Origin of the sequence: Microbispora sp. NPDC088329, assembly GCF_040685655.1 — a bacterium.
GTDB lineage: Bacteria > Actinomycetota > Actinomycetes > Streptosporangiales > Streptosporangiaceae > Microbispora.
Genome location: NZ_JBFBIP010000006.1, coordinates 262,928 through 356,580, shown reverse-complemented (window position 1 = coordinate 356,580; position 93,653 = coordinate 262,928). Strand labels below are relative to the sequence as shown.

General features: G+C 70.7%; 76 protein-coding genes (1 of these 76 cut by a window edge). 18 read left to right on the top strand and 58 right to left on the bottom strand.

Going from position 1 to position 93,653, the window contains the following annotated elements:
* Positions 1 to 578: 578 nt before the first annotated feature.
* From tyrS to argC, 10 genes are all read right to left on the bottom strand, one after another.
* Positions 579 to 1,844, bottom strand: coding sequence for a tyrosine--tRNA ligase (tyrS, locus tag AB0O28_RS15590; protein WP_363640481.1), 1,266 nt, complete (start codon positions 1,842 to 1,844; stop codon positions 579 to 581).
* A 131-nt stretch (positions 1,845 to 1,975) separates the two neighbouring features.
* A complete protein-coding gene (locus AB0O28_RS15585; RefSeq protein WP_363640449.1) occupies positions 1,976 to 2,659 on the bottom strand; it encodes a DNA-3-methyladenine glycosylase in 684 nt (227 codons plus the stop codon).
* On the bottom strand, positions 2,641 to 4,053 hold the full coding sequence (gene argH, locus AB0O28_RS15580) for an argininosuccinate lyase (RefSeq protein WP_363640479.1): 1,413 nt from the start codon (positions 4,051 to 4,053) through the stop codon (positions 2,641 to 2,643). Before argH ends, AB0O28_RS15585 begins: the two co-directional genes overlap by 19 nt.
* Positions 4,054 to 4,415: 362 nt before the next feature.
* On the bottom strand, positions 4,416 to 4,550 hold the full coding sequence (locus tag AB0O28_RS15575) for a hypothetical protein (protein ID WP_363640447.1): 135 nt from the start codon (positions 4,548 to 4,550) through the stop codon (positions 4,416 to 4,418).
* A complete protein-coding gene (locus AB0O28_RS15570) occupies positions 4,519 to 5,103 on the bottom strand; it encodes an arginine repressor (RefSeq protein ID WP_363640445.1) in 585 nt (194 codons plus the stop codon). Before AB0O28_RS15570 ends, AB0O28_RS15575 begins: the two co-directional genes overlap by 32 nt.
* On the bottom strand, positions 5,100 to 6,119 hold the full coding sequence (argF, locus tag AB0O28_RS15565; RefSeq protein ID WP_363640443.1) for an ornithine carbamoyltransferase: 1,020 nt from the start codon (positions 6,117 to 6,119) through the stop codon (positions 5,100 to 5,102). The genes AB0O28_RS15570 and argF overlap by 4 nt, the downstream gene beginning before the upstream one ends.
* Positions 6,112 to 7,257 carry an acetylornithine transaminase gene (locus AB0O28_RS15560; RefSeq protein ID WP_363640477.1) on the bottom strand — a complete coding sequence of 382 codons (1,146 nt, stop codon included), beginning with the start codon at positions 7,255 to 7,257 and terminating at the stop codon, positions 6,112 to 6,114. The genes argF and AB0O28_RS15560 overlap by 8 nt, the downstream gene beginning before the upstream one ends.
* Positions 7,258 to 7,298: 41 nt before the next feature.
* Entirely contained in the window at positions 7,299 to 8,252 is a 954-nt protein-coding gene (gene argB / locus AB0O28_RS15555; protein ID WP_363640441.1) for an acetylglutamate kinase, read from the bottom strand.
* Positions 8,249 to 9,403 (bottom strand): bifunctional glutamate N-acetyltransferase/amino-acid acetyltransferase ArgJ, encoded by a 1,155-nt coding sequence (argJ, locus tag AB0O28_RS15550; RefSeq protein ID WP_363640439.1) that lies wholly within the window; start codon positions 9,401 to 9,403, stop codon positions 8,249 to 8,251. Before argJ ends, argB begins: the two co-directional genes overlap by 4 nt.
* Positions 9,404 to 9,502: 99 nt before the next feature.
* Complete coding sequence (argC, locus tag AB0O28_RS15545; protein ID WP_363640437.1) at positions 9,503 to 10,525, bottom strand: N-acetyl-gamma-glutamyl-phosphate reductase; 1,023 nt, start codon at positions 10,523 to 10,525, stop codon at positions 9,503 to 9,505.
* Between the two features lie 191 nt (positions 10,526 to 10,716).
* On the opposite strand from argC, the gene AB0O28_RS15540 reads away from it, so the two are divergent.
* Positions 10,717 to 12,372, top strand: coding sequence for a class I adenylate-forming enzyme family protein (locus tag AB0O28_RS15540; protein WP_363640435.1), 1,656 nt, complete (start codon positions 10,717 to 10,719; stop codon positions 12,370 to 12,372).
* A gap of 132 nt (positions 12,373 to 12,504) precedes the next feature.
* Positions 12,505 to 12,870: a nuclear transport factor 2 family protein gene (locus AB0O28_RS15535; RefSeq protein WP_363640433.1), complete on the top strand. Its 366-nt coding sequence runs from the start codon at positions 12,505 to 12,507 to the stop codon at positions 12,868 to 12,870.
* A 25-nt stretch (positions 12,871 to 12,895) separates the two neighbouring features.
* On the opposite strand, the gene AB0O28_RS15530 is transcribed toward AB0O28_RS15535, so the two are convergent.
* Positions 12,896 to 14,161 (bottom strand): hypothetical protein, encoded by a 1,266-nt coding sequence (locus AB0O28_RS15530; protein ID WP_363640431.1) that lies wholly within the window; start codon positions 14,159 to 14,161, stop codon positions 12,896 to 12,898.
* Positions 14,162 to 14,300: 139 nt separating this feature from the next.
* Between AB0O28_RS15530 and AB0O28_RS15525 the strand changes: the two genes are divergently transcribed.
* The 5 genes from AB0O28_RS15525 to AB0O28_RS15505 all read left to right on the top strand — a co-directional run bounded on the left by AB0O28_RS15525 (position 14,301) and on the right by AB0O28_RS15505 (position 18,969).
* Complete coding sequence (locus AB0O28_RS15525) at positions 14,301 to 15,008, top strand: MFS transporter (protein ID WP_363640429.1); 708 nt, start codon at positions 14,301 to 14,303, stop codon at positions 15,006 to 15,008.
* Positions 14,978 to 15,598 carry an MFS transporter gene (locus tag AB0O28_RS15520; protein ID WP_363640427.1) on the top strand — a complete coding sequence of 207 codons (621 nt, stop codon included), beginning with the start codon at positions 14,978 to 14,980 and terminating at the stop codon, positions 15,596 to 15,598. Before AB0O28_RS15525 ends, AB0O28_RS15520 begins: the two co-directional genes overlap by 31 nt.
* A 207-nt stretch (positions 15,599 to 15,805) precedes the next feature.
* Entirely contained in the window at positions 15,806 to 16,897 is a 1,092-nt protein-coding gene (locus tag AB0O28_RS15515) for a polysaccharide deacetylase family protein (RefSeq protein WP_363640425.1), read from the top strand.
* Between the two features lie 277 nt (positions 16,898 to 17,174).
* A complete protein-coding gene (locus tag AB0O28_RS15510; RefSeq protein ID WP_363640423.1) occupies positions 17,175 to 18,212 on the top strand; it encodes a polysaccharide deacetylase family protein in 1,038 nt (345 codons plus the stop codon).
* Between the two features lie 145 nt (positions 18,213 to 18,357).
* Positions 18,358 to 18,969, top strand: coding sequence for a Uma2 family endonuclease (locus AB0O28_RS15505; RefSeq protein ID WP_363640421.1), 612 nt, complete (start codon positions 18,358 to 18,360; stop codon positions 18,967 to 18,969).
* Positions 18,970 to 19,040: 71 nt separating this feature from the next.
* Here the strand turns inward: AB0O28_RS15505 and AB0O28_RS15500 are convergent, their stop codons facing one another.
* A complete protein-coding gene (locus AB0O28_RS15500; RefSeq protein ID WP_363640419.1) occupies positions 19,041 to 19,433 on the bottom strand; it encodes a hypothetical protein in 393 nt (130 codons plus the stop codon).
* Positions 19,434 to 19,525: 92 nt separating this feature from the next.
* Complete coding sequence (locus tag AB0O28_RS15495) at positions 19,526 to 27,805, bottom strand: DNRLRE domain-containing protein (protein ID WP_363640417.1); 8,280 nt, start codon at positions 27,803 to 27,805, stop codon at positions 19,526 to 19,528.
* A 551-nt stretch (positions 27,806 to 28,356) separates the two neighbouring features.
* Here AB0O28_RS15495 and AB0O28_RS15490 point away from each other — a divergent pair.
* Positions 28,357 to 31,536 carry a penicillin acylase family protein gene (locus AB0O28_RS15490; RefSeq protein WP_363640415.1) on the top strand — a complete coding sequence of 1,060 codons (3,180 nt, stop codon included), beginning with the start codon at positions 28,357 to 28,359 and terminating at the stop codon, positions 31,534 to 31,536.
* Between the two features lie 8 nt (positions 31,537 to 31,544).
* On the opposite strand, the gene AB0O28_RS15485 is transcribed toward AB0O28_RS15490, so the two are convergent.
* The 17 genes from AB0O28_RS15485 to AB0O28_RS15405 all read right to left on the bottom strand — a co-directional run bounded on the left by AB0O28_RS15485 (position 31,545) and on the right by AB0O28_RS15405 (position 48,797).
* Positions 31,545 to 31,901: a hypothetical protein gene (locus tag AB0O28_RS15485; protein WP_363640413.1), complete on the bottom strand. Its 357-nt coding sequence runs from the start codon at positions 31,899 to 31,901 to the stop codon at positions 31,545 to 31,547.
* Positions 31,902 to 31,920: 19 nt separating this feature from the next.
* The gene (locus AB0O28_RS15480; RefSeq protein ID WP_363640411.1) at positions 31,921 to 34,491 is read right to left on the bottom strand and encodes a phenylalanine--tRNA ligase subunit beta; all 2,571 of its coding nucleotides are present in this window, start codon (positions 34,489 to 34,491) and stop codon (positions 31,921 to 31,923) included.
* On the bottom strand, positions 34,491 to 35,591 hold the full coding sequence (pheS, locus tag AB0O28_RS15475; protein WP_363640409.1) for a phenylalanine--tRNA ligase subunit alpha: 1,101 nt from the start codon (positions 35,589 to 35,591) through the stop codon (positions 34,491 to 34,493). Before pheS ends, AB0O28_RS15480 begins: the two co-directional genes overlap by 1 nt.
* A 271-nt stretch (positions 35,592 to 35,862) precedes the next feature.
* Positions 35,863 to 36,897, bottom strand: coding sequence for an ATP-binding protein (locus AB0O28_RS15470; RefSeq protein ID WP_363640475.1), 1,035 nt, complete (start codon positions 36,895 to 36,897; stop codon positions 35,863 to 35,865).
* A gap of 156 nt (positions 36,898 to 37,053) precedes the next feature.
* Entirely contained in the window at positions 37,054 to 37,887 is an 834-nt protein-coding gene (locus tag AB0O28_RS15465) for an RNA methyltransferase (RefSeq protein ID WP_363640407.1), read from the bottom strand.
* A 70-nt stretch (positions 37,888 to 37,957) separates the two neighbouring features.
* Complete coding sequence (rplT, locus tag AB0O28_RS15460) at positions 37,958 to 38,338, bottom strand: 50S ribosomal protein L20 (protein ID WP_169983106.1); 381 nt, start codon at positions 38,336 to 38,338, stop codon at positions 37,958 to 37,960.
* A gap of 22 nt (positions 38,339 to 38,360) precedes the next feature.
* Positions 38,361 to 38,555 carry a 50S ribosomal protein L35 gene (gene rpmI, locus AB0O28_RS15455; protein ID WP_030504936.1) on the bottom strand — a complete coding sequence of 65 codons (195 nt, stop codon included), beginning with the start codon at positions 38,553 to 38,555 and terminating at the stop codon, positions 38,361 to 38,363.
* 141 nt (positions 38,556 to 38,696) lie between these two features.
* Positions 38,697 to 39,305 carry a translation initiation factor IF-3 gene (gene infC, locus AB0O28_RS15450; RefSeq protein WP_363640473.1) on the bottom strand — a complete coding sequence of 203 codons (609 nt, stop codon included), beginning with the start codon at positions 39,303 to 39,305 and terminating at the stop codon, positions 38,697 to 38,699.
* Between the two features lie 318 nt (positions 39,306 to 39,623).
* On the bottom strand, positions 39,624 to 40,475 hold the full coding sequence (locus AB0O28_RS15445) for a shikimate dehydrogenase (RefSeq protein WP_363640404.1): 852 nt from the start codon (positions 40,473 to 40,475) through the stop codon (positions 39,624 to 39,626).
* Positions 40,472 to 41,626 (bottom strand): endolytic transglycosylase MltG, encoded by a 1,155-nt coding sequence (gene mltG / locus AB0O28_RS15440; RefSeq protein ID WP_363640402.1) that lies wholly within the window; start codon positions 41,624 to 41,626, stop codon positions 40,472 to 40,474. Before mltG (AB0O28_RS15440) ends, AB0O28_RS15445 begins: the two co-directional genes overlap by 4 nt.
* Before the next feature lie 197 nt (positions 41,627 to 41,823).
* A complete protein-coding gene (gene mltG / locus AB0O28_RS15435; RefSeq protein WP_363640400.1) occupies positions 41,824 to 42,858 on the bottom strand; it encodes an endolytic transglycosylase MltG in 1,035 nt (344 codons plus the stop codon).
* Positions 42,855 to 43,358, bottom strand: coding sequence for a Holliday junction resolvase RuvX (gene ruvX / locus AB0O28_RS15430; RefSeq protein WP_363640398.1), 504 nt, complete (start codon positions 43,356 to 43,358; stop codon positions 42,855 to 42,857). Before ruvX ends, mltG (AB0O28_RS15435) begins: the two co-directional genes overlap by 4 nt.
* 7 nt (positions 43,359 to 43,365) lie before the next feature.
* Positions 43,366 to 46,038: an alanine--tRNA ligase gene (gene alaS / locus AB0O28_RS15425; protein WP_363640396.1), complete on the bottom strand. Its 2,673-nt coding sequence runs from the start codon at positions 46,036 to 46,038 to the stop codon at positions 43,366 to 43,368.
* A 1-nt stretch (position 46,039) separates the two neighbouring features.
* Entirely contained in the window at positions 46,040 to 46,309 is a 270-nt protein-coding gene (locus AB0O28_RS15420; RefSeq protein WP_363640394.1) for a hypothetical protein, read from the bottom strand.
* Positions 46,306 to 46,788 carry a DUF948 domain-containing protein gene (locus tag AB0O28_RS15415; RefSeq protein WP_363640392.1) on the bottom strand — a complete coding sequence of 161 codons (483 nt, stop codon included), beginning with the start codon at positions 46,786 to 46,788 and terminating at the stop codon, positions 46,306 to 46,308. The genes AB0O28_RS15420 and AB0O28_RS15415 overlap by 4 nt, the downstream gene beginning before the upstream one ends.
* A gap of 205 nt (positions 46,789 to 46,993) precedes the next feature.
* The gene (locus tag AB0O28_RS15410) at positions 46,994 to 48,313 is read right to left on the bottom strand and encodes a replication-associated recombination protein A (protein ID WP_363640390.1); all 1,320 of its coding nucleotides are present in this window, start codon (positions 48,311 to 48,313) and stop codon (positions 46,994 to 46,996) included.
* A gap of 16 nt (positions 48,314 to 48,329) precedes the next feature.
* Positions 48,330 to 48,797 (bottom strand): DUF2231 domain-containing protein, encoded by a 468-nt coding sequence (locus AB0O28_RS15405; protein ID WP_363640388.1) that lies wholly within the window; start codon positions 48,795 to 48,797, stop codon positions 48,330 to 48,332.
* A gap of 216 nt (positions 48,798 to 49,013) precedes the next feature.
* Here AB0O28_RS15405 and AB0O28_RS15400 point away from each other — a divergent pair, with 216 nt between their 5' ends.
* On the top strand, positions 49,014 to 49,934 hold the full coding sequence (locus tag AB0O28_RS15400; protein ID WP_363640386.1) for a peptidylprolyl isomerase: 921 nt from the start codon (positions 49,014 to 49,016) through the stop codon (positions 49,932 to 49,934).
* A 145-nt stretch (positions 49,935 to 50,079) separates the two neighbouring features.
* Here AB0O28_RS15400 and aspS read toward each other — a convergent pair whose 3' ends face one another.
* The 3 genes from aspS to AB0O28_RS15385 are packed head-to-tail and all read right to left on the bottom strand — an operon-like array spanning position 50,080 to position 53,776.
* Positions 50,080 to 51,834 carry an aspartate--tRNA ligase gene (gene aspS, locus AB0O28_RS15395; RefSeq protein WP_363640384.1) on the bottom strand — a complete coding sequence of 585 codons (1,755 nt, stop codon included), beginning with the start codon at positions 51,832 to 51,834 and terminating at the stop codon, positions 50,080 to 50,082.
* A complete protein-coding gene (gene hisS / locus AB0O28_RS15390; protein WP_363640382.1) occupies positions 51,831 to 53,093 on the bottom strand; it encodes a histidine--tRNA ligase in 1,263 nt (420 codons plus the stop codon). Before hisS ends, aspS begins: the two co-directional genes overlap by 4 nt.
* Positions 53,093 to 53,776 (bottom strand): MBL fold metallo-hydrolase, encoded by a 684-nt coding sequence (locus AB0O28_RS15385; RefSeq protein ID WP_363640471.1) that lies wholly within the window; start codon positions 53,774 to 53,776, stop codon positions 53,093 to 53,095. The genes hisS and AB0O28_RS15385 overlap by 1 nt, the downstream gene beginning before the upstream one ends.
* 269 nt (positions 53,777 to 54,045) lie before the next feature.
* On the opposite strand from AB0O28_RS15385, the gene AB0O28_RS15380 reads away from it, so the two are divergent.
* Both AB0O28_RS15380 and AB0O28_RS15375 read left to right on the top strand, forming a co-directional pair.
* Positions 54,046 to 54,900 (top strand): peptidylprolyl isomerase, encoded by an 855-nt coding sequence (locus tag AB0O28_RS15380; RefSeq protein WP_363640380.1) that lies wholly within the window; start codon positions 54,046 to 54,048, stop codon positions 54,898 to 54,900.
* Positions 54,901 to 54,959: 59 nt separating this feature from the next.
* On the top strand, positions 54,960 to 56,189 hold the full coding sequence (locus AB0O28_RS15375) for a DUF349 domain-containing protein (RefSeq protein ID WP_363640378.1): 1,230 nt from the start codon (positions 54,960 to 54,962) through the stop codon (positions 56,187 to 56,189).
* A gap of 229 nt (positions 56,190 to 56,418) precedes the next feature.
* On the opposite strand, the gene AB0O28_RS15370 is transcribed toward AB0O28_RS15375, so the two are convergent.
* From AB0O28_RS15370 to AB0O28_RS15335, 8 genes are all read right to left on the bottom strand, one after another.
* A complete protein-coding gene (locus tag AB0O28_RS15370) occupies positions 56,419 to 58,599 on the bottom strand; it encodes a bifunctional (p)ppGpp synthetase/guanosine-3',5'-bis(diphosphate) 3'-pyrophosphohydrolase (RefSeq protein WP_363640469.1) in 2,181 nt (726 codons plus the stop codon).
* A gap of 287 nt (positions 58,600 to 58,886) precedes the next feature.
* The gene (locus tag AB0O28_RS15365) at positions 58,887 to 59,393 is read right to left on the bottom strand and encodes an adenine phosphoribosyltransferase (protein ID WP_363640376.1); all 507 of its coding nucleotides are present in this window, start codon (positions 59,391 to 59,393) and stop codon (positions 58,887 to 58,889) included.
* An 83-nt stretch (positions 59,394 to 59,476) separates the two neighbouring features.
* On the bottom strand, positions 59,477 to 60,526 hold the full coding sequence (gene secF / locus AB0O28_RS15360; RefSeq protein WP_363640374.1) for a protein translocase subunit SecF: 1,050 nt from the start codon (positions 60,524 to 60,526) through the stop codon (positions 59,477 to 59,479).
* Positions 60,526 to 62,238, bottom strand: a complete 1,713-nt coding sequence (gene secD, locus AB0O28_RS15355; protein ID WP_363640372.1) for a protein translocase subunit SecD — start codon at positions 62,236 to 62,238, stop codon at positions 60,526 to 60,528. The genes secF and secD overlap by 1 nt, the downstream gene beginning before the upstream one ends.
* An 81-nt stretch (positions 62,239 to 62,319) precedes the next feature.
* On the bottom strand, positions 62,320 to 62,718 hold the full coding sequence (gene yajC / locus AB0O28_RS15350) for a preprotein translocase subunit YajC (protein ID WP_363640370.1): 399 nt from the start codon (positions 62,716 to 62,718) through the stop codon (positions 62,320 to 62,322).
* Positions 62,719 to 62,974: 256 nt separating this feature from the next.
* The gene (locus AB0O28_RS15345) at positions 62,975 to 63,904 is read right to left on the bottom strand and encodes a TAXI family TRAP transporter solute-binding subunit (RefSeq protein ID WP_363640368.1); all 930 of its coding nucleotides are present in this window, start codon (positions 63,902 to 63,904) and stop codon (positions 62,975 to 62,977) included.
* A complete protein-coding gene (locus AB0O28_RS15340; RefSeq protein WP_363640366.1) occupies positions 63,901 to 65,253 on the bottom strand; it encodes a HAMP domain-containing sensor histidine kinase in 1,353 nt (450 codons plus the stop codon). Before AB0O28_RS15340 ends, AB0O28_RS15345 begins: the two co-directional genes overlap by 4 nt.
* Positions 65,235 to 65,897, bottom strand: coding sequence for a response regulator transcription factor (locus AB0O28_RS15335; RefSeq protein WP_363640364.1), 663 nt, complete (start codon positions 65,895 to 65,897; stop codon positions 65,235 to 65,237). Before AB0O28_RS15335 ends, AB0O28_RS15340 begins: the two co-directional genes overlap by 19 nt.
* A 482-nt stretch (positions 65,898 to 66,379) precedes the next feature.
* On the opposite strand from AB0O28_RS15335, the gene AB0O28_RS15330 reads away from it, so the two are divergent.
* Entirely contained in the window at positions 66,380 to 66,778 is a 399-nt protein-coding gene (locus AB0O28_RS15330) for a hypothetical protein (protein ID WP_363640362.1), read from the top strand.
* A gap of 64 nt (positions 66,779 to 66,842) precedes the next feature.
* Here the strand turns inward: AB0O28_RS15330 and ruvB are convergent, their stop codons facing one another.
* The 14 genes from ruvB to pgsA all read right to left on the bottom strand — a co-directional run bounded on the left by ruvB (position 66,843) and on the right by pgsA (position 79,944).
* Positions 66,843 to 67,898, bottom strand: a complete 1,056-nt coding sequence (ruvB, locus tag AB0O28_RS15325) for a Holliday junction branch migration DNA helicase RuvB (protein WP_363640360.1) — start codon at positions 67,896 to 67,898, stop codon at positions 66,843 to 66,845.
* Between the two features lie 79 nt (positions 67,899 to 67,977).
* Entirely contained in the window at positions 67,978 to 68,598 is a 621-nt protein-coding gene (gene ruvA / locus AB0O28_RS15320; protein WP_363640358.1) for a Holliday junction branch migration protein RuvA, read from the bottom strand.
* Entirely contained in the window at positions 68,595 to 69,197 is a 603-nt protein-coding gene (ruvC, locus tag AB0O28_RS15315; protein ID WP_363640467.1) for a crossover junction endodeoxyribonuclease RuvC, read from the bottom strand. The genes ruvA and ruvC overlap by 4 nt, the downstream gene beginning before the upstream one ends.
* A gap of 126 nt (positions 69,198 to 69,323) precedes the next feature.
* Positions 69,324 to 70,487: a GNAT family N-acetyltransferase gene (locus AB0O28_RS15310; RefSeq protein WP_363640356.1), complete on the bottom strand. Its 1,164-nt coding sequence runs from the start codon at positions 70,485 to 70,487 to the stop codon at positions 69,324 to 69,326.
* A gap of 94 nt (positions 70,488 to 70,581) precedes the next feature.
* Entirely contained in the window at positions 70,582 to 71,334 is a 753-nt protein-coding gene (locus tag AB0O28_RS15305) for a YebC/PmpR family DNA-binding transcriptional regulator (RefSeq protein WP_363640354.1), read from the bottom strand.
* Positions 71,335 to 71,337: 3 nt separating this feature from the next.
* Positions 71,338 to 71,928, bottom strand: a complete 591-nt coding sequence (gene pdxT / locus AB0O28_RS15300; RefSeq protein ID WP_363640352.1) for a pyridoxal 5'-phosphate synthase glutaminase subunit PdxT — start codon at positions 71,926 to 71,928, stop codon at positions 71,338 to 71,340.
* Between the two features lie 129 nt (positions 71,929 to 72,057).
* A complete protein-coding gene (locus AB0O28_RS15295; RefSeq protein ID WP_363640350.1) occupies positions 72,058 to 72,483 on the bottom strand; it encodes a MarR family transcriptional regulator in 426 nt (141 codons plus the stop codon).
* Between the two features lie 87 nt (positions 72,484 to 72,570).
* Entirely contained in the window at positions 72,571 to 74,247 is a 1,677-nt protein-coding gene (locus AB0O28_RS15290) for an alkaline phosphatase D family protein (RefSeq protein WP_363640348.1), read from the bottom strand.
* Positions 74,248 to 74,456: 209 nt separating this feature from the next.
* A complete protein-coding gene (gene pdxS / locus AB0O28_RS15285; RefSeq protein ID WP_363640346.1) occupies positions 74,457 to 75,371 on the bottom strand; it encodes a pyridoxal 5'-phosphate synthase lyase subunit PdxS in 915 nt (304 codons plus the stop codon).
* 107 nt (positions 75,372 to 75,478) lie between these two features.
* On the bottom strand, positions 75,479 to 76,480 hold the full coding sequence (locus AB0O28_RS15280) for a DUF3048 domain-containing protein (RefSeq protein WP_363640344.1): 1,002 nt from the start codon (positions 76,478 to 76,480) through the stop codon (positions 75,479 to 75,481).
* Positions 76,481 to 76,612: 132 nt separating this feature from the next.
* A complete protein-coding gene (locus tag AB0O28_RS15275; protein ID WP_363640342.1) occupies positions 76,613 to 77,152 on the bottom strand; it encodes a hypothetical protein in 540 nt (179 codons plus the stop codon).
* Between the two features lie 40 nt (positions 77,153 to 77,192).
* The gene (locus AB0O28_RS15270) at positions 77,193 to 78,326 is read right to left on the bottom strand and encodes a glycosyltransferase family 4 protein (RefSeq protein ID WP_363640340.1); all 1,134 of its coding nucleotides are present in this window, start codon (positions 78,324 to 78,326) and stop codon (positions 77,193 to 77,195) included.
* The gene (locus AB0O28_RS15265; protein WP_363640338.1) at positions 78,323 to 79,342 is read right to left on the bottom strand and encodes a phosphatidylinositol mannoside acyltransferase; all 1,020 of its coding nucleotides are present in this window, start codon (positions 79,340 to 79,342) and stop codon (positions 78,323 to 78,325) included. The genes AB0O28_RS15270 and AB0O28_RS15265 overlap by 4 nt, the downstream gene beginning before the upstream one ends.
* Positions 79,339 to 79,944, bottom strand: a complete 606-nt coding sequence (pgsA, locus tag AB0O28_RS15260; protein WP_363640465.1) for a phosphatidylinositol phosphate synthase — start codon at positions 79,942 to 79,944, stop codon at positions 79,339 to 79,341. Before pgsA ends, AB0O28_RS15265 begins: the two co-directional genes overlap by 4 nt.
* Before the next feature lie 263 nt (positions 79,945 to 80,207).
* Between pgsA and AB0O28_RS15255 the strand changes: the two genes are divergently transcribed.
* From AB0O28_RS15255 to AB0O28_RS15245, 3 genes are all read left to right on the top strand, one after another.
* Complete coding sequence (locus AB0O28_RS15255; RefSeq protein WP_363640336.1) at positions 80,208 to 82,340, top strand: elongation factor G-like protein EF-G2; 2,133 nt, start codon at positions 80,208 to 80,210, stop codon at positions 82,338 to 82,340.
* 404 nt (positions 82,341 to 82,744) lie between these two features.
* Positions 82,745 to 84,334 (top strand): family 10 glycosylhydrolase, encoded by a 1,590-nt coding sequence (locus AB0O28_RS15250; protein ID WP_363640334.1) that lies wholly within the window; start codon positions 82,745 to 82,747, stop codon positions 84,332 to 84,334.
* Positions 84,335 to 84,536: 202 nt separating this feature from the next.
* Positions 84,537 to 86,678 (top strand): hypothetical protein, encoded by a 2,142-nt coding sequence (locus AB0O28_RS15245; protein WP_363640332.1) that lies wholly within the window; start codon positions 84,537 to 84,539, stop codon positions 86,676 to 86,678.
* Positions 86,679 to 86,792: 114 nt separating this feature from the next.
* On the opposite strand, the gene AB0O28_RS15240 is transcribed toward AB0O28_RS15245, so the two are convergent.
* Complete coding sequence (locus AB0O28_RS15240) at positions 86,793 to 87,344, bottom strand: HIT domain-containing protein (RefSeq protein WP_363640330.1); 552 nt, start codon at positions 87,342 to 87,344, stop codon at positions 86,793 to 86,795.
* Between the two features lie 336 nt (positions 87,345 to 87,680).
* Between AB0O28_RS15240 and AB0O28_RS15235 the strand changes: the two genes are divergently transcribed.
* Positions 87,681 to 88,235 (top strand): Asp23/Gls24 family envelope stress response protein, encoded by a 555-nt coding sequence (locus tag AB0O28_RS15235; RefSeq protein WP_363640328.1) that lies wholly within the window; start codon positions 87,681 to 87,683, stop codon positions 88,233 to 88,235.
* A 112-nt stretch (positions 88,236 to 88,347) separates the two neighbouring features.
* On the opposite strand, the gene thrS is transcribed toward AB0O28_RS15235, so the two are convergent.
* Both thrS and AB0O28_RS15225 read right to left on the bottom strand, forming a co-directional pair.
* A complete protein-coding gene (gene thrS, locus AB0O28_RS15230) occupies positions 88,348 to 90,324 on the bottom strand; it encodes a threonine--tRNA ligase (protein WP_363640326.1) in 1,977 nt (658 codons plus the stop codon).
* Positions 90,325 to 90,494: 170 nt separating this feature from the next.
* Complete coding sequence (locus tag AB0O28_RS15225) at positions 90,495 to 92,795, bottom strand: phosphoketolase family protein (RefSeq protein WP_363640324.1); 2,301 nt, start codon at positions 92,793 to 92,795, stop codon at positions 90,495 to 90,497.
* An 87-nt stretch (positions 92,796 to 92,882) separates the two neighbouring features.
* On the opposite strand from AB0O28_RS15225, the gene AB0O28_RS15220 reads away from it, so the two are divergent.
* Both AB0O28_RS15220 and AB0O28_RS15215 read left to right on the top strand, forming a co-directional pair.
* Positions 92,883 to 93,389, top strand: coding sequence for a MarR family transcriptional regulator (locus tag AB0O28_RS15220; RefSeq protein ID WP_363640322.1), 507 nt, complete (start codon positions 92,883 to 92,885; stop codon positions 93,387 to 93,389).
* Positions 93,390 to 93,586: 197 nt separating this feature from the next.
* Positions 93,587 to 93,653 carry the beginning of a hypothetical protein gene (locus tag AB0O28_RS15215; RefSeq protein ID WP_363640320.1) on the top strand. Its footprint extends 707 nt past the window's final position, so only the first 67 of its 774 coding nucleotides appear in the window; the start codon lies at positions 93,587 to 93,589; its stop codon lies beyond the right edge, outside the window.

Sequence of the window (93,653 nt, the reverse complement as noted above, 5' to 3'; positions counted from 1 at the left end):
GCCGCTATGACGGGGTCATGCATGATTCATGCACTGGCTTTTAGCACACTGTTGAGTTCTCAAGAAACGGACGCGACCACCATCACCCGAAACCTGATCACCAGGTCCCGAGATCCAGGGCGATGACTTCCGTTCGGCCGACTCTACGGCGATCGCCGTACCGCGGACCTGGAGGGCCATACGGTACCGGCCGATGCTCTTGTCAGAGTGACCGCCCCTCTCGGGGCAACCACTCCATCTTAAACCCTCGCCCGCTTCGTGTCAAACCTTCCGGTCTGGCAACGCCACGAACGACTCCGACTCGGCACGAACGCCTCATCTGAGTTCTTGTCAGAGCGGCTCGCCCGTCGGGGTCCGGCCGCCTGTCGGCGTCCCGCTCTCCCCGGGGGCGAGGAAAACATTAGGCAACGTCGACCCGGCCGTCAAATCACGGCGAGACGACGGAAACCCCAGGCCAGGCAGGGGTTTCCGTCATGGGCCACCCTTGACGCCATACGATTGTTACCCTCGTCACAACAACTCTTGAGATGGAACAGCCGCCCCGGCCTCGGGCCGGGGCGGCTGTTCAGGACAGAGGGTCAGGCGACCTCGACGCCGCCGACCGTCTTCTTGCCCCTGCGCAGCACGAGGAATCGTCCGTGCAGGAGATCACCTGTCGAGGGCACGTACTCCTCGTCGGTGATCTTCGTGTTGTTCAGGTACGCGCCGCCCTCCTTGACGGCCCGGCGCGCCGCGGACTTCGACTCCACCAAACCGCTCTGCGCGAGCAGTTCGACGTACGGCGCGCCCAGGGCGGGCACGACGGCCTTGGGCACCTCCGCGAGAGCGGACTCCAGCGTGCGGGCGTCGAGTTCGGCCAAGGAGCCCTGGCCGAACAACGCGCGCGAGGCGGCGATCACACGGGCCAGTTCGTCGGACCCGTGGACCAGAGTGGTCAAATCCTCGGCCAGGGTGCGCTGCGCCTCTCGGGCAGCCGGCCGCTCGGCCACAGCCTTCTCCAGCTCCTCGATCTCCTCCCGCGTCCGGAAGGTGAAGACCTTGAGGAACCGCACCACGTCCCGATCGTCAGCGTTCAACCAGTACTGGTAGAACGCGTACGGCGAGGTCAGCGCGGGATCCAGCCAGATCGCACCGCCCGCCGTCTTGCCGAACTTCGTGCCGTCGGCCTTGGTGATCAGCTTGCCGGTGAGCGCGTGAACATGAGCGCCTTCGACCCTGCGGATCAGATCGACCCCGGCGGTGATGTTGCCCCACTGGTCGCTGCCGCCGAGCTGCAAGGTGCATCCGTGCCGCCGGTACAGCTCCAGGTAGTCGTTCGCCTGCAGGATCTGGTAGCTGAACTCGGTGTAACTGAGTCCCTCACCGGCCAGCCTGGCGGAGACGGACTCCCTCGCCAGCATCCGATTGACGGGAAAGTGCTTGCCGACATCCCGCAGGAAGTCGATCGCCGACAGTTGCGCCGTCCAGTCGAGGTTGCTGACCAGCGCGGCCGCCGTCGGCCCCTCCTCGAACGACAGGAACTTCTCGACCTGCACGCGAATCCGCGACAGCCATTCGGCGACGATGTCGCTGGAGTTCAGTGCCCGCTCGGTGCTGCGGCCACTCGGGTCGCCGATCAGACCGGTGGCGCCTCCGACCAGGCCGATGGGCCGGTGACCCGCCCGCTGGAAGCGGGTCAGGATCAGCAGCGTGGCCAGATTGCCCATGTGTAGTGAGGGTGCGGTCGGGTCGAAGCCCGCATACACGGTGATCGGACCGTCGGCCAGCGCCTTGCGCAGCGCGTCGATGTCGGTCGTCTGCGCGATCACGTCGCGCCACTCGAGCTCGTCGAGGATGTCAGCCATCTGCGACGTCGGCACGAGGTTGCCTGAAGTTGCGGTCACGGTCGTGGCTTTCGCTTATCGATGGTGGATGTACGGGCTTCCGTACAAGCGTGCCTGATCACGGAACCTTATCGCCACTTCATACCTGCCCGTCAGCTCGTGGCGCGACCTCGGCGCCGAGGGACGTGGGCACGGTACGGCGAGACGGTGGGGTCACCGTCGATCCAGAATCTCCACGGCGTCTCGGCACCCGTCGAGACGCCGGTGCGGGGGCCCGTCCTGACCTGGCCGGACGACGCGGGCCGGCCCTCGTGCACCTGGATGGGGCCGCCCGCGCAGCAGTCCGTCCCGTTGTGCTCCCGGACCAGGCCGAGCGCCACCGTGAGCCTGGCCGGCCCGCGCGCGAGGTCGCGATCCGGGACGCGCCGCACCAGCCCTTCCAGATCCGGGCCGTCGGCGTGCGGCATGCGGCGGATGCGCGCGGTGTGCACACCCGCGATCACCTCGCCGGCGCGTAACAGGACGGCCGAGCCGGTGCCCGCCGGCATGCACACGAGGTTCGCGCAGTAGTGCATGCCGTACGTGAAGTAGACGTAGAGGTGTCCGGGCGGCCCGAACATGACCGAGTTGCGCGGCGTGCGTCCCCGGTAGGTGTGGGAGGCCGGGTCCTGCCCCGGCCCGCCGTACGCCTCGACCTCGCTCAGCCGCACCGCCACCGACCCGTGCACGACCACGCGGCCGAGCAGGTCGGGCGCGACCACGTCCGAAGGGCGGTCGAAGAAGTCGCGGCCGAGCGGAGCGCCCGCGACGTCCTCGATCAGCTCTCGTTCGCCCATGCCGCCTGACCGTCGACGATCTCCCGGAGATTCGCGATCTGGTCGCGGACCCGGTCGGGCGCGGTGCCTCCGAAGGCGCTGCGGGCGGCCAGCGCGCCGTGCACGTTCAGCACGTCGCGGACACTCGCGCCGGTCTCGTCGACGGCGAAGTGCGGCGAAACCTTGCCCAGCTCGTCGTCGGTGAGCTCGCCGAGGTCCTTGTCGTTCACCTGGCACCACACCACGAGGTGACCGACGGCCTCGTGCGCGTCGCGGAACGGAACCCCGCGGCGGACCAGCAGTTCCGCGAGGTCGGTCGCCAGGGCGAAGCCGTCGGGCGCGCTGGCCTCCAGCTTGGCCTTGTTCACCCGCATCGTGGAGACCATGCCGGACACCGCGGGGAGCACCAGAAGCAGGGTGTCGACCGCGTCGAACACCGGCTCCTTGTCCTCCTGCAGGTCTCGGTTATAGGTGAGAGGCAGACCCTTGAGAGTCGTCAGAAGCGACATCAGCGAACCGATCAGCCGGCCGCTCTTGCCCCTGGCCAGCTCGGCGACGTCGGGGTTCTTCTTCTGCGGCATGATCGACGAGCCGGTGGAGTAGGCGTCGTCCACCTCGATCCACCGGAACTCCTGCGACGCCCACAGCACGATCTCCTCGCCGAGACGGGAGATGTGCACACCGATCAGCGCCGCGCAGAACAGGAACTCGGCCGCGAAGTCGCGGTCGGCGACCGCGTCCATCGAGTTCGGCGCGGGCGCGTCGAACCCGAGTTCGGCGGCGACGGCCGCGGGGTCGAGCGGCAGGGAGGACCCGGCCAGGGCGCCCGAACCGAGCGGCGAGATCGCCGCGCGCCTGTCCCAGTCGCGGAGGCGGTCCACATCCCTGGTGAGCGCGTGAACGTGGGCGAGAAGCTGGTGGCCGAACGACACGGGCTGGGCGTGCTGCAGGTGCGTCATGCCGGGGGCGGCGACGTCGGCGTTCTCCTCCGCCTGGCTGATCAGCGCCGTCTCCAGCTCGGCAAGCCGGGAAACGATCGTGCGAACGTGGTCACGCAGGTAGAGGCGCAGGTCGGTGGCGATCTGGTCGTTGCGGCTACGCCCGGCCCGGAGCTTGCCGCCCAGCGAGCCGAGCCGTTCGAGCAGCCCGCGCTCCAGCGCCGTGTGCACGTCCTCGTCGGCCACGGCGGGACGGAAATCCCCCGTGCGGCACGCCTGATCGAGGTCGTCGAGCGCGCCCAGCATGCGGTCGAGCTCCTCCTGCGTCAGCAGCCCGGCGCGGTGCAGCACGCGCGCGTGCGCGCGCGAGGCCAGCAGATCGTACGGCGCGAGCCGCCAGTCGAACTGCACGCTCACCGACAGGCGCGTGAGGGCGTCCGCGGGTCCCCCCTCGAACCTGCCACCCCAGAGCCTCATCGGCTTGTTGTCCGCCACCGTCTTCTCCCTCCGATATTCGAATCCCTGCCAAAGATGACCGCGCGCCGTTCCCGCCCGGGCCGTCGTACGTAGATCCTTGCGCCTTCTCCGGTCTTCGCGTGGCGAACCTCGGCGCGGATCCTTTTGCGGGACTAATCCGCGACCTTAGCCGACGTACGCCCCGGTCCCTGCACCGGAACCGGGGCGTATACCGGGTCGATCAGGCCTGCCGGCCGTATCCCGCGGACGCGATTTCGTTCTGATCGATCGAGAGCGGCGGCCTCTTGCCGACGTCCGATCAGCGGACCCTTTTTCTGAGCGAAGGCGACGGCCCCGTCACGGGTCCGGACGTGGTCATGGGCCTACGCGGTGAGGCCGGGTGTGAGGGCGGCCAGGCCGGCCTCACACCGCACCTGGTCGCCGCCCACGCCGATGGCCGCCAGCGCGGGCGAGCCGCCCTGCCCGTCACTGCGCCTGCTCCTCCTCGCCGTGGTCATGGACCTCCGCGGGGAGTTTGTGCCTGGTCACGTCGGGCGGGCGGCGGGTGGCGAGGTTGAGCATGGTCTCCGCCAGCGCCTGCCCCCCGATGGGGTCGCGGCTTATCACGAGGATCGTGTCGTCACCGGCCACCGTGCCGAGGATCGACTCCCAGCCCGCGTGGTCGATGGCCGAGGCGAGGAACTGCGCCGCTCCGGGAGGCGTGCGAAGGATCACCAGGTTGGCCGACGCCTCGGCCGACACCAAGAGCTCCTCCGCGATCCTCCGCAGCCGCGCGTCCGGGTTCTCCTGCAGGCCGTTCGCGGCACCGGTCCGGTAGAGGGGTATCCGTCCCCCGCCCTCACCGGGAAGCGCGTAGACCAGCGTGCCGTCGTCGGCCCGCAGCTTCAGCGCGCCCAGCTCGTCGAGATCGCGGGAGAGCGTGGCCTGGGTGACCTCCACTCCCTGCTCCGCCAGAAGCTTGGCCAGCTCTGGCTGCGAGCGGACCTTGTGCCTGGTGAGCAGCTCCACGATCCGGGCGTGCCGGGCCGCCTTGGTCAGCGGGATGGTCAAGACCCCTCCGAACCCCGCGTCGCCAGCCAGTGCAGCAATGCCTTCTGGGCGTGCAGACGGTTCTCCGCCTGGTCCCACACCACGCTCTGCGGTCCGTCGATGACGTCCGCGGCGATCTCCATGTCCCGGTACGCCGGGAGGCAGTGCAGCACGATCGCGTCCGGGTCGGCCAGACCGAGCAGAGCCGCGGTGACCGCGTAGGAGGCGAAGGCGGAGACCCGTTCCTCCTTGCCGTCCTGGCCCATCGACACCCAGGTGTCCGTCGCCACGACGTGCGCCCCGGCCACCGCGACCTCCGGGTCACTCACCACCGCGACCGACCCGCCGGTGGCCGCCGCGATCTCACCCGCCCGCTGCACGACCAGCGGGTCGGGCAGATACCCGGCGGGCGCCCCGATCCGGACGTGCATGCCCGCCGTGGCCCCGCCCAGCAGGTATGAGTGGGCCATGTTGTTGGCCCCGTCGCCGAGATAGGCGAGCGTGAGCCCCTGGGGCGACCCCTTGTGCTCGCGGATCGTCTGCAGGTCGGCGAGGATCTGGCAGGGGTGGAACTCGTCGGTCAGCGCGTTCACGACCGGCACCGACGAGCAGGCGGCCATGGCCTCGATGCGCTCCTGGCCCGCCGTCCGCCACACGATCGCCGCGACCTGCCGGGACAGCACCCGCGCGGTGTCCTCGATCGGCTCGCCCCGTCCCAGCTGCGAGGTGCCGAGCTCCATGACCAGCGGCTGGCCGCCCAGCTCCGCGACGCCGACGGTGAAGGAGACCCGGGTGCGGGTGGAGGGCTTGTCGAACAGCACGGCGACCGTGCGGGGGCCCTCGAAGGGCCGATAGCCGAACCGGTCCTTCTTCATCGCCTCGGCGAGGTCGAGCACCTGCGCCTGCTCCTCCGGCGACAGGTCGTCGTCTCGCAGGAAGTGTTTCACCCGCGCCGAGTCCGCGCCCTGCCTCACCCGCGCCGATCCACTGGCCTGGCCCGGGGCGGCGGCGGGGTTCATGAGGTCGTTCTCAGGCATTCGCGGCCTCCAAAATGCCGGGCAGCGCGTCGATGAAGGTCTGCACGTCGGACTCGGTGATCATAAGCGGCGGCGCGAGCCGTACCGCGTCGGGTTGCAGGGCGTTGACCAGGAAACCGGCCTCCTGCGCCGCCGTCTGCACCTGCGCCGACTTGGGCGCGGTGAGCACGGCGGCGAGCCAGAGCCCGCGCCCCCTGACCCCCTTGAGCAGGGGGTGCCGCACGGCGGCGATGCCCTCGGACAGCAGCGCCCCAACCGTGTCGGCGTTGCCGAGCAGTCCGTCACGCTCGATGGTGTTCAGCACGGCGAGAGCCGCCGCGCACGAGATCGGGTTGCCGCCGAAGGTCGAGCCGTGATCGCCCTTGGCGAAGATCTCGCCGGCTTCGCCGAAGCCCACGCAGGCGCCGATGGGCAGGCCCCCGCCGAGGCCCTTGGCGAGCGTCAGCACGTCGGGGACGACCCCCTCCGCCTGATGGGCGAACCAGTGCCCGGTGCGGCCGATGGCCGACTGGATCTCGTCGGCGACGAGCAGCGCCCCCGCCGAGGAGCAGATCTCCCTGGCCGTGCGGAAGTAACCGTCGGGCGGCGGGACGACGCCCGCCTCGCCCTGGGTGGGCTCCAGGAAGACCGCGGCGCAGTCCTCGGTCACCGCGTTCTTCAGCGCGTCCGCGTCGCCGTACGGGACGAACCGCACGTCGAGCGGGAACGGCCCGAACTGGTCGCGGATCGAGGGCTTGCCGGTGAGCGACAGCGCGCCCAGCGTGCGGCCGTGGAAGCCGTTCTCCGCCGCCACCATGTAGTGACGGCCGTGCGTCCTGCCGTACTTGATGGCGATCTTGACTGCCGCCTCGTTGGCCTCGGTGCCGGAATTGGCGAGGAAGACCCGCGCGGGCTCCCCGAGCAGGGCGAGCAGTTTCTCGGCGAGCAGCACCTCGGGCTCGTGCAGGAACAGGTTCGAGGTGTGCGCGAGGGTGGTCACCTGCCGGGACACCGCCTCGACCAGGGCCGGGTGGTTGTGCCCGAGCGAGGTCACCGCGATGCCGCCGATGAGGTCGAGGTAGCGGCGCCCGTCCACGTCCCAGACGGCGCAGCCCTCACCGCGGGCGATGGCGACCGGCGGCACGCCGTAGTTGCGCATGAACGCCGCTTCGAAGCGTCCGCGCAGTTCATCGTTGGTGGTCACCTGGCAACCTCTCCGTTCACGGCGCCGTCCGCCGTCACCCCGGCCGTGTCCCGCATCGTGGGAACGGCGTCGTCGGGCTCGACCATCGTGCCGATGCCCTCGTCGGTGAAGACCTCCAGCAGAAGCGCGTGAGGCACCCGCCCGTCCAGCACGTGCGCCTGCGGGACCCCGCCGCGCACGGCTGCCAGGCACGCCTCCATCTTCGGCACCATGCCACTGGACAGCGAGGGCAGCAACGCCGCGAGGTCCGAGGCCCCGATGCGGCTGACGACCTCCTCGCTGTCGGGCCAGTCGGCGTACAGCCCCTCGACGTCGGTGAGGACGATGAGCTTCGACGCCTGGAGCGCCACGGCGAGAGCGGCAGCGGCGGTGTCGGCGTTGACGTTGTAGATTCCGCCGTCCTCGCCGCGAGCCACGGACGACACCACCGGGATGCGCCCGTCCTCCAGCAGGGCCCGTACGGCTCCGGCCTCGACCCGGACGATCTCTCCCACCTGGCCGATGTCGACCTTCACGCCGTCCACGACGACGTGCTTGCGCTCGGCGGTGAACAGGTGGGCGTCCTCGCCGGACATGCCGACCGCGAACGGCCCGTGCCCGTTGATCAGCCCGACCACGTCGCGGTTGACCTGGCCGACCAGCACCATCCGGACGACCTGCATCGCCTCGGGGGTGGTCACCCGCAGCCCGGACACGAAGTGAGAGTCGATCCCGAGCAGGTCGAGGTGCGACTGGATCTGCGGGCCGCCGCCGTGCACGATCACGGGCCGCAGGCCGGCATAGCGCAGGAACACCACGTCGGCCGCGAACTTGGCCCGCAGGTGCTCTTCTGTCATCGCGTTGCCGCCGTACTTGATGACGACGGTCGCGCCGTGGAAGCGCGCCAGCCAGGGCAGCGCCTCGATCAGGGTGTGCGCCTTGTCCAGGGCGCCGTTACGCCTGACGCTCATGACGAGTACGCCGAGTTCTCGTGCACGTACGCCGCCGTGAGGTCGGTGGTGTGCACGGTCGCGGTGTGCGGGCCGGCGGACAGGTCGACGGTGATGGTCACGTCGCGGGGGCGCAAATCGACCTTGGCGCGGTCGTCCCCCGCCGCACCGCCGCGGCAGATCCAGATGCCGTTGACCGCGACGTTGACCCGCTCGGCCTCGAACACGGCGTCGGTCGTGCCGACGGCGCTGACCACCCGGCCCCAGTTCGGGTCCTCGCCGTGGATCGCGCACTTGAGCAGGTTGGATCGGGCCACCGCACGGCCTACCGCCACCGCGTCCTCTTCCGAGGCCGCGCCGACGACCTCGATGGCGATCGCCTTCGAGGCTCCCTCGGCGTCGACCAGAAGCTGCCGGGACAGGTCGGCGCAGACGGCGGTGACGACCTTCTCGAACTCGGCGAGGTCGGGCCGCACGCCCGACGCGCCGCTCGCGAGCAGCAGCACGGTGTCGTTGGTCGACATGCAGCCGTCGGTGTCGAGCCGGTCGAACGTCACGGAGGTCGCTCTGCGCAGCACCGTGTCGAGTTCCTCGGACGTGAGGTCGGCGTCGGTGGTCAGCACGCACAGCATCGTGGCGAGAGCGGGCGCGAGCATGCCGGCCCCCTTGGCCATGCCGCCCACCATGTAGCCGTTCTCGCCGCGGCGGAAGGAGATCTTGCTGACGGTGTCGGTGGTCCGGATCGCGTCGGCCGCCGCCAGCCCGCCGTCGCGGCTGAGCTGGGCGGCCGCGGTCCCCACGCCTCCGAGCAGTGCGTCGATCGGCAGTCGTTCTCCGATCAGGCCGGTGGAGCAGACCGCGATCTCCGCCGCGGAGTCGTCCAGGACCTCCGCCACCTTCTCGGCGGTGGCGTGGGTGTCCTGGAAACCCAGGGGGCCGGTGCAGGCGTTGGCGCCGCCGGAGTTGAGGACGACGGCCCTGACCCGGCCGCCGCTGAGGACCTGGGCCGACCACAGGACCGGCGCGGCCTTGAATCGGTTACGGGTGAAGACACCGGCCGCGGCACGCGAAGGTCCGTCGTTGACGACCAGGGCGAGGTCGCGGGCGTCGCCGCTCTTGATCCCCGCGGCGACGCCGGCGGCGCGGAATCCCAGGGGTGCGGTGACGCTCATGCCGCCCCCTCGCCTGACGGCTCGGGGTCGCATTGGCGAATCGCGCGCTGATTGTCGATGCGCTCGCTCATGCCTGCTCCTCAAGAAGGAAGATCTTGCTCACGGGGCGACTCCATTGGTGGGAAGGCCGGCTTCTTCCGGAAGGCCGAGAGCGAGGTTGGCGCTCTGGATCGCGCCCCCCGCGGTGCCCTTGGTGAGGTTGTCGATGGCGATGACGGCGACGATGCGCCCGGCCCGCTCGTCGACGGTGACCTGCAGGACCGCCGTGTTGGCCCCGACCGTCATCGCGGTCGCCGGCCAGACGCCCTCGGGCAACAGGTGGAGGAACGGCTCGTCCTTCACCGCCGTCTCGTACGCCTCGCGGACCGCGGCGGCGGTGACTCCGGAGGCGGCGGGAGCCGTGCACGTGGCGAGGATGCCGCGGCTCATCGGTGCGAGGGTCGGGGTGAACGACACCCGGACCGGCCGCCCGGCGACCGCCGACAGGTTCTGCTCCATCTCCGGGGTATGCCGGTGCACCCCACCCACGCCGTAGGCGCTGACCGAGCCCATGACCTCGCTGCCGAGCAGGTGGGCCTTGGGTGCCCGGCCGGCTCCTGAGGCGCCGCTCGCGGCGACGACCACGACGTCGGGCTCGGCCAGCCCGGCGGCGAAGGCGGGGAGCAAGGCCAGGGTGGCGGCCGTCGGATAACAGCCGGGGACGGCGATGCGCCGTGCGCCGCGCAGGACCTCGCGCTGACCGGGCAGCTCGGGCAGGCCGTAGGGCCAGGTGCCGGCATGGACGCCGCCGTAGAACGCCGTCCACTCCTGCGCGCTGGTCAGACGGAAGTCGGCACCGCAGTCGACGACCAGCGCGCCGTCGCCGAGTTCGGCGGCGACCGCGGCCGACTGGCCGTGCGGGAGTGCGAGGAAGACGACGTCGTGACCGGCGAGCACGTCGGGGGTGGTCTGCTCGATCACCCGGTCGGCCAGCGCCGGCAGGTGGGGTTGGTGGGCGCCGAGCCTCGTGCCGGCGCTGGACGCCGCGGTCAGTGCGCCGATCTCGACGTTAGGATGGCCGAGCAGCAGGCGGAGCAGCTCGCCTCCCGCATAGCCGCTGGCTCCGGCGATCGCCGCCCTCATCCGCGCCCCCGATCTCCCGCGATCACTGCATGGTCATGCAGCAGACCTCATGTTCTTGCTGGTGTAGAGAGTATGCATCGCAAAGCATGAGCATGCAAGCAGCGTTCCGAGGAGTGGACATCTAGCCGACGTACCTACCGGTCGGTATCGTGAAACTTCCGGTTGACGAGCAATTCCGGGAGTGCGCCAGCATGACGATCACGAACGAACAGGTCCAGGCCCAGCTCACGGCGCCCGGGCAGCTCTTCGAGATGGACGAGGTCGAGGTCGGCGGTCACAAGATCCGGATGTGGAAGCATGCTCCGGCGACCTTCCGGGCCCTACTGGAGATCACCCGGCTCCACGGGGACAAGGTGTTCGTCGTCTACGAGGACGAGCGGATCACCTACGAGGAGCACTTCCGGCTGGCGGCGACGCTCGCCAACCGCCTCGTGGACGACTACGGCGTACGCAAGGGCGACCGCGTCGTCGTGGCCATGCGCAACTATCCCGAGTGGGTCGTCTCCTTCTCCGCCGTGCTCGCCGCCGGCGCGGTGGCCGTGCCGCTCAACGCCTGGTGGACCGAGCAGGAGCTGGAGTACGGCCTGAGCGACTCGGGCGCGAAGGTCGTGATCGCCGACGGCGAGCGCGCCGCCCGGATGGCCGGCAGCGGGCTGCCGATGATCGTCACCCGCGGTGAAGGGGCCAACTGGGCCGAGGTCCTCGGCGAGGTCCGGGCCGACGTGACGCTGCCGCAGGTCGACCTGGGCGCCGACGACCCCGCCACGATCTTCTACACCTCCGGCACCACCGGCAGGTCCAAGGGCGCCCTCGGCAGTCACCGCAATCTCGGCCAGGCGCCGATGACCGTCGCGTACGCGATGATGCGCACCGTGGCGATGGCCGGCAGGGACGTGGCCGCGGCGGCCGGCAAGCGCAGGATCACCCTGCTCACCGTGCCTCTCTTCCACGTCACCGGATGCTTCGCCGTACTGATGACCACGATGTTCAGCGGTGGCGGGCTCGTGCTGATGTACAGGTGGGACCCCAAGCGGGCCCTGGAGCTCATCGAGCGTGAGAAGGTCACGGTGATGAGCGGTGTGCCGACCAACGCCTGGCAGCTGCTCTCGCACCCCGACCTGGACAAGCACGACATCTCCTCGCTCGGCTCGATCTCGTACGGCGGAGCGCCGGCGCCGCCGAAGCTGCTGGAGCGGATCACCGAGACGCTGCCCAACCGGACGCCCGCCAACGGGTACGGCATGACCGAGACGACGGCACTGGCGATCTACAACAGCGGCAGTGACTACCTGGCCAAGCCCGACAGCATCGGGCTGCCGCTCGCGGTCGTGGACGTCAAGGTCTGCGACCCGCTCGGCGCCGAACTGCCCCCCGGCGAGGTCGGCGAGCTGTGCATGCGAGGGCCGATTGTGATCATGGGCTACTGGAACCGCCCGGACGCCACGGCGGAGACCTTCGTGGACGGCTGGCTGCATACGGGCGACCTGGCCCGCATCGACGAGGACGGCTTCGTCTACATCGTCGACCGCGCCAAGGACATGGTCATCAGAGGCGGCGAGAACGTCTACTGCGCCGAGGTCGAGGCCGCCCTGTTCGAGCACCCCGCGGTGGACGACGCGGCCGTGATCGGCATCCCCGACGACGAACTGGGCGAGCAGGTCGGCGCGGTCGTACGGCTCAAGCGGGGCGCCGGCGCGACCGGCGAGGAACTCCAGGAGTTCCTGCGCGGCCGCGTCGCGGCGTTCAAAGTGCCGGTGCGGTTCTGGTTCAGGGAGGCCGAACTGCCGCGCAACCCCGGCGGCAAGGTACTCAAGACCCACCTGCGCAAGGAGACCCTGGGCCTGTAGCGCCGCGACCGGCGGGACCTGCCCGGAACCGGCGGGCGGGACGCCGGTTACCTTCCACGTAATCGCCGCTCCCCGGGGCTGCGTGACACCGTTCACGTGTCGTCACGGAAGACATCCCCGAAGGAGTGGAAGATGACCGACTACACCGCCCTGGCCGAGCGTTACATCGCCGCCTGGAACGAGCGCGACACCGAGGCCAGGGCGAAGGCGGTGGCGGAGCTGTGGACCGAGGACGGCGGCTACACCGACCCGCTGGCCGCCGTCACCGGGCACGGCGGGATCGCGGCGGTGATCGCCGGTGCGCAGGAGATGTTCCCCGGTTTCGTGTTCACCCTTGGCGGGCCGGTGGACGGCCACCACGACATCGCGCGCTTCACCTGGCACCTCGGCCCCGAGGGCGCCGCCGAACCCGTCGTGATCGGCTTCGACGTCGTCGCGATCGCGGAGGACGGCCGGATCGGCGCCGTGTACGGCTTCCTGGACAAGGTCCCCGCCTGACCGCCTCTCCCCCGGGAGCCCGTCTTCAGCGGAAACGAGAGCTGGGGACGGGCCCGGCGGAGCGGACACGGTCGCGCGTGCCGTCGGCCGGCCACATCGGAGCGATCCCGGCCACGAACCGGGCGAGCTCCTCGTCGGTGTCGGAGGGCAGTTCGTCGGGCGTGGGGGTGGCGCGCAGGATCTCCGCGGCCAGGTCCTCCACCTCGCGATCGTCGGCCGGGGACCTGGCCATGTCACCGTCCGGCGTGATGTACATCTTCTCGTCCCAGGGGGCGACGAGCATCTGGCAGAGCAGCGTGCTGACGTCGGCGCTGACCTGAGGCGGCTCGGTCCAGCACGTCGCATGCTCGTAGAGAATCTGGCCGGCCGCCCGTTCGTACAGGTCCACGACGAGGTCTCCGACGTTCGCGAGATCGTAGGCGATGACGACCGTGTCGGTCCGGCCGGGAGCGAAGGGCTCGGCGGGCAGCCCCAGGACCTGGGACGCCGCCAGGCCGAGAGCGATATCGCCCCGCCCGGGCAGCAGGGACACCGTCTTCGGCGTCCGGCCCGCCGCCTCCAGGACGGTGCGCAGCCGGCGCAGGCCGTACAGGCAGGCGCCGAAGTCGTCGTTCAGATAGGCGTACCGGCCGTTCATTCCCTGGTCGACGCCGAACGGTGACAGGGTGGCCAGGACACCGCCGGTCAGTGCGAAGTGCCAGCCCCGCAGGTCACGTGAGCCGAGCCGGCCGAGGGCCCGAGCCTCCCGCGCCCGCGCGAGCATCCCGGACAGACGGCCCCGGGCCGGCAGCCAGAACTCGTCCTCGGGGAAGGGGAGACCGTCCGCCTCGACGGCGGCGCGGTCCACATCGCCGCACATCAGCGCGTTGTAGGCCAGCAGGTAGCGATCGGGCCACGGAGTCAGGACGGCCTCGTGTTCGCTCAGCACGGACACGGCCTCGCCGTGCCGATACTCGTCCTCGAAAGCGGTGACCAACTCCCGCAGGATCACCGGCGAACCCGGCTCCCGGCGCAGCGCCTCCCGCAGGGCGGGGACCGCCAGGAAGGAGGCGCCCCGCTCGACGCAGGCGTAGCCGTACGCGTAGAGCGCCCGCGACCCGCCAGGGTCGGCGGACACGGCGGCCGCCGCCTCGGCCAGGTCGGCGAATCCCGTGAGTTCCGCCACCCGCCGGACGAGGGGCGCGGTGTCGGCGACCGCGAGGCGATCGACGGTAGAGCGCAGATGATTCATGAGCCCGGAGACGTCGTCGGCCTCCGCCAGCGCCCACGCCTCCTGAAGATCGCTGTTCATAGGGGGAACCTACTGGCGCCCATGCCGCGGATCACCGCATTTTCGTGGTCGGCTGCACCGGCACGCGGCGGGGGTGTCGCCGGGCCGCCGCGGAAAACCGGTTGCCCCACGCCACCGCGAATTGTTGAGATCGCTGGTCGTGGCCGAGAACGCTGATCGCTCCCTGATGTCCCTCGCCCGGCGGCTGAGGCTGGACGTCAGCCCGCTGCGCGAGTTCCGCGATTTCCGTCTTCTGCTCGGCTCCGGACTGATCACGATGCTCGGCACGGTCATCACGACCGTGGCCGTGCCGTACCAGATGAAGCAGCTCACCGAGTCCTACGTCGCGGTGGGCCTGGTGGGCCTGGCCGAGTTCGTTCCGATGGTGGTGTGCGGCCTGTGGGGTGGCGCGATCGCCGACGCGCGCGACCGGCGCACGATTGTGATACTCAGCGAGGTGGGGTTGTGCCTGTCCTCGGTGCTGCTGCTCGTCAACGCGCTGCTGCCCCGGCCGCAGGTATGGGTGCTGTACGCCGCCGGGGCGCTGGCCGCCGGACTCGGCAGCGTACGCTCGCCCAGCGAGCAGGCGATGATCAATCGGGTGCTGCCGCTGGACCGGATGCCGGCGGCGTTCGCCCTCCAGGGCCTGGTCCGCAACGCCGCCATGATCGCCGGGCCGGCCGCGGGCGGTCTCATCGTGGCCTCGGTCGGTCCGGCCGTCTCCTACGCCGTCGACGTCGCCTCGTTCCTGCTGTCCCTCGTGCTGCTGGTCAGGGTCGGCGCCGTCCTCCGCGCAGAGGAGCCCACCCCCGCGTCGCTGCGCTCCTTGGTGGAGGCGTGCGGTACGCCCTGCGACGCCCCGACCTGATGGGCACCTATCTCGTGGACATCGCCGCGATGGCCTTCGCGAGCTCCACCGCGCTGTTCCCCTTCCTGGCCGAGGACCTCGGCGCGTCCAAGGCCGTCGGACTGCTGTACGCCGCCGGCGGCGTGGGCGCGGTGATCGCCTCACTGACCTCCGGCTGGACGGCCCACGTCCACCGGCATGGGCTCGCCGTAATCGTCTCGGCCACTGTGTGGGGTGTGGCCGTCGCACTCGCGGCGCTGATGCCCGAGATGTGGCTGGTTTTCCTGTTCCTCGCCGTCGCCGGGGGCGCCGACATGGTGAGCGGCCTGTTCCGCGGAACCATATGGAACCAGACGATCCCGGACTCCTATCGGGGACGGCTCGCCGGCATCGAACTGCTGTCCTACTCGACCGGGCCGATGCTGGGCGACGCTCGGGCGGGGTTCATGGCCCAGCTCGGCGGCGCCCGCTTCTCCTTGGGACTGGGCGGTCTGTTCTGTGTGGCCGCGGTCGGCCTGATGACGGCCGCGTTGCCCAGGTTCCGCGGCTACGACGCGAGGACCGATGAGCACGCGCTCGCACTCCGCCCCCCGGAATCCGCGACGGCCTGAAATGTTCATCGGCGTTCCGGCGGTGTGACGCGCTTGACGGCTCACCGCTGTGAAATGTTTCCAAGAATCTTTGACACGTTTCAACGGCGCTTCCCAGAATGATGCCCCGGCGACCCCGGGGGCCGGGCGGCGCCCGCCTCGCACGGTGATGCGCCACCTGGCCTGTCCCTCGATGCCCGATCAGGGCCTCTGACTGGAGGAGCAGACATGGCCGACAGCGCCGTGCCCATCGCAAAACGTCCCGGTCTACGCAAGACACTCGCCGCGGCACTCGCGGGCGTCGCCGCCGCGGCACTGGCGACCGTGGCCGTGTCCGCCGCACCCGCCCACGCCGCCGACTGCAGCGGCGGATACGTCGGACTGACCTACGACGACGGACCCAACCCCAGCAACACCACCAACCTGCTCAACACCCTGAAGGCCAACGGCCTGCGCGCCACCTTCTTCAACATCGGCCAGAACGCCGCCGCCAACCCGTCCCTCGTCCGAGCCCAGATCGACGCGGGCATGTGGGTCGGCAACCACAGCTACACCCACCCCCACCTCACCCAGATGAACAGCTCCCAGATCCAGTCGGAGCTGCAGCGCACCCAGCAGGCCATCCAGCAGGCTCTCGGCACCGCGCCCAAACTGTTCCGCCCGCCCTACGGCGAGACCAACTCCACCCTCAAGTCCGTCGAACAACAACTCGGCCTCAGAGAAATCATCTGGGACGTCGACTCCCAGGACTGGAACGGCGCCAGCACCTCGGCAATCGTCCAAGCCGCCGGCCGCCTGCAGAACGGCCAGATCATCCTCATGCACGACCAATACGCCACCACCGTCCAAGCCATCCCCCAGATCGCCGCCAACCTCCGCAGCCGCAACCTCTGCGCCGGCATGATCTCCCCCTCCACCGGCCGCGCCGTCGCCCCCGACGGCGGCACCCCGGTATCCCCGTCCCCGTCCCCGTCCCCGTCGAGCCCGCAGTCCCCCAGCCCCAGCCCCACGCTCACGCCCGGAACGGGCGGATGCACCGCGACGATGGAGACCGTGAACGCCTGGGGCGGCGGGTTTCAGTCCAACGTCACGGTGCGCGCGGGCGGTTCGGCGATCAGAGGCTGGACGGTGACCTGGAGCTGGCCCGGCTCCCAGTCCATCAGCCAGTTGTGGGGAGGCCTCCAGTCCGGCTCCGGCTCCTCCGTCAGCGTGCGCAACGATTCCTGGAACGGCAGCCTGGGGGCAAGCGCCTCCACCACCTTCGGCTTCGTCGCCAACGGCACCGCCGCGACCCCGGCCCTGACCTGCAGCGCGTCCTGACGGACACGGCGACAGCAGGTGCTGGACGGCCGTGCGGCGGGCAGGGGCGGCTCCTCACCGTACGGCCGTCGCGGCTTCTTGGCATGAAAACTTCATCGAGTGTTTCGGCAGTTCATCGGCGACTCAACCGCTTCAGCCACTGAAATGTTTCTAAGAATCTTTGACATGTTTCAGTGTCGCTCCCCAGAATGTTGCCCCGGCGAACCCCCTGGGCCGGGCGGTGCTCCCCTACCGCTGAGCAGCGCCGTCCGGCCCTTTCCTGACTGGAGGAGCAGACATGGCCGACAGCGCCGTGCCCATCGCAAAACGTCCCGGTCTACGCAAGACACTCGCCGCGGCACTCGCGGGCGTCGCCGCCGCGGCACTGGCGACCATGGCCGTGTCCGCCGCACCCGCCCACGCCGCCGACTGCAGCGGCGGATACGTCGGCCTCACCTACGACGACGGCCCCAACCCCAGCAACACCACCAACCTGCTCAACACACTCAAAGCCAACGGCCTACGCGCCACCTTCTTCAACATCGGCCAAAACGCTCAGAACAACCCCTCACTCGTCCGAGCCCAGGTCGACGCCGGCATGTGGGTCGGCAACCACAGCTACACCCACCCCCACCTCACCCAGATGAACAGCTCCCAGATCCAGTCGGAGCTCCAGCGCACCCAGCAGGCCATCCAGCAGGCCACCGGATCGGCTCCCAAACTGTTCCGGCCCCCGTACGGCGAGACCAACTCCACCCTCAAGTCCGTCGAACAGCAGCTCGGCCTCAGAGAAATCATCTGGGACGTCGACTCCCAGGACTGGAACGGCGCCAGCACCTCGGCAATCGTCCAAGCCGCCGGCCGCCTGCAGAACGGCCAGATCATCCTCATGCACGACCAATACGCCACCACCGTCCAGGCGATCTCCCAGATCGCCGCCAACCTCCGCAGCCGCAACATGTGCGCCGGCATGATCTCCCCCACCACCGGCCGCGCCGTCGCCCCCGACGGCGGCAGCGGCGGCCCGACCGGACAGCCGACCGCCTCCCCCACGAACCCCGGCGGTGGCGGTAGCTGCACCGCGACGCTGTCCGCCGGCCAGTCGTGGGGCGACCGCTACAACCTCAACGTCTCGGTCAGCGGCTCCAGCAACTGGACGGTGACCATGAACGTGCCGTCCCCGGCGAAGATCCTCTCCACCTGGAACATCAGCGCCAGCTATCCCAGCTCTCAGGTGCTCACCGCCAAGCCCAACGGCAGCGGCAACAACTGGGGCGTGACCATCCAGCACAACGGCAACTGGACCTGGCCGACGGTCTCCTGCCGGGTCGGCTGACCTCCGCATCGGGGTGCGGCGCTCTTCCGGGAGAGCGCCGCACCCCTTGTCGTCCGCTCGCCCCACTGCGAACGTACGAGTGTTCCGGAACGGTGCCAGCGGGGAAACACATCGCGAGGCGCTCACGCGTTGCTACGGTGGGCGCATGACGGCAGAGGCATGGAGCGAAGCGCCATTGAGTGACACGCACGGTCTCCCGAGCTGGATCTTCCCTCCGGCGGAGGGCTTCACGGCGGCCGATCTCGATCACATGCCGCAACTTCCTGCGCACACAGAGTTGATTGATGGAAGCTTGGTCTTCGTGAGCCCCCAAGCCTCCTTTCACAGCCTCATGCTGTTCCTCCTCGAGCGGGAACTGCGCCGGTTCTGCCCCGCCCACCTGCGCGTGCGCCGTGAGATGAGCGTCGTCCTCGGGCTTCGCCAAAGGCCCGAGCCCGATCTGGTGATCCTTCGCGCCGAGGCGGTGAAGGGGCCGAGTGAGACCTCGTACGAGGCGGGCGATGTGCTCATGGCCGTCGAGGTCGTCTCGCCCGACTCGGAGGAGCGGGACCGCAAGCGCAAGCCGCAGCTCTATGCCGAGGCGGGGATCGCGCACTTCTGGCGCATCGAGAACCAGGCCGGGCGGCCCACGGTCTACGTGTACGAACTCGACCCGGCCACCACGGCATACGCGCTGACCGGGATCCACCACGACCGGCTCAAGCTGGCGGTGCCCTTCGACGTGGACATCGACCTCACCGAGATCGACGCTCTCTGAACTCCGTACGACGGGCCGGGCGCTCCCCGGCAGCCGAGTCGTCGTACGGCCGGAGGGCGCAGGCGCCGGCGTCAGCCGCAGATGCTTTTCGCGTACTCCTCGAACTGACTTCTCGTGAGAGTCTCCCCCGGGTATCCGCCGGCGATCTGGCCCGGCTTCAGCTCGTTCAATTCCTCCATGGTGAAGGGCGACTGCCCGAAGCCCATCTCCTTACCCGAGCCGGGCCAGGCCATGAGGCGGTAGGTGATGCCGGGTGTCAGCCGGGGATCACCGGAGAGAAGGGTCCAGTCCGGTCCCGGTGACTCCAGGTTCAGCGTGGCGAAGTGGTCGCGGCCCTTCGTGGTGGTGAACTTCGCCACCGGTCTCTCGGACTCCTTCTCCTCTATCGACACCGTGATCCGGCGGGGCGAGGAGTCGTCGCACCAGGTGACGGCGACGGAGGGGGCGCCGTCCTCGGACCTCATGACGCTGACCGCGCCCCCCTCTCGCTGCGTGCACGCGGCGAGCACGGCCATAAGCGTGAAGGTGGCCGCGACGGCGGGGAGGAATCGGCCCCCTAACATTGCGTGTAGCCTCCCTCCTTCCATCCGGCCTGCTGCTCGAACTTGTTCCCGCAGGGATCGGAGCCTTCCAGGAAGTAGAGGATAGCGAAGGCGTACCATGCGCCCGTCATATCCGCGTAGTAATGCCACTGCTGAGCGTGATGATATTCGTGGTGCAGCAGGTCCCGGTGCTTGGCATCCAAAGCGACACTCTCGGGCAGCTTGGTCAGGAACACATCTCCGATGGTGTAACCGATGCGGCCACTCGGGAACAGATAGTCGGGCAGGCCCCCGCAGACGAACAGGCCCGAAGCAGCCTTACAGGGACTATGGAAGGACCCCATCGCCCATTCCACAAGCATTCCGTCGAGCTCCTTTATCTCGACGGTGCCATAGAACTTCAACACCCCGGTGCCCACTGACACGAAGGTCCGTATCAGAACTTCGGCCGCCTTGGCGAGGCCGGTCTTGAACTTGTCCCATACCCATTTGGCGCCCGACTCGAGCTGACTGCAGCCCATGCCGGTGACCACCTTGCAGAACGCGCTCCTGACCTCCTGCCACCCCTTCTTGGAGAAGGCCGCTTTGAGCCTGGTCATGAAGCCCTCGTCCTTGCCCGCGGGCAGCAGCGCCGCCAGGTCGACCTTCCCGTCCTTGGAGATCTTGACGTTCTTGACGATTTTGTACATCAGGTCGAGCTGGCTGTCGTCGAGCCTCGGGTCGTACGCCGTCATGTAGGCGTCCCGGCGTACCGCTGACATATCCCAATAGCCCTTGGGCGCCTCGTAGCCGTTCGGCATGACGCCGAGTTCCTTGGCCCGCTCGTCGGTGAACTTCGGCTGCGTGGCCAGGTATTCGGGCGAGTAGATGTAGTTGATCCACCAGTTCCAGGCGGCGTCGGTCATGTAGCAGGTGTCGCCGCTGCACACGTATCCGCCGCAGGCGTAGCCGGCGAGGCAGACCTCGACACTGGAGTGCCCGGTGGGGTCGGCCCTGGTGAGGGGCGTGGCATCGCCGTAGGTGTAGCGGTTGGCCCGGACGGAGGGAACCGGGTCCAGAGTCGCGGTGTCGCGCGAGGCGAAGGTGCCGCTGCCGGGCTGGTACCAGCGGGCCGCCATGCCGACCTTCCCGGTGCCCGGATCGGTGTAGCCGCCCTGGTAGCCCAGATCATGCCTGGTTCCTGCCTGGGCGACGACCTGTCCGAAGGGGTCGTAGGCGGCGGAGTCCGCCAGGCTCGTCCCCTGGGCGGCGAAGGTGCCGACGAGGTCGCCGTGCAGGTCGGTCAGGGCCAGCGCGGGCCCGGCGGCGCCGGAGACGCCGAGCAGGTTGCCCAGGGCGTCGCGCCCGAACGCCTGCTTCGTGGCGCCGTCGGCGCCGGTGATCGTCAGCAGGTTGCCGGTCAGCCCGTCGTAGGTGAGGCGTTCGGTGTCCTGGCCCTTGGCACGGGTGGTCATCCGGTCCAGCGCGTCGTAGCCGTACTGAACGTCCTCGTCCTGCACCAGCCGGTCGAAGGCGTCGAACTTGGTGATCGAGACGCGGCCGTCGGTGTTCTTCTCCGCGAGCGTGCCCCGGGCGGTGTAGGTGTAGGTGCTGCCGCCCCCGGAGACGAGGCGGTTGCGCTCGTCGTAGGTGTAGGTGGCGTCACCGGCCCGGATCCGGTTGCCGGCCGCGTCCCAGCCGTAGTCCGTGGTCTTCCCGTCCGGCGCGGTCCAGGAGGTGAGCCGCCCGGCCCAGTCGTAGGTGTAGGTGTTGGCGCCCGCGCCGGCCGTGCCGCTGGTGGTCTTGGAGACCATGTTGTCGTCGCGGTCGTAGCCGTACTCGGTGGTCGCGATCCCGCCTCCCGAGCCCGACTTCAGCTCGTCCTTGATCAGCCGGTTCAGGGGGTCGTAGGAGAAGGTACGGCTCGCGCCGCCCTCGCCGTAGCCCAGGCTGGTGAGCCGTGAGGCGCGGTCGTACCCGTACCCGACCGTCGTCCCGCTCACCGGGTCGGTGGTCTGGGTGAGCCGGTCGTCGCCGTCCCAGGAGAAGGACGCCGTCCCGGTCGCCCCGAGGCGCTGGGTCAACCGGCCGTTGGCGTCGTAGCCGTAGGCGTTGAGGTCGCCGCCCGTACCCGTCACCTTGAGCAGCAGACCGCGGTCGTTGTAGGCGAACGCGAGGTCGCCGGCGCTGGTCAGGTGGCCCGCCAGGTCGTAGCCGAAGGTCTTGTCGGCGGTGGCCGCCTCGGCGCCGGTGCCGGTCTGCTTCGTGAGCCGGTTCAGCTCGTCGAATGTGCGGGTGATCCGCACGCCTCCGGGCGCGATCTCCGTGACCGGGTTGCCGGCGCCGTCGTACATCGTGGTCCAGGTGCGGTCCGCCGCGCCTGAGTGTGCGGCGGTCGAGGGTTCGATGACCGACTCGACCAGGTTGAGTGCGTTGTAGGTGGAAATTGTGGAGTTTCCGCGCCCGTCGGTGACCCGGGTGCGCGATCCGATCGCGTCGTAGCCGAAACGGGTGGTGATCGTCTCGTCGGCGGAGACCGGCTCTTCGAGCTCGACAAGGCGGTTGCCCGCGTCATAGACCTGGCGGGTGACGTGGCCTTCGGGCGTGGTCTGGCTGATCAGGTTGCCCACGGCGTCGTAGCCGAGCGCCTGGGTGCGGAGCAGGTCCCCGGAGGGGGAAAGCTCCTTGATCGCCACCTTGCGGCCCGCCCGGTCGTACTCGTTGACCGTGCTCGTTCCGGTGGGCGTCGTCGCCTTGGCCGGTCGCCCGGCGAGGTCGTAGGCGAAGGTGCTGGTGTTGCCCACCGCGTCGGTCTCGGCCGTGACGGCGCCCGCCGCGTCGTATTCGCGCGTCAGGACGTCCCCGGCGGGGCGGGTCTGCCTGACGACCCGGCCGCCGGCGTCGTACTCCAGCCGCGTGACGTAGACGGCCGCGCTCGGCCGCCGCTCGATGACCGTCTTGGTGATCTCACGTCCCAGGTCGTCGTAGGTCGACTCGGTGCGCGCGCCCGTCGGGTCGATCGTCGACAGCAGCTCTCCCGCCAGGTCGTAGGCGTAGGTCCATTCACCGGCGGCCGCGGAGCCGGCCTTCGGATCGGTGACCCGCACACGGCGGCCGAGTCCGTCGAACACCGCCGTGGTGACCTGACCGCGCTCGTCGGTGGCGCTGACCTGCTGCCCGGCCGCGTCATAGCCGTACCTGACGACCGGGGTGATCGCCGTTCCTCCCGGTGGCGCGTAGGTGGGCTTGGACGCGGAGGTCAGCCGTCCCGCCCTGTCGTACGTCGCGAGCGAGGCACGGCCCTCCGGGTCCACGACGTTCGTGAGCTCCCCGCCGGTGTCGTAGCCCATCTTGGCCGTGGGCCGGGTGCGGGCCGGCGTCGCGCCGCCGCGTTCCACCATGACGGGCGGGTAGGCGGCTTCCACCGCCCGCTCGGCCACGTCATAGCGGATGGTCGTCGTGTAGTCGTCCGCGTCCGCCCCGGGCCGGTTGCCGCGAGGATCGGTGATGCCCACGGTCAGGCCGCGGTCGTCGACCGCGTAGGTGGTCACCAGGTCCTCGTCGTCGCCCCGGACCGTCTTGCGCACCGGCTTGTCGAGCTTGTCGTACTCGAACTCGGTGACCTCCGTACGGTCCGCTCCGGCCGCGTTCTGGCCGATCTCGGTGATGTTGTCGTTGGCGTCGTACTTGTAAGTGGTCGTGCGGGCCAGCTTCGCGGGGTCGAGGGTCTTGGAGACCAGCCGGCCGGCCGCGTCGTAGGTCGCGTCGACCCGGGCGAGGCCGCCGTCGGTGACCTGTCTGGTCAGGTTGCCGGCCGCGTCGTAGACGTCCTCTTCGAGCACCACGTCGGCGCCGGTCGCGGCCCCGTTGAGCCGGGCACTCTTGGCGATCTTCTGGGCCTGGCTGTCGTCCGCGTAGTAGGTGAACGCCGTGGTCCGGCCCATGGCGTCGGTCCTGCTCGCCAGCCTTCCCGCCGGGTCGTAGGCGAGGGACTCGACGACGACGTCCGCGGCGGCGGCCGGGGCCACCGGGCTGCCGGTCCAGCCGGCCAAGGTCGTGGTCGCGAGCTCGTCGCGGGCGGTGTAGGCGTAGTGATAGACGCTGCCGCGCTCGTCGGTGAAACTCGTCTTGCGGCCCTTGTGGTCGTAGGCGTACCGCTTGACGCCGCCCTCGGGCCCGGTGACGGTCTCGACGCGCCCATAGTCGTCGTAGGTGTAGGTGGTCGTCCGTGCGGGGTCGCCGCCGGTGAGGTCCGCCGACACCTCGGTCAGCTTGTTCCCGTCGGCGTCGTAGGTCGTGCGCTGCTCGCTGGTGTGGGTCGTCCCGGTGACCTCGTTCCTGACGCCGGCCCCGGTGGTGCGGACCAGCCGCCCGACCGGGTCGTAGCCGTACGAGGTGGTCACCCCGCCGGGGACCGCCGACGAGATCTTCGTCGTGGCCGTCACCCTGCCGACGGAGTCATGGGTGAACTTCATGACCAGCCCGGACGCCTGCGTCGTCGTCGCGAGGTCGCCGGCCGAGGTGTAGGCGAGAGTGGTCGTGTTGCCCTTGCGGTCGGTCTGCGTCTTGAGCAGCCCGGCCGGGGTCGTGCCGCCGCCCACGGCCGCCTCGGTGCCGTCGGTGTACGTCCAGCTCGCCGACCGCCCCGCGGGGAATCCGGGGGTCGGCGGCCCGGTCAGCTTGATCCTGTCACCGTGCTCGTCGTACTCGACTCTCGTGAGGTAGGTGTCGTCGGCGGGGCCCGACGAGCGGGCCTCGCGGATCTCGACCGGCTGATCGTTACGGGGATCGAACAGGTCGTCCCCGTTCACGTGGTAGGTGCGATACTCCGTGCCGCACGAGCCTGCCGTCCTGCAGACGGTCTTCGCCAGCACGTTCCCGCGCCCGTCGTTGACCGACTGCCGGACGTTGCCGTTCGGGTCGGTGACCTTGGCGAGGAACCCGCCGGTGTCGTAGTCGAACGTCGTCTTCTTGCCGAGCTGGTCGGCGGAGGAGACGAGCCTGTCGCCACGCGAGGCGTCGCTGACGTACGTGAGCGCGCCGTTGTGCGGGTCGGTCACGGTGATCGTGGCCAGGGACGCCCCGGTGGAGTCCTTCGCGTACGCGGGGGACGACAGCTTCCACAGGCCGCCGTTCGCGTCGGTGTGGGTCAGCAGGCGTCCGCCGTCGGCGGCGTAGGTGTTCACCGCACCGACACGGCCCGACGCCTTAGTGATCTTCGTGAGCTGGTGCCGGACCTGCCGGGTGCGGTAGTGGGTGCGGATCTGCTCCTGGCGCAGCGGCTTGTTGTAGACGGCGACCTCGTCGATCGAGCCGGCGAAGGGGAAGGGCCGGCTGGAGCTCACGGTGCCCGGCCAGGAGGAGGAGCCGAAGCCGTACCCGATCCGGGTGTCCCACTGGCCCAGGTGCGAGATCTGCTGGGCCAGGGTGCCCACCTGCTGGCCGTCCAGGTAGAGGGTCTGGGTGGTCCTGGCGCCCGACAGCGCCACGTGGTGCCAGTTTCCGTCGTTGACGGCCGTGGCGGAGGTGATCGGAGCGACGGTCCCGGTCCAGAACTGGCCGCGGAGTCTGCCGTCGGTGCCCACGTAGATCGCCGGCGTGTACACGCTCGGCGCGTCGGTCGCGGAGTTCTGGTAGCCGAGGATGGTGCCCGAGCCGGTCGTCTTGAACCACGCCTCGATCGTGGTGTCGCCGCCGAGCCCGTTGATCACTCCGGCCGGCAGGGAGACGTACGCCGAGCCGGTCGCGCCCTTGAAGGTCATCGCGGTGTCGGACGAGCCGTCCAGCGGGGCCTGCGTGCCGCCGGCGGCGTCCGCGGTGCTCCCGGCGATCTTCGCGTCGTCGACGCCGGAGATCGACTTCATCGCGTTGGCGATCACGCTGCCGACGCCGGTGCCGGTCTCGTTCAGCCGCCAGTATCCGACGGGCCTGCCGTCGATGACCGAACTGCGGTACTGGGAGCGGTCGCCGTACTCGTAGCGGGCACAGGCGCCGGCCGGCGCCGGCGGGCAGACCTTGACGAGATAGTCCCCGTCATAGGCGTAGGTCCAGGTGATCGGGGCGCCGTCCACCGCGTCGGAGACCACACCGGTCACGTGCCCCCCGCTCCAGGTGAAGGTGAGCGACCTGCCGCCCGTCGCGACGACCTTGGACAGCTTGCCGTCACCGCCGTACTGAAGGGTCTGCGTGCGCCCCCGGCTGTCGGTGACCTTGACCAGCCTTCCCGCGGAATCGAACCAGTAAGAGGTGGACTCCTTGTCCATCAGCCGCCACCCGCCCCCGCTCTGGGTGGCCAGCGTGGCGTAGGTGCCCGCGGGAGACGCGTAGGTGCCGTCGCCCTTCTCGGCGAACCGCCACTGCCGCCCGTCCGGGTAGGTGATCAGGACAGTGGACCTGAGCGGCTCGTTCTCCAGCCTGGTGTCCCACCGAGTGGTCCAGCCCGCCCCGAACGCGCCGTCGGTGCGCGGGTCCAGGCTGTTGTAGGTGCGCACCACCGACAGCGGCGGCCCCACCGTGGCGACCGTGAGGTCGGTCTCGGTGTGGGTGTAGTTGCCGGTGACATGGTCGAATTCACGGCCGCCCGTGCCCGCGGCCAGCAGGGCGTTGATCGAGTCCTGCTCCGGGACGGTGGTGAAGCTGCGCCACGACGACGTCGCGGTGGCCGCGCTGGTCGCCGCCTGCGCGTACCACCAGTAGGTCTTGCCCCACTTCAGCTTGCCGGACGGGACCGTCCACGCGCCCTTCACCCACGTCGACGACTCGCACCAGGTCCAGTCGTCCTTGGGGCCGGCGCAGACCTGGTACCAGTACGACGTCGCCGCCTCACCGGGCGTCCGCGCGTAGGCGGACAGGGCCGGGGTGAGCGACCCGGACTGGGTGTTGTCCGCCGGGGTGAACTGCTGGAACGAGACGGTGTCCAGCGGCATGTCCGTCACCCGCGCCGTCTGCCAGTCCGACCACGCGGAGTAGGCCGCGCCGTCGTAGGCCCGCGCCCGGTACTGGATCGTCTGCCCGTCCGACAGCTTGCCCGCCGGTACGGCCACCGTCGCCTTGCCGCCCGCGGCGACCCCGCTGGCGGTGCCGTTCCACACCAGGGAGGTGCCCACCTGCACCTGGAACTCCCCGCTGAGGCTGTTGCCGTCCGCGTCCGACAGCACGGCCGACAGCACCGGCGTCAGCGAGGTCACCACCCCGCCCGTCTCCGCCGTCACCGTGGGAGCGACCTGCGGGGCCGCCACCGTGGGCGCGGTGTTCGGCGGCTGGTAGGTGACGGTCAGCTCCGGGTCTCTGGACGATTCGACCGACGCGAAGGTCCGCGTCTGGCTGCTCGTCCCCTCCGGGCCGGTCAGCCGCACTCCGTAGTTGCCGTAGCTGCCGGAGACCCACCCTTTCGTCATCGTGGTGACGTCCCATTTCATCGCCTTGGGATTGGAGCTGCCGCAGGACGACGGGGAGACGTTCACCCCGGAAACGCCCGACCGCTCCGCCGACGGCTGGTCGTACCAGGCGATGTCCGACCACCACGACGACGTCACCCTGGAGGCCGTCACAGAAACGCTGCTACACGCGTTGGACGAGGAGTTCCACAGCTTCATCTCCGCGGCGGTCACCGTGGCGCCCGAGGGAACGGACGACAAATCGAACCGCAGGAACGCCCGGTCCCGCACATAGCTGGTGGGAATCTCGTACGTATTGGCGCTCGTGCCGACCCAGAGCGAGGAGGAGGACGGGGAACCGGATCCGAGCTGGTAAGTCCCGTCCTGGTAGACCGTCGTCTCCACGTACGTGTCCGTGCTGACGGAAGCGGTGATCTGAGTGGTCAGCGTCCCGTTGCCGTTGGCGTAGGTCCGGGAGTTCTCGGTGGTGGCGCTCTCGACCAGGACCTGGGACTTGGTGCGCCGCGCGGTCTCCAGAGCGGCGGCGACCGCCGTCTCCGCCTTCGCCGGCTCCGTCTTCTTCACGGACTTCCCGGTGTAGGGGGCGGGCGACGGTTTCAGCTCCGCCGGTAAGGGCGGAGGGGAGGCGAACCCGCCCTTGGCCGGCTCGCCGGGCGTCGTGTGGCGCTCGTCGAGCGGCAGGCCGCCCGAGGGCCGCTCCGCCTTCTCCCGTGACGGGGACACGCCCGCCGCCCGGGTGGCGGCGGAGTCGACGAGGTGCGGCAGCCCCGCGGCGGATCCGGACAGCTGAACGGGCGGCTCCGCCGCGGAGTCCGCCGAGGACACGGGCGCCTCGAGCGTCGTGCGCAGTGTCTGCGCCGCGGCGGGAGAGACCGTGAGCTGCACGATCCCCGGCAGGGCCGCCACCATGGCCAGCATCTGGACCCTGGCGTGCCATCGGCCACGCCGAGATCGTGGTCGTGCCGAGGCCAGGCGCCCGGATGACCCGCGCCCCTGCGACGCCGTCACCGACTGGAAACGCGCACGGCGAAAAAGGCGCACTGGTCCCCCTGCAATCCCGGTCCGGAAAAAGAGAAATCCCACACAGCCGTTCCAGCGCCCTGAGAATTTCATCCGCCAGACCGGTGACTCATATAACCGACCGGAATCTACCGGCGCGAAATCATCGACGTCCACCCGGAGATAACGTGATCTGCACCATATAGATAATCAGGCTTTTCTCTAGGTTTTATCTAGAAGACACAGCCGGAACGGCCTCCGGTGAATTCGGGAAGCGGCCGCCCTCCCCGGTCTCCCGGCGCCCGGCACGCCGGCTGTGATCAGGTGGGCGGACGCGATCATCGGGAAGTGGGCATTGCCCCTCCGATTGCCCGCGCGTATCGTCCGGAGTTGAGCACTACTCACATTCACGCGCGTGAACGGCACCACCGGTCCCTTCACCCCCCGACACCGCGAAGGGAAGTTCCCCGATGCACGCGCGCATTCGACGGGCGATCACCGCTGCCGCCGCGCTGGCCCTGGTCGCGATCGGCCTGCCGGCGGCACCTGTCACCGCCGCCCCCTACTACCCGCCCGACGACTACTGCCTCGGCCAGTGCGCGGACATTCTGCCGCCCGGTCAGAACGGCAACGCCACCCTCGTGGACATCCTGGGCAACCAGGCCCTCGGCACCTACCCCGCCCACAGCAGGGACCAGCTCGGCAGGTACGCCGACCTGATCTCGGGCTACACCGGCCTGACCGGCGAGCAGATCTCCGCGTTCTTCGACGACAGCGCGTTCGGCGTGCCGGCGGACCAGGTCCAGAGCACGGTGAGCCCGCGGTCGGACGTCACCATCGTCCGTGACAAGGCCACCGGCGTCCCGCACATCACCGGCACCACCCGCGGCGGCACCATGTTCGGCGCCGGGTACGCCGGCGCGCAGGACCGCCTGTGGCTGATGGACCTCATGCGTCACGTCGGCCGGGGTGAGCTGACGCCGTTCGCGGGCGGCGCCGCCGGCAACAGAGAGCTGGAGCAGAGCGTCTGGCGCAACTCCCCCTACACCGAAGCCGATCTTCAAGCCCAGGTCGACCGGTTGAAGACCGCCGGACCCCGGGGCGCCCAGCTCTACGCAGACGTGCAGAACTACGTCGCCGGGATCAACGCGTACATCGACCACTGCATGGCCGCCCGCGACTGCCCCGGCGAGTACGTGCTGACCGGCCACCTGGACGCGATCACGAACGCGGGCGGCCCGGAGGACTTCCGGATAACCGACCTGATCGCCGTCTCCGGCGTGATCGGCGGCCTGTTCGGCGGTGGCGGCGGCGCCGAGATGCAGTCCGCCCTCGTACGCGTGGCCGCCCGGGCGAAGTACGGCGCCGCCGAGGGCGACCGGGTCTGGGCGGCCTTCCGCGCGCAGAACGACCCGGAGACCGTGCTGACCCTGCACGACGGGCAGAGCTTCCCCTCCGGAACGGCCCCGGCCGGCGCGACCGGGGTGGTGCTGCCCGACGCGGGCACGACCGCGCCGGTCGACATCACGGCCAACGAGACCGGCACCGCGACGTCCGCGACCACGCAGGTCAGAAGCGCGCTGACCGGGCTGACGGTCGACAACTCCAAGCCCAGCATGTCCAACGCCATCGTGGTCTCGGCCGGGAAGGCGACCGGCGGCCATCCGATCGCCGTGTTCGGCCCGCAGACCGGCTACTTCGCGCCGCAGCTGCTCATGCTGGAGGAGCTGTCCGGACCCGGCATCCGCGCACGCGGAGCGGCCTTCGCCGGGCTGAGCCTCTACGTGCTGCTCGGCCGGGGCACCGACTACGCCTGGAGCGCCACCTCCGCCGCCGAAGACATCACCGACACGTACGCGGTGACCCTGTGCGACCCGGGCGGCGGCACGCCCACGGTCTCGTCGGACCACTATCTCTACCACGGCGCCTGCACGCCGATGGAGACGCTGAAGAAGACCAACTCCTGGAAGCCCACCACGGCCGACTCCACCGCCGCCGGGTCGTACGACCTGGTCGTCAAGCGCACCAAGTATGGCCTGGTGACCTGGCGGGGCACGGTCGGCGGCGTGCCGACGGCGTTCACGACGCTGCGCTCGACCTATCAGCACGAGGCGGACTCCGCGATCGGCTTCCAGATGTTCAACGACCCGGCCGAGATGGGCTCGGCCGCCGCCTTCCGCGACTCGGCCTCGAAAATCGGCTTCGCGTTCAACTGGTTCTACGTGAACTCCTCCGACGCCGCGTACTACACCTCCGGCCACGTCCCCGTACGGTCGGCGGTGTCCGATCCGAACCTGCCGATGACGGGCGACGCCGCACACGAGTGGATCGGCTTCGACCCGGCTGCCAACGCGGCGTCCTACGTCCCGCCCTCGGCGCACCCGCAGGCGGTCAACCAGGACTACTTCGTGAGCTGGAACAACAAGCAGGCAAAGGACTTCGGCGCGGCCGACGGCAACTTCAGCTTCGGCCCGGTCCACCGGGCCGACCTGCTCGACGTGCCGGTGAAGGCGGCCCTGTCCGCGGGCACCCTCGACCGCGCCGGGGTCGTGAAGATCATGGCGTCGGCCGCGACGACCGACCTGCGCGGGTGGAAGGTGCTGCCGGAGCTGCTGCGCGTGATCAACAGCGCGTCCGTCTCCGACCCCGCCCTCGCCTCGGCCGTCTCCAAGCTGTCCGCCTGGGCCGCCGCGGGCGCCAAGCGGGAGGAGACCGCCAAGGGCAGCAAGACCTACGCGCACGCCGACGCCATCCGGATCTTCGACGCGTGGTGGCCGAAGCTGGTCCGGGCGCAGTTCCGGACCGGGCTCGGCGGCGGGCTCTACCAGGCGCTGGTCAACGCGCTGCAGATCAACGAATCACCGTCCGGGCACCAGCAGGGCGACGTCTCCACGCTGCCCGGCTCGGCCACCGAGGCCCAGCCCCACAAGGGTTCGTCATTCCAGTACGGCTGGTGGGGCTACGTGGACAAGGACATCCGGGCCGTGCTGGGCGATCCGGTCGCCGCTCCCCTGCCGGCGAAATACTGCGGCGCCACCGTCGCGGCCTGCCGCACGGTCCTGCTGGACAGCCTGTCGGCGGCGCTGGCCGAACCGGCGGCGACGACCTACCCGGGTGACGACTCCTGCTCGGCGGGCGACCAGTGGTGTGCCGACGCCATCCGCCAGTCGCCTCTCGGCGGCGTCAAGCAGGCGCTGATCTCCTGGCAGAACCGGCCGACCTTCCAGCAGGTCGTCTCGTTCCCCGCGCACCGCGGCGACGACGTGAGCGATCTCGCCCTGGGCCGTACGGCGAGCGCGTCCAGCACCCAGGGCTCCAACAGTGCGGCGAAGGCCGTCGACGGGGACCCGGGCAGCCGGTGGGCCAGCGGGTGGAGCGACAACCAGTACATTCAGGTCGATCTCGGCTCGGCGAAGACCGTGGGACGCGTGATCCTGCGCTGGGAGGCGGCCTACGGCTCGTCGTACCGGATTCAGACCTCGGCCGACGGCACCACGTGGACCACCGTCGCGCAGACGACCACGGGCGACGGCGGTGTGGACAACGTCACGTTCGCGCCGGTCGGCGTGCGATACGTGCGGATGCAGGGCGTCAAGCGCGCCACCGGCTACGGCTACTCGCTGTACTCCTTCGAGGTGTACGGCGCGTAGGACGACGGTCAGCCCGGCTCGCGCCAGCCCTCGCCCTCCTCGGCGAGGGCGTCGAGCCGGGCGAGGCCGGCCGGTCCGAGGGCGCCGTCCGGGTCGTCCACGACGACCACCCACTGGGCGTCCTCGGCGTCGTCCTCCCCCGCGAGCAGTTCACGGACGACGGTGGGAACGCCCAGCGCCGGGAACAACTCGGCCACGGTCTCGGCGGACTCCTCCGCGCTGTCCCGCTCGGGAAACACCAGCAGGTGGCGCACCGCTCCTCCGCGCATCGTTCGCTGCCTGTCGTGGGCCGCACCCGTGCTCTCCTCCGGGTGCACATGGCGGCGGGTGCCGGCCCCGATGCGCGTGCGCACCGGGACCGGCACCCGCCGGAGTGCATCGTGCTCAGACGCCGCGGAGCTGAGCCCCGGTGCGCGCGGCGGCGAGGGCGACGGCGGCGTCGCGCGCCGCCGTGGTCTCCTCGGCCGTGAGCGTGCGGTCGGAAGCCCGGAACCGCAGCGTGTACGCCAGGGACTTGTTGCCCTCACCCACCTGCGGGCCCGTGTAGACGTCGAACAACCTGATCGACTCCAGCAGCTCGCCCGCCCCCGCCCGGAGGGCGGCCTCGACCTCGGCGACCGGGGTGGAGCCGGAGACGGTCAGCGCGACGTCCTGCGTGGCCACCGGATAGGCGGACACGGCGGGCGTCTGCGCCGGCCCGGCGGGGGTCAGCAGCGACAGCTCCAACTCCATCGCGCAGGTGCGCGGCGGCAGCCCGTAGGCCTCGACGACCCGCGGGTGCAGCTCGCCGGCGTGACCGGCCGGCACCTGCTCCCCGGTCTCCGGGTCGGTCACGGTCAGCGCGGCGCAGCGCCCGGGGTGCCACGGCTCGTGCTGGTCGGCCCGGACGCCGAGCTCGACGCCCGCCGCCCGCGCGACCGTGCGGGCCGCCTCGACGGCGTCCGCCCAGGACGCCTGCCGGCCCTCGCCCCACCAGCCGGAGCGCTCGAACTCTCCCGCGAGCACCACGGCCACCCGGAGCGGCTGCCTCGGCAGCGCCGTCTCGATCGCGGCCAGCTCCTCCTCCGTGGGCCTGCGGTCGATCGCGAGGACCGGCGCGGTGGCGGGGGCGTCCGGCTCGGGCCGGTAGACCAGCCCGGACTCGAACAGCGCCACGTCGGCGAAGCCACGGCCCACATTGCGCACCAGGGTCTTCAGCAGTCCCGGCAGCAGGGTCGTGCGCATGTACGGCTCGTCCTCGCTGAGCGGGTTGACCAACCGGGTCGCACGCCTGCGGGGGTCCTGCTCGGGCAGCAGCAGGTTGTCGAGGTCGCGCGGCCCGATGAAGGGGTAGGCGAGCACCTCCACGTACCCCGCGTGGGCCAATGCCCGGCCCACCCGGCGGCGCAGCCGCTGCTCCTCCGTCAGCCCGCCCCCGGCCGGAGCGGGCGGCAGCACCGAAGGGATGCGGTCGTACCCCTCCAGCCGGATGACCTCCTCGGCGAGGTCGTTGGGGTCGTTGAGGTCCGGCCGCCAGCTCGGCGGCGTGACCGTGAGCAGGTCGTCGCCGTGGACGGCCAGCGCGTCGGCGAGGTCGCCGGAGGAGAGCACGCCGGTGGCCGCGACGCCGTGCCCGGCCGTGGCCGCGGGGGCGGCGCCCTCCGTCACCGCACAGCCGATCTGCTCCAGCCTGCGGATCACGGTCTCCCGGTCGTACTCCACTCCGGCCACCCGGGTGGGGTGACCGGACGGGATCGTGATCCGCACCGGCGAGACCTCCACCTGCGCGTGGGTCACTCCGGGGTCCGCGACGGCCCCGCCCAGCTCCACCAGGAGCTGGACGGCACGCCACGACGCGGCCAGGGGCAGCTCACGGTCGACGCCGCGCTCGAACCGCTTGGACGCCTCGCTCACCAGGTTGTGCCGCCGCGACTCGCGGGCGATGCCCGTGGCGGAGAAGTGCGCCGCCTCGACGACGATCTCGGCCGAGGTCTCGGAGATCTCCGTGTGCAGCCCGCCCATCGTGCCGGCCATCGAGATCGGGCCCGAGTCGTCGGTGATGAGGATGTCCTCCTCGTGGAGCGTGCGCACCACGTGGTCGAGCGTCTCCAGCTTCTCCCCCGGCCGGGCCCGCCGCACGACGATCGGGCCGGTCAGGCGCGACCGGTCGAAGGCGTGCAGGGGCTGGCCGAGCTCCAGCATGACGTAGTTGGTGATGTCGACGGCCAGCGAGACCGGGCGCACGCCGGCGCGGGCCAGCCGCACCCGCATCCACAGCGGGGACTCGGCGGCCGGGTCGAAACCGGTGACCGAGCGCAGCACGAACCGGTCGCAGGCGGTCGGGTCGGCGATCGACGCGGGCCAGGACTCGCCGTCCCCGGCGGGCGTCTCGATCGCCGCCGGGTCGCGGAACGGCGCGCCGAACGCGATCGCCGCCTCGCGGGCCACGCCGCGGATCGACAGGGCGTACCCGCGGTCGGTGCCGATCTCCAGCTCCAGCACGTCGTCGCGCAGGCCGAGCAGCTCGACCACGTCGGCCCCGATCGGGGTGTCCTCCGGCAGCAGGAGGATGCCGGGCGAGGACTCGGCGATGCCGAGCTCGGCCTCCGAGCAGATCATGCCGTCGGACAGGCGCCCGTAGGTCTTACGAGAGCCGATCTCGAAGCCGCCGGGCAGCACCGCGCCGGGCAGCGCGACCGGCACGACCGCGCCCTCGGAGAAGTTCGTCGCGCCGCACACGATCTCCCGCGGCGTCGCCTCGCCCACCTCGACCTTGCAGTGCCGGATCGGCTTCTTGAAGCCGGTCAGCTCCTCGATCTCGAGGACGCGGCCGACCACGACGTTCTTGATCTCGTGCCCGACGGAATGGATGGCTTCGAGCTTGAGGCTCGCGGCGGTGAGCCGGTCGGCCACCTCCTGCGCGGTGACCGGGGGGAGATCCACGTACTCCCGCAGCCACGAAAGCGGGACCTTCATCAGACCTCCATCCCGAACGGCAGGCTGAACCTGACGTCGCCCTCGATCATGTCGCGCATGTCCTCGGCGTTGTGGCGGAACATCAGCGTCCGCTCCACGCCCATGCCGAAGGCGAACCCGGAGTAGACGGCGGGGTCGACGCCGCAGGCGAGCAGCACGCGCGGGTTGACCATGCCGCAGCCGCCCCACTCGATCCAGCCCTCCGACTTGCAGGTGCGGCAGGGCGGGTTGCCCGGCACCGCCGAGGAGCCGCGGCAGACGAAGCAGCGCAGGTCGAGCTCGGCCGACGGCTCGGTGAACGGGAAGTAGTGCGGCCGGAAGCGGGTGGTGATCCCCGGGCCGAACATCACCTCGGCGAACCGGTCGAGCGTGCCCTTCAGGTGGGCCATCGTCAGCCCCTTGTCGACCGCCAGGCCCTCGACCTGATGGAAGACCGGCGTGTGCGTGGCGTCCAGCTCGTCGGTGCGGAAGGTCTTGCCCGGCGACACCACGTACACCGGCAGCGGGCGCGACAGCAGGGCCCTGATCTGCACCGGCGAGGTCTGGGTGCGCAGCACCTTCCCGGAGTCGACGCTCTCGACGAAGAACGTGTCGTGGTCGGACCTGGCCGGGTGGTCGGGGGCGATGTTCAGCGCGTCGAAGTTGAACCACTCGCCTTCGAGCTCGGGTCCCTCGGCCACCTCGTAGCCCATCGCGACGAACGCGTCGGCGATGCGCTCCTGCAGGGTGGTCAGCGGGTGCCGGGCGCCGCGCGGCGCGCGGTCCCAGGGAAGCGTGACGTCGACGGTCTCCTCGATGAGGACCCGCGCGTCCCGCTCGGCCTCCAGCTCGGCCTGGCGGGCGGCGAGCGCCTCACCGATCGCCTTACGCGCGGCGCCGATCCGCTTGCCCGCCTCGGCGCGCGCGGCGGGTGGCAGTGCGCCGATCTCACGGTTGGCCAGCGCGATGGGCGAGCGGTCGCCCACGTGCGTCAGCCTGGCCTGCTTCAGATCGTCGAGGTCGCGCGCCGCGGCGATGGCGGCGAGAGCGTCGGCCTGCGCCCGCGCGACCTCGTCGGCGTGCAGCGGCGTCACCTCGACCGGGTCATAGGTGTTCGACAAGAGAGAGCTCCGTATCCAGGGGCCTGCGAGCGCCCTGCGCTCAGCGGCAACGAGTCTAGTGCCCCTCCCGTCAATCCTTGCCCCGTCGCGTCGCCCAGAGCGGCACCTCGCTGCGTTGTCGTCGTCGCCGATAACGCTGTTATCGACTCCTCCTCCGCCTTGCGATGCACCACTCTGGACACCGCTCCGTCCGGGCAAGTCTTGCCGGTCACGGCACCCCTCCGATCAGCCCACCGGGCCGTCCTCCGCTCGGGGAGCCTGTGGAAAAGGCTCAGGCGAAGTCAGGGGTGCCGGTGGGCAAGGTAAATCGGAACTCCGCGCCGCCGCCGGGCGCGCGCTGCACGCTGATCGTGCCGCCGTGGGCCTCGACGAGCCCCTTGACGATGAACAGGCCGAGGCCGGTCCCCCCGCGGCGGCGGCCGTTGCCCCGCCAGAACTGGCGGAAGACACGGCCGACCAGCTCGGGCGCCACGCCCTCACCCTGGTCCCGCACCGACACCGCCACTCCCCATTCGACCGGCTCCACCACTATGGTCACCGTACCGCGTCCGTGGCGCACCGCGTTTTCCACCAGGTTCGCGAGAATCTGGTCAATCTTGTCCTGGTCGAGCCACATCTCGGGTAGTTCGCCGAGAACCTCGAGCCGGAAGCGGTCCTCCGGCTCCCCCGCCGCCACCCGGCCGGCGACGACCTTGCGGGCCCGGGCCGGCACGTCCACGATCTGGCGGTGGATCTCCAGCCGGCCCGACTCGATGCGCGACACGTCGAGCAGTTCGGTGATCAGCCGCGTCACGCGGTCGGCGTCCGCGTTCACCGTCTCCAGCATGACGCGCTTCTGGGCGTCGGTGAAGCGCTCCCACTTGGTCAGCAGCGTCGCGGTGAACCCCTTGACGCTGGTCAGCGGCGAGCGCAGCTCGTGGGCCACGGTCGAGACCAGGTCGGCGCGGCTGCGCTCGATCCTGGCGCGCGCCGAGGCGTCCCGCAGCGTGATCACGACGCGCTCCACGCGTCCGCCGCGCCGCGGCTCGCGGACGAACCGCGCGGCGACGAGCATCTCCTGGCGACCGGGCAGGTGCAGCGGCCGTTCCGGCTGGCGGCTGCGGACGGACAGGCCGCCCTGCGGGTCGAGCCACTTCCACCAGTCGCGGCCGTCCTGGTCACGCAGCGGCAGCACGTCGCCGATGAGCCTGCCCACCGCCGCCTCCCGGGTCACCCCGGTCAGCCGCTCGGCGGCCCGGTTGACCATCAGGATCACGCCGTCGGCGTCGGCGGCGACGAGGCCGTCGGGAAGGTCGTCGACATCGATGTGCGCCCGCCCTCCGGCGTCCCGCTCAAGGGCGCCGCCGGGGGTGTCGTCACCTCGCACGAGACCGCCTCCTCGAGCTCCGGAACTGCGCGCGCCGCCGCCTCCTGCGCGACTCCTTCGCCGACAATAGCGGGTTTCCCGGGCCCGGCAGCAGCCTCAGAGCGCGGGGGTAGTGGGATCTTCCACGGAATGTAAGGTCTGCCGCTGAACGCGTGCCGAGGCGTACAGGCAGACCGCCGCCGCGGTGGCGAGATTGAGGCTTTCCGCGCGCCCGTAAATCGGCACGCGCACCACCTCGTCGGCCAGCGCGAGGAGTTCCGGCGGTAGCCCCCACGCCTCGTTCCCGAACAGCCAGGCGGTCGGCGCGTCCAGTGCGACCTCGTCCAGGGTCCGCGTGCCCGCGCCGTCGGCCGCGAGCACACGCAGCCCCGCCTCCCGCGCGTGCCGTACGGCGTCCGCGACGGACGTGCCGGTCACGACGGGCAGGTGAAACAGGCTCCCCGCGCTGGCCCTGACGCATTTGCCGTTGTACGGGTCCACCGAGGCGTCGGTGAACACGACCGAGTCTGCGCCCGCGGCGTCGGCCGTACGCAGGACCGTGCCCGCGTTGCCGGGATCGCGCACGTGGGCGAGGATCGCCACGAGCCGGGCCCCCCGCGGCACCGCCTCGTCCAGCGGGACGTGCACGAACCGGCACACGGCCAGCAGGCCCTGCGGGGTGACCGTCTGGGTCAGCTCCGACATGACCTCGCCGCTCGCGCGGTGGACGGGCACTTTCGCCGCGACGGCGGCGGCCACGATGTCGGCGTGCCGCGTCTCCGCCTCGACGGTCGTGAACAGTTCGACCGTGACGTCCTTGAGCGCCAGGGCCTCGCGGACCGCCTGCGGCCCCTCCGCCAGGAACGCGCGATCGCGGTCCCGGAAGGCGCGCTTGGTCAGCCTGCGGGCCGCCTTGACGCGCGGCGACTTGATGTTGGTGAGCTCCGCCATGCCCGCTTGTTCCCCCTTGACGTGGATGAGGGCCCACCGCAGGCGGCGGGCCCTCGTCTGTGCGCAGGTGTCAGGCGACCGGCGCGTTCACGTCGGACGGGAGCGCCTTCTTGGCGGACTCGACCAGCGTGGCGAAGGTCTGGGCGTCGTTCACCGCGAGGTCCGCGAGGATCTTGCGGTCCACCTCGATGCCGGCCAGGCGCAGGCCCTGGATGAACCGGTTGTAGGTGATGCCGTTGGCGCGGGCCGCGGCGTTGATCCGCTGGATCCACAGCCGGCGGAACGTGCCCTTCTTGTCCTTGCGGTCCCGGTACGCATAGGTCATCGAGTGGAGCATCTGCTCCTTGGCCTTGCGGTAGAGCCGCGACCGCTGCCCGCGGTAACCACTCGCCCGCTCGAGAACGACCCGGCGCTTCTTCTTGGCGTTGAGCGCCCGCTTCACGCGTGCCATGTTGTTCTATCTCCCCGGGTCGTTACTTCGCGAGCAGCTTCTTGATCTTCTTGGTGTCGGCGTCGGACATGACGACGACACCCTCGAGACGGCGCGTGCGAGTGGACGGCTTGTGCTCGAACAGGTGCTGCCGGTTGGCGCGGCGGCGGACAACCTTGCCGGATCCGGTGAGCCGGAACCGCTTCTTCGCACCGCTGTGCGTCTTCATCTTCGGCATCTCAGCCGTCTCTCCTCTTTCGTCCGTGCCGACGGCCCGGGCCGGTGACCCGGGCCGGCGGCCTGCCTTACTCCGCGAGACCGCCCCGGTCTCGGTATCCGTGTACGTCTGCGGCGCCCCGCCTGGTGGTTCAGGCGGGCGTCACTGCGGCTGCGCGGCCTGCTCCTCGGCGGGCTCCGCCTCCGGCTGGCCGGCGTCACGGGCCTTGGCGGCGGCCTTCTCGGCCTTCGCCTCGGCCTTCTTCTTGTGCGGCCCGATCACCATGATCATGTTGCGGCCGTCCTGCTTCGGCTGCGACTCGACGAACCCCAGGTCGGTGACATCCTCGGCGAGGCGCTGCAGGAGCCTGAAGCCCAGCTCTGGCCGGGACTGCTCGCGGCCCCGGAACATGATCGTGACCTTGACCTTGTCTCCCGCCTTCAGGAAGCGCACGACGTGACCCTTCTTGGTCTCGTAGTCGTGCGGGTCGATCTTCGGCCGGAGCTTGATCTCCTTGATGATCGTGTGCGCCTGGTTGCGGCGGGCCTCGCGCGCCTTCATGGCCGACTCGTATTTGAACTTGCCGTAGTCCATGAGCTTGCAGACGGGCGGGCGGGCCGTGGCCGCGACCTCCACCAGGTCGAGATCGCTCTCCTGGGCCAGCTTCAGCGCGTCGCCGATGGAGACGATGCCGACCTGTTCGCCGTTCGGGCCGACGAGGCGCACCTCGGGCACGCGAATACGGTCGTTGATGCGGGGCTCGGTGCTGATGGGACCTCCAAAAGACTTCCGCTTGTCTCGACCGCGCGGGGCAAAACAAAACCCCGCACGTCACGCATGCGGGGTCACTGAGCTCTCCTGCCGAAAACTCCGGTGTGATCCTTGACCCGTCCGCCTTTCGGCGATGCAGGTGGGAGGAGGACCTCCGCTTGCGCGTCCAGCTCATGCCGGACCGATCGAGTTCCTACGCTACCACAAACCCGAACATGCCTCGTCGTATTCCGGGGCCGCCCGTGCTGCCGGAAACCCCGTCCCTGCCAGGAATCCGGTGCTGCCGGAAACCCGGCGCCGGTCGGAAACCTGCGCCGCTCAGGAGGCCGCGCGCCGCGCGATCTCGGCCTCGCCGGCGGCGCGCATCGCCTCGACCGGCACGTCCGCGCGCCCGGTCATCAGCTCGACCTGCCGCACCGCCTGGTGCAGCAGCATGGGGAAGCCGCCGACCACGGTGCGCCCCCGCGCGCGTACGGCCGAGGCCAGCGGGGTCGGCCAGGGCGCGTAGACGACGTCGAACAGCGCCGCCTTCTCGGGCAGGCGGGCCGCGACCCGTCCGGCCAGCGCGTCGGCCGCGCCGGACGGCAGCGTGGAGACGACCAGGTCGGCCGCGGGGTCGAAGTCGTCGAAGGAGCGCACTGTCACCGCCGTGCCGAGGCGCTCGGCGACCCGCAGGGTCTCCCCGGCGCGGGCCGGGTCGCGCACGACGAGCGTGACCTCCGCCAGTCCCGTCTCGCGCAGGGCGGCGACGGCCGAGGCGGCCGTGGCGCCGCCGCCGAGGACGACCGCGGAGGCCGGCGCGGGCACCCCCGCTTCGGCGAGCGCCCAGACTATGCCGTACACGTCGGTGTTGTCCCCGTGCCGCCCGCCGTCGCGGAACACCACCGTGTTGGCGCCGCCGACCGCCAGCGCGAGGTCGGAGACGCTGTCGAGCAGGGGGAGCACGGCGCGCTTGAGCGGCATCGTGAGCGACAGCCCGGCCCACTCGGCGCCCAGGCCGGCGATCAGGTCGGCGAGCCCGTCCTCGGCGCACTCGATCGCGTCGTAGCGCCAGTCGTCCAGGCCCATCGCCGCGTACGCCGCCCGGTGCAGGACGGGGGACAGCGAGTGAGCGATCGGGGAACCGAGGACGGCGGCCCGGCGGCCGGTCCCCTGGGCGGGCACGGTCACTTGTTGTTCCTGTTGAACTCGTCGCGGAGCTTCCAGAACTCCGACTCCTTGTCGGTGAACTTGGTGATGCCCCGCTTGGGGTCGACCGTCACGAAGTACAGCCAGTTGCCGTCGGCCGGGTGCAGCGCGGCCTCGATGGCGTGGTCGCCGGGGTTGCTGATCGGGCCCGGCGGCAGGCCGAAGTACTTGTAGGTGTTGTATCGCGAGGTGCTCTCCAGGTCGGCGTGCGAGGCCGCGATGCCGTACTTGTTCAGGCCGTACATGACCGTGCTGTCCATGCCCAGCTTCATCTGGGGGTTGGAGGTCAGCCGGTTGTAGATGACCCTGGCGACCTTCGGCATGTCCTCGGCGCTGCCGGACTCCGCCTGGACGATGCTGGCGATGACGATGATCTGCTTGGCGGTGAAGCCGAGCTGCTTCGCCTGGCCCTCCAGGTCGATCCGGTCGGCGGTCTGGTTGAACCGGTCGACCATCTTGGTGAGGATCTGCTGCGGGGTGAGCTTGCTGCTGATCTCGTACGTCGCAGGGAACGCGTAGCCCTCCAGGCGGCCCTTCGCGTACGAGGGAAGCCCGATGTCGGTGCGAGCGGCCTTCTTGAAGTCCTCGACCGGCTTGCCCGTGGCGGTGGACAGCTCCTCGTAGATCTTGCTGAGCCGCAGCCCCTCGCGGATGGTCAGCCGGTTGAGCATCCGGTTCTTGGGGTCGAGGAGGGCCAGGGCCGAGGCGGCGGACATGCCCTTGCGCATCTCGTACTGGCCCGGCTGGAGCGAGGAACTCTTCCCGGCCGCGCCGATGGCGTTGACGAACGCCCGCGCGCTGGCCACGACGCCCTCGTCCTCCAGCATCTGGGCGACGTCGGTGGCGCTCGCGCCCTCCTCGATCTCGACGACGACCTCGCCGCGCCCCTCCCCGGTGTAGTCCTTGGCGATCATCACGCTGCGCGCCCAGGTGAATCCGAAGTAGCCGAGGCTCCCGAGGACCCCGACGATGATCACAACGGCGAACAGCGTGGCGACCCTGCCCTTGCGCCGCTGTTTCTTGCGGCGTCTGCGGCTGCGCCGCTGCTGGGTCCGGCTGCCAGGGGGCCGGCGCCGGGGAGAACCGTCGTCGTCCTCGGCGCCGAGCAGGAAGTCCATGTCCAGATCATTCATAGTGCGCTGGCCAATCTCTCGGTACGAGAGGCCTCCCGTCAAGCGAGTGTGCCAAACCGAGGGGGGTCGGGGCAGGGGGTTCTCACGAGGGCGTTCCCGATATATGGAGCCCGCCTGGGGCGGCGGAGCCGTGTGGACGCACAGGGCGCCGGCCCGGAACCCCGCGGGACGGCGCCGCGTGGATGCCCGGAAGGCGATCAGTTCGTCCCGAGATACCTGTTCAGCTCCTCCCGATATTTCCTGAACTCCGCCTCTTTGTCTGTGAATTTGGTGATTTTACGCCGGGGATCTGTGGTGACGAACCAGTACCATGTGCCCGCGGCGGGGTGGAGGGCGGCGACGAGCGCGCTCTCCCCCGGGTTGCCGATGGGCCCGGGCGGCAGCCCTGCGCGCGCGTAGGTGTTGTATGGCGAGCCGACCCTCGTGTCCTCGGTGCTGACCTTGAGGGTGTGCCGGTTCAGCGCGTAGTTGACCGTGCTGTCCATCTCCAGCTTCGCGCCGCGCGCGAGACGGTTGTACACCACTCTGGCGATCTTGGGGTAGTCGGCGGGAACGCCGCCCTCCGCCTGCACGATGCTCGCGACCGTCACGGCCTGCTTGGGGGTCAGGTTCAGGCGCGGCGCCAGCTCCTCCAGCTTCACCTTCGCGGCGGCCACGCGGAACCGGGCCACCATCTTCCTGAGCAGGTCGGCGGCGGACATCCCCGGCTCGATCTCGTAGGTGGCGGGGAACAGGAACCCCTCGGCCGCCCCCTCGGCGTACGCGGGCAGGCGCAGCCGCCGGGGCTCGGCGACGGCCTCGGTGAAGTCCTTCAGGGGGATGCCGGTCCCGTCCGCGAGGGTGTGCAGCACCTCACTGGCGCGCAGCCCCTCGGGCACGGTGACCGTGCGCATGACCTTGCTGGCGGGTGCGAGCAGCAGGTCGAGGGCCTCGGCGGCGGCCATGCGGCGCCGCAGGGTGTAACGGCCCGGGCGCAGGCTGCTCTCCTTGGACCGTGTGATCACCTGTTCCACGAACGACTGCGTGCTGGCGACCACGCCGGCCCGCTCCAGCGTCCTGCCGATCTCGCCGGCGCTCGCCCCCGGCGTGATCTCGACGATGACCGTCCCCGACCCGCCGCCGGTGTAGTCCGGGGCCTTGTCCGGCTGCGTGACGACCTCGTGCACGCCGTACGCGACCGCCGCCGCGACCAGGGCCAGAGCCCCGGCCACGGCGGCCGCGGTCCGCCTCACCGTGCGGTCCCGCCGCTCGCTTCCTCACCGGGCCCGGTGCCGGGCCGCGGTGGTTCGAGAGGTCTGCCGGAGGGATTGCCGGTGGCCCGCTCGCCGTCGAGCGCGGCCTGCAGCAGCACGACGGCCGCCGCCTGGTCGATCACGTCACGCTGGTTGCGGGCCTTCACGCCGCTGGACCTCAGGCCCTGCTGAGCGCTGACCGTGGTGAGCCGCTCGTCGACCAGCCGGATCGGGACCGGAGCCACGCGGGCGGCAAGCCGCGCGGCGAACTCGCGCGCGGCCCCGGCGGCGTGGCTCTCCTTGCCCGACAGCGACGTGGGCAGCCCGACCACGATCTCGATCGCCTCGTGCTCGGCCGCGATCTCCGCGATCCTCGTCAGGTCGCCCCGGCCGCGCCGTACGGTCTCCACCGGCGTGGCCAGCAGACCCGACGGGTCGCTGCGGGCCACGCCGATGCGGACGGAGCCGACGTCGACCCCGATCCTGACGCCGTGCCTCATCGGCCGCTCACGCCACCGCGGAGGAGATGGCCTCCTCGACCGCGCGAAGCGCGTCGCCGATCGCCTCGGGCCGCGTACCGCCGCCCTGGGCCACGTCGTCCTTGCCGCCACCGCCACCCCCGAGTGCCTTGGCGGCGACGCCGACGAGCCGGCCCGCCTTCAGGCCTCGCTCGCGTCCCGCCTCGTTGACCGCGGCGACGACGACCGGCCGGTCGGAGGGGACGCCGGAGACGACGACGACCGCGGCGCGGTCGCCAGGGAACCTGCCGCGCACATCGAGGGCGAGTTTACGCAGGTCGTCGGCGGTGGTGCCATCAGGCGCGCGGTGCGTCACCACGGAGACGCCCTGGACGTCGCGGGCCTGCGCTGCGAGTTCGCCGGCCACCGCGAGCACCTGCGCGGAACGCAGCTTCTCCAGCTCCTTCTCCGCCGTCCGCAGCCGGCTGACGATGCCCTCGATGCGCTCGGGCAGCTCCTCGCGGCGCGTCTTGAGCTGCTCGCTCAGCTGGGCGACCAGCACGCTCTCACGGGCCAGGAACCGGAACGCGTCGAGGCCGACGAGCGCCTCCACGCGGCGCACACCCGCGCCGATGGACGACTCGCCCAGCACCTTCACCAGGCCGAGCTGGCCGGAGCTCGCCACGTGCGTGCCGCCGCACAGCTCGCGGGAGTAGTCGCCGACCTCGACCACCCGCACCTCGTCGCCGTACTTCTCGCCGAACAGGGCGAGCGCGCCCATCGCGCGGGCCTGCGCCTGGCTCGTGTAGAAGGCGTTGACCTTGAGGTCGTTGATCAGGACGGCGTTCACCTCGTCCTCGACGTCGCGCAGCATCGACACCGGCACGGCCCCGGCCGCGGTGAAGTCGAAGCGGAAGCGGCCCGGGGAGTTCTCCGAGCCCGCCTGGGCCGCCGACTCGCCGAGCGCGTTGCGGAAGCCGCGGTGGACCAGGTGGGTCGCGGTGTGGCTGCGCGAGATCGCGCGGCGCCGCTCCAGGTCGATGTCGGCCTGCGCCTGCTCGCCGACGCGCACCTCGCCGGTGCGCACCTTGCCGCGGTGCACGACCAGACCGGAGACCGGCGACTGGACGTCCACGATCTCGATCTCCGCGCCGCCGGTGCGGATCACGCCCTGGTCGGAGAGCTGGCCGCCGCCCTCGGCGTAGAACGGGGTGCGGTCGAGCACGACCTCCAGCGTGGTCCCCGCGCCCGCCGCCGGGACGGACGCGCCGTCGACGAGCAGGCCGATGACGTTGGCTTCGGCGGTCGTGTGGTCGTAGCCGAGGAAGTCGACCTTCCCGGCCTTCTCCAGGATGCCGGTGAACACCGAGATGTCGGCGTTGCCGGTCTTCTTCGCCGCCGCGTCGGCCTTGGCCCGGTCCCGCTGCTCCTTCATGAGCCGGCGGAAGCCCTCCTCGTCCACCTGGAGGCCCTGCTCGGCCGCCATCTCCAGAGTGAGGTCGATCGGGAAGCCGTAGGTGTCGTGGAGCTGGAACGCCTGGTCGCCGCTGAGCGTCGCGACGCCCTTGCGCTTGGTCTCCTCCACCGCCACGTCGAAGATCGCCGTACCGGTGCGCAGCGTGCCGAGGAACGACGCCTCCTCGGCGTCGATGACCGTGTGGATGTTGGCAGCGTCCGCCTTCAGCTCGGGGTACTGCTGGCCCATCACGTCGATCGTGACGGCCGTGAGCGCGTGCATGTGCCGCTCCTCGCCCGCGCCGAGCAGGCGGAGGTTGCGGATCGCACGGCGCAGCATGCGGCGCAGCACGTAGCCGCGGCCCTCGTTGGAGGGCAGCACGCCGTCGCCGACGAGCATGACGCCCGCCCGCATGTGGTCGGCGATCACCCGCAGCGACACGTCGGCCCGCTTGTCGCGCCCGTAGCGCGAGCGGGTGAGGTCGGCCGCCGTGTCGAGGATCTTGTACGTCGTGTCGATCTCGTAGATGTTGTCGACGCCCTGCAGGATGGCCGCCATGCGCTCCAGGCCCATGCCGGTGTCGATGTTCTTGGCCGGCAGCTCGCCCGCGACGTCGAAGTCGGTCTTGGCGCGGACCGTGCTGAGCTGGAACTGCATGAAGACGAGGTTCCACACCTCGAGGAAGCGGTTCTCGTCGGCGATCGGCCCGCCCTCGCGGCCGTACTCGGGGCCGCGGTCGTAGTAGATCTCCGAGCACGGCCCGCCCGGACCGGGAACGCCCATGTGCCAGTAGTTGTCGGCGAGGTCGCGGCGCTGGATGCGGTCGAGCGGCAGCCCCACCTTGCGGTGCCAGATGTCCTGGGCCTCGTCGTCGTCCAGGTAGACGGTCGCCCACAGACGGTCTTCGGGGAAGCCGAAGCCGCCGTCGGCCTCGGACCGGGTCAGCAGCTCCCAGGCGAACGGGATCGCCTGCTCCTTGAAGTAGTCGCCGAAGGAGAAGTTCCCCAGCATCTGGAAGAAGCTGGCGTGCCGGGTGGTCTTGCCGACCTCGTCGATGTCGAGGGTCCGCATGACCTTCTGCGCGCTGGTCGCCCGCCGGTACGGCGGCGTCTGCTGCGCCAGGAAGAAGGGCTTGAACGGGACCATCCCCGCGTTCACGAGAAGCAGTGTCGGGTCCTCGGCGACCAGGCTGGCCGAGGGCACGACTGTGTGCCCGCGCTCCTCGAAGAAGCGCAGGAAGCGGCGCGCGATCTCTGCCGACTCCATTTCAGCGGCCGTCCTTTACGTCGTAGATTCTGTTTGTGCGGTTGGTGGTTCCATCAACCGTGTCGAGCCCGAACTCGGCGCGCAACTCGGTTTCCCTGCTCGCCGACAGGCGGCGCACCTCGCCGGCGAAATCCCTGAGCTGGTCGGCGAGGGTCACCGCGCGGTCGGCGGTGCGCCTGGCCACATGGTCGGGCCGCAACGACTGAAGCTTACGCATGGTCCAGACCGTGAGGAACGCGCCCAGGGACATGTAGAAGAGCCGTCGGATCATCCGCGTCCCCTCCCGATCGCCCGGCGCTCCACGGCGCGCTCGGCCGCGTGCCGCTCGCTGATCCTGTCTCCGGTGCGAGGGCCGGTGCGGGGGCCGCCGCGGGCGACCCTCCGGGCCGGGGCCCCGCGGGCGGCGCGCCGGGCCAGCGCCAGGCGGACGCCGTCCCGGAAGGCGGAGATCTTGAGCACCGGACCGGCGAACAGCGTGGACGCCACCCCGGTGAGCTTGACCATGTTGCCGCTGACGTCACGCATGTTGTCCGTGATCTCCTCGGCCGCCACCAGCCGCCGGTTGGCCTCGGAGACGGTCTGGCTCATGTCGTCGAGGAGCGGGGCGATGCGGTCGCTCAGCTCGGCCACCGACTTGCGGGTCTCGGTCAGCAGTCTGGCCAGCCTGACCAGCACGACGACCATGAAGCAGACCAGGATCACCCAGAAAATGGCGACCACGAGGCCCGCCAGCTCTCCCGCGGTAAGCATGTGCCGATCTCCCTAGATCAACGGAGCTGGAATGGCAAGACCTTACCGCGAACGACCTGCCCGCCGTCCCGCACCACACACCCGGGCCGTCCCGCACCCCATGCTTCGGCCGCTGCGCACCACACCCTCCGGGCCGCTTCGCGGCACACGTCCCGGACTGCTCCGTGTCGCACTCCGGCCGCCGCGGATGCCACCGCGGCGGTGCTCAGCCTCCGCGCAGGAAGCTCCGGATCTTCGCCCAGCGCTCGGCGAACCGCGCCTCCGCGCCGTGCGTGGTCGGCTCGTAGTAGCGGCGCTCCCGCAGCTCCTCCGGCGCGTAGTCCTGGCGGACGAGGCCGTGCTCGAAGTCGTGCGGGTACTGGTAGCCCTTGCCGTGGCCGAGCTTCTTCGCGCCCGCGTAGTGAGCGTCGCGCAGGTGGCCGGGAACGCGGCCCACCATGCCGCGCCGCACGTCGTCGGAGGCCGCGCCGATCGCCTTGACGACCGCGTTCGACTTGGGCGCGAGCGCGCAGTGGATGACGGCCTGGGCGAGGTTGATCCTGCCCTCCGGCAGGCCGATGAACTCCACGGCCTGGGCGGCGGCCACCGCCACCTGCAGGCACGTGGGATCGGCCATCCCCACGTCCTCACTGGCGAAGATCACGATTCGGCGGGCGATGAACCGCGGGTCCTCCCCCGCCTCCACCATCCGCGCCAGATAGTGCAGCGCCGCGTCGGCGTCCGAGCCCCGCATGCTCTTGATGAACGCGCTGACCACGTCGTAGTGCTGGTCGCCCTGCCGGTCGTAGCGCACGGCCGCCTTGTCGACGGCCTTCTCCACGACCTCGACCGTGACCTCGGCCGTGGCCCCGTCGGCCAGCATCGCGGCCGCCTCCAGGTAGGTCAGCGAGCGCCGCGCGTCGCCGCCGGCCAGCCGTACGAGCTGGTCGAGGGCGTCGGGATGCAGCGTGACGCGCCCGCCGAGACCGCGCGGGTCGGCGACCGCGCGCTCCAGGACGGCGCGGACGTCGTCTTCGGCCAGCGGCTCGAGCGTGAGCAGCAGCGAGCGGGACAGCAGCGGGGAGATGACCGAGAAGAACGGGTTCTCCGTGGTCGCGCCGATGAACGTGACCCAGCGGTTCTCCACGGCGGGCAGCAGCGCGTCCTGCTGCGCCTTGTTGAACCGGTGGACCTCGTCCACGAACAGCACGGTCTGCCTGCCGGTCATGCCGAGCTCGCGGCGAGCCTGGTCGATGGCGGCGCGCACGTCCTTGACCCCGGCGGAGACCGCCGAGATCTCCACGAACCTCCGCTTGGTCGCGCCCGCCACGACGTACGCCAGCGTGGTCTTTCCGGTGCCCGGGGGCCCCCACAGGAACAGCGACATCGGGGCGTCGCCTTCCACCAGGCGGCGCAGCGGCGTGCCGGGCCCCAGCAGGTGCCGCTGGCCGATCACCTCCTCCAGCGAGCGCGGCCGCATCCGCACGGCCAGCGGCTCCTGGCCCCGATGCGCCTCCTCGGCGGCCGAATCGAACAGGCTCTCCACATCGCCGACACTACCGTCAGCCGCCCCACACGGCCGTCGCCCCCGTGTGCCCGGTCCGTACGGCGTAGTAGCCGACGACCACGGCGAGGATCACGGCGGCGGCCGACACGACCAGGACGCCCGCACGCGAGCCCGCGCCCTGCGGGGCACGGCGGGCCCGGGTGAGCCACACCATCACCAGGGCCGCGACGGTCAGGATCGTGGTCACCTGCATGAGGACCTCCCCGAACCCGCTGTGGACCTCGATCGCCCCGGAAGGCCGGCCCTGGAACATCCGGCGCTCGAGCGCCTCCCCGCTCTGCTTGGCGGCGAACACCGCGCCCAGGGCCACCACGGCGGTCGCGACCAGGGCCCAGTCGAGCTTGTGCCGCAGGCGGGGCAGCGCGGCGTACGCGATCGACAGCACAGCGAGCAGCGGTACGAAGATCACCGCCGCGTGGACGATGAGAGCATGGGCCGGGAGTCCGAGGACCTGGTCGAACATCGTGCATCGCTCCTGAGACTGCAACCGGGGGCGCCGGCCCGGGGGCCGTCCCCCGTCGTACGGGTTGAACGGCAGGAGGTTCGCAGGGAGATCTGAGAGCAAGATGAGCGCAAACTGTGGTGATACCCCTGGGACGTGTGCTTTACACGGAGCCGACGGGATCACGGATAGAGTGGCGCATCACTCGTAATAAAAGGGGAAAGGGAAGGCATAGCGGTGACCGACACTGATCGGCAGAAGCAACCGGCTTCGCGCGTGAGCACGGCCGGGCGCGCGACCACATCCCGTCGCCGCCTGCACGGCGCCTTCGGCGCCGGGCTCTCGCTCCTCGCGCTGACGGGCAGCCTGGTGGCCTGCAGTGACGGCTCGGACAAAAGCACAGCCCAGGCCACCCCCTCGGCGTCCGCCTCGGCCTCGAACGCGGCGGGTCCCACGGTGAAGAACAGCGAGTCGGCGGAGCCCACGCCGGCGGCCAAGCCCACCAGCCTGCGCCAGGTCACCTGCAAGTACCGCAAGGACGACTCGGGCAGCCCGTCGAAGTTCGTGGGCTTCCCGCCCCGCAAGTTGAGCAGGTCCGTCGGCACGGCCAAGAAGATGGTCATCACCACGAACCAGGGTGAGATCGTCATCGGCCTGGCCACCAGGGACGTGCCGTGCGCGGTGAACGCCCTGGCGTTCCTGGCCAAGAAGAACTTCTACGACAACACCGTCTGCCACCGTCTCGCGACGGTGGAGACCGTCGGCCTCGGCATGCTGCAGTGCGGCGACCCGCTGGCCAAGGGTGACGGCAAGAGCCCGAAGGACGGCGCGGGCGGCCCGGGATTCCTGTTCGACGACGAGAACCTCAACGGCATGCCGCTCAGCCGCGGCACGGTCGGGCTGGCGCAGAACACCGAGGACGCCAACTCCAACGGCAGCCAGTTCTTCATCTCCTTCACGGACGAGAACACCCAGCTGACCGCCATGGGCGCCGCCTTCACGATGATCGGCGTCGTGACCAAGGGCATGGACGTCATCGACAAGATCGCCAAGGGTGGCATCATCCCCTTCAACGACGACCCCACGGCCGACGTGCGGGGCGAGGGCTCCAACGCCCCCAAGAAGAAGGTAGTGATCAAGGACGTCGCCATCGTCTGAGCGCTTCCGACGTACGACGGCCCCCGCGACCGGTGTCGCGGGGGCCGTCTCACGCTCGGGGGCCCAGCGGCGGGCCCGGGCCGGTGACGCCGCAGGCCGGGCCTGGTGGCAAGGACCTGGGCCCGGTGCGCGACGGACCCGTGGCTCAGCTCGCGGCGGGCTCGGGCGTGTCGCCCTTCGGCGTGGCGTCCACGCCGGCCTCCTTGCGCTGCTCCGGGCTGATCGGGGTGGGCGCCCCGCTCAGCGGGTCGAAGCCGGACGCCGTCTTCGGGAAGGCGATCACGTCCCGGATCGACTCACCGCCCGCCAGCAGCATGCAGACGCGGTCCCAGCCGTAGGCGATGCCGCCGTGCGGCGGCGGGCCGTACTTGAACGCCTCGAGCAGCCAGCCGAACTTGCCCTCGGCCTCCTCCTTGGAGATGCCGAGCACGTCGAAGACCCGCTGCTGCATCTCGGCCCGGTGGATACGGATCGAGCCGCCGCCGATCTCCATGCCGTTGCAGACCATGTCGTAGGCGTACGCCAGGGCCTCGCCGGGGTTGTCCTGGAAGGTGTCGGCGTATTCCGGCTTGGGAGAGGTGAACGGGTGGTGGACCGGGGTCCAGCCGCCCTCCCCGTCCTCTTCGAACATCGGAGCGTCGACGATCCACAGGAACGACCACTGCGACTCGTCGATCAGGTCGCAGCGGCGGCCGATCTCCAGGCGGGCCGCGCCGAGCAGGTCGCGGGAGGCCGCGAGCGCGCCGGCCGCGAAGAAGATCGCGTCGCCGGCCTTGGCTCCGGTCTTCCCGGCGAGACCGGCCAGCTCGGTCTCCGACAGGTTCTTGGCCACCGGACCGCCCAGCGTGCCGTCCTCCTGCACCAGCACGTACGCCAGGCCGCGCGCGCCGCGCGACTTGGCCCACTCCTGCCAGGCGTCGAGCTCCTTGCGGGTCTGCGAGGCGCCGCCGGGCATCACGACCGCGCCCACGTACGGCGCCTGGAAGACGCGGAACGAGGTGCCGGAGAAGTAGTCGGTGAGGTCGGTCAGCTCGACGCCGAAGCGCAGGTCGGGCTTGTCCGAGCCGTACCGCGCCATGGCCTCGGCGTACGTCATCCGGGGCAGCGGCGTCGGCAGCTCGTAGCCGATCGTCTCCTTCCAGATCCGCCCGATGAGCGCCTCGCCCAGCTCGATCACATCGTCCTGGTCCACGAACGACATCTCGATGTCGATCTGAGTGAACTCGGGCTGCCGGTCGGCCCGCAGGTCCTCGTCGCGGAAGCAGCGGGCGAGCTGGTAGTAGCGCTCCAGGCCGGAGACCATGAGGAGCTGCTTGAACAGCTGCGGCGACTGCGGCAGGGCGTACCAGTTGCCCGGCTGGAGCCGTACGGGCACCAGGAAGTCGCGGGCGCCCTCGGGCGTCGAGCGGGTCAGGCTCGGGGTCTCGACGTAGACGAAGCCACGCTCGCGCATGACCTCGTTGGCGAGGTAGGTCGCCTGCGAGCGGATCCGCAGCGCGTCGGCGATCCGCTGGCGGCGGATGTCGAGGTAGCGGTACTTGAGCCGTGCCTCCTCCGACACCCCCGCGTTGCCCTCGATCGGGAACGGCAGCGGAGCCGACTCGCTCAGCACCTCCACCTCGGAGGCGACGACCTCGATCTCGCCCGTGGGCAGATCGGGGTTCTCGTTGCCGGCCGGGCGCAGGCGTACCTCGCCTGTGACCTTCACGCAGTACTCCGCGCGCAGGTCGTGGGCGTGGTCCTCCTCGCGGAAGACCACCTGGGCCGAGCCGGAGGCGTCGCGCAGGTCGATGAAGACCACGCCGCCGTGGTCGCGCCGGCGCGCCACCCATCCGGCCAGCGTCACCTTCTGGCCCGCGTGCTCCTTGCGGAGCGTGCCTGCCTCGTGGGTGCGGATCACGAGAGTTTCCCCTTCAAGAACTCGACGACCTCCGCGAGCGGAACCGCGGTCTGGTCGGCTGTGGTCAGGTCCTTCACTTGCACGGCTCCCGCCTCGATGTCGCGGTCGCCGAGGATGAGCGCGTATCGCGCCCCGGACCGGTCGGCGCCCTTCATGGCCCCCTTGACGCCCTTGCCGCCGAACGACATGTCGGCGTCGAGGCCCGTACGGCGCAGTTCGGCGACGATCTGGAACATCCGGCGGCGCGCCTGTTCGCCCAGCGCGACACCGTACACCTGGACCCGCCCGCGCGCCTCGTCCCGCTCCAGCAGCCCCTCGGCCTCCATGGCGAGGATCGTGCGGTCCACGCCGAGCGCCCAGCCGACGCTCGGCAGCGCGGGCCCGCCGATCATCTCACTCAGCCCGTCGTAGCGCCCGCCGCCCCCGACCGCGGACTGCGCGCCCAGGCCGTCGTGGACGAACTCGAAGGTGGTGCGCGTGTAGTAGTCGAGCCCGCGGACCAGGCGGGGGTCGTCGGTGTAGGCGATGCCGGAGGCGGTCAGCAGGGAGCGGACCTCCTCGTGGTAGCTCTTGCAGGCCCCGCAGAGGTGATCGACGACCAGGGGCGCGCCGGCGAGCTGCGCCTGCACCTCGGGCCGCTTGTCGTCCAGCACGCGCAGCGGGTTGATCTCGATGCGCTCGCGGGTGGCCTCGTCGAGGTCGAGGGCGCGCAGGAAGTCCTGCAGCGCGGCCCGGTAGGCCGGGCGGCACTCCTTGCAGCCCAGCGTGTTGAGCAGGAGCCGGACCCCGGTCAGGCCCAGGGCGGTGAAGCCGTCGTGGGCGAGCAGGATCAGCTCGGCGTCCAGCGCCGGGTCCTCGGCGCCGACGGCCTCGGCGCCGACCTGGGAGAAGTGCCGGTAGCGGCCCTTCTGCGCGCGCTCGTACCGGAACTGGCTCCCCGAGTACCAGAGCTTGACCGGGAGCTGCCCGTTGTGCAGGCCGTGCTGGAGCACGGCCCGCATGACCGGGGCGGTGCCCTCGGGGCGGAGAGTGATGGAGCGCCCGCCCTTGTCGGTGAAGGTGTACATCTCCTTGGAGACGACGTCGGTCGACTCCCCGACGCCGCGGACGAACAGCGCGGTGTCCTCGAAGGTCGGCGTCTCGATGTAGCCGTAGCCCGCGTGGCGGACCGGGGCGACGAGCGCCTCGCGGACGGCGAGGACGCGCTCGGATCGCGGCGGGAGCCAGTCGAAGGTGCCCTTGGGCGCCTGGAAGGTCATCACAATCCTCTGGTCGGGCCTGCGTGCGGCGCGACGTCCCTGAGGAAGGGGTTGGTCGCGCGCTCGCGGCCGATGGTCGTCTGAGGTCCGTGGCCGGGCAGGACCGTGGTCTCGTCCGGCAGTGTCAGCGTCTTGGCGAGGCTGCGCAGGATCGCGGCGTAGTCGCCGCCGGGCAGGTCGGTACGGCCGATGGAGCCGGCGAACAGCAGGTCGCCCGCGAACAGGACCTGGGAGTCCTGGACGGGCGCCCGGAACGTCACCGACCCCTCGGTATGGCCCGGCCTGTGCTCGACCGTGAACTCCAGCCCGGCCAGCGTCAGCACGGCCCCGTCGGTCAGCTCCCGCACGTCGTCGGGCTCGGAAAGTTTCAGCCCGCCGAACGCCTGGCCCGTCTGCGGCGGGAACCCCTTCGCCGGGTCCGACAGCAGGGCGCGGTCCTCGGGATGGATCCACGCGGGCACGTCGCGGGCGCCGCACACGGGCGCGACCGACCAGACGTGGTCGATGTGGCCGTGGGTGAGCAGCACCGCGACCGGCTTCAGCCGGTGCTCCCGCAGCAGCGCGTCCAGGTCCTCCACGGCGTCCTGACCTGGGTCGATGACCACGCACTCCTCGCCTGCTGCGGGAGCGACGACGTAACAGTTGGTCTGGAACGACCCTGCGGGAAACCCGGCGACGAGCACGGAAGCGGCCTCTGCGTCTCTACGGATCAATCAAGGATTGCGCGAGCGAATGTAACCGAAGGGTACCGGTGCGGGTCGGCAGGCTGCGAACCAATACCCGTCAGCCGATACGATTCGCCCACCTCAATAGTCATTCTTGGAGCAGTCGAGCCGGATGCTATAGAACGGGCCGCCGTTCCCGGAGCACCTCCCGGGTGTGGCGGGCACGCGCCGGCGAGATCGCGTCCGGGCGTACGACCATGGGAAACAGGACAAGTCGGGAGGTCGAAGTGGTCACCGGCAAGGACCGGCAGAAGCAGCTGGCCCGGGAGCACTACGAACGGCAGCTGCGGGCACGCGTGGAACGCGAGCAGAAGTCGCGGCGCAATGCGATCATCGGCACCACCGCGGCCGTGGTGGTGGTGATCGGCGGCGTGGTGGCGGCGACGACCCTCCTCGGCCGTGACGACAGCGACGCCACGGCGTCGGCATCGGCGTCGGCGTCGGCGAGCAGCAAGCCCCTCGCGAACGACCCGAAGCCGTACGACCCGGCCAAGGGCACCTGCGGCTACGTCGCCGACGAGGGCAGCGGCCAGGTCAAGAACGTCGGCATGCCGCCGGAGAAGGTGAGCACCGCCCCGGCGACCATGACCATCAAGACCAACCTCGGCGACATCGTCGCGAGGCTGGACAGCGAGAAGGCGCCCTGCACGGTCAACTCGTTCAAGTTCCTGGCCTCGAAGGACTACTTCGACGACTCGAAGTGCCACCGGATGGGCACGGACTTCCCGATCCTGCAGTGCGGCGACCCGCTGGCCAAGGCCGACGGCAAGAACCCGACCGACGGCCAGGGCGGACCGGGCTACCGCTTCGCCAACGAGAACCTGGCGGGCGCGAAGTACACGCGGGGCGTGCTCGCGATGGCGAACAGCGGCCCGAACACCAACGGAAGCCAGTTCTTCATCGTGTTCGGGGACACCGGGCTGACGCCCGACTACACGCCTTTCGGTACGGTGACCAAAGGACTCGAAATCGTGGACAAGGTCGCAAAGAAGGGCGTCATCGCCAGCGCCGGCGGGGATGGCACTGGTGCCCCGAAGCAGCCCGTGGTCATCAAAGACGTGACAATCACCAGCAAGAGCTGACGTAATACAACCAAGGGCACATCGAGCCCTGGAGGCTGATTCAAGTGCGGGAGGACACGGTGAGCACCGACCCGTGGGGCCGGGTAGACGAGGACGGCACCGTCTACGTGCGTACGGCTGAGGGAGAACGGGCCGTCGGGTCCTGGCAGGCCGGTGAGCCGGAGGAGGCGCTGGCCTACTACCACCGGAAGTTCGACGAGCTGGCGGGCCAGGTGCAGCTCCTCGAGCAGCGGGTGCGCGGCACCGACCTCGCGCCGGCCCAGGCCGAGGCGAGCATCGCGAAGCTGCGGGAGTCGGTGACCGAGGCGCACGCGGTCGGCGACCTCGGCTCGCTGCAGGACCGGCTGACGGCGCTGACCGAGCTGGTCGGCAAGCGGCGCGAGGAGCTGCGGGCGGCGCGCGACCAGGCCCGGGCGCACGCGCGCGAGGTGAAGGAGCGCATCGTCGCCGAGGCCGAGCGCATCGCCGAGGAGACGACGCACTGGAAGTCCGGCGGTGAGCGGCTGCGGCAGCTCGTCGAGGAGTGGAAGGCCGCGGAGCGGGTCGACCGCGCCACCGAGGCCACACTGTGGAAGAGGCTGTCCACGGCCCGTACGGCCTTCGCCAAGCGGCGCAAGGCGTACTTCTCCTCGCTCGACCAGCAGCGCGACGCGGTGCGCGACACCAAGGAGCGCATCGTCGTCGAGGCGGAGGCCCTGGCGGACTCGACGGACTGGAACGCCACCGCGGCGGCCTACCGGGAGCTGATGCGCCAGTGGAAGACCGCCGGCCGCGCCTCCCGCGAGGTCGAGGACGAGCTGTGGGCGCGTTTCAAGGGCGCCCAGGACCAGTTCTTCCAGGCCCGCTCGGCGGTGTTCGCGGAGCGGGACGCCTCCTTCGCGGCCAACGCCGAGGTGAAGGAGGCCCTGCTGACCGAGGCCGAGAAGCTGCTTCCGGTCACCGACGCGCGTACCGCGCGCTCGGCGTTGCGGGGCATCCTGGAGCGCTGGGAGGCCGCCGGGCCGGTGCCGCGCGACCAGCGCGACCGTCTGGAGGGCGGGCTGCGCAAGGTCGACGACGCGGTCCGCAAGGCCGAGGAGTCCGAGTGGAAGCGCTCCAACCCCGAGGCCAGGGCTCGCGCCCAGGACACGGTCAACCAGCTCCGCAGGTCCATCGAGCAGCTGGAGACCCGGCTGGCCAAGGCCCGTGCGGCCGGCCGTGACAAGGACGCCAAGGAGGCGGAGGAGGCGCTGGCCGCCCGTCTGTCCTGGCTCCAGGAGGCCGAGCGGACACTCGCCGAGTTCTCCTGACCCCTCTCGCCCCACCCCCGGCGTGATCGTGTGGTTCGTCCCGCGCCGGGGGCCGAGCCGGGCGAACATGCTCCGTGATCTCGCAGGATGTGAACACGTCCGGTGCACGATCACGGAGTGGGTGCGCGCACGTCACGCACCCCGTCCGGGACGAACCACACGATCACCGAATGTGTGTCCGCACGCCATCCCTGCGACGAACCGCGAGGTCGCACCCGTCAGGGGGCGGTCAGCTGGTGACGCGGTAGACGTCGTAGACGCCTCCGACGTTGCGCACGGCCTTGAGCACGTGGCCGAGGTGCTTGGGATCGCCCATCTCGAAGGTGAACTTGCTGATCGCCACCCGGTCGCGGCTGGTCGTCACCGAGGCCGACAGGATGTTCACGTGCTGGTCGGACAGCGTCCGCGTGACGTCCGACAGCAGGCGGGGCCGGTCGAGCGCCTCCACCTGGATGGCGACGAGGAAGACCGAGTCGTCCCCCGGCGACCAGGACACGTCCACCAGCCGGTCGGGATGGGCGCTCAGCTGTTCCACGTTCGGGCAGTTCGTGCGGTGCACGGAGACGCCGTGCCCCCGCGTGACGAACCCGACGATCTCGTCCCCCGGCACCGGAGTGCAGCAGCGCGACAGGCGGACCCACACGTCCGGGTCGCCCGCGACCATCACGCCGGCGTTCGAGTTGGCCCTCAGACGGCCCTTGAGCCGCGTCGGGACCTGGGCCTCGGCGATGTCCTCCTCGGCCCCCTCGACGCCTCCCAGGGCCTGTACGAGCTTGTCCACGACCGCCTGGGCGGTGAGGTGCCCCTCTCCGACGGCCGCGTACAGCGCCGAGACGTCGGCGTAACGCAGATCCCTGGCCAGGGCCAGCAGCGCCTCTCCGGACATGAGCCGCTGCAGCGGCAGGCCCTGCTTGCGCATGGCCCGCCCGATCGCCTCCTTGCCCGCCTCGATGGCGGTCTCGCGGCGCTCCTTGGTGAACCACTGGCGGATCTTGTTGCGGGCCCGGCCGCTCTTGACGAACTTGAGCCAGTCCCTCGACGGGCCCGCGTCCGGCGACTTCGACGTGAAGATCTCGACGGTGTCGCCGTTGCCGAGGCGGGACTCCAGCGGGACCAGCCTGCCGTTGACCCGCGCGCCGATACATCGGTGGCCGACCTCGGTGTGCACGGCGTACGCGAAGTCGACCGGGGTGGCTCCCTCGGGCAGGGCGATCACCTGGCCGCGCGGGGTGAAGACGAACACCTCCGACACCGACAGGTCGAAGCGCAGCGACTCCAGGAACTCCCCGGGGTCGGAGGTCTCCTTCTGCCAGTCGAGGAGCTGGCGCAGCCAGGCCATGTCGTTGACCTGCTTGACCTTGCCGGGGCCCGCGCCGGTCATCTCCTCCTTGTACTTCCAGTGCGCGGCCACGCCGTACTCGGCGCGGTTGTGCATGGCCCGCGTGCGGATCTGCAGCTCGATGGCCTTGCCCTCGGGCCCCATGACCGTCGTGTGGAGCGACTGGTACATGTTGAACTTGGGCATGGCGATGTAGTCCTTGAACCGCCCCGGCACCGGCTTCCACTGGGCGTGGATCGTTCCGAGCGCGGCGTAGCAGTCGCGGACCGTGTCGACCAGGACGCGGATGCCCACCAGGTCGTAGATGTCGTCGAAGGCCACGCCCTTGGCGATCATCTTCTGGTAGATCGAGTAGTAGTGCTTGGGCCGGCCGCGCACGGTCGCCTTGATCTTCGCCTCGCGCAGGTCGGCGGAGACCTTCTCGATGACCTCGTGCAGGAACAGGTCGCGGCGCGGCGCGCGCTCCGACACCATCCGGGCGATCTCGTCGTACCGCTTGGGGTAGAGCATGGCGAACGCGAGGTCCTCCAGCTCCCACTTGATGGTGTTCATGCCGAGCCGGTGGGCCAGCGGCGCGAAGATCTCCAGCGTCTCGCGGGACTTCTGCTGGCGCTTGTGCTCGGGCATGTAGCGCATGGTCCGCATGTTGTGCAGCCGGTCGGCCAGCTTGATGACCAGCACGCGGATGTCGCGCGACATCGCGACGACCATCTTGCGCACGGTCTCGGCCTGCGCCGCGTCGCCGAACTTCACCTTGTCGAGCTTGGTCACGCCGTCGACGAGCAACGCGATGTTGTCGCCGAAATCGGCTCGTAACTCGTCGAGGCTGTAGGCGGTGTCCTCCACGGTGTCGTGCAGCAGGGCGGCGCACAGCGTCTCGTCGTCCGTGCCCAGCTCCGCCAGGATCGTCGCCACCGCGAGCGGGTGGGTGATGTACGGGTCGCCGCTCTTGCGCTTCTGATCGCGGTGATGATAGGCGGCGACGTCGTACGCGCGCTCGATCAGCCGCAGGTCGGCTTTGGGATGGGTGGCACGGACCGTCTTGAAGAGCGGTTCCAACACCGGATTCATAGCACCCCACTGCCCCCCGAAACGGGCGAGCCTCCGTCGCGTGGCCGGCGAGGCCGGCCTGTCCTCCGGGACCGCCGCGGGGTCGCGCGCCTCGTCGGGGGGCACGTCGGCGACGGGCTCGGGGGCGTCGCGGGAGACTACGCCGCGATCGACCCGCGCGCTGCCGGGCACGACCACATCACGGGGCACACAGACTCCTTACGTCGAGTCCAGGTTCCACAGTGTATCCGTGCTGCCACAGCGCTCTCGGCCACCCGCCCCCGAGCCGTACGGGCCGGTCGTCCGGCTCAGACGGTGAGCAGGGTGCGGACGTCCAGACCCGGCAGCCGGTCACGACCGGAGAGGAAGGACAGCTCCATCAGGAAGGACACGGCCACGACCTCCGCGCCCGTCCTCCTGACCAGCTCCACGGCCGCCCGGGCCGTGCCGCCCGTGGCGAGGACGTCGTCCACGATCAGGACCCGGTCGCCGGGGTCGAAGGCGTCGGCGTGCACCTCGATCGTCGCGGAGCCGTACTCGAGATCATAGGACGCCTCGTACGTCTCGGCGGGCAATTTGCCCTTTTTGCGCACCGGTACGAACCCCGCGCCACTGCGGTAGGCCACCGGTGCGGCGAGGATGAAGCCCCGCGCCTCGATGCCGACCACCTTGTCGAACGCCAGGCCTCCCCCGAGCTCGCCGACGACCTGGGTGAAGGCCGCGTGGTCCGCCAGCAGCGGGGTGATGTCCTTGAAGAGGATGCCCGGCTTGGGGTAGTCCGGGACATCCCTGATGAGAGCCGTCCAGTCAGTCACGACGCCCACCCTAACGGGACCGCGGAACGCGACGGCGCCCCCGGAACCGGGCGGGTTCCGGGGGCGCCGTCGGCGGAGCGAGATCAGCTCTTCTTGCGCTTGTCCGCGGGAGGCGTCGTGGTGTTCTGCGACCCGGCGGACACGGGCTCCTTGGCCGTACGGGCGGCGGCCTTGGCGGCGGAGGCCTCCTTGGCGTGCACGCGCTGCGCCAGCGCCTGCCACTTGGGCTCCCGCTCCTTGAGCGTGACCAGGATCGGCGTCGCCACGCACAGGGACGAGTAGGTGCCGACGATCATGCCGACGAACAGCGCCAGCGACAGGTCCTTCAGCGTCCCGGCGCCGAGCAGCGTGGTGCCGACGAACAGGATGGCCGCCACGGGCAGGATCGCGGTCAGCGAGGTGTTCAGCGACCGGATCAGCGTGTGGCTGAGCGCGTTGTTGGCGGCCTGCGTGTAGGTCATCTTGGCACTCGTGCCGAGCTTCGCGGTCACTTCCTTGATCATGTCGAACACGACGACCGCGTCGTACAGCGAGTAACCGAGGATCGTGAGGAAGCCCAGCATGGTCGCCGGGGTGACCTCGAAGCCCGTCCAGGCGTAGACGCCGGCGGTGATAACCAGGTCGTGCACCAGCGCGACGATGGCCGCGAGCGCCATCCGCCACTCGAAGGCCACGGACAGGTACAGCATGACCGCGATCATGAAGACCGCCAGGCCGACCCACGCCTTCTGGGATACCTCGCCACCCCAGCTCGCGCCGATGACCTGCGAGCTGAACTGCTGCTCCGATACGCCGAACCGCTGGCCGACGGTCTTCTGGATCTTGGACACCTCGTCGCCGTCGAGGCTCTGGGTGGTGACCCGCCAGTTGGGCCCGGCCTGCTGGACGATGGGGTCGTGCCCGACCACGTCCCGCACGGTCTCGCGCACCTGCTCCACGCTGGATCCCGGAGTGCGGGCGAAGTCGATGACGGACCCGCCCCTGAACTCCACGCCGAGAGTGAGCCCGTGGATCACGATGCCGAGGATGGAGACGACCATCAGGAACGCCGACAGGCTGTACCAGAGCCTGCGCTTGCCGACGAAGTCGATGTCGATGTCGCCGCGGTAGAGGCGGCTGATAACTCCCGGCATCACGCCTCCTGCAGGGTCTGCTCGGCGGAGCCGGTGCGGCTCATGCGCTCCGCGTCGAGTCCGGACAGCTTGTGGCCCTTGGCGAAGAACCGCAGGCGTGCCGCGATCGTCATCAGCGGCTTGGTGAACATGAACACCACCACGACGTCGATCAGCGTGGTCAGGCCCATCGCGAACGCGAAGCCGGCCACGCCGCCCACGGCGAGGAAGTACAGCACCACGGCCGCGATGAACATGACGGCGTCGGCCACCAGGATCGTCCGCCGGGCCCGCCGCCAGGCGACCTCCACCGCCGAGCGCAGCGTGCGGTGGCCCTCCTTGATCTCGTCACGCACCCGCTCGAAGTAGACGATGAACGAGTCCGCCGTGATGCCGATCGACACCACCAGACCGATGATGTGCGGCAGCGAGAGCCGGAAACCGGCGTTCTGGCTGAGAACCGCCACGGTCAGGTAGGTCACGATCGTCGCGACGCCGAGGCTGGCAACGCCGATCAGGCCGAGGCCCCGGTAGTAGAGCAACAGGTAGATCACGACCACGAGCAGGCCCAGCGCGCCGGAGATGAGACCGCCGCGCAGCTGGTCCTGGCCCAGCGTCGAGGAGACGGTCTCCACCGACCCCTGCTTGAACTTCAGCGGCAGAGCGCCGTACTTGAGCTGGTCGGCCAGCTCCGTGGCCGTCGCCTGGGTGAAGCCACCCGAGATCTCGGTGTTTCCACCGGTGATCCGGCCGTTCGCGACCGGTGCGCTGATGACCAGGCCGTCGAGCACCACCGCGAGCTGGTTACGGGGCGGCTGGGAGTTGAACGCCTTACCGGTCAGGTCGGCCCACTGGGTCGCACCGCGGCTCTTGAAGCTGAGGTTGACCACCCACTCACCGGTGTCCTGCCGCAGTCCCGCCGCGGCCGAGGAGATCTCCGAACCCTGCACCGCGGCCTTGTCGAGGATGTACCGGGCGCTCTTGTCGTCGCTGCAGGCCACCATCTGCGTGTTCGGGTCGTCCTGCGCGCCCTGGCCGTGGTCGTTGGCCGTGCAGTCGATCTCACGGAACTTCGTGATCATCGCGGGATCGATGCCGCTGGTGTCCTGGCCCGCCAGAGGGTCGTCGTCGGCGGGCTGCGGGCTCTGGGTGGGCGAGGGCGACGCTCCGGCCTCCGTCTTCCCAGTGCTCTTCGCCCCCGCTCTCGCTCCGCTCCTGTGCCCGGCCCTGGCGGCGGGGGAAGCGGACGGCGACGGCGCGGTCAGGGCCGAGGACAGGGCGCGGCCGGCCGGCGTCGCCGAGGTGCCGGGGCCCTTGCTCGGTGCGGCGCTCTGGGTCCCCGCGGGAGTCGGCGCGGCGGGCGTCGTGGCCACCGCCTGCGGCTGCATCTTCGCCGGCGCCACCGCGAGCACCTGGCGGAAGCGCATCTCCGCCGTCGTCGCGATGAGCTTGAGCGCCTCCGCCTGGCCCACTCCGGGGATCTGGATCACGATGTTGTCATTGGCCTTGGCCACCTCGGAGTCCGAGATGCCGGTGCCGTTGACACGAGCACGGATGATGTCCACAGCCCGGTTGAGGGACTCCTCCGGAGGAGCCTTGCCGTCCAGCGTGACCGGCGTGAGCGTCACCGTGGTGCCACCCGCGAGGTCGAGGCCGAACTTGGGGGTGAACGCCTTTTGGAGCGCGACCGTCGCGCCCATGGCGAGGATGAGCGCCAGCAGCACCAGGAGCACGCGTCCCGGCTTGCTGTGGCTACTTGTCGGTGGGGCCACTGGTGGTCAGTTCTTTCGTCGAAGGGTGTGTGATCAGCCTACTCAGGACTGGTTGCTGCTCTTGTCTTCCTTGCCCGTGTCGGCGGTGTCGGCGACGGAGTCCTCGGCGACGGCCTCGCCGCCCTCCGCCTCCTCCTCGCCGGAGGTGAGGACCCGGCCGATCGCCGCCTTCGCCCAACGGGTCTCCACGCCCGGTGCCAATTCCAGAATGACGTCCTCGTCCTCCAACCGCACGACGGTCGCGAACAGGCCGGTGGTCGTCATGATCCGGGAGCCCGGAGCGAGCGAGTTCTGCATCCGGACCATCTCCTGCTGCCGCTTGCGCTGCGGACGGATCAGGAGGAAATAGAAGACCACTACCAGCAAGATCAGTGGCACGAACGTCCCAAGCGAGCTGTTACCCACGGGGGCCACCCTTCCAATAGGTGATTGCGCCGGCATGACGCCGGAGGTTCTGTGCGCATTTCGCGCGGCCGGTGATACGCCGAGAGCGTCAGCGTAAGCGGCCAGTCAAGCCACGCAGTGTATGCGAGCCGTTCAAAGCCCGGCAACGAGCTCACGACCCGGCACGCGGGAAAGTTTCACTTTCGTGGGTCACAACCGTTCCATGACCCTGAGCCACCCATACCCCGGTATGCCTGGCTTGGCACGTCCCGGGCCGCCCGCTTCACGGTTTCGGCGGTGCTTCCGGATCGCCCTACAGGCCGATCTTCGCGGAGCGGTAGTAGGCCTCGGCGCCGGGGTGCAGCGGGACGGGCATGGTCAGAATGGCGCTCTGGTGGTTGAGCTGGAGCGCCGCGCTGTTGGCTCTCGCCAGTTCCGCGCGGTTGTCCAGCAGCACCCGGGTCAGCGCCTCGGCCTCCCCCGACGACATGTCGGCCGCGACAAGGAGCAGGTTGGGCACGGCCACGGTGGCGGTCACCTCCGGGAGCCGGTACGCCGACATCCCTATGGTGCGCGGCTTGTAGACCGTCCGATACTCACGGCACAGCCGCTCGATCAGCGATCCGAGCGAGATCAGGCGTATCGGGCGTCTCGCGGCCAGCGAGGAGATCGCGGGTGTGGGAAGACCGCCCGAGAAGAAGAACGCCTCGACCCGGCCGGATTCCAGCGCACGCACCGCCTCCGCGAGTCCCATCGCGACCTGGCGGACGGTGACCCCTGCCATCGTCAGGACACGCATCGCGAGCAGTTCGGTGCCCGATCCGCTCGGGCCGGTCGCCACCAGGGCCTCCCGCAGGTCGCTCAGCTCCCGCACGCGCGAGCGGCCGTCGACGACCACCTGGAGGCAATCGTCGTACACCCGCGCGAGCGCCATGACCCGCGTCGCCGCGTCGTTCCCCGGCGATGTCTGCGCTCCCGGCGCCAGACTCGCGACATCGACGGTGACGAAGCCGACATCCGCCCGGCTCCCGCGGACGAGGCTCAGGTTCTCCAGGGCACCGGACGAACTGACCACCCGTGTCCTGACCCCGAGCGACCGCCCGGCCGCCGCGCCGAGTGCCCTGCCGAGGACGTCGTACACACCTCCGGGCACGCCCGCGGCGATGCGCAGTTCCGCTCCCGCGTCCGGCGCGCAGGCGGCCAGCAGCGCCAGCGGGGCCAGGACGACCGCTCGCCGCCTCATGCGTCGGCCAGCGGGAGGAGGACGGCGGCGTCGAGGCCACGAGGAACGGCGGCACGCAACTCGACCTCCCCGCCCACATCGCGCAGCAGACTGACCGCGATGGCCAGGCCGAGCCCCGAGCCGGGCAGATTCTGCACGTCCGGGGCACGCCAGAAGGGTTCGACCGCCCGCTCACGCGCTCCTGAGGGTATGCCGGGCCCGGCGTCGACGACGTGGACCACCACGGCGCCGTTCGCGGGAAGGTCGACGGTCACGGAGACGGCGTTGCCGGCTCCGCCGTATTTGAACGCGTTATCGAGCAGTATGTCCAATACCTGGCCGAGGCGGCTCTCATTGATATTCACGAGCACCTCCTCGGAGGGCGAGGAGACGACTACCACGTCCCAGGCGTCCGCCCGCGCCGCCACCGCTTCCAAGAGCGACGTGCCGGCATTCGTACAGTCCGCGCTCCGGCCCCGCGCGAACTCCACGAGGTCGGCACAGATACCCGCCAGCCGGTCGACCTCGTCCATCATCGGTTCGACGAGACCGGCGTCGGAAAGCGGAAGCCTCATCTGCAGGTTCTCCAGTTGCAGTTGAAGCGCGGCGAGCGGCGTCCGGAGCTGATGCCCGGCGTAGGAGGCGAAACGACGCTCTCGGTCGATTATCCCCCGTACGGCCTCCGCCATGAAATTGAATTTCTTCACCAGCTGGCGCAGCTCGGGCGGGCCGGATTCCAGCGGAGTGTGGGCCGCGAGACTTCCATGGCTGAGCTCCTGGGCCGCCGCGTCAAGATAGTGGACCGGGCGGAGAATCCATTCGACCAGACGCCGTGCCACCAAATTCGTCATCGTGGCGGCCATCAGCCCGCCGGTTGTCAGGAGCCCCCAGCGCAGCAGCACGAGACGCCGGATCGGCCCCGTCGGAGAGATGATCGACAGGGCCCCGACGACGTCTCCGCCGGAGGTCACCGGCACCGCCACCACGAGCGGGCGGCGGGTCCACGGCCAGATGGTGCCCGCCGAGCCGCTGGGCATCCCGGCGAGAGCTCCGTCGACCTCACCGCGCGCCGCGTCCGGCAGGGACGTTCCGCCGCCCGAATAGAGCACCAGACGCCCGTCACGATTCACCAGTGCGGCCTCGTCGCCGTACAAGGCCGTGTATCGGGCGAGCGCCGATCTCACCCCGTCCGTCTGGCCGGTCTGCAGTGCCGGCTCGGCGAGCGAGGCGAACGCCATCGCGTCCATCCGGCGGTCCGTCTCCAGATCCCCTGTCGCGGCTTGGGCGATCACAACAGCGAGCGTGGCGATCAGATAGGTCAGCACGGCGCAGAAAAGGGCCAGGAAGGCGCTCAGGATACGTCGCTGCATCGCTCCACGGCCAAGCGGTAACCGCTTCCGCGGACGGTCTCCACCAGACCCGGGAGTTTGCCGCGCAGCCTGGTCATGTGAACGTCCAGGGTCCGTCCCTGGCTCCGGTGGACCGTCTGCCAGACCTCGATGAGCAGCCGCTCACGGGTGACCACCGCTCCGGGCGCCTGAGCGAGGCTGGCGAGCAGGGCGTATTCCGTCGGGGTCAGATGCACGGACTCGCCGCCGCGCATCACCCGGCGGCTGCTCGAGTCGATCTCCATCCCCGGGAGGCGCAACGGCCTCGATCGCCGGGGCCGCGAGCGTCTCAGCACGGCCGCGATCCGCGCGTCGAGCTCCGCCATCCTGAATGGCTTGGTCACGTAATCGTCGGCCCCGTTGCGCAACCCCTGGACCAGACTCTCCGTGTCGGCACGGGCGGTCAGCATGATCAACGGGCTGTCGGATGCGCTACGGAACGCCGCGCAGGCCTCGATCCCGTCCGCGTCCGGCAGGGTGAGATCGAGCAGCACCAGATCGTGGTCTCCGAGTTCGTATGCCCGAGCCCACGTGGGCGCGTGCGAGACCGTGTATCCCCGTAGCTCCAACGCGTCGCTCAGCGCCTTCGCCAGACGCCGGTCGTCTTCCACGAGCAGGATTCTCATCACAACGAGGACCTCGCTTCGATTGGACGTTGTTCCACCACGGCTCTCAGTGGGAGAGACGGGCGGTCGCCATCGATCTTTCCGACGCCCCGACGCGCTGTGATCGTGACGGACCCGGACCTCAATTGTCAAGAGAGACGAGGTTATTCGATCCATGGCCCAGAATTCGGCCGACACCGCGAGTATGAGGTACTCAGAGGACGGCGAATGGGACCTCGGCATGTAAATCGGTTCTGTCATGGCCCGTAATTCCGCCGACGCCTTCGCCGCCGTCGCGACCGGCGGGGACCGCGACGGCGGCCGGCGCCCGGCCGAACGCGGCCACGTTACGGCCAGCCTACGGAGAAAGGCATTTCCTGGCGGTCTCCATTTGCTCCGGGATAAAAATTCGATGCGGGCCGGAAACAGACAGCCCATGGCACCCCGAAGGGCACTCGGCGCAGTTCTCACGCGCCTCCGCATTTCGAAGAAGGAGCGAATTCGTGATGGTCAAGAAGGCACTCTCGACCGCGCTGTGCACCGCCGTGGCAGCCGTCTCGATCGCTGTCGGGACGAGCGCTTCGCCGGCGAACGCCGCCAGCTGTGGCGGACAGGCGGGCGGCCTCACCGGAGCCTGGAGCGCGGCGCACAACTCCAACTGCAGCGTGATGGGCTCGCCCAGGACCAAGGTGACCTACTGGTGGAACACGACTCAGGGCACCCAGCAGACCGCCTGTGTTCAGGGGTGGGGATACAACACCGCCAGGAAGGGCGGCTGGTACAACCTCGGTTGCGGCCAGCGGGGGCACGCGACCGTTCCCTGGGGCAGTGTCGGCGCCCGTCCGAAAATCCGGGTCATGTCCACCAACATCGGCGCGGCGCTCGTCGAGTGGCAGCACTGACCCCGGACGATCCGTCACCGCTCTCGAGGCACCCGGCCGTCGGGCCGGGTGCCTCGCCCGTTCTTCAGGCCCCGGCGGAGTCGTCGAGCAGGCCGGGGATCGCGGCGCCGAAGGCGTCGGGAGGCGGAGTCATGCCCAGATGCGTCCAGGCGGAGGCCGTGGCCACCCGGCCCCGCGGAGTGCGGGCCAGCAACCCCTGCCGGACGAGGAACGGCTCGGCGACCACCTCCACGGTCTCCGGCTCCTCCCCCACGGCCACCGCGAGCGTCGACAGGCCCACAGGGCCGCCGCCGAACTTGCGCAGCAGCGCGTCCAGCACGGCCCGGTCGAGCCGGTCCAGCCCCTCCGCGTCGACCTCGTACAGGTTGAGCGCCGCCATCGCGACCTCCCTGGTGATGACGCCCTCGGCGCGGACCTCGGCGAAGTCGCGCACCCGCCGCAGCAGGCGGTTGGCGATCCGGGGCGTGCCGCGCGATCGCCGGGCGATCTCCTGGGCGCCCTCGTCCGGCAGGTCCACCGACAGCAGCCGGGCGGAGCGCCGCAGCACCTGCTCCAGCTCGGCCACCTCGTAGAAGTCCATGTGGGCGGTGAAGCCGAACCTGTCGCGCAGCGGCGCGGGCAGCAGCCCTGCCCGGGTCGTGGCCCCGACCAGCGTGAACGGGGCGATGTCGAGGGGGATCGAGGTCGCCCCCGGGCCCTTGCCGACGACGATGTCGACCCGGAAGTCCTCCATCGCCAGGTAGAGCATCTCCTCCGCCGGGCGGGCCATGCGGTGGATCTCGTCGATGAACAGGACCTCGCCCTCGGTCAGCGTGGACAGGATCGCGGCGAGGTCGCCCGCGCGCTCCAGCGCCGGACCCGAGGTCATCCGCAGCGGCGCGGCCAGCTCGGAGGCGATGATCATGGCGAGCGTCGTCTTGCCGAGCCCGGGACCACCGCTCATCAGGACGTGGTCGGGCGGGCGGTTGCGGCGCAGGGCGCTTTCCAGCACCAGCGAGAGCTGCTCGCGCACCCGGCCCTGCCCGATGAACTCCTCCAGGCGCCGGGGACGCAGCGCGGCCTCGATCGCCCGCTCGTCGCCCTCCGGTTCGGGCGACACGAGATCCCGCTCGAAGCTCACTCGACACCATCCGCTCGGCCTGCCGGGACCCGTCCGCTTCCCGGTGAAACTTTCATCGAACCATCGGCCCGTCGTGCGGTCATCGCACGCTCAGCGCGCGCAGGGCGGACTTGAGCAGCGTGGCCACCTGGGGGGTGCGCCCGGCCGCGACCTCCGCCTCGGCCTCCGCGGTCACCGCCGCGACCGCCTCGTCGGCGTCCCTGGACGAGTAGCCGAGCCCGACCAGTCCCGAGTGGACCTGATCCCGCCAGACGGGCGGCGCCGCCGCGCCGTTCAACGCGGCGTCGACCGCCGCCGCCGGGGTGCCGAGTTTGTCCTTGAGTTCGAGCACGATGCGCTGGGCGCCCTTCTGGCCGATGCCGGGCACCATCGTGAGGGCCTTGATGTCGGCGCTCGCCACCGCGACGCGAAGCGCGTTGGGCGCGTGGACCGCGAGCATGGCCAGGGCCAGGCGCGGCCCCACCCCGCTGGCCGTCTGGAGCAGCTCGAACACCGTGCGCTCGTCGTCGGAGGCGAAGCCGTACAGCGTGAGCGATTCCTCGCGGACGACGAGCGAGGTGGACAGCCGGGCGGGTTCGCCGACGCGCAGCCCGGCCAGAGTGCCGGGGGCGCAGTGGACGAGCATCCCGACGCCGCCCACCTCGATCACGGCGCTGTCGGCCGTGATCGCCGCCACCTGTCCCGCTACGGATGCGATCACCGCGTGCTCCCTCCCCCGTCCGGCCGCCCGGCCGCGACTTCGCCGGGCGTTCCAGTCCTACCAGAGGCCGCGGACCGGGCACCGCCGGATCGGGCCCGGGCCAGGGCGTCGGCCAGGCGGTGCTGCACGCCGCCGCGCCAGACGTGACAGATGGCGAGGGCGAGCGCGTCGGCCGCGTCCGCCGGCTTGGGCATGGCGTCGAGCCGCAGCAGCCGGGTGACCATCGTGCCGACCTGCTTCTTGTCGGCGTTGCCGTTGCCCGTGATGGCGGCCTTGACCTCGCTCGGCGTGTGCAGCGCGACCGGCAGCCCCCGCCGGGCCGCACAGACGATCGCGACGGCCGACGCCTGGGCCGTCCCCATGACCGTACGGACGTTGTGCTGGGCGAAGACCCGCTCGACCGCGACGGCGTCCGGCCTGATCTCGTCGAGCCAGCGCTCGATCTCCGCCTCGATGACGACCAGCCGGGAGCCGATGTCGTCATGGGCCGGAGTGCGGACCACCCCCACCGACAGAAGGCTCAGCGGCGCGCCCGGCCGGCCCTCCACGGCGCCGAGACCGCACCGCGTCAGTCCCGGGTCCACACCCATCACCCGCAGCTGGGGCAACCGCACCGGCACGCCTCCCTGATCCCGGCCGGCGCGGCCACCCGTACGACCCCGCCGCCGCGCCGAACATCTGTTCGGCCGGTCACTCTATCGCGATCAGCGGCGACGCGGGGCGCGTCAGAAGTAGTCGATCATGTACGCGGCGCAGCCGAACGCGGCGTCCAGCGCGTCGTCGGCCTCGGGTGAGCCGCCGGTCAGCAGGCCGGCGCGGCGGAGCGTGGCGGTGGACACACCGGCGAACAGCGCGGACATCCCGCCGATGGTGAGCCGCGTCGCCTCGCCGGCCTCCCCGGCCTCCCGCGTCACGAAGCCGGAGCCGCCGTTCACGCGCAGCACCCACGTGCCCGTGTTGGCCTCGCGCTGGGGGTCCGTCACCACGAGAGGCGCCTCGATCGACACCCCGGCGGGGAAGCCGCGCCCCTCGACCGCGGCGGGCAGGTCGATCAGCCGGAACATCCACCGCGTCTGGGCGACCTCGTCCTTCGACCGCTCCCGCAGCATCCAGAGCACGGGGTCGGCCGGGTCCACGTAGGCGGTCACCGACTTCGCGACCGTCGAGGCGCTGCCGACCAGCGACCATAGGGCACGGGCCGTCGCCTCCGACCTCGCCAGCAGGTTGTCGACCTCGATGTCCCCGTCGCTCCAGCGGTAGACGACGAACCCGTCCTCGGCCAGGTAGCAGAAGTCGTCGTCGTCCTCCAGCCACAGGCGCCAGGTCCGCTCGTCGAAGCACAGCGGCCCGCTCGCGCGCGTGGCGGTGTGCACCCGGCCGATCAGCGCCACGAGCTCGGCCGCGTCGGCGGGGCCCATCCGGCGCAGCTTCACCGCGGCGCCGGGGTCGCCCAGCGTGCGCAGCGCCTCGGCGGGCACGGTGATCCGCTGGAACACGCCGGCGTGCTCGTAGCCCGCCTTCCGGTACAGCGGCGTGGTGGCGGGGTAGAGCGCGGAGACCGCGTGGCCGAGCTGCGCGCAGCGCTCGACGGCCGCGGCCGTGAGCGCACGGCCCACTCCCCTGCCGCGGTCCTCCGGCGACACCGTCACACCCGCCACGCCGCCCATCGACAGCGGGCGGCCGTGCCACCACTGGACGTACGGGTTGATCCTGGCCGCGCCGACGAGGCGGGTGCCGTCGAAGGCGCCCAAATAACGGCCCTCGGGCAGCATCGGGGAGACGAGCTTGCGCCAGGTGTCGGCGCCGGAGCCGGACAACGGGCCGAAGGCGCGCCTGCGGATGTCGAGGACGGCGTCCAGGTCGTCGCTCGCGAGATGACGGATTTCCACAACCGGCCAAACTATGCGGGCCCCGGCGGCCTCTGCCACCGGTTTTCCGCCCCCTGCCGACCTGGGGCCAAGGGCCCGTGGCCGGCCTGCGGCGTCACGCCTCGACCTTCTCCATGACCTCGTCGCTCACGTCGAAGTTCGCCCAGACGTTCTGCACGTCGTCGCTGTCCTCGAGCGCGTCGATGAGCTTGAAGATCTTGCGGGCGCCCTCCTCGTCCAGAGGGACGTTGAGCGTGGGGACGAAGCTCATCTCGGCCGACTCGTAGTCGATGCCCGCGTCCTGCAGCGCCTTGCGCACGGGAATCAGGTCGGAGGCCTCGCAGACCACCTCGAAGTTCTCGCCGAGGTCGTTGACCTCCTCGGCACCCGCGTCGAGGACGGCCATGAGCACGTCGTCCTCGGTCAGCGACCCCTTGGGGACGATCACCACGCCCTTGCGGTTGAACATGTACGACACCGAGCCGGGGTCGGCGAGCGAGCCGCCGTTGCGGGTCAGCGCCACACGCACCTCGGACGCCGCCCGGTTGCGGTTGTCGGTGAGGCACTCGATGAGGACCGCGACGCCGCCGGGGGCGTAGCCCTCATACATGATCGTCTGCCAGTCGGCGCCGCCGGCCTCGAGGCCGCCGCCGCGCTTGCGGGCCCGCTCGATGTTGTCGATCGGGACCGAGTTCTTCCTGGCCTTGGTGATGGCGTCGTACAGCGTGGGGTTGCCGTCCGGGTCGGGCCCGCCGGTCCTGGCCGCGACCTCGATGTTCTTGATGAGCTTGGCGAAAAGCTTGCCGCGCTTGGAGTCCAGCGCCGCCTTCTTGTGCTTCGTCGTCGCCCATTTGGAGTGGCCGGACATCGCCTAGAACTCCCTCACCATTTCGACAAAATACGAGTGCACCCGCGCGTCCCCGGTCAACTCCGGGTGGAAGGACGTCGCGAGCAGCGGTCCCTGTCGGACCGCGACGATCCTATCCCCAGCTTCGGTGCGGCCCAGCACCTCCACGTCGGGCCCCACCGAGTCGACCCAGGGGGCGCGGATGAAGACGGCCCTGATCGTCCCGCGTCCGGCGAAGTCGAGATCGGCCTCGAACGAGTCGACCTGGCGGCCGAAGGCGTTGCGGCGGACCACCATGTCGATGCCGCCCAGCGTCTCCTGGCCCTCGATGCCGCCCTCGATCCGGTCGGCCAGCATGATCATTCCAGCGCACGAGCCGTAGGCGGGCATGCCCTCCTTGATCCGCAGCCGCAGCGGTTCGAGCAGCTCGAAGGTGGTGGCGAGCTTCCACATGGTGGTCGACTCCCCGCCCGGGACGACCAGCGCGTCCACCGCGGCGAGCTCCTTCTGCCTGCGCACCGGTACGGCCGTCGCGCCGGACTCCTCCAGAGCGCGGATGTGCTCGCGCACGTCGCCCTGCAGGGCGAGCACGCCGATCTTGGGTGCGGACGTCACGGATTTCCCTCCTGTGGAGGCTCCCCATTGCGCGGTAGCCGCATTCAGGGTATGGCCACGGTCTTGTGCGCCCAAAACGCGGGCTTCGACGCGGCCGGGGGTGTCTGACGGATGCCGCCCGTCGATCTGTCAGATACGACCGAGTTTGGCCAGGGCGGGAAGAGCGTGGCCGATGGCCGAGCGCTCCTCCGGGGTCAGCACGCCCAGCCGGTCGCAGAGGTAGGCGATCCTGGCCTGCCGTACGGCCCGCAGGCGGTCGCGGCCCTCGCCGGTCAACTCGACGGTGCGCACCCGCGCGTCGGAGGCGTCGGTGCCCCGCGCGACCAGGCCGGCCTCCTCCAGGCGGTTGACCTGCACGCTCATCGTCGGGAGCTGCACGCCGTGCTCCTCGGCCAGCTCGGTCATCCGGCGAGCGCCGTCCTCCAGCGAACCGAGCACGGAGTACTGCTGGGCGGTGACCGGCTGCCCCGCCGTCGTACGGCGCAGCAGCATCACGAGGTGCCGCAGCTCACGCGACAGGCCTTCGGCGAGCCGCCTGGTTTCGTCGGTCGTCATAGCAGGTCACGATAACGGCGACCGGCCCGGAACAGGCGAAGCGGGCGGCGCCCCGGAAAGGGGGCGCCGCCCGCCGGGGCGCGTTGTTCAGGGGCGCTCGGTCTCCTGCCGCACAGTGTCCTCGACCGTGATCGCGCGCCGCGCCGCGATCGAGGGGTCGAGCGGGCGCAGGTACGTCTGCTGCACGCCGGGCACCCTGTCCTCGATCACGAACGTCGCCCTGGTGCGCGCCTCGGAGCCGGGGGCCGAGACGACGGGCACCACCCTGAAGTCGGCGGTCAGCGCGTCCCTGTCGATCTTCGTCAGAACGTAGCCGCGCTGGTTGTTGTAGAACTTCAGATGGGGGTTGATCTGCAGGAAGGGGTGCGCCGCCGGGTCGGAGTCGGCCCCGTCGCCGGTGGTGCTGATGGAGGTCGTCACCAGCTCGGACCCGACCGTGGGGCCGGTCGGGTCGTCGTAGTCCAGCTTCAGGTCACTGGCCCAGTGCGCGTGCACGTCTCCCGTGAGCACGACGGGGTTGCGCACGCCGGCGTCGATCCAGCCCTGGGTGACACGTTGCCGCGAGGCGACGTAACCGTCCCAGGCGTCCTGGCTGGTGATCTTCGCCGGCCCGGCGTTGTTGTCGCGCTGGGCGAAGAAGACCTGCTGGCCGATGACGTCCCAGCGCGCCCGCGATCGCCGGAAGCCGTCGAGCAGCCACGCCTCCTGTTCGAAGCCCATGATCGAGCGAGCCGGGTCGACCGCCTCCGGGCAGTCCTTGTAGCCGTCGCCGCAGCCCTGGTCGTCGCGGAACTGCCGCGTGTCGAGCATGTGGAAGTTCGCCATCGCCCCCCACCTGACGCGCCGGTAGAGCTGCATGTCGATGCCACGCGGCACGGAGGTGCGGCGCAGCGGCATGTTCTCGTAGTAGGCGCGGAAGGCGGCGGCCCTGCGCTCAAGAAAGGTGGGCTGCTCCTCCGGGCGCTCCGGCATCTCGTCGGCCCAGTTGTTGTCCACCTCGTGGTCGTCGAAGACGACCAGCCACGGCGCGCCGGCGTGCGCGGCCTGCAGGTCGGGGTCGGTCTTGTACTGCGCGTGCCGCTGGCGGTAATTCGCCAGCGTCATCGTCTCCGGCCCTTCGTGGTCGCGCACGTTGCCGCCGGGGGCGACGTAGGTGTTCCTGGTGTACTCGTACTGGTAGTCGCCCAGGTGGAGGACCAGGTCCGGGTGGTCCTCGGCGAGGCGGCGGTAGGAGGTGAAGTAGCCATGCTCGTACTGCGCGCAGGACACGAAGGCCATCGTCAGCGGGCCGCCGAACGACAGCGGGTCCGGCGCGGTCAGGGCCCTGCCGGCCGGTGAGACGTACGGCCCGACGCGGAAGCGGTACCAGTACTCCCTGCCGGGCCGCAGGTGGTCCACTTCGACGTGGACGCTGTGCCCCCATTCCGGGCTCGCCTCGGCCACGCCCGCCCGCACCACGCGGCGGCAGCTCTCGTCGGCGTAGACCTGCCACTGCACGGTGAACGCGCGTTTCGGCATGCCGCCGAGCCCGTCCTCGGCGAGCGGCTGCGGGGCGAGGCGGGTCCAGATCACGAAGCCGGTGTGGTCGGGGTCGCCCGAGGCCACCCCGAGCGTGAACGGATCGGAACGCAGGCCGCGGGAGGCGAGTTCGCCCGCGGTCTCGGGCGCCGGCGTGGGGGCCGCCAGGGCGGCGCCGGGGACCGCGGCGACGGCCCCCGCGGCGAGTCCGGTGACGAGGAGGGAACGACGATCGAGGCCGGGCAAATTGGGCTCCCTGGGACGATCAGTGGGACGCCCGCAGCCTGACGATCGCTCATGACCGGAGAGTAAAGAGCGGCGGAACGGTATCGGTCACCCGAAAGGCGACAACGCCGCCCGGTCATCCTGGCCTCTGACGCACGAACAGCAAGAACGCCCGGCCGGGATGTCCCAGCCGGGCGTGCCTCCCCTGTGCGCCGTGCTTGCGGGGACGTCTACCAGCCGCGCTCGGCGAGGCGGTGCGGCACGGGGATGTCGTCGACGTTGATGCCGACCATCGCCTCGCCCAGGCCGCGCGAGACCTTCGCGATCACGTCCGGGTCGTCGTAGAACGTGGTGGCCTTGACGATCGCGGCGGCGCGCTTGGCCGGGTCGCCGGACTTGAAGATGCCCGAGCCGACGAACACGCCCTCGGCGCCGAGCTGCATCATCATCGCGGCGTCGGCCGGGGTGGCGATGCCGCCCGCGGTGAACATCACCACCGGCAGCTTGCCGGTCTTGGCGACCTCGGCGACCAGCTCGTACGGCGCCTGCAGTTCCTTGGCCGCGACGTACAGCTCGTCCTCGGGGAGCGAGGTCAGGCGCTTGATCTCGCCCCGGATCGTGCGCATGTGGGTGGTGGCGTTGGAGACGTCGCCGGTGCCGGCCTCGCCCTTGGAGCGGATCATCGCGGCGCCCTCGGTGATGCGGCGCAGCGCCTCGCCGAGGTTGGTGGCCCCGCACACGAAGGGGACGGTGAACTGCCACTTGTCGATGTGGTTGGCGTAGTCGGCCGGGGTGAGGACCTCGGACTCGTCGATGTAGTCGACGCCGAGCGCCTGGAGCACCTGGGCCTCGACGAAGTGGCCGATCCTGGCCTTGGCCATCACCGGAATGGACACGGCGCCGATGATGCCCTCGATCATGTCGGGGTCGCTCATCCGGGACACTCCGCCCTGGGCGCGGATGTCGGCGGGGACGCGCTCCAGCGCCATGACCGCGACGGCTCCGGCGTCCTCGGCGATCTTGGCCTGCTCCGGGGTGACGACGTCCATGATGACACCGCCCTTGAGCATCTCGGCCATGCCGCGCTTCACGCGGGCGGTGCCGACGGCGGTGGTCTCGTTGACTTCGGGGGTGCTGCTGGACACGGTGCTACCTCACGACGGCGGGCCTACGGATTCCCCTCCATGGTAGGTGCTGGCCGATCCCGCCCCCGACGCGCCCACTTGGCAGAGTCGATCACGCCTTTTGTCCATCACGGCGCGACGGGCTTGCGCGAGGCGAGCACGACCCAGACCTGTCCGCGGGCGAACGGCATCGGCGTGCCGTCGGCCATGGTGTAGGTGGTGCCCTCCTTCTCCGAGGCGCGCGACCACTTCACCCGGTAGGCCTGGCCGTCCCTCAGCACGACGCCGGTGCCCTTGCCCACCGTGTGCACGAGCGGGGTGTAGCTGCCGGTGAAGTCGTGGAACTCCGAGCGGTCGGTCTTCACCCACTGGATGACGATCGTGGGGGCGCCCTGCTGGCCCCCCTCGGCGGCCATGTCCTTCTCGCCGTCCTGGGTCACCAGCCAGCGCTTCTGCGCCGCCGACCACGCGAACGTGAAGCGGGCCGCAGGATAGCGGACGCTGACGCTCTTCTGCGGCGTGCCCCCGGCGGGCGGCTCGTCGGAGAAGACGAAGCCGATGTCGTCCGCCTCGCTCGCCTGCGGCGCCTTCGCGAGCAGTTTCCTGGGGCTGCCGATCAGGTTGTACGGCGCGACCCGCCCCGGCGCGCGGGTGTAGGCGCCGGGGACCCGGCTGTCGGACACGTCGAACAGCGAGGCCTTCTGGACGAAGGGGATCATCTTCGTCTGCACGCCGGAATAGGCCAGGGCGGGCTTGCCGAACATCGGCAGGATGTGCAGGTCGGAGATGCGGGCGCTGCGGACGGGCCCGACCTGTGCGGGCAGCTTCGAGGAGAAGATCGCCATGAGCCGGGTGAGGCCGCCCTCGACCTGCTCGACGAAGACGACGTCGGCGCTGCGCAGGCCCATCTGCGGCTTGCCCGCGTGAGTGTTCTCGATCTTCACGGCCAGCACGGGCCTGCGTGCGGCGACCGGGCGTCCGGTGAACGGGTGCTCGGGAGGCGGCGTCGGCGACGGGGAGGCCAGCGGGCTCGCCTCCTGGGACTGGGCGGCCGGCTTGTCGTCGCCCGAGCACGCGGCTCCGGTCAGGACGACCGCCATGGCCAGCGTGAAGCCGATCCCTGCCCGCACCGCACCCGCTCCTCCCGGTGGAGAGCCCCCGCCACCGGGCACGACGGATACCGGCACGCGGACCGTCGCCCAGCATGGCAACGAAACGGCATGAGCTTACCGGGAATAAACGCTATGCCCGACAAATGGTGACTACCCAGTAGCGAGGGATTCGGGCGGCTCGTCGTCGATGTCGAAGAACCGGGGCGCCTCGGTGTGCCCGGCGAGGTGCAGCGTGCGGGCCAGCCAGCGCCGCTGCGCCGTACGGGTGACGGCGGCGGCGTTGTTGTAGAACCGGCGCGAGTAGACGACCTTGGCGACCGCCGTGTCCAGCTCCTCGAGCAGCGCCGCCCCCGCGGGGTGCTCGGCCAGCTTCTCCCTGAAGCGCTCCTGGTCGACCACCGCCCGCAGCGTCCTCGACAGGTCGCTCTCGGCGTGCTCGCGCTCGTCCGGCCCCGCCGTACGGGCCTCGTGGGCGGACGCGGCGAGCACCAACGAGGTGGCGGGGTCGAGGATGCGCGAGCCGGCGAGCTCCAGGCAGACCGCGGCACGGCGCAGCAGCGCGGCGTCGAGCGCGGCCTGCGCGGTCTCCAGGCGGATGTGGAGACGGTCGAGCCGCCCGGCCCGCCAGGAGACGTAGACGGCGAACAGCACGACGACCACGGCCGCCACGAGGATCAGGGTCGTGGTCACGCCGGCACCCCCGCCTGCGCGGCCCCGTCGTTGCGGATCGTCATGGCAGCGCGTCCTCCACCACACCCGCGCTGGCGTGGGTGACGGTCTCGTAGACGCGCACGACCTCCCGCGCGACCGTGGACCAGTCGTACTTCCAGACCGCCTGGCGGGCCTCGCCGGAGAGCTCGGCGCGGCGCCCGGGGTCGTCGAGCAGCCGGGCGGCCTCCCTGGCGAGGGCGGCGGGGTCTCCCGTGGTGAACAGCGCCCCCGCCTGACCCTCGCCCAGCACGCGCCGGAAGGCGGGGATGTCGCTGGCGAGGATCGGCGCCCCGGCCGACATGGCCTCGGTGAGCACGATGCCGAAGCTCTCCCCGCCGAGGTTGGGCGCGCAGAAGACGTCGACGGAGTGGTAGGCGCGCACCTTGTCGGCCTCGCTGACCATGCCGAGCAGCCCGACCCTGTCCCGGTAGGGCTTGGGCACCCGCCCGAGCACGTCGTCGGGGTCGCCAGGCCCGGCGATCAGCAGCCGCAGCGCGGGCCGCTCGGGGGCCAGCAGGGCGAAGGCCTCCAGCAGCACGGCCAGGCCCTTGCGCGGCTCGTCCATCCGCCCGAGGAAGCCGATCACGCCGCCGTCCGGGCCCCAGCCGGGCAGCGGCTCGGCCTCGGCGTACCTGCGCACCGTGACGCCGTTGGGGATCAGCACCGCGTCGCCGCCGAGGTGCTCCACGAGCGTCTTTCGCGCGGCGTCGGAGACCGCGATCCTGCCGGTGATCTTCTCCAGCGCGCTCTGCAGCATCGGCGCCGCCACGGACATGGCCCGCGACCGCTCGTACGAGGCGTGGAACGTCGCCACGATCGGGCCGCGGGCGACCCAGCAGGCGAGCACGCCGAGGGACGGCACGGCGGGCTCGTGCACGTGCAGCACGTCGAACCCGCCCTCTCTGATCCACTTGCGCACCCGGTTCGCCGACAGGAACCCGAACGCCAGGCGGGCGACCGACCCGTTGTACGGCACGGGCACGGCGCGGCCCGCCGGGGTCACGTACGCCTCCAGTTCGGCGTCGTCGCCCGCGGGGGCGATGACGGACACCTTGTGCCCGTCCTCGATGAGCGCCTCGGCGAGGTCCCTGATGTGCGCCTGCACGCCCCCGGGGACCTCCCAGGTGTAGGGGCAGACGATGCCGACGTTCACGACCCGGCCTCCGGGCGGGGCTCGAGGTCGTCGAGCCACAGGCGCTGGAGCATGTGCCAGTCCTCCGGGTGCTCGGCGATGCCCTTCTCGAAGATGTCCGCGACGGCCTGGGTCATCACCGCGACCTTCTCCTGCCGGGTCCCCTCGGGCGGCACCGGGATCTCCTCGTGGATGCGGATGCCCCAGCCGTTCCCCTCGAACCACAGCACGGCCGGCAGCAGCGCGGCACCGGTCTGGATCGCCAGCAGCGCGGGCCCGGCGACCATGCGCGTCCTGGCGCCGAAGAACTCGACCTCGACGCCGGAGGCGGTGAGGTCGCGCTCGGCGGGCAGGCAGACGGGCCGGCCCTCGCGCAGCCGCTTGGCGAGCGTGCCGAACGCCATCGCGCTGCCGCCGCCCTTGGCGGTCAGCGGCAGCACCTCCATGCCGAGTCGCTCGCGGTAGGCCACGAAACGCTCGAACAGCGACTCCGGCTTGAGCCGCTCGGCGACCGTGGTGAAGGGGTGGCCCATGTAGACCAGCCACGCCCCGGCGAAGTCGTAGTTGCCCATGTGCGGCAGCGCGACCACCACTCCCCTGCCCCGGGCGAGGTTGTCGAAGATGTGCTCGCCCCCGGTGGCCCGGGTGTCGCCGAGGATGCGCTCGCGGGTGTAGGCGGTGAAGCGGAACGACTCCATCCAGTATCGGAAGTAGGAGCGCATGCCGGCCCGGCTCAGGTCGCGTACGGCCTGGTCGCCGGGGTCGCCGCCGACGACGCGGGCCAGGTTGGTCTCCAGGCGGCGCACGGACTTGCCCCGCCTGCGCCACAGCCGGTCGGCGAGGACCCGGAAGAACCAGGCGGCCAGGCGTTCCGGCACGTGGCGGACCACGGCCCAGCCGGCGGTGTACGCCGCCGCGACCAGCCGGTCGGCGAGCGGCGCCGCGCCGGGCCTCGGGGACCGCGCGGAGGGTGGCCCCTCAGACTCCGCCCCGGGCCGCGCGGACCGCCCGGGGGGTGGGCCGTCCGTGCCCTTCATCTGACCACCGCCTGTCTGTAGACGTGCACCATCCGCTGGACCACCGTGACGGCGCTGGCGGCGGCGAGCAGCCAGAGCCCGGCCGCCAGGATGTACGGCACGCCGAGACCGGACAGGCCGGCCGCGACGAGCACGACCACGAGACGTTCCCCCCGTTCGGCGATGCCGACGTTCGCGGTCATGCCGAGGCCCTCGGCCCTGGCCTTGGCGTAGGAGACCAATGCTCCCGCGACGAGGCAGAAGAGCGCGACTATCGCGAGGACGATTTCGGGCTCGTCCTTCAGGACGAAGTAGAGGATCAGCCCCGAGAAGATCGAGGCGTCGCCGAGGCGGTCGAGCGTGGAGTCCAGGAACGCGCCCCACGTGCTCCCCTTGCCCGTCATCCGGGCCAGCACGCCGTCCAGGAGGTCGGCGAGCACGAAGAACGTGATGACGAGCGTTCCCGCGAACAGATGCCCGAGAGGGTAGAAGGCGAGGGCCGAGGCAACCACTCCGAGCGTACCGATCGTGGTGATCACGTCGGGCGAGATCCCCCGGCGGGCGAGGGCTCGCCCCAGCGGGGTCATGACTCGGGTGACGGCGGGGCGCAGGATGTTCAACATCGCCGTCCGATCGTAGGCCATCCAGCGCCACCGCACCTCGCAAGCACATTCGCCGAAAAGTCTTGTGATATGCGCCACATGGGTAAAGGGTGAAGAGCACGCGCCCGCAGGGCCGCGCCGAGATGACGCGGAGGTGAACCCGTCTTCTCGTGCGGTTTCCGGAGAGGGCGGGCCCCCGGGCGCGGGACAGCGACGGCACGAGCGGCCGGCGCGGGGTGCGTCCCATGCGCCCATCCCGACCGCTCCGAGATTCGGGAGGCGATGTGGCCGAAAGATCAACCGGCGCGACAACAGGGGCCGCGGGCAGGGCACCCGCGGCCGATCGGCCGGACATGGTGCGCAATGTCGTGCTGGTCGGCCATTCCGGAGCCGGGAAGACCACGCTGGTCGAGGCGCTGCTCGCGGAGACGGGCACCGTCCAGCGTCCCGGCCGGGTCGAGGACGGCACCACGGTCAGCGACTTCGACGAGGTGGAGGTGCGCCAGCAGCGCTCGGTCAACCTGTCGGTCGCTCCCGTCGTCCACAACGGCATCAAGATCAATTTTCTGGACACCCCGGGGTACGCGGACTTCGTCGGCGACCTGCGGGCCGGGCTGCGTGCGGCCGACGCGGCGCTGTTCGTCGTCTCGGCGGCCGAGGGCGTGGACGGGCTCACCCGCATGCTGTGGGAGGAGTGCGCGCTCGTCGGGATGCCCCGCGCCGTGGTCATCACCAAGATCGACCACCAGCGGGCCAACTTCGACGAGGTCCTCACCACCTGTCAGGACGCGTTCGGCGACGGCGTCGCGCCGCTCTACCTGCCGGTGAACGGCACCGGGCTGCTCGGCCTGCTGTCGCAGCGGCTGTTCGACTACGGCGGCGGCCGCCGCACCGAGCGGGAGCCGGACGCCGACCAGCTCGCGCTCATCGAGCAGTACCGCGGCGACCTCATCGAGGGGATCATCCAGGAGAGCGAGGACGAGTCCCTGATGGACCGTTACCTCTCCGGCGAGACGATCGACACCAAGGTGCTGATCGACGACCTGGAGAAGGCGGTCGCCCGGGCCGGTTTCTATCCGGTCCTCGCCACCGCGCCCGGCGTCGGCATGCTGGAGCTGCTGGAGATCGTCACGCAGGGCTTCCCGTCGCCCCTGGAGCACCCGCTGCCGAAGATCACCTCGATCGACGGCAAGCCGTGCAGGGAGATCACCGCCGATCCGGACGGCCCGCTCGTGGCCGAGGTCGTGAAGACCACCAGCGACCCGTACGTCGGCCGGATCAGCCTGGTCCGGGTCTTCTCGGGCACGCTGCGGCCGGACATGACGGTGCACGTCTCCGGCCACGGCCTGGCGGAACGGGGCCACGAGGACCACGACGTCGACGAGCGGGTGGGCGCGCTGTCGTCGCCGCTCGGCAAATCGCAGCGGACCGTGGGCAAGTGCGTCGCCGGGGACGTCTGCGCGGTCGCCAAACTGTCCCGGACCGAGACGGGCGACACGCTGTCCGACAAGGACGACCCGCTGCTGGTCGAGGCGTGGACCATGCCCGAGCCGCTGCTGCCGGTCGCCATCAGCGCGAAGTCGAAGGCCGACGAGGACAAGCTCAGCCAGGCCCTGGGCCGCCTGGTCGCGGAGGACCCGACACTGCGGCTGGAGAACAACGCCGAGACCCGCCAGCTCGTGCTGTGGTGCATGGGCGAGGCGCACGCCGACGTCCTGCTCGACCGGCTGGCCAAGCGGCACGGGGTCGAGGTCGAGAAGATCGACCTGCGCGTGCCGCTGCGGGAGACGTTCGCCGGCAAGGCGCAGGGCATGGGGCGCAACGTCAAGCAGACCGGCGGCCACGGGCAGTACGCGATCTGCCACATCGAGGTCGAGCCGCTGCCGTCGGGCGGCGGGTTCGAGTTCGTGGACAAGATCGTCGGCGGGGTGGTGCCGCGGCAGTTCATCCCGTCCGTGGAGAAGGGCGTGCGGGCGCAGATGGAACGCGGCGTCGTCGCCGGCTATCCGATGGTCGACGTCCGCGTCACGCTGCACGACGGCAAGGCCCACTCGGTCGACTCCTCCGACATGGCCTTCCAGATCGCCGGGCAGCTCGCGCTCAAGGACGCCGCGTCCAAGGTGGCGACGCATCTGCTCGAACCGGTGGACGAGGTGGCCGTGCTCGTGTCGGACGAGTACGTCGGAGCCGTGATGTCCGACCTGTCCTCCCGCCGTGGCAGGGTGCTCGGCACCGAGCCGGTCGGCACCGGCCGGACGCTGGTGCGCGCCGAGGTGCCGCAGCTGGAGATCACGCGGTACGCGATCGACCTGCGGTCGCTGTCCCACGGGGCGGGCACGTTCACCCGTTCCTTCCTGCGGTACGAGCCGCTGCCCGCGCACCTGGCCGGCAAGGTGGCCGCGGCGGGCGAGCAGTAGTCCGCGATCGGGGACCCGGCGGCCCGCCTCCCGGCCGCCGGGGCCGGGTCGATCACCTGCCGTCCCGTGGTGAACCGTCGTACGCCGATCTCCGAGATCACGGCATGGCATGTCACCGGGGCGCTGCAAAACCGTCCCCCTCGCCCGTCTCCCTTCCCGGCGCCCGCCAGGCGCCGGGCGCGACGGCGGGGCCCGCGCCGGACGACCGGTCCCCGCAGCTCACCGGCCCACTCACCGGACCCGCCGCCGAGGGCGGGTTTCGCGCCCCTCGGGCACGGGGAGCCCGAATGCGTGTCCGGCGCCACTTCCGCATCACAAGTTCATTTCGTTTTTCTGGCTAAACCGCTCTTTTGCCGGTGTAAGACTTATGGCCGGACTTACTGGCAAATCAAAGGGGTAGCCACGTGACCGAGCGGGGACAGGTCATCCGCCCGTTGATCGCGACCACCGTCATCGCCGCCGTAGCCGCCGGAGCCGCGTACACGTTCGGCCCCGACGCCCAGGCCGAGAAGGTCGGCCGCACCGCGGCGCCGAAGGCGGAGCGGCAGCAGGTCAGGGCGGAGACGGTCACGGCCGCGGAAAAGTGCGTCACCAGCGTGGAATACCCCAAGCGTCAGCTTCGCGGCGTCTGGATCGCCACCGTGCACAACGTCGACTGGCCGTCGAAGCCGGGGCTGCCGCCCGACCGGCAGAAGGCCGAGTACGTGCGCATTCTCGACAGCGCGGTCAAGCGGCGCCTCAACGCGGTGTTCTTCCAGGTGCGGCCCGCCTCGGACGCGATCTACCGATCGTCGCTCGAGCCGTGGTCCCAATGGCTCACCGGCACCGCGGGCAAGGACCCGGGCTGGGACCCGCTGCCGTTCCTGGTGAGCGAGGCCCACAAGCGCGGCCTTCAGTTCCACGCCTGGTTCAACCCCTACCGGGCGGCCGACTCCGCCTCCTCGACGCTGCCCGAGGGGCACCCGGCGCTGCTGCATCCCGACTGGACCGTCAAGCACGAGGGCAAGCTGTACTACAACCCCGGCCTGCCGCAGGTGCGCGACTGGGTGACCACGGTCGTGACGGACGTCGTCAAGCGCTACGACGTCGACGGCGTCCACTTCGACGACTACTTCTACCCCTACCCCGGCCAGGGCACGCGGTTCGCCGACCAGGCCGCGTACAAGAAGTACGGCAAGGGCCTGACGCTGGCCGACTGGCGGCGGCGCAACGTGAACCGGCTGGTCTCCCAGGTCTCGCAGGCGGTTCACGCGGCCAAGCCGCACACCGTCTTCGGGATCAGCCCGTTCGGCATCTGGCGCAACAAGTCCGAGGACCCGGCGGGCTCGGCCACCAAGGGCATGTCGGCGTACGACTCGATCTACGCGGACGCCAAGGCGTGGATCAAGGCGGGCTCGGTGGACTACGTGATGCCGCAGCTCTACTGGCCCCGGGGATTCGCCGCGGCCGACTACTCCGTGCTCGCCAAGTGGTGGGCCGGCGCGGTGAAGGGCACCGAGGTCGACCTCTACATCGGGCAGGCGCTCTACCGGGTGGGCGCCGCCGACACCCCGGCCTGGACCAAGGCGGGCGAGCTGCCCGCCCACCTCACGCTGAACCGCAAGTATCCCGAGATCTCGGGCGACGTCTACTTCAGCGCGGCGCAACTGGTGAAGAACCCGCTCGGCGTGCTCGACCGGATCGTGAAGAACCACTACTCCCATCCGGCGCTGCCGCCGGTGCTCAGGGCCGGCGCCACGCCGCCCGTCGCCCCGCGCGGGGTGAAAGCCTCCGGCGGGACGCTGACCTGGCGGGCCGAGCCGGGGGCGCAGACGTACGCGATCTATCGGGTGACGGGCAAGGACGCCTCCTGCGCCACGGCGGACGCGCGCAACCTGGTGGCGGTCGTGCCGGCCTCCGCCGCTCCGTCGTACGCCGCCGAAGGCTCCGGGACCTACTACGTCACCACCGTCGACCGCCTCGGCAACGAGAGCCCGGCCAGCCGGGCGGCCTGAGCCCGGGAGTCGCGTGCGGCCGGGCACGGTGAGGGCTCGGGTCAGGGCTCGATGAGGGCTCGATGAGCGCTCCCGCTCGCGCCGGACGGGGATGAGCCGGCGCGACAAGCGGTGATCGGGCCAAAGGCCGGATCATCGCGGACGAATCCGGTAGCGTGGTCGCGAGTTTTCCCAAGATCATGTGCGGATTTGGGGGTCGCCGGTGAGTGGCTCGTGGGTGAAGCGCGCGCTCGTCGCCGTCGTGTTCGGCGTGTCGGTCGCGGCTCCCGCGTTCCCGGCGGCCGCGTCCGCCGCGTTCGAGGCCGGGCCCGGCCAGGGCAGGACCGCGGCCGGGGAACGGGTCGTGCTGGTCGGGATCCCGGGGCTGATGTGGAGCGACGTCACCCCCGGCGACACGCCGAACCTCTGGCGGCTCGCCGGCGACTCGGCCCTCGGCTCCCTGTCGGTGCGGGCCGTGCGCAAGGACACCTGCCCGTACGACGCCTGGCTCACGGTCTCGGCCGGGGTGCGGTCGGCGGTGGGCGGAGGGTGCGGCATGGCGCCCACGCCCGAGGCGGACGGCGAGGGAGCGGTGATCCCCGAGTTCTCCTGGCTGTGGGAGATCAGGGAGCAGCGCGACGCGGGCACGCTCGGCCAGGCCCTGCACGCGGCCGGGCGGACGACGATGGCCGTCGGCCCGGGGGCCGCCCTCGCGCTGGCCGACCGCGAGGGCCGCGTCGACGTCTACGCCCCCTCCCCCGGCGAGGTCGCGCAGTGGTCGCGCGGTGACGTGGTCGCCGTGGAGATCCCCGACCTCATCGCGCCCTACATCTCCGCGGATCGTCTGAGCGACGTGCCCGAGCAGCTGTCCCCCGGCGCGCGCCGGGCCGCCGCGCGGGCGGCCGACGCGAAGCTCGGGTCGTTCCTGCCCCGCCTCGGTCCGGCGACGGTGCTGGTCGCCGGGCTCTCCGACCACGGGTCGGTCCCCCATCTCAGGGCGGCGATGCTCCACGGCGGCGGAGCGGCGGGCACGCTCGGCGCCCGGTCCACGCACCGGGACGACATGATCATCCTTCCGGATCTCACCGCCACGATCCTCGCGAGGACCGGGGTGGCCGCTCCCCCTGCCGTCGTCGGCGTGCCGGTCGAGGCCCACGCGACCGGCGGCGGCCCGGACGAGCGCGTCGGAGCCCTGCGCACCGCCGACGTGGCCGGGCAGACCGTCCGCGACATGACCGGCGTCTTCTTCATCACGCTCGCCGCGCTCCAGGTGCTCTTCTACGTCACCGCGTTCGTGCTGCTGCGCCGCCGCGACCGGCTGCCCGCCGTGCGGGTCGCCGCCGTGGCGCTCGCCTCGATCCCCGTCTCGACCTACCTCGTCAACCTCACGCCGTGGGCCCGTACGGAGCGGCCCGCGCTCACGCTCTTCGCCTCGATCGCCGCGATCGCGGCGGCGCTCACCGTGGCGGCCCTCGCGGGGCCGTGGCGGCGCGGCATGCTGGGGCCGTTGACCGTGATCGCGGCGGTGACCGCGGCCGTGCTGCTCGGCGACCTGCTGACCGGCACGCCCCTGCAGCTCAACAGCCTGATGGGCTACACCGGCGTGGTCGGCGCCCGCTACTACGGCCTGGGGAACATCCCCTTCGCACTGCTCGCCACGGCCGTGCTGCTCGTCACGACGGCCGCCGCCGACCGGCTGGTCGCAGCGGGCCGCAAGGCCGTCGCGGTGGCTCTGGTCGCCGCGCTCGGCGCCTTCGCGATGCTGCTCGACGGCTGGCCGGGCGTGGGCAGCGACTTCGGCGGCGTCATCGCCTTCGTGCCGGGCATCGCGGTCACCGCGCTGATCGTGGCGGGCAGGCGCGTGTCGATCGTCAAGCTGGGCGCGTTCTGCGCCGCGGGCGGCGTGCTGGTGATGGCGATCGCCTACCTCGACTACCTGCGTCCCCCGGCCAGCCAGACCCATCTCGGCCGCTTCGTGGGGCAGGTGGCCGACGGCACGTTCTTGCCGGTGATCTCCCGCAAGCTCGGGGCGATGCTGTCCACGCTGCTCAGCCCCACCCTGATGCCCGTGGTGATCGCCGCGTTCGCGTTCCTCGTCTTCGCGCTGCTGCGGCCGGGGGCGGCGAGCGCCGGCGTCCTGCCGCTCGCGTTCGAACGGGCGCCCATGCTCAGGGCGGGCCTGCTCGGCGCGCTCGTGAGCGGCCTGGTCGGCATGCTCGTCAACGACTCGGGGGCCGCGGTGCTGTCCATGGCCCTGGCCCTGGCCGTGCCGCTCGTCCTCAGCGCGGGCATCCGCGCCCTGCAGCACGGCGAGCCCGTTCCGGCCTCCGGAGCGCCGGGCCCGCGTCCGAGCCCGGCGGCCTGACCGGCGCAGGGCGGTCATCCCGGCCGGGGGAGTCTGCTACGGCCTGCTCCGTGTCGTCCGGGCGGCTCAGGAGCCGCCGGGTCTCGTACGGCCTGCTCCGCGTGTCCGGCCGGCTCAGGAGCCGGCGGGCCAGGCGCCGGCGAGCAGGTCGCGGGTGTCGCGCAGCAGCTGCGGCAGGACCCTGGTGCGCCCGACGACCGGCATGAAGTTGGTGTCGCCACCCCACCGGGGCACGACGTGCTGGTGGAGGTGGGCGGCGATGCCCGCGCCCGCCACACCGCCGAGGTTCATGCCGACGTTGAAGCCCTGCGCCCCGCTCGCCTTGCGCAGCGCCTGCGTCGCGCGTTTGGTGAACTCGGCCAGCTCGGCCGTCTCGGGCCCGTCCAGGTCGGCGTAGTCGGACACGTGCCGGTAGGGGCAGACCATGAGGTGCCCGGAGTTGTACGGGTAGAGGTTCAGCACGGCGAACACGGCCGATCCCCGGGCCACGATCAGCCCGTCCTCGTCGGCCAGCTTGGGGATCTCGCAGAACGGGCAGCCGTCGTCCGCGCCGGACCCGCTGGGCTTGTTCTCGCCCTTGATGTAGGCCATGCGGTGCGGGGTCCACAGGCGCTGGAAGCTGTCGGGAACCCCGGCGCCGGCCTGCTCGATCGGCTCTGAATCCACGGTCGTGCTTCCCTCCGGTCCGTCCCCTGCGCCAGGCCACCGCCGCCGCCCGCGCGACGGCGCGGCACCGGTACTGTCCAGCAGCATATGACCCCGCGGATCTCTCCCGGCCCGCCGGGTTGCGCCATGCCACGACCGGCGCCACGCTCATGACCGGCCCCACGCTCATGACCGGCGCCACGCCCACCGTCGCCCTGCCACGGCGGCGGCCCCGGGCCGCCGCGCCCGGGACGGCGTCCGTCGCCCGTGCCGATATGCGCGGACGCCGGACGGCCTGCCCGGTCATCGGGCAGAATGCACCTGCCGGACGCCGCCCCACCGTTGAGGAGCCGTCATATGAGCGAGGCCGCCGTCGTCGAGGAGCGGGTGGAAAAGCAGGCCGACGCGTACGCCGAGGAGATCCCCGGCGATCCCGCGGGCGTGGAGGCGGCCGACCGGGTGCGGCCGGAACCCCCCACGTCGGCCGGCGCCGTGGAGACGCCCACGCCCGAGGCGCCGACGGCGAATGTTCTCAGGGGCCGGATCAAGGTCGCCGACGAGGTGGTGGAGAAGGTCGCCGCGCTCGCCGCCCTGGAGATCCCCGGCGTCGCCGATCTGGGCGGCGACCTCGAGCGCGCCTTCGAGTCCGTACGCGACCGCATCGGCGTCGGGACCAAGCGGGCGACCCAGGGCGTGCAGGCCAGGATCCAGGATCAGCAGGTCTCGGTCGACGTCACCATCGTCATCGTGTACGGCCATGTGGTCATGGACGTCGCCACCGAGGTCAAGGTCAACGTCGCCCGGTCGGTGAGCCGGATGCTCGGCATGCACGTGATCGAGGTCAACGTGACCGTCGACGACGTCCGCCTCCCCGGTCAGGGCTCCCCCGCCTCGGACACCCGGGCCTCCTGACCCGGCACGGCCGGCCCCGGAGGACCCCTGATCGCCCCGGGCGCCCGGTCGCCGGGAAATGCGAGAACGCGGGCGCCCCGGGTGGGGCGCCCGCGTTCGTCGTGGTGGGCCGTCAGACCTGGATGCGGCGGCGGACCGCGTCGACGATCTCGTTGATCGCCTCGTCGATCGGGACGCCGTTCTTCTGCTCACCGTTGCGGTAGCGGAAGGAGACCGCCCCGGCGGCCACGTCGTCGTCGCCCGCCAGAAGCATGTACGGCACCTTGGCCTTCTGTGCGTTGCGGATCTTCTTCTGCATGCGGTCGTCGCTCTCGTCGACCTCGACCCGGACGCCGTGCTCGCGCAGCCGCTTGGCGACGTCCTGCAGGTAGGGCACGTGGGCGTCCGCGATCGGGATGCCGACGACCTGCACGGGGGCGAGCCACGGAGGGAAGGCGCCCGCGTAGTGCTCGACCAGCACGCCGAAGAACCGCTCGATCGACCCGAACAGCGCCCGGTGGATCTTGACGGGCCGCTTCCTGGTGCCGTCCGCGGCCTGGTATTCCAGCTCGAACAGCTCGGGCAGGTTGAAGTCGAGCTGGATGGTCGACATCTGCCAGGTGCGGCCGATGGCGTCCCGCGCCTGCACGGAGATCTTCGGGCCGTAGAAGGCCGCGCCGCCCGGGTCGAGCACCAGCTCCAGGTTCTCGGACTCGGCCACCTCGCGCAGCGTCTCGGTAGCCTCCTCCCACACCTCGTCGCTGCCGACGTACTTCACCGGGTCCTTGGTGGACAGCTCCAGGTAGAAGTCGTCGAGGCCGTAGTCGCGCAGCAGGTCGAGCACGAACCGCAGCAACGACTTCAGCTCGTCGCGCATCTGCTCCTGGGTGCAGTAGATGTGCGCGTCGTCCTGGGTCAGCCCGCGTACGCGGGTGAGGCCGTGCACCACGCCCGACTTCTCATACCGGTACACGGTGCCGAACTCGAACAGCCGCAGCGGCAGCTCGCGGTAGGACCGCCCGCGCGACCTGAAGATCAGGTTGTGCATCGGGCAGTTCATCGGCTTGAGGTAGTAGCGCGCGCCCTCCAGCTCCATGGGAGGGAACATGCCGTCGGCGTACCAGTCGAGGTGGCCCGAGATCTTGTACAGATTCTCCTTGGTGATGTGCGGGGTGTTGACGAAGGAGTAGCCCGCCTCCTCGTGCCGGCGGCGCGAGTAGTCCTCCATCACCCGGCGGATGATGCCGCCCTTGGGGTGGAACACCGGCAGACCCGAGCCGAGCTCGTCGGGGAACGAGAACAGGTCGAGCTCGGCGCCGAGCTTGCGGTGATCGCGCTTCTCGGCCTCCTCCAGGAACTTGAGGTACTCGTCCTGCTTCTCGCGCGACTCCCAGGCGGTGCCGTAGATGCGCTGGAGCTGCGGGTTCTTCTCGCTGCCCCGCCAGTAGGCGCCGCCCGACCGCATGAGCTTGAAGGCCGGGATGACCCGGGTGCTCGGCAGGTGGGGCCCGCGGCACAGGTCCTTCCAGCACAGCTCGCCCGACTTGGGGTCGAGGTTGTCATAGATGGTGAGCTGGCCGCCGCCGACCTCGACGTTCGCGCCGTCGGCCGCGTCGGCGGCGCCGCCCTTGAGCCCGATGAGCTCCAGCTTGTACGGCTCGGCCGCGAGCTCCTCGCGGGCCTCGTCGTCGCCGACCGGACGGCGCCGGAAGGTCTGCCCCTGCTTGACGATCTCGCGCATGCGCTTCTCGATGCGCTTGAGGTCGTCGGGGGTGAACGGCTCGCGGACGTCGAAGTCGTAGTAGAAGCCGTTCTCGACCGGCGGGCCGATGCCGAGCCTGGCCTCGGGGAAGATCTCCTGGACGGCCTGGGCCATGACGTGCGCGGTGGAGTGGCGCAGGATGGCCCGGCCGTCGGAGCTGTCGATCGCGACCGGCTCGACCACGTCGCCGTCGGCGACCTCGGCCGCCAGGTCACGCAGCTCGCCGTTGATCCTGGCGGCGATCACCGATCTGCCGTCGGCGCCGAGCGCCTCCCCGGCCGTCGTACCCGCCGCCACCACGCGCTCGGCTCCGGCGAGGGTGATGCGTATCTCAAGGGCGGCGGACACGGTGGCTCCTTAGGACAGGTTCGATGCATGGATCTCGGCGGCCGCGCGCACGCGAGGCGGCGGCGCCGGTCGCATCCGATGCTACCGGTGCCGCCACCCCATGGTGGTGTGCATCCACCCACCCCCGCCCCCTCCGCGCGTGATCGTGCGGTTTGTCGCGGCCGGGCGGGTCAGCAGGGCCACGTCCAGTCGCGGATCTCGGCGGGGTCCTCGCCGTACTCCCGGGTGTAGGCGCGGGCGCGCAGCCGGGCGTCGGCCATTCGCTGGCGTAGGTGGGCCACCCTGCTGCCCAGGCCGGGCACCCGGTCGATCACGTCCATCACCAGGTGGAAGCGGTCGATGTCGTTCAGCATCGCCATGTCGAACGGCGTGGTCGTGGTGCCCTCCTCCTTGTAGCCGCGCACGTGCAGGTTCTCGTGCCCGTTGCGCCGGTAGGTGAGGCGGTGGATCAGCCACGGGTAGCCGTGGAAGTTGAAGATGATCGGCTTGTCCGTGGTGAACAACGCGTCGAACTCGGCGTCGCGCAGGCCGTGCGGGTGCTCGGAGGCCGGTTGCAGCCGCATGAGGTCGACGATGTTGATCACGCGCACCCGCAGCTCGGGCAGGTGCTCGCGGAGCAGCGCGGCGGCGGCGAGTGTCTCCAGCGTGGGCACGTCCCCGGCGCAGGCGAGCACCACGTCGGGCTCGGCGCCCTGGTCGGTGGAGGCCCAGTCGAGGATGCCAAGCCCCCGGGTGCAGTGGACGATCGCCTCGTCCATGCTCATCAGGTCGAGCACGGGCTGCTTGCCCGCCACGACGACGTTGACGTAGTCGCGCGAGCGCAGGCAGTGGTCGGCGACCGACAGCAGGGTGTTGGCGTCCGGCGGCAGGTAGACGCGCACGACCTCGGCCTTCTTGTTGACGACGACGTCGAGGAAGCCGGGATCCTGGTGGCTGAAGCCGTTGTGGTCCTGGCGCCACACGTGGGAGGACAGCAGGTAGTTCAGCGAGGCGACCGGCCGCCGCCAGGGGATCTTGCGGGAGGACTCCAGCCATTTGGCGTGCTGGTTGAACATGGCGTCCACGATGTGGATGAACGCCTCGTAGCAGTTGAACAGCCCGTGGCGGCCGGTCAGCAGGTAGCCCTCCAGCCAGCCCTGGCACTGGTGCTCGCTGAGCACCTCCATGACCCTGCCCCGGGGGCCGAGGTTCTCGTCGGTCGGCAGCAGCTCGGCCTCCCACTCCTTGCCGGTCGCCTCGAAGACGGCCGACAGGCGGTTGGAGGCGGTCTCGTCCGGGCCGAGCAGCCGGAAGTTCGCGGGGTTGGCGGCGATGACGTCGCGCAGGAACGCCCCGAGGACGCGGGTCGGCTCGCTGGAGGCCGAGGCCGGGGCCTTCACCTCGACCGCGTAGTCGCGGAAGTCGGGCAGCACGAGCGGGCGCAGCAGCTCCCCGCCGTTGGCGTGCGGGCTGGCGCTCATGCGCAGCGGCCCGTCCGGGACGGTCCGCGAGATCGTCTCGACCGGCCGCCCGTCGGCGTCGAACAGCTCCTCCGGCCGGTAGGAGCGCATCCACTCCTCCAGGGCCTCCAGCCGGTCGGGCCGGTTTCGCACGTCGGTCAGCGGCACCTGGTGGGCGCGCCAGGTGCCCTCGACGGGGAGCCCGTCGACCTCGCGCGGCCCGGTCCAGCCCTTCGGCGTACGCAGGATGATCATCGGCAACGGGCCGCCGTCGGTCATCTGGTCGAAGACCGTGTCGAGGGTCGAGGCCATGAGCTCGTGCATCTCCCCCGGCTCGTGACCGGAGACGATGTGCGGGCGATAGCCGTACCCCTCGAAGAGCTTGAGCAGCTCGTCCTCCGGAATCCTGGCCAGCACCGTGGGATTGGCGATCTTGTAACCGTTCAGGTGCAGGATCGGCAGGACCACGCCGTCGGTGTCCCGGTTGAGGAACTTGTTGGAATGCCAGCCGGTGGCGAGCGGCCCGGTCTCGGCCTCGCCGTCGCCGACGACGCAGGCCACCACCAGGCCGGGGTTGTCGAAGGCCGCGCCGTACGCGTGGGAGAGGGCGTAGCCGAGCTCGCCGCCCTCGTGGATGGAGCCCGGAGTCTCGGGGGCGACGTGGCTGGGGATGCCACCGGGGAAGGAGAACTGGCGGAAGAGCCTCCGCATGCCCTCGGCGTCCTGCGTGATGTGGGGGTAGCGCTCGGTGTAGGTGCCTTCGAGCCACGCGTGGGCCACCGCCGCCGGGCCGCCGTGCCCCGGGCCGGCGATGTAGATCATGTCCTGGCCGCGCTCCCGGATGATCCGGTTGAGGTGGGCGAAGCAGAAGTTGAGCCCGGGCGTCGTCCCCCAGTGGCCGAGCAGCCGCGGCTTGACGTGCTCGGGGCTGAGCGGCTCGGTCAGCAGCGGGTTGTTCATCAGGTAGATCTGGCCGACGGACAGATAGTTCGCGGCCCGCCAGTAGGCGTCGATGTTCCCGTATGCGTCCATGCCCCTGACACTTTCCCCGCGGCGGCGGCTGAACCAGAGTCTTTCGCCCACGGATCAGCGGGCCCATCGACCGGTAGTCTTGGCGCCATGTCCGGCACCCGCTGGCTCGACGAGGAGGAGCAGCGCACCTGGCGCGCCTACCTGCGGACGAGCCATCTCCTCCAGGAGGCTCTCGAACGGCAGCTGCAGCGCGACTCGGGCATGCCGCACGCCTACTACATGATCCTGGTGGTCCTCTCCGAGTCACCCGGGCGGACCATGACCATGACGGAGCTGTCCGCCATCCTCCAGTTCTCGGTCTCCCGCCTGTCCCACGCGGTCTCCCGGCTGGAGGAGAAGGGCTGGGTGCGGCGGCTCAAGCGGCCGGAGGACCGGCGCACCACCGTCGCCGAGCTCACCGACGAGGGCTTCGCCGCTCTCGTGGAGGCGGCGCCGGGTCACGTCGAGGAGGTCCGCCGGGTCTTGTTCGACCCCCTCACTCCCGGCCAGGTGCGGCAGTTCCGCGAGATCCTCGCCACGATCCTCGCGGCCTTCGAGTATCAGAGGGCCGCCGATGACGAGCGTCCCCGCGAACTCGACGCCGCTGCCCAGTAAGACACCGCGCAGTAGGACCCCGCGCAGTAAGACACCGCGCAGTAGGACCCGCCCCGTCCCCTGACGCCGGACGTCCACAGATCGGTCACACGGCACGGAGGCCGGGTTCCAGCGTTCGCTCGAGCGCCGGGAAAGGGCTTGCGTCGTCACGCGGTGACGACCAAGATTTCTCGCCATTGCGTGAAAGGAGCCCTTCAGTGTCGTCGACCCGCATCTGCCTGGCCGTAGGTGTCGCGGGAATCGCGGTCCTCGTCTCTCCCGTAC

Bases quoted from the DNA above. Each gene is read 5' to 3' on its own strand.
- AB0O28_RS15340 (WP_363640366.1), bottom strand. From the start codon at position 65,253: ATGCAGCGACGTATCCTGAGCGCCTTCCTGGCCCTTTTCTGCGCCGTG.
- AB0O28_RS15305 (WP_363640354.1), bottom strand. From the start codon at position 71,334: ATGTCCGGCCACTCCAAATGGGCGACGACGAAGCACAAGAAGGCGGCG.
- mltG (WP_363640402.1), bottom strand. From the start codon at position 41,626: ATGAATGATCTGGACATGGACTTCCTGCTCGGCGCCGAGGACGACGAC.
- AB0O28_RS15335 (WP_363640364.1), bottom strand. From the start codon at position 65,897: ATGAGAATCCTGCTCGTGGAAGACGACCGGCGTCTGGCGAAGGCGCTG.
- AB0O28_RS15585 (WP_363640449.1), bottom strand. From the start codon at position 2,659: ATGGGCGAACGAGAGCTGATCGAGGACGTCGCGGGCGCTCCGCTCGGC.
- rplT (WP_169983106.1), bottom strand. From the start codon at position 38,338: ATGGCACGCGTGAAGCGGGCGCTCAACGCCAAGAAGAAGCGCCGGGTC.
- hisS (WP_363640382.1), bottom strand. From the start codon at position 53,093: ATGACCTTCCAGGCGCCCAAGGGCACCTTCGACTGGCTCCCGCCGCGA.
- argJ (WP_363640439.1), bottom strand. From the start codon at position 9,403: ATGAGCGTCACCGCACCCCTGGGATTCCGCGCCGCCGGCGTCGCCGCG.
- AB0O28_RS15345 (WP_363640368.1), bottom strand. From the start codon at position 63,904: ATGAGGCGGCGAGCGGTCGTCCTGGCCCCGCTGGCGCTGCTGGCCGCC.
- argH (WP_363640479.1), bottom strand. From the start codon at position 4,053: ATGAGGCTCTGGGGTGGCAGGTTCGAGGGGGGACCCGCGGACGCCCTC.
- AB0O28_RS15505 (WP_363640421.1), top strand. From the start codon at position 18,358: ATGACGGCAGAGGCATGGAGCGAAGCGCCATTGAGTGACACGCACGGT.
- pgsA (WP_363640465.1), bottom strand. From the start codon at position 79,944: ATGTTGAACATCCTGCGCCCCGCCGTCACCCGAGTCATGACCCCGCTG.
- AB0O28_RS15515 (WP_363640425.1), top strand. From the start codon at position 15,806: ATGGCCGACAGCGCCGTGCCCATCGCAAAACGTCCCGGTCTACGCAAG.
- ruvX (WP_363640398.1), bottom strand. From the start codon at position 43,358: ATGAGGCACGGCGTCAGGATCGGGGTCGACGTCGGCTCCGTCCGCATC.
- AB0O28_RS15495 (WP_363640417.1), bottom strand. From the start codon at position 27,805: ATGCTGGCCATGGTGGCGGCCCTGCCGGGGATCGTGCAGCTCACGGTC.
- rpmI (WP_030504936.1), bottom strand. From the start codon at position 38,555: ATGCCGAAGATGAAGACGCACAGCGGTGCGAAGAAGCGGTTCCGGCTC.
- AB0O28_RS15405 (WP_363640388.1), bottom strand. From the start codon at position 48,797: ATGTTCGACCAGGTCCTCGGACTCCCGGCCCATGCTCTCATCGTCCAC.
- AB0O28_RS15235 (WP_363640328.1), top strand. From the start codon at position 87,681: ATGAGCGAGGCCGCCGTCGTCGAGGAGCGGGTGGAAAAGCAGGCCGAC.
- AB0O28_RS15370 (WP_363640469.1), bottom strand. From the start codon at position 58,599: ATGAATCCGGTGTTGGAACCGCTCTTCAAGACGGTCCGTGCCACCCAT.
- AB0O28_RS15530 (WP_363640431.1), bottom strand. From the start codon at position 14,161: ATGAACAGCGATCTTCAGGAGGCGTGGGCGCTGGCGGAGGCCGACGAC.
- AB0O28_RS15540 (WP_363640435.1), top strand. From the start codon at position 10,717: ATGACGATCACGAACGAACAGGTCCAGGCCCAGCTCACGGCGCCCGGG.
- argC (WP_363640437.1), bottom strand. From the start codon at position 10,525: ATGAGGGCGGCGATCGCCGGAGCCAGCGGCTATGCGGGAGGCGAGCTG.
- AB0O28_RS15500 (WP_363640419.1), bottom strand. From the start codon at position 19,433: ATGAGGTCCGAGGACGGCGCCCCCTCCGTCGCCGTCACCTGGTGCGAC.
- AB0O28_RS15510 (WP_363640423.1), top strand. From the start codon at position 17,175: ATGGCCGACAGCGCCGTGCCCATCGCAAAACGTCCCGGTCTACGCAAG.
- AB0O28_RS15480 (WP_363640411.1), bottom strand. From the start codon at position 34,491: ATGAAGGTCCCGCTTTCGTGGCTGCGGGAGTACGTGGATCTCCCCCCG.
- AB0O28_RS15295 (WP_363640350.1), bottom strand. From the start codon at position 72,483: ATGACGACCGACGAAACCAGGCGGCTCGCCGAAGGCCTGTCGCGTGAG.
- AB0O28_RS15420 (WP_363640394.1), bottom strand. From the start codon at position 46,309: ATGATCCGACGGCTCTTCTACATGTCCCTGGGCGCGTTCCTCACGGTC.
- AB0O28_RS15560 (WP_363640477.1), bottom strand. From the start codon at position 7,257: ATGCGCAACTACGGCGTGCCGCCGGTCGCCATCGCCCGCGGTGAGGGC.
- AB0O28_RS15415 (WP_363640392.1), bottom strand. From the start codon at position 46,788: ATGCTTACCGCGGGAGAGCTGGCGGGCCTCGTGGTCGCCATTTTCTGG.
- argB (WP_363640441.1), bottom strand. From the start codon at position 8,252: ATGAGCGTCAGGCGTAACGGCGCCCTGGACAAGGCGCACACCCTGATC.
- AB0O28_RS15265 (WP_363640338.1), bottom strand. From the start codon at position 79,342: ATGAAGGGCACGGACGGCCCACCCCCCGGGCGGTCCGCGCGGCCCGGG.
- argF (WP_363640443.1), bottom strand. From the start codon at position 6,119: ATGCCTGAGAACGACCTCATGAACCCCGCCGCCGCCCCGGGCCAGGCC.
- AB0O28_RS15490 (WP_363640415.1), top strand. From the start codon at position 28,357: ATGCACGCGCGCATTCGACGGGCGATCACCGCTGCCGCCGCGCTGGCC.
- yajC (WP_363640370.1), bottom strand. From the start codon at position 62,718: ATGCCGGCGCAATCACCTATTGGAAGGGTGGCCCCCGTGGGTAACAGC.
- tyrS (WP_363640481.1), bottom strand. From the start codon at position 1,844: ATGGCTGACATCCTCGACGAGCTCGAGTGGCGCGACGTGATCGCGCAG.
- AB0O28_RS15535 (WP_363640433.1), top strand. From the start codon at position 12,505: ATGACCGACTACACCGCCCTGGCCGAGCGTTACATCGCCGCCTGGAAC.
- AB0O28_RS15225 (WP_363640324.1), bottom strand. From the start codon at position 92,795: ATGGACGCATACGGGAACATCGACGCCTACTGGCGGGCCGCGAACTAT.
- alaS (WP_363640396.1), bottom strand. From the start codon at position 46,038: ATGGAGTCGGCAGAGATCGCGCGCCGCTTCCTGCGCTTCTTCGAGGAG.
- secF (WP_363640374.1), bottom strand. From the start codon at position 60,526: ATGCCGGGAGTTATCAGCCGCCTCTACCGCGGCGACATCGACATCGAC.
- AB0O28_RS15465 (WP_363640407.1), bottom strand. From the start codon at position 37,887: ATGGCGGAGCTCACCAACATCAAGTCGCCGCGCGTCAAGGCGGCCCGC.
- AB0O28_RS15220 (WP_363640322.1), top strand. From the start codon at position 92,883: ATGTCCGGCACCCGCTGGCTCGACGAGGAGGAGCAGCGCACCTGGCGC.
- AB0O28_RS15575 (WP_363640447.1), bottom strand. From the start codon at position 4,550: ATGACCACGGCGAGGAGGAGCAGGCGCAGTGACGGGCAGGGCGGCTCG.